We start from the raw sequence: 106003 nt of genomic DNA, 5'->3' as shown, positions 1-106003 counted from the left end.
CGGGGCGCGGGGAACTGCGCAAATCCCCCAACGTACGGGCAGCCGACGACGCACGTGATCAGGGGCGCGGGGAACTGCGCAAAACCCCCAACGCACGGGCAGCCGACGACGCACGGATCAGGGGCGCGGGGAACTGCGCAAATCCCCCAACGTACGGGCAGCCGACGACGCACGTGATCAGGGGCGCGGGGAACTGCGCAAAACCCCCAACGCACCCGCAGGGACAACGCACTGCTCAGCCCGCACGAACCTCGTCATACCGCCGCCGAGCGCACAGCACCTCATCCATCCGCCCCTCCACCGCGTGGATAAGCTCGAGCAGCCGCTCAGCAACCTCCCGCCCGAGCGGCGTCAGCTCATAATCCACGCGCGGCGGATTGGTCAGCTGCGCCTCACGCCGCACAAGCCCGTCTCGCTCCAGCGCATGCAACGTCTGCGACAGCATCTTCTCGCTGACGCCATCGACCCGCCGACGCAGAGCATTGAAGCGCAACGATCCTTCGTACAGCGCTCCGAGCGTGAGCGACCCCCACCGTCCGGTGACGTGTTCCAGCGTGCCCCGCGACGGGCAGGCCTTGGAGAACACGTCGTACGGAAGGTCGTTCTCCTCAGGCTCCTGTGCGGCGTCCATACCCGAAGCCTACGCGAACACAGCGCTCACCATCAGGCAGCGCTGCCCCACGGCAAGCGCCGCGAATCAGTACCCGAAGTCCTGCGTCCACCAGGGACCGCCGTCCCCGAAGTGCACCCCGACGCCGAGCGTCTGGAAGTCGCAGTTCAGTATGTTCGCGCGGTGACCGGGGCTGGCCATCCAGGCGTCCATCACGTCCTGCGGGGTCGTCTGGCCCCGGGCTATGTTCTCGCCGCCCAGGTCCGTTATGCCGAGCCCGGCCGCACGGTCCCAGGGGTCCTTGCCATCGGGGTCGGTGTGGTCGAAGAAGTCCAGGGTGGCCATTTCCGCGCTGAACGCCTCCGCCAGCTTCCGCAGCGGACCGTTCGGGGTCACGGGGCTGCAGCCCACCTTGGCCCGCTCGTCGTTCACCAGCTTGAGCACCTCATTGGCGGCAGCGGAGTCGCTCGTCACCTTCGCGGGCGAGGTGGACTGCCCCTGCCCCTTCTGCTTGCCCTTCTGGGCCGGCGGCGCGACCGTCGCGGGCTTCGTCGCCGCGGGCGACGGTGTGTGCGCGGGCTTCTGCGAGGGCACCGAAGCCGGCGGGGCGGCAGGCGCGGACGGCGCGGCGGTGGGCGTGCCCGCGCGGTCGGAGTTCCGGCTGGTGGAGGTGGACCCGCGGCCGTCGGCGGCGGTACCGTTCGTGCCGCCCTGCTGGGTGGCGAAGCCCGACGGGGCGGTGCCCCCGGCCTGCGCGTCGTTCGAGTCGCCGCTCACCGTGAAGTTCTTGCCGCCGGGCAGTACGCCGGCGGCGACGGCGACCGTGCCCAGCGCGACGGCCGCCGAGACGCCCAGCAGCCCGGTGCGCACGGGGGTCGCGGCCTTCTTCTTGCGATGAGAGCGGGTCGCGGCCCGTTCAGCCTCCAGGACCGCGGCGAAGCCGTAGAGGTTTTCCGGTCCGTAACGCTCCGCGGGGGGCTCGGTCTTCTGAGTCACCCCGTTCGCGCGGCCGAGGGCGGCGCGTCCGGCGTCGGAGCGTCGGTGGCGTCCCATCTGCTGGCCTTCCTGGTCTTGCAGTCAGCGCCACTCACTCGATCGAGTGAGTTTCACATGAGCTTCATATGGGTGGGGACGCTACCGCATGGCGCAAGGGGAGGAAGTGCCCAGTGGGACTTTGTCCGGTTAGCGTGCACCCATGCATGACGAAGAGACTCGGCTTGTCGCATGGGTGCGCGGACGGGTGCAAGGTGTGGGTTTCCGCTGGTTCACCCGGGCCAAGGCACTGGAGATCGGCGGGCTCAGCGGCTTCGCCCTGAATCTGGACGACGGCCGGGTCCAGGTGGTAGCCGAGGGCTCCAGGCGGGGGTGTGAGGGCCTGCTGGACTGGCTCAGGGGCGACGACACACCCGGGCGGGTGGACGGAGTCACTGAGATTTGGGACACCCCTCGGGGCGGCTACGAGGGCTTCGCGGTCCGCTGAGGGCGTGCCCGAAAACCCGCCCGTGAAAGCGGAGGGACATGCCACCGGCACCTGCCCGAAGCAGAAAGGGCCTGGTGGTTGCCAAGAATCGCTTGTCATGGCAGGCTCCGCGGATAAGGATGATCTCCATACCCGCCGACGCCCGCAGGAGTCGCGGCGCGGCCCGTCAAGGGCCGCGTGCCCCCGGGCCGCCCGCCATTGCGCGGTGTGATCGTGTTGACCGTCAAACTTTTTGGTGAGACGCTGAAAGCCCCGCGCACCTTAGCTGTTTGGCATGTAAGAACGGCGCAAGAACTGAAGAGTGCCAAGCACCGCGGGTGCGATTCCCTCACGACCCACACCGATTCGGTCGGTCACTCAGTGTGGAGGACCATCCATCATGGCAAAGGCGCTTCTCGGTTACGTCGGCGGCTCTGACCCGCGACTCCTCGCCGAGATGCGACGGCTGCAGCAGCGCGTCCAGGAACTCGAATCCGAGCTCGGACGTATCCAGGCGGAGAACGACGCGCTGACGGCTGCCGCTTCTCACGACAGGATCATGGAGAGCGTCGATGCACACCAGGCGGAGCCTGCGCTCACCTGACCGCTGCGTCGCTCCACGACAGTACACGCAGTAGCACACGCAGTGGTTGGGCCGCCCGTATCAACCGCTAAGTTGTCAGAGTTGCAAGGGACGCCTCGGCGTCCCTTCTTTCTTTCCTGTCTGACCCTTGAATGACCCTGCGATGCCCCCGCGCACCCTTCCAGTCTCTTTAACGGATGGTGTGCCCTGCGCGTTCAGAGGTGAAACCGCGGGTTCATGGAGTGGGAAACCGGCGGAAGGTAGAGTCCAGCGGCGTGCACCTCAAGGCCCTGACCCTTCGCGGGTTCAAATCGTTCGCCTCGGCGACCACACTCCGGTTCGAACCGGGGATCACGTGTGTCGTGGGCCCGAACGGTTCGGGCAAGTCCAATGTCGTGGACGCGCTCAGCTGGGTCATGGGCGAGCAGGGCGCCAAATCCCTGCGTGGCGGCAAGATGGAGGACGTCATCTTCGCCGGCACCACCGGCCGCCCGCCGCTCGGCCGCGCCGAGGTGTCCCTGACCATCGACAACACCGATGGCGCCCTCCCGATCGAGTACTCCGAGGTCACCATCACGCGGATCATGTTCCGCAACGGAGGCAGCGAGTACCAGATCAACGGCGACACCTGCCGGCTGCTCGACATCCAGGACCTGCTCTCCGACTCCGGCATCGGACGCGAGATGCACGTGATCGTCGGCCAGGGCCAGCTCGACTCCGTGCTGCATGCCGACCCGATGGGCCGCCGCGCCTTCATCGAAGAGGCCGCGGGTGTGCTCAAGCATCGCAAGCGCAAGGAGAAGGCGCTGCGCAAGCTGGACGCGATGCAGGCGAACCTCGCCCGCGTCCAGGACCTCACCGACGAACTGCGCCGTCAGCTCAAGCCGCTGGGACGGCAGGCCGCCGTCGCGCGCCGGGCCGCCGTCATCCAGGCCGACCTGCGCGACGCCCGGCTGCGCCTGCTCGCCGACGACCTCGTACGGCTGCGGGAGGCGCTCAAGGCCGAGGTCGCGGACGAGGCCGCGCTCAAGGAGCGCAAGGAAACCGCCGAGACCGAACTGAAGAAGGCACTCCAGCGCGAGGCGCTCCTGGAGGACGAGGTACGGCAGCTGACGCCCCGTCTTCAGCGTGCCCAGCAGACCTGGTACGAGCTGTCCCGGCTCGCGGAGCGGGTACGCGGCACCATCTCGCTCGCCGACGCGCGCGTGAAGAGCGCGACCTCGGCGCCGCCCGAGGAACGCCGCGGACGTGACCCCGAGGACATGGAGCGCGAGGCCGCCCGCATCCGCGAGCAGGAGGCCGAGCTGGAGGCCGCGCTGGAAGCGGCCGAGCGCGCCCTGGACGACACCGTCGCGCACCGGGCCGAACTGGAACGCGAACTGGCGATCGAGGAACGGCGGCTGAAGGACGTGGCCCGGGCCATCGCGGACCGCCGTGAGGGGCTCGCCCGGCTGAACGGGCAGGTGGGCGCGGCACGTTCGCGCGCCGCCTCCGCCCAGGCCGAGATCGACCGCCTCGCCGCCGCCCGCGACGAGGCGCAGGAGCGTGCCGTCGCAGCCCAGGAAGAGTACGAGGCGCTCAAGGCCGAGGTCGACGGGCTCGACGCAGGTGACGCCCACCTGGCCGAGCAGCACGAGGCGGCGAAGCGGACCCTCGCCGAGGCCGAGGCGGCCCTGACGGCGGCCCGTGAGGCGGCCACCGCGGCGGAGCGCCGTCGCGCGGCACTCGTGGCCCGGCACGAGGCCCTCGCCCTGGGCCTGCGCCGCAAGGACGGCACGGGCGCCCTGCTGAGCGCGCGGGACCATCTGACAGGACTGCTGGGCCCGGCGGCCGAACTGCTCTCGGTCACCCCCGGCTACGAGGCCCCCCTCGCCGCCGCCTTCGGTGCGGCGGCGGACGCGATCGCGGTCGACACCCCGGCATCGGCGGCAGAGGCGATCCGGCTGCTGCGCAAGCAGGACGCGGGCCGCGCGGCGCTGCTGCTGAGCGGCGCCCCGCAGGACGTACCGGAGCAGCCGCCCGCCGCCGGGGCACCGTACGCCGCCGATCTCGTGCGCGGTCCCGGCGAGCTGATGCCCTCCGTACGTCGGCTGCTGCGCGGCATCGTCGTGGTGGACACCCTGGAGGAGGCCGAGGAACTCGTCTACTCGCGCCCCGATCTGACCGCTGTCACCGCCGAGGGCGACCTGCTCGGGGCGCACTTCGCGCACGGCGGTTCCGCCGGTGCGCCGAGCCTCCTGGAGGTGCAGGCGTCCGTGGACGAGGCCGCCGCCGAGCTGGAGGAACTCGCCGTCCGGTGCGAGGAACTGGCCGGGGAGCAGCAGCTCGCCGTGGAGCGCCGCAAGGAGTGCGCCGTCCTGGTCGAGGAACTGGGGGAGCGGCGCAGGGCCGCCGACCGGGAGAAGTCCTCCGTCGCCCAGCAGCTGGGCCGGCTGGCCGGGCAGGCGCGGGGCGCCGCCGGGGAGGCCGAGCGTTCCACCGCCGCCGCGGCCCGCGCGCAGGAGGCCCTGGAGAAGGCCCTGGGAGAGGTCGAGGAACTCGCCGAGCGGCTCGCCGTCGCCGAGGAGATGCCGGTGGAGGAGGAGCCCGACACCTCCGCACGCGACCGGCTCGCCGCCGACGGGGCGAACGCACGGCAGACCGAGATGGAGGCCCGCCTCCAGGTCCGTACCCACGAGGAGCGGGTCAAGGGGCTGGCCGGACGCGCCGACTCCCTCGACCGGGGTGCGCGCGCCGAACGCGAGGCACGCGCGCGTGCCGAGCAGCGGCAGGCCCGGCTGCGGCACGAGGCCGCCGTCGCGGAGGCAGTCGCCTCCGGCGCCCGGCAGCTCCTCGCCCATGTCGAGGTCTCCCTGCACCGCGCCGAGGCGGAGCGCACCGCCGCCGACGCGGCCAAGGCCCGCCGTGAGCAGCAGCTCGCCGCCGCCCGCACGGAGGGCCGCGACCTCAAGGCGGAGCTCGACAAACTCACAGACTCCGTCCACCGCGGTGAGGTGCTCGGCGCCGAGAAGCGGCTGCGGATCGAGCAGCTGGAGACCAAGGCGCTGGAGGAACTCGGCGTCGAGCCGACCGGGCTGATCAGCGAGTACGGTCCCCACCAGCCGGTGCCGCCCTCGCCGCCGGCCGAGGGCGAGGAGCTTCCCGAGGACCCCGAGCACCCCCGCAACCAGCCACGCCGCTTTGTGCGCGGCGAGCAGGAGAAGCGCCTCAGGGCCGCCGAACGCTCCTACCAGCAGCTCGGCAAGGTCAACCCGCTGGCCCTGGAGGAGTTCGCGGCGCTGGAGGAACGCCATAAGTTCCTCAGCGAGCAGTTGGAGGACCTCAAGAAGACGCGAGCCGACCTGCTTCAGGTGGTGAAGGAGGTGGACGAGCGCGTCGAGCAGGTCTTCACCGAGGCATACCGGGACACCGCGCGCGAGTTCGAGGGCGTCTTCAGCCGCCTGTTCCCGGGCGGCGACGGGCGCCTCGTGCTGACCGATCCCGACAACATGCTCACCACGGGCGTGGACGTAGAGGCGCGCCCGCCGGGCAAGAAGGTCAAGCGGCTCTCCCTGCTCTCCGGCGGCGAGCGCTCGCTGACCGCCGTGGCCCTGCTCGTGTCCATCTTCAAGGCCCGGCCCAGCCCGTTCTACGTCATGGACGAGGTCGAGGCGGCTCTCGACGACACCAACCTGCAGCGGCTGATCCGGATCATGCAGGAGCTGCAGGAGGCCTCGCAGCTGATCGTGATCACGCACCAGAAGCGGACCATGGAGGTCGCCGACGCGCTGTACGGCGTCTCCATGCAGGGCGACGGTGTGTCGAAGGTCATCTCGCAGCGGCTGCGCTAGCTGCCCCACCGGGTAGGTGCGCCCTACACCATCATGACCTGCACCAGCAGGCGCCTTCAACTAATGAACGCATCCGTTGCGTCACCCCCGTGAGTTCTCCGCTGAACCTTCACGCCACCCGGGGTATTGACTTCGAAACTTGAAGGCATAGTCTTCGCAACGTTGCTTTTACCTTCAGGTGTCGCCGCATTCGTGTAGTCGTATCCGTCGACACCCGAGAGGGCCCACCCCCACCCCGGCAGCGTTGCCGGGGGCCCGAGGAGTTGTTTCCGTGACCAGCACAGCGCAGGCACCCCAGCCAGGAGCCAGGACGGCGCCTCCCGAAAACCTGGGACATGTCATCTTCATCGCGGCGGCGGCCGCGATGGGAGGCTTCCTCTTCGGCTACGACAGCTCCGTGATCAACGGCGCCGTCGAGGCCATCCGGGACCGCTACGACATCGGCTCCGCGGCGCTCGCCCAGGTCATCGCCATCGCCCTGATCGGCTGCGCCATCGGCGCCGCCACCGCCGGCCGCATAGCCGACCGCATCGGCCGCATCCGGTGCATGCAGATCGCCGCGGTCCTCTTCATCATCAGCGCCGTCGGCTCCGCCCTGCCCTTCGCCCTGTGGGACCTCGCCCTGTGGCGCATCATCGGCGGCTTCGCCATCGGCATGGCCTCCGTGATCGGCCCCGCCTACATCGCCGAGGTCGCCCCGCCCGCCTACCGCGGCCGGCTCGGCTCCTTCCAGCAGGCGGCGATCGTCGTCGGCATCGCCATCTCGCAGCTGGTCAACTGGGGTCTGCTGAACGCCGCCGGCGGCGACCAGCGCGGCAAGCTGATGGGCCTGGAAGCCTGGCAGGTCATGCTCGGCGTGATGGTCGTGCCGGCCGTCCTGTACGGCCTGCTCTCCCTCGCCATCCCCGAGTCCCCGCGCTTCCTGCTCTCCGTCGGCAAGCGTGACCGCGCCCGCGCGATCCTCGCCGAGGTCGAAGGCGAGCGTTCCGACCTCGACGCCCGCGTCGCCGAGATCGAGCACGCCATGAAGAGCGAGCACAGGTCCACGTTCAAGGACCTGCTCGGCGGCGGCTTCTTCTTCAAGCCGATCGTCTGGGTCGGCATCGGACTGTCGGTGTTCCAGCAGTTCGTGGGCATCAACGTCGCGTTCTACTACTCCTCGACGCTGTGGCAGTCGGTCGGTGTCGACCCCTCGGACTCGTTCTTCTACTCGTTCACGACGTCGATCATCAACATCATCGGCACCGTGATCGCGATGATCTTCGTGGACCGTGTCGGCCGCAAGCCGCTGGCCGTCATCGGCTCCGTCGGCATGGCGGTCGGCCTCGCCCTGGAGGCATGGGCCTTCTCCTCGCACCTGGTCGACGGCAGGCTGCCGGGCACCCAGGGCTGGGTCGCCCTCGTCGCGGCCCATGTGTTCGTGCTCTTCTTCGCCCTGTCCTGGGGCGTGGTCGTCTGGGTCATGCTCGGTGAGATGTTCCCGAACAAGATCCGCGCCGCCGCCCTGGGAGTGGCCGCGGCAGCGCAGTGGGTCGCCAACTGGGCCATCACCGCGAGCTTCCCCTCGCTGGCCGACTGGAACCTGTCCGTGACCTACGTGATCTACGCGGTCTTCGCCGCGCTCTCCATCCCCTTCGTCCTGAAGTTCGTGAAGGAGACGAAGGGCAAGTCACTGGAGGAGATGGGCTGACCCGCCCCACTGAGCTCGAGGAGAAGGGCTCAAGTCCCCGCTGCCCCTCTCCTCGTACCCTTCCGCCGCCCCCGCCCGGTCACTGCCCGGGCGGGGGCGGCGGCATTCCGGGCGTCAGTCACCCAGGCCCGGCAGGACTTCCTCCGCGAACAGCCGCAGGCTCCGCCGGCCCTCCTCCAGCGGCATCCCGCCCGCCAGCGGATGCAGCACGAGACTGTCCAGGCCCTGCGTCCGGCACTCGTCCGGGGTGAGGATCCGGTAGACGCCCTCCGCGCGCAGCTCGTCCACCGTCGTCGCGGCCGACTTCACCGCCGAGCGGATGTCCCCGGACTGCCAGGAGGCGTACGTCCGCGCCTCGTGCAGGAAGTGGTGCCCGTACTCGGCCCATGCCCGGTCCGGGTCCTCGGCGATGTGCAGCAGCGGGGTCTCGGCCGCGGGCATCATCGTCCAGCCCTCCGTCCCGTACTCGGCGAGCCGCTCCTTGTAGTACGCCTCCAGCTCGGGCATGTGGGCGCTCGGGAAGAACGGCAGCCCGAGGCGGGCGGCACGGCGGGCCGCGGCCTTCGAGGAGCCGCCGACCAGCAGCAGGGGGTGCGGCTGGGTGTACGGGCGCGGCGTGACGCGTACGGTACGGCCGCGATGGATGAACTCCTCGCCGGTCCACGCTTTCAGCAGAGTCTCCAGCAGCTCGTCCTGAAGCCTTCCGCGCCGCTTCCACTCCACGTCGAAGAGGGCGTACTCCTCCGGCCGGTACCCGATGCCCGCGACCGTGACCAGACGGCCGCCGCTGAGCAGGTCCAGAACGGCGATCTCCTCGGCCAGGCGCAGCGGGTCGTGCAGCGGGCCGATGATCGCGGAGACGGTGACCGCGATGTTCCGGGTGGCGCCGAAGACGGCTGCCGCGAAGGCGAACGGCGAGGGCAGCCAGTTGTTAGCGGCGCCGTGGTGCTCCTCCGTCTGCACGGTGGTGATCCCGTGCTCGTCGGCGTACGCGGCCATCTCCACGGCGGCCCGGTAGCGGGCGTGGAGCGAGGCGGGGGTCGCGCCGGGCTCCACGAGGTTGAAACGTACGACCGTGACGGGCATGGCGGGGTCCCCTTCGCCTTGGCCGGGCGGGTGTGCGGTGGGACGTTAGCTGACGGAACGTCAGACATCCAGGGCCGTGAAACCCCGGAGCCGCCGCCGAACCGCCCGGGGGCCGGTCACGCATACTGGACGCGTTATGGAAACCGTCATCCTTGCTGTAGTCATCGCCGTGGTCGTGATCGGCGCGCTCGGCGGGCTGATCGTCAGCAGCCGGCGCAGAAAGCCGCTGCCTCCGGCGCCCCCGACGACGCCCGACATCACCGCCCCTCCGGCCGAGCCGCACGTCGGCGAAGAAGCCGAGACACCGAGCGACGAAGAACGCCGGACGATCGAGGAGGTGGGTCTTCCCGGCGGTTCCGCTCCTGTCGCCGTCGAGGAGCCGCCGTCCGTCGAAGCGCCCGAAGCGCCGCCGATCGAGATCCCCGAACCGGCCGCCGGGCGCCTGGTGCGCCTGCGTGCCCGACTGTCCCGCTCGCAGAACGCGCTCGGCAAGGGGCTGCTCACGCTCCTGTCCCGCGAGCACCTCGACGACGAGACCTGGGAGGAGATCGAGGACACGCTGCTGACCGCGGACGTCGGCGTGCAGCCCACCCAGGAACTGGTCGAACGGCTGCGCGAGCGCGTCAAGGTGCTCGGCACCCGTACGCCCCAGGAACTGCGGACGCTCCTGCGTGAGGAACTGCTCACGCTGGTCGGCACCGACATGGACCGCACGGTCCGCACCGAACCGGAGTCCACCAAGCCCGGCATCGTGATGGTCGTCGGCGTCAACGGCACCGGCAAGACCACCACCACCGGCAAGCTCGCCCGCGTCCTGGTGGCCGACGGCCGCAGCGTCGTCCTCGGCGCCGCCGACACCTTCCGTGCCGCCGCCGCCGACCAGCTCCAGACCTGGGGCGAGCGCGTCGGCGCCCACACCGTGCGCGGGCCGGAGGCCGGTGACCCCGCCTCCGTCGCCTTCGACGCGGTCAAGGAGGGCAAGGAGATCGCCGCCGACGTCGTGCTCATCGACACGGCCGGCCGCCTGCACACCAAGACCGGCCTCATGGACGAGCTCGGCAAGGTCAAGCGCGTCGTGGAGAAGCACGCCCCGATCGACGAGGTGCTGCTCGTGCTCGACGCCACGACCGGGCAGAACGGTCTCGTGCAGGCCCGTGTCTTCGCCGAGGTGGTCGACATCACCGGAATCGTGCTCACCAAGCTCGACGGCACGGCCAAGGGCGGCATCGTGGTCGCGGTCCAGCGTGATCTGGGTGTACCGGTGAAGTTGGTGGGCCTCGGCGAGGGCGCCGACGACCTGGCACCCTTCGAACCGGAAGCGTTCGTGGACGCGCTGATCGGCGACTGACGGCTCGAGTCACAGGTCCCGTACCCGAGGGCCCCACTCCCAGCTGAGAAGGGAGTGGGGCCCGGTCACGTTCGCCACCCAGGGGTGCGGGGGACTGCGCAAGAACGCCCGACGCACGGGCAGCCGACGGCGCGCCGCGGGACAGGGGCGCGGGGAACTGCGCAAAAACGGCCAAGCAGCCGCAGGCGAGGCGCAGAGACGCGAGCCCCCAGCGACGTCAGACCCGCGACCGATGCGCCACGTACGCCAACGTGCCGATCAGCAGCCGCGCAGCGGGCGGCTTCGTCGCCGAGTCGAGCGCGGGCGAGCGCAGCCACCGCACGGGACCCAGGCCGCCACGGTCCGAGGGCGGGGCGGTGATGTACGCGCCCGGACCCAGGGCGTGGAGGTCGAGGGAGGTGTCGTCCCACGCCATCCGGTACAGCAGATCGGGCAGCTCGGCGGCCGATCCGGGAGCGACGAAGAAGTGGGCGCGGCCCTCGGGCGTCGCGATCACCGGCCCGAGAGGCAGGCCCATGCGCTCCAGCCGGACCAGCGCACGCCGCCCCGCCGCCTCGGCGACCTCGATCACATCGAACGCGTGGCCGACCGGCAGCATCACGGCCGCCCCCGGGACCTCGGCCCAGGCATCCGTCGCCTCGTCGAGTGTCGCCCCCGCACGTACGACAGGGGTGGAGTCCAGCGGATGCGCGCCAGGCGCGGGGCAGTCCCGTCTGCCGCAGGAACAGGCACCCGCGACCGCCCTGGCGCCGGGCACCACGTCCCAGCCCCACAGTCCGGCGTACTCGGCCACGGCCGTGCACTCCGAGGAGCGGCCCCGGCGTCGTGCGCCGGGCCGGATCTCGCGGATCACCCGCGTGCCGCCGATCGTGAAGCCCATGCCCCCTCCAACGGGTCCAGCGCACCGATGGTTACGCGACGGAAGCAATTCGTGACGTTGTGTGATCAATTCGGCAGCGGACGCCGCGAGTTCCGGGTTGCGTCCCGGCGCACCTTGGGTAGTGCGTCTGGTGGCGCGCGCCGGTCAATGCCACGCTCCATCCGCTTTCGGCCGTCATGTGTCAAGTGAATCGCGCGAAGGCCGCAGTGGGTTCATTCGAAGGGGTGGCGAATGGTGGCGCTTCTGGAATCGCCATGGCTGTGCCCGTGATCGTGGGACTACGGTGAGTGCGCAAGTCCAAGGGATGCATGCACTCGTGGGTATGCCGGAGGCAACCCGGGCCCCGTCCGAACGGGTGAGAACCGCCGGACGCGGAACCCTGGCCACCGGCATTCTGGTAGGGCTTGGCGCACACAGCGCACAAGTGGTTTCAGGGATGGGGGCGTTCCAGTGGGCGGCAACGGCGGCGGCAACGACGGCGGCGGTACTGGTAGCGGTACCAACGCTGACAAGCGCCCGAACGAGCTGCTCGGCTCGTGGTTCGCGCGCAGCGGCTGGTCCAAGGGAGAGCTGGCGCGCCAGGTCAACCGCAGAGCCCGCCAGATGGGGGCCGCCCATATCTCCACGGACACCTCCAGGGTGCGCCGCTGGCTCGACGGGGAGAACCCGCGCGAGCCGATCCCGCGCATCCTCTCGGAGCTGTTCTCGGAGCGCTTCGGCTGTGTGGTCGCCGTCGAGGACCTCGGGCTGCGCGCCGCTCACCAGTCACCCTCCGTGTCCGGCATCGACCTGCCCTGGACGGGGCCGCAGACGGTCGCGCTGATCAGCGAGTTCTCCCGCAGCGACCTGATGCTCGCCCGGCGAGGCTTCCTCGGAAGCTCGCTCGCCCTGTCCGCGGGCCCCACGCTCATCGAGCCCATGCAGCGCTGGCTCGTGCCCGGACCCACCACCTCGCGCGAGGAACTCGACACGGCCCCCTCGGGGCGAGGCCGGGGCCGGCTGTCCCAGCCCGAGCTCGATCTCCTCGAGGTCACCACCGTGATGTTCCGCAAGTGGGACGCCCAGTGCGGCGGCGGGCTGCGACGCAAGGCCGTCGTCGGCCAGCTGCACGAGGTGACCGACCTCCTCCAGGAGACCCAGACCGAGTCCACCGCAAGGCGGCTGTTCAAGGTGGCCGCCGAGCTTGCCGAGCTGGCCGGCTGGATGAGCTACGACGTCGGGCTGCAGCCCACCGCGCAGAAGTACTTCGTCCTCGCCCTGCACGCCGCGAAGGAGGCGGGCGACAAGCCGCTCGGCTCGTACGTCCTCTCCAGCATGAGCCGTCAGATGATCCACCTCGGGCGGCCCGACGACGCCCTGGAACTCATCCACCTCGCCCAGTACGGCAGCCGTGACTGCGCCGGCCCGCGCACCCAGGCCATGCTGTATGCGATGGAGGCCCGCGCGTACGCGAACATGGGCCAGCCCGGCAAGTGCAAGCGGGCCGTCCGTATGGCCGAGGCCACCTTCGGTGACGCGGCCGAGTTCGACGAGCCCGAACCCGACTGGATCCGCTTCTTCTCCGAAGCCGAGCTGTACGCGGAGAACGCCCACTCCTACCGCGACCTCGCCTATGTCGCGGGCCGCAGCCCCGCATACGCCTCCATGGCCGAGCCTCTGATGCAGCGGGCCGTAGACCTTTTCGCCACGGACACCGTGCACCAGCGGTCGTACGCACTCAACCTCATCGGCATGGCCACCGTGCACCTCCTCCAGCGTGAACCCGAGCAGGGCGCGGTGATGGCAAGGCGGTCCATGGAAATCGCCAGAAAGGTGCGGTCCGAACGGGTGAACACGCGTATTCGCAAAACCGTCGACACGGCCGTGCGCGATTTCGGTGATCTTTCAGAGGTCGCCGAATTGACCGATCATCTCGCCACCCATCTCCCCGAGACCGCAGAAGCTGTCTGACCCCTCCGGGCCCACCAGACCCCCTGGGCCCCCTGAGACCCCGGCCGCGGCCGCCATCCCGAACCGCCCGACTCGGCTCCCCCATGCCAGGTCATCGGATGGCGTCGCGGTCGGTCCGCATTCCGTGCCCTGAGCAATGGGCACGACCTGAAACAACGGGCATGCCCTGGACAAAGGGCAGGACCTGAGCGATGCGCACGACCTGGCCGACCCGCACGGCCTGAATAGGCGCGGGTAAGCGCGCGCCCTGCGAGAGGTTGCGCCACGATAACGATCAGCACCACCGGCATCCGGCAGTTCACCCGCGCGTAACACGTTCGGCGCCTTCGTCACTGCGGCGAAACATCGAGGGGCAACGACCGAAACCGCACTGCGTCAATCTCATGGCGCATAACCGGCCCACCCCTCATGACCGCATCGCTCCCAGGCTTCGCCCCCACGGGGCCGCACCAACCGACGAGGAGACGCCGATGGCACCAGCCGCCATCATGCTTGCGGCGGACGCACCCAAGCTGTCGTCCGCCAACACAGGCTTCATGCTGATCTGTTCCGCCCTGGTGATGCTGATGACCCCGGGCCTGGCCTTCTTCTACGGAGGCATGGTCCGTGTCAAAAGCACCCTGAACATGCTGATGATGAGCTTCATCAGCCTGGGGATCGTCACCATCCTGTGGGTGCTCTACGGCTTCTCCCTGTCCTTCGGAACCGACAAGGGCTCCCTCATCGGCTGGACCTCCGACTGGGTCGGCTTCAGCGGCATCGGCAAGACGGACCTCTGGCCCGGCTACACCATCCCCGTCTTCGTCTTCGCCGTCTTCCAGCTGATGTTCGCCATCATCACGCCGGCCCTGATAAGTGGTGCCCTGGCGGACCGCGTGAAGTTCTCCGCCTGGTCGCTCTTCCTGGTGCTGTGGGTCACGATCGTCTACTTCCCCGTCGCCCACTGGGTCTGGGGCACCGGCGGCTGGGCCTTCAAACTCGGTGTGATCGACTTCGCCGGCGGTACCGCGGTGCACATCAACGCCGGTGCGGCGGCACTCGGCGTGATCCTCGTCATCGGCAAGCGCGTCGGCTTCAAGAAGGACCCGATGCGCCCGCACAGCCTCCCGCTGGTCATGCTCGGCGCCGGTCTCCTGTGGTTCGGCTGGTTCGGCTTCAACGCCGGCTCATGGCTCGGCAACGACGACGGCGTCGGCCCGCTGATGTTCGTCAACACGCAGGTCGCCACCGGCGCCGCCATGCTGGCCTGGCTCGCCTACGAGAAGATCCGCCACGGCGCGTTCACCACGCTGGGCGCCGCCTCCGGCGCGGTCGCCGGCCTCGTCGCGATCACCCCGTCCGGCGGCGCGGTCTCCCCGCTCGGCGCCATCGCCGTCGGTGCCATCGCAGGTGTCCTGTGTGCCATGGCCGTAGGCCTCAAGTACAGGTTCGGCTTCGACGACTCGCTCGACGTCGTCGGCGTCCACATGGTCGGCGGTGTGCTCGGCTCGCTGCTCATCGGGTTCTTCGCCAGCGGCGAGGGTCAGTCCTCCGTCAAGGGCCTCTTCTACGGCGGCGGCATGACCCAGTTCTGGAAGCAGTGCGCCGGTGTCTTCGCGGTCCTCGCCTACTCCCTGATCGTCTCCGCCGTCCTCGCCTTCCTCCTCGACAAGACGATCGGGATGCGCGTCACCGAGGACGAGGAGATCTCCGGCATCGACCAGGCCGAGCACGCTGAGACCGCGTACGAATTCAGCGGCGCGGGTGGCGGTGTCATCGGGTCGGCGCTCTCGGCCCTGGCCGCCACGGAGAGCAAGAGGCCGGCCAAGGAGAGCGAGAAGGCCGCCAAGGGCGAGACGGCTTCGGAGACCAAGAAGGTGGACGCATGAAGCTCATCACCGCCGTCGTCAAACCCCACCGGCTCGACGAGATCAAGGAGGCCCTCCAGGCCTTCGGCGTCCACGGCCTGACCGTCACCGAAGCAAGCGGTTACGGTCGTCAGCGAGGACACACCGAGGTCTACCGCGGTGCCGAGTACACCGTCGACCTGGTACCCAAGATCCGTATAGAGGTACTGGCCGAGGACGACGACGCCGAACAAATCGTCGAGGTGATCGTCAAGGCCGCCCGCACCGGCAAGATCGGAGACGGCAAGGTCTGGTCCGTCCCCGTCGAGACGGCCGTCCGGGTCAGGACCGGCGAGCGCGGCCCCGACGCGCTGTAGAGCTCCGGCTCTGCAAAGGACCGAGGAACAGGAGTCGCTGGGTGACGAGCACGGACGTACGCACGGAAGCAGAAGGCTCGGGACCCAGCGGCTACGCGGCGGCCCGGCTGCGCCTCCTCCAGGAGGAGGCGCAGTCCGGGCCGCCGCGCCGTTCCGCCCTGGCGGGGCTCACGGACGACTGGCTCGCCGAACTGTTCACCGCCGGTGCCGAAGCCGAAGGACTGCGCGGCGTCTCCCTCGTCGCCACCGGCGGCTACGGCCGAGGCGAACTGTCCCCCCGCAGCGACCTCGACCTCCTGCTGCTCCACGACGGCGGGGACGGCAAAGCCGTCGCCGCCCTCGCCGACCGCCTCTGGTACCCCATCTGGGACCTCGGCCTCGCCCTGGACCACTCCGTACGCACCCCCGCCGAAGCCCGCAAGACCGCCACCGAGGACATCAAGGCCCAGCTCGGCCTCCTCGACGCACGCCACCTCGCGGGCGACCCCGGCCTCACCGCCGGAATGCGCACCGCCGTCCTCGCCGACTGGCGCAACCAAGCCCCCAAACGCCTGCCCGAACTCCGGGAACTGTGCGCCGAACGCGCCGAACGCCAAGGCGAGCTCCAATACCTCCTGGAGCCCGACCTCAAGGAGGCGCGGGGCGGACTGCGCGACACCACCGCCCTGCGCGCGGTCGCCGCCTCCTGGCTCGCCGACGCTCCCCGCGAGGGCCTCGCCGACGCCCGACGCCGGCTCCTGGACGTACGGGACGCCCTCCACCTCGCCACCGGCCGCGCCACCGACCGGCTCGCGCTCCAGGAACAGGACCAGGTCGCCGCAGAACTCGGCCTCCTGGACGCCGACACCCTGCTGCGCCAGGTGTACGAGGCCGCCCGCGTCATCTCCTACGCCAGCGACGTGACCTGGCGCGAAGTGGGACGCGTCCTGCGCTCCCGTGCCGTACGGCCACGACTGCGCGCCATGCTGGGCGGCACCAAACCGGTCACCGAGCGCTCCCCGCTCGCCGAGGGCGTCGTGGAGCAGGACGGAGAAGTCGTCCTCGCCCGGACCGCCCGGCCCGAACGCGACCCCGTACTGCCCCTGCGTGCCGCCGCTGCCGCCGCCCAGGCAGGCATTCCGCTCTCGCTGCACGCGGTCCGGCGCATGGCCGCGGGCCTCCGCCCCCTGCCCACCCCCTGGCCCGCCGAAGCCAGGGAACAGCTCGTGACCCTCCTCGGCTCCGGCCGCCCGACCGTGGAGGTCTGGGAGGCGCTCGAAGCCGAAGGACTCATCACCTGCCTGCTGCCCGACTGGGAACGCGTCCGCTGCCGCCCGCAGCGCAACGCCGTCCACCTGTGGACCGTCGACCGGCACCTGATCGAGACAGCCGTACGCGCCTCCGAAATGACCCGGCGCGTCGGCAGGCCCGACCTCCTCCTCGTCGCCGCACTCCTGCACGACATCGGAAAGGGCTGGCCCGGCGACCACTCCGTGGCCGGCGAGATCATCGCGCGCGATGTGGCGGCCCGTATCGGCTTCGACCGCGACGACGCGACCGTCCTCGCCACCCTCGTACGCCACCATCTGCTGCTCGTGGAGACGGCGACCCGACGCGACCTGGACGACCCCGCCACCGTCCGCTCGGTCGCCGACGCCGTCGGCACCCAGAGCACCCTCGAACTGCTGCATGCCCTGACCGAGGCGGATGCCCTGGCCACCGGCCCGGCCGCCTGGTCCGCCTGGCGCGCCTCCCTCGTCGCCGACCTGGTCACCCGCGTCGCCGCCGTTCTCGCCGGGAACACCCCCGCCGAACCCGAGCCCGCCGCGCCCAGCGCCGAACAGGAACGGCTCACCATCGAGGCGTTCCGCACGGGCGGCCCGGTACTGGCCCTGCGCGCCCAGACCGAGCCCACGGCCGATGCGGAGCCGACCGGGGAACCCGAACCGCTCGGCGTGGAACTCGTGATCGCCGTACCGGACCAGCCGGGCGTGCTCCCGGCGGTCTCCGGAGTCCTGGCCATGCACCGTCTGACCGTCCGCACCGCCGAACTCAGCAGCCTGGGCCTTCCGGCCGACGTGGACGAGGGCTCCGTACTGCTTCTGAACTGGCGCGTCGCGGCGGAGTACGGCTCGCTGCCGCAGGCCGCCCGCCTGCGCGCCGACCTCGTACGCGCCCTGGACGGCTCCCTGGACATCGAGGCACGCCTGGCGGAGCGGGACGCGGCCTACCCGCGCCGCAGGGGCGTCCTCGCGCCGCCACCCCGGGTGACGGTCGCGTCGGCGGCCTCCCGGCACGCGACGGTGATCGAGGTACGGGCACAGGACGCTCCGGGGTTGCTGTTCCGGATCGGGGCGGCACTGGAGAAGGCGAGGGTGCGGGTGCGGAGCATGCATGTGTCGACGTTGGGGGCCAACGCCGTGGACGCCTTCTACGTGACGTCGGCTGTGGGCGAGCCTCTGGGGGAGGAGGAGGCCGCCTCGGCGGCGAGGGTGCTGGAGGAGACCTTGCGGGGGTGACCTGGGGCCGGGCTCGTGGGAGCGTCCGTCCCCACCACCCGATCACAGTGGGTGGGGACGATTTGCTTGCGGGGCCGGATACCCTGGAGGGCAGCCCGAATGACCCCGACTCCCGAGGACCGACGTCGCCGTGTTCGATACCCTCTCCGACCGCCTCAGCGCGACTTTCAAGAGCCTCCGCGGGAAAGGCAGGCTTTCCGAGGCGGACATCGACGCCACGGCGCGCGAGATCCGTATCGCACTCCTCGAAGCCGACGTGGCCCTCCCGGTCGTCCGGGCGTTCATCAAGAACGTCAAGGAAAGGTGCCTCGGCGCTGAGGTCTCCAAGGCACTGAACCCCGCGCAGCAGGTTCTCAAGATCGTCAACGACGAGCTGGTGACGGTGCTCGGCGGCGAGACCCGCCGCCTGCGCTTCGCCAAGCAGCCTCCGACGGTCATCATGCTCGCCGGTCTCCAGGGTGCCGGTAAGACGACCCTCGCCGGAAAGCTCGCCAAGTGGCTCAAGGAACAGGGCCACTCCCCGCTGCTGGTCGCCTGTGACCTCCAGCGCCCCAACGCCGTCAACCAGCTGAGCGTCGTCGCCGAGCGCGCGGGCGTGGCGGTCTACGCGCCCGAGCCGGGCAACGGCGTCGGCGATCCGGTCAAGGTCGCCAAGGACTCCATCGACTTCGCGAAGACGAAGGTCCACGACATCGTGATCGTGGACACCGCCGGCCGCCTCGGCATCGACCAGGAGATGATGCAGCAGGCCGCTGACATCAGGGATGCCGTCAGCCCCGACGAGATCCTGTTCGTCGTCGACGCCATGATCGGTCAGGACGCCGTCAACACGGCCGAGGCCTTCCGGGACGGCGTCGGCTTCGACGGTGTGGTGCTCTCCAAGCTCGACGGTGACGCGCGCGGTGGTGCGGCCCTGTCCATCCGCCACATGACCGGCAAGCCGATCATGTTCGCGTCGAACGGCGAGAAGCTCGATGACTTCGACGCCTTCCACCCGGACCGGATGGCCTCCCGCATCCTCGACATGGGCGACCTGCTCACCCTGATCGAGCAGGCGGAGAAGACGTTCAGCCAGGAAGAGGCCGAGAAGATGGCCTCCAAGCTGGCGTCGAAGAAGGGCCAGGACTTCACCCTGGACGACTTCCTGGCCCAGATGGAGCAGGTCAGGAAGATGGGCTCCATCTCCAAGCTGCTCGGCATGCTCCCGGGCATGGGCCAGATCAAGGACCAGATCAACAACCTGGACGAGCGGGACGTCGACCGTACGGCCGCGATCATCAAGTCGATGACCCCGGGTGAGCGCCAGGAACCGACGATCATCAACGGCTCGCGCCGCGCACGTATCGCCAAGGGCTCCGGCGTCGAGGTCAGCGCGGTCAAGAACCTCGTGGAGCGGTTCTTCGAGGCCCGCAAGATGATGTCCCGCATGGCCCAGGGCGGTGGCATGCCCGGTATGCCGGGGATCCCGGGCATGGGCGGCGGCCCCGGCCGCACCAAGAAGCAGCCGAAGAAGGCCAAGGGCAAGCAGCGTTCCGGTAACCCGATGAAGCGCAAGCAGCAGGAACTCGAGGAGGCGCAGCGCCGTGAGGCGGCTGCCCAGGGCGGTGGCGCCTTCCCCCTGCCCCAGCAGGGCGGCAAGGACTTCGAGCTTCCGGACGAGTTCAAGAAGTTCATGGGCTGAGGCCCGACCAGCAAGTACGACGTCGAGGGCGCCCCTGAGCCGAGGGGCGCCCTCAGCGCATGCCGGGCTCAGCCGTCTGTCGTACCGTCCGAAGTATGAGCAATGCCGCGCCACCACGTAAGACCCCGGACAAACCGTGGCGCACCGAGGGCACGCCGGAGGAGCCGCCCCGCCGTCCCGGCGGCAGAAGGATGCGCGGCGGCTGGTGGGGTCTGATCGTCGCCGCGGTGGTGGTCTTCCTGATCGCCTATGGCGCGCTGTCGTACTACACCTCGACCGGTGAGCCGGCGATCTCGTACACGGAGTTCAGCAGGCAGGTCGACAGCGGGAACGTCACCAAGATCTACTCCAAGGGCGATGCGATCCAGGGTCAGCTCAGGAGCGCCCAGCCGAAGCCGGGCGGTGGGACGTACACCAAGTTCAAGACTCAGCGTCCGGCCTTCGCCGATGACAGACTGTGGCAGAGCCTGATCAAGCACCATGTGACGGTGACGGCGCAGCCGGTGGTGCAGGAGCGCGGGTTTCTGTCCAATCTGCTGCTGTCGCTGCTGCCGATCGTGGTGCTGGTGGCGGCGTGGATCCTCATCGCCCGGCGGGTGAGATCGGGCATGGGCGGGATGGGCGGCATGCTCGGCCGCAAGGCGCCGCCCAAGCCGGTGGAACTGCATCCGGGGACGAAGCGCACGACCTTCGCCGATGTGGCCGGGATCGACGAGGTCAAGGGCGAGCTGGATGACGTCGTCGACTTCCTCAAGAATCCGGATGAATACCGCAGGATGGGCGCGAAGATGCCGCGCGGTGTGCTGCTCACGGGTCCGCCGGGCACGGGCAAGACACTGCTGGCGCGGGCGGTGGCGGGTGAGGCGGGGGTGCCGTTCTTCTCGGCGTCGGCCTCGGAGTTCATCGAGATGATCGTTGGTGTCGGCGCCTCGCGTGTCCGTGAGCTGTTCGCCGAGGCCCGCAAGATGGCTCCGTCGATCATCTTCATCGACGAGATCGACACGATCGGGCGGATGCGCGGCGGCGGTGCCTCCGTGGGCGGACACGATGAGCGTGAGCAGACGCTGAACCAGATCCTGACCGAGATGGACGGCTTCTCCGGTTCGGAGGGCGTGATCGTCATCGCGGCGACGAACCGCGCGGACATCCTGGACCCGGCGCTGACCCGGCCGGGTCGTTTCGACCGGCTGGTCAACGTCTCGCCGCCGGACCGCGAGGGGCGCGAGGCCATCCTGAGGATCCATACGCGGGACATCCCCCTGGCGTCCGGCGTGGACCTGGCTCAGGTGGCGCGGGTGACGCCGGGCATGACGGGCGCGGAGCTGGCCAACCTCGCCAACGAGGCGGCCTTGCTGGCGGTCAAGCGTGGGCAGCGGGAGGTGGCGCAGCCCGACCTCATGGAGGCGCTCGAGAAGGTGCAGCTGGGTGCCGAGCGCCCGCTGGTGATGCCGGAGGAGGAGCGCCGACGCACCGCCTACCACGAGAGCGGTCACGCCCTGCTGGGCATGCTGCAGCCGGGCGCCGACCCGGTCCGGAAGATCACCATCGTGCCGCGTGGGCGGGCGCTCGGGGTGACGCTGTCGACCCCGGAGGCGGACCGGTACTCATACACCGAGGAGTATCTGCGCGGTCGGATCATCGGTGCGCTGGGCGGTATGGCGGCGGAGTGTGTGGTCTACGGGGTGATCACTACGGGTTCCGAGAACGACCTGGAGCAGGTCACCAACATCGCCCGTGGCATGGTCGCCCGCTGGGGAATGAGCGAGCGGGTGGGCCGCTTCTCGGCTCTGCCGAACGACGCCCAGCAGGCGTACGGACTCGCGGCGGCACCGCAGACGCTGGACATGATCGAGAGCGAGATGCGGCGCGTCGTGGACGAGTGCTACGAGGAGGCGTGCCGCAAGCTCCTCGATCACCGGGGGCAGCTGGACGCGCTGGCGGAGGCGCTGCTGGTGAACGAGACCCTGGAGGAGGCCGAGGCATACCGGATCGCGGGGGTGCTGCGGGTGCGGAAGGAGGACTGATCACCTTCGGTGGGCTTCGGGCGCGGTGCCCCTGCGGGGCGTGCGGAGGATCTGCGCAGTTCCCCGCGTCCCCGACAGAGGGCCCTAGGGGACCCGGGCGATCAGGTACCGGAACACGTTCGGCATCCACACCGTGCCGTCCGCGCGGCGGTAGGCGTGCAGGGCCTCTGCCAGTTCCTTGTCGACCTGCCCGGGGTCCGTCGCGTCGATCGCGGCGTCGAAGAACCCGGTCGACAGCAGCCCCCGAATCGCGCTGCAGGTGTCGGCGTACCCGAACGGGCAGGCCACCCGCCCCGATCCGTCCGGACGCAGCCCGCAGCGTTGCGCCGCCTCCTCCAGATCGTCGCGCCGCGCGGGTCGCCAGCCGTCCGTGTCCCGTTCGGAATCAGCCAGTTTCGCGGCGATGCGGAGTACGGACGAGGTGCTGCATCGTTCCGGCGGGCCCCAGCCGGTGACCACCACGGCGGCTCCGCGTTCGGCGAGCGGGACCGCCTGGGCGAGCCGTTCCGCAAGGCGGCCCCCGGTGGCGCCCGCAGCGTGTCCGAGCGGCTCGAAGGCGGTCAGCAGGTTGTACGCCGGTGCTCCGGGGGCGGGCGTCGCGTCACGCGGGAGACCGTCGACGACCCGGGTGTGCCTGCCCCGTGTCGCCGGCTGGAGCCGCTCACGGGCGAGGTCCAGCCGCTCGCCTACGCCGCGGTCGACGCCGGTGACCGAGGCGCCCCGGGAGGCGGCCAGCAGCAGGGCCAGCCCCGTACCGCATCCGAGCCCCAGCAGCCGGGTCCGCGGGCCCACCTCCAGGCGCTCGTAGACAGCCTCGTAGAGCGGTACGAGCATCCGTTCCTGTATCTCGGCCCAGTCACGCGCACGCGCGCGCCGGTCCACGCACAAAGCCGCCCCCGCGCGGGGGCGGTGCTGCCGCGCGAGCGTTGGTGTCATCGAAAACGCCCCAATCAGCGAGAGTGCCGCCGTGCCCGATCCCGTACCCCCGTGTCGTGCGCTCGTGCTCCCCCGTGGTTCCCGTATGCCAGGTAACTCCGCGCCCGACGAGGCGTCCAGGGGGTGCGGCGCACTCCTTGTGAGCTGTTTGTGCGCCCCTGCCCCCCATTGCGCCCCGGTGAGGCGCGCCTTCAGGCCGATGTTCGCGCGATCAAGGGCGGGAGAGCGGTTCTGGCCAAGGTCCACGCAGAACGCGGGGAGGAATGCCCGGCCGAACACCCGGTGACCGTAGGGTGTCTGGTCACCGGGGACGGGCTGCTGTCCAGGGCCGATGGCGGCTCGGGTAACGCCGCGGGCGTCGCGTGCGCTGATGGAGATACGAGGAGAGCGGCCGAAACGCCTCTTGCGCATCCGCAGACCCCAGGAGCCCCGGCGCGCGTATCTCGGTTACGTGCCGGGTCGTATGCGTTACTACGCACCGTCCTGTCGTGAGCTGCGAGGCTTCTCCATGGATCGGCGCACACGCCCTCGTCGGGGCGCATCACATACAACTGACGGGTAAGTGCAAATTATTTGGGATGCCCCGGAATAGGAACACGGGAGCACTCAGGCTCGTTGTCATTACGTGAGCACGACACCAACTGTTCTCGCCGCAGAGCTGGCGCAGGCGTGGGCCGATATCCAGAGGTACCACTCCGAGCTGCCTGATCTTGCCGCGCCCGAGTCCTTGATCGGGGAGTCGTCGTCCGCCTGCGGGCACGAACTCTCCTTCGAACGACTGCTTCATGAGGCAGTCCATGGCATCGCCGCCGCCCGCGGGGTACGCGACACCTCCCGCGCCGGCCGCTATCACAACCGCAGATTCCTCTCCATCGCCGAGGAGCTGGGCCTGGACCACCCGGAGGAACCGCACCCGAGCAGCGGCTTCTCCCTGGTCACGCTCAACCCCGAGGCGAAGCGGCGCTACCGGCCCACGATGGAGCGCCTCCAGCGTGCGCTGAAGGCGCACACGGTGGCCACGGCCGCGGACACGGCCCAGTCGTTCCGGGGTCCGGCGGCACGGCACGGCTCCTCAGGGGGTGGCGTCCGGGTCAAGGCCGTCTGCGACTGCGGGCGCAACGTCCGCGTCGTTCCCTCGGTCCTGGCCCAGGCCCCGATCATGTGCGGCGGCTGCGGGAAGCCGTTCCGCATCCCGGAGCCGGTGGGGGCGGCGGCAAGCTGAAGTACGGCTGCTCGTGGCAGCCGTACTCGGCGAGTTCCTCTCCCTCTCCGGGTTCCCCGCGCACACAAGCGCGGGTCGTCTTAGGAAAACGCAGTCCGTACGGTTCGCACGGACGCGGCAGCACCTGTGAAGCGCCGGGGGGCGTGGTCTAGCCCGGGGGCCCGGCGCCGGGTGTTCCTTTGTCATGCCCGCAAGCACTTGCCGGGCCGAAGCCCCCCACCGGGTATGGCACAATGGCTAGCTGTACTCGACAGTCGCACAGGACCCCTCTCTCCTCCGGCTGACGCGTCCATCGGGCATTCGGGTACCGCAGCCCCACGCGGCCGACCCGCCGTGCCCTACCACGTCAAATCCAGGAGAACCCACTCCCGTGGCAGTCAAGATCAAGCTGAAGCGTCTGGGCAAGATCCGTTCGCCTCACTACCGCATCGTCGTCGCCGACTCCCGCACCCGTCGTGACGGCCGTGCGATCGAGGAGATCGGCAAGTACCACCCGACGTACAACCCGTCGGTCATGGAGGTCGACGCCGAGCGCGTGGCGTACTGGCTCTCCGTCGGCGCCCAGCCGACCGAGCCCGTCCTCGCCATCCTGAAGAAGACCGGCGACTGGCAGAAGTTCAAGGGCGAGCCCGCCCCGGCTCCGCTGCTGGTGGCCGAGCCCAAGTCGACGCGTCCGTCCTTCGAGGCTCTCGGCGGCGACGACGAGGGCAAGGGTGAGGCCATCACCCAGAAGAAGAAGGCTGAGAAGAAGGACGAGGCTGCCGCCGAGTCCTCCGAGTCGACCGAGGCCTGAGCATGCTCGAGGAGGCTCTCGAGCACCTCGTGAAGGGCATCGTCGACAACCCTGACGATGTGCAGGTGGCCTCGCGCACCCTGCGTCGCGGGCGTGTGCTGGAGGTCCGGGTCCACCCCGACGACCTCGGCAAGGTGATCGGCCGCAACGGCCGCACCGCACGCGCCCTGCGTACCGTCGTGGGTGCCATCGGCGGGCGCGGTGTCCGTGTCGACCTCGTCGACGTGGACCAAGTCCGCTGACGTTTTCGCAGCACCGGCTCGGGCCGGGGAGGGCCACTGGGCCGTCCCCGGCCCGTAGTCGTATGGCCGGACCGCGGGACACGCGGCCCGGCGAGACAGGAGATCAAGCACAGTGCAGCTGGTAGTCGCACGGATCGGCCGAGCCCACGGCATCAAGGGCGAGGTCACCGTCGAGGTACGTACCGACGAGCCCGAGCTGAGGCTCGCCCCCGGCGCGGTCCTGCTCACCGAACCGGCCTCGGCCGGCCCGTTGACCATCGAGAACGGCCGTGTGCACAGCGGGCGTCTCCTGTTGCGCTTCGAGGGCGTGAGCGACCGCAACGGCGCCGAGGCGCTGCGCAACATCCTGCTGATCGCCGAGGTCGATCCGGACGAGGTGCCCGAGGACGAGGACGAGTACTACGACCACCAGCTCATCGACCTGGATGTGGTGACCGTGGACGGCGAGGAGGTCGGCCGGATCACCGAGATCTCCCACCTGCCCTCCCAGGACCTGTTCGTGGTCGAGCGGCCCGATGGCAGCGAGGTCTTGATCCCGTTCGTGTCGGAGATCGTCACCGAGATCGACCTCGAGGAGCAGCGCGCGGTCATCGACCCGCCGCCCGGTCTGATCGACGACCGCGCGGAGATCGCCTCCAGCAGGGACTCCGAGGACTCCGAAGGCTCCGGGGGAGCGGTGTAATGCGGCTCGACGTCGTCACGATCTTCCCCGAGTACCTCGAACCGCTGAACGTCTCCCTCGTCGGCAAGGCACGCGCGCGCGGGCAGCTGAACGTCCAGGTGCATGATCTGCGGGCCTGGACCCACGACCGTCACAACACTGTGGACGACACTCCGTACGGTGGCGGCCCCGGCATGGTCATGAAGACCGAGCCCTGGGGTGAGGCGCTGGACGACATCCTGGCCGACGGCTACGAGACGGGTTCCGGCGCGCCCGCCCTGATCGTCCCCACCCCCAGTGGCCGTCCCTTCACCCAGGAACTCGCCGTCGAGCTGTCCGGGCGCCCGTGGCTGATCTTCACGCCCGCCCGCTACGAGGGCATCGACCGCCGTGTCATCGACGAGTACGCGACCCGGATACCGGTCTACGAGGTGTCCATCGGCGACTACGTCCTCGCCGGGGGAGAGGCGGCCGTGCTCGTCATCACCGAAGCGGTGGCCCGGCTGCTTCCCGGGGTCCTCGGCAACGCCGAGTCCCACCGGGACGATTCCTTCGCGCCCGGCGCGATGGCGAACCTCCTGGAAGGCCCCGTCTACACCAAGCCGCCCGACTGGCGCGGCCGGGACATCCCCGAGGTGCTGCTCAGCGGCCACCACGGAAAGATCGCCCGCTGGCGCCGGGACGAGGCCCTGAAGCGCACGACGGCCCACCGGCCCGATCTGATCGAGCGGTGCGACCCGGCGGCCTTCGACAAGAAGGACCGCGAAATGCTCTCCATCCTGGGCTGGGCACCGGACCCGGAGGGCACCCCCCAAGGCCGATTTTGGCGCAGGCCAGAGGGCATGGAAGAATAGGCCGCTGCTGTCCGCCGTCCGGCGTGCGCCCCTGCCACAGGGGGACACGACGCCCGCCCCGACACGGTCGGCATTCTTACCGAACACCTACCTTCCGCCGATGACCTGTGGCATGGGCGAAGAAAGCAGACGAAATGTCTCACCTGCTCGACTCCGTCGACGCCGCGTCCCTGCGCAGCGACATCCCGGGCTTCCGCCCGGGTGACACCGTCAACGTGCACGTGCGCGTCATCGAGGGCAACCGCTCCCGTGTGCAGCAGTTCAAGGGCGTGGTGATCCGTCGCCAGGGTGCCGGCGTGCGCGAGACCTTCACGGTCCGCAAGGTCTCCTTCTCCGTCGGCGTCGAGCGCACCTTCCCGGTGCACACCCCGATCGTGGAGAAGATCGAGCTCGTCACTCGTGGTGACGTGCGCCGCGCCAAGCTGTACTACCTGCGCGACCTGCGCGGCAAGGCGGCGAAGATCAAGGAGAAGCGCGAGAACTGAGCGCCTCCGGGGGTTCACTTCGGGGCCGGATAGCATCTGGCCCCTATGGACACCGAAGCACAGTACGTGGAGCGCGACCGCTCCTCCGGCCCCGCCGGGTCCGAGACGATCTCGGACTCATCGGGTCCGGAGGGACGGTCGCGCTTTGCGTTGCTGTCCCGGGCGGCCGACTGGCTGCCCGGTGGGCGCATCACCCTGACCGCGCTGGTCTGCCTGCTGTTCGTCCTCGCGCTCGGCACCTTCGCCGTGCAGCCGTTCGACATTCCCAGCAGCTCGATGGAGCGCGGATTGAGGGTTGGGGACCGCGTTCTCGTAAATAAGTTGGCGTACCGTTTCGGATCGGAGCCGCAGCGGGGAGACGTGGTCGTGTTCGACGGCACCGGCTATTTCGGGAACGCCGACTACGTCAAACGGGTAGTAGGTGTAGGGGGAGACCACGTGGTCTGCTGCGACAAGGTGGGGAGGCTCGAGGTGAACGGCCGGCCGGTCGACGAGTCGTCGTTCCTGTATCCCGGGAACAGCCCGTCCGACGTGCCCTTCGATGCGGTCGTGCCCAAGGGCACGCTCTTCGTGCTCGGCGACCACCGCGCTGACTCCAGCGACTCACGGGACCATCTGGGCTCGCCCGGCGGCGGCATGGTGCCGGTCGGAGCGGTGATCGGCAGGGCCGACTGGGTGGTCTGGCCCGCTGCCCACATCAGGCACGTCACGCGGTCCGGCGCCTACGCGCGGGTGCCCGCCGCGGGCGGTGCCCATGGGTAGCCGCGGAAAGCCGCGCGGTGTGACGACGGACACCGTCGCACAGAATCTCCTGCCCACCGGCGTACGGCGCGCCGGGGGGAGCGCGCCCACGGGCCGCAGCCGCGCCGAGCGGCGCAAGCTCCAGCGCAAGGTCAAGCGCAAGAGGAGGCGCTCCGCCGTCAGGGAGATACCGCTTCTGGTCGGTGTCGCAGTCCTCATAGCCCTGGTCCTGAAGACGTTCCTTGTGCAGGCGTTCGTGATCCCGTCCGGCTCGATGGAGAACACGATCCAGGTCGGCGACCGCGTCGTCGTCGACAAGCTGACCCCGTGGTTCGGTTCCGAGCCGCAGCGCGGCGACGTCGTCGTGTTCAGGGACCCCGGCGACTGGCTTGCCGGCGAGAAGACGACGCCGCACCACGACCCCGTGGTCATCAAACAGATCAAGGAAGGACTCACCTGGATCGGCCTGCTGCCGTCCGACAACGACAGGGATCTCATCAAGCGGGTCGTCGCCGTCGGCGGAGACACCGTCAAGTGCTGCGACACGCAGGGGCGCGTCACCGTCAACGGGACACCCCTGAACGAGCCGTACATTCACCCGGGGAACAAACCTTCCGACTTCTCCTTCTCGGTGACCGTGCCGCCGGGCCGTTTGTGGGTCATGGGTGACCACCGCGCCAACTCGGCCGACTCGCGTTACCACCAGAGCGAGGCGTTCAGCGGTACTGTCTCAGAGAAATCCGTCGTCGGCCGTGCCATGGGCATCGTCTGGCCGGTCGGAGACTGGACCCGGCTGAAAGAGCCGGACACTTACGCGTCGGTGCGGAGCGGGTCGACTACCGCACTCGGTCCGTCGCATAGGGTGGCCTCCGCGGATCGATACGGATTGATCCCCCTCCCGAGCCCTGCGGAACTCCCGCTCGTTATGGGAGTGGTGGGCCTGCGTCGAGTGGGGCGCCGGCGGCGATACGGAGTGAGGAGTGGATGTGGGGGATTTGGCGGTCGGCGCACGATCCGGACACGAGGGTCCCGAAGAGCAGCCGGAGCGGTCCGACGACTTGGCTTCCCCGGCCACGGAAGACCACGCGGGCTCCGGGAGCGGCTCCTCCGGCGGCGGTACGCAGGGCCGGGACGGGCAGACCCCAGGCCCGAACAAGCAGCGCTCCTTCTGGAAGGAGCTTCCGCTCCTGATCGGCATCGCCCTGGTGCTGGCGCTGCTGATCAAGACGTTCCTGGTGCAGGCGTTCTCGATCCCCTCGGACTCGATGCAGAACACCCTCCAGCAGGGTGACCGGGTTCTCGTCGACAAGCTGACGCCCTGGTTCGGCTCCGAGCCCTCGCGTGGCGAGGTCGTGGTCTTCCACGACCCGGACAACTGGCTCGCGGGTGAGCCCACCAGCAGCCCGAACGCCCTGCAGACCGCGCTCAGCTGGATCGGCCTGATGCCGTCCGCGGAGGAGAAGGACCTCATCAAGCGGGTGGTCGGCGTCGCCGGGGACACCATCGAGTGCCGGGGCACCGGGCCGCTGATGGTCAACGGCAAGGCGCTGAACGAGCCGTATGTGTACCCCGGCAACACGCCGTGCAGCGTGGACGACCAGGGTGGCCAGTTCAAGGTCACGGTTCCGCCGGGCAAAATCTGGGTCATGGGTGACCACCGGCAGAACTCGCTGGACTCCCGCTACCACCAGCAGGACAAGTACCAGGGCTTCGTGCCGGTGGGGAACGTCGTGGGACGCGCCATCGTCATCGCCTGGCCGCCCACCCGCTGGAACACGCTGCCGATCCCGGACACCTTCGACCAGGGCCTGAACACGACGGCCCCCGGAGCGCTGGGCCTCACGGGCGCGGCACCGCTCGTGCTGTGGCGCAGGCGGCGGGTCAGGGCGCGCCTCACCGCCGGTAACCCGAGGGTTTCTGGAGACGGTACCGCCGGGTAGGGTGCCGTCCCAGATCGCCGATCTTCCGGGGCCCGGCACGGGCCACGGGATCGAATCTCCGACCTGGGGAGCACCGGGATGAGCAGGACTGGTCGTACGCAAGAGGGCCATGGGCGGCTCGGCAGCATACTGTCGGGACTGGCCGTGGCCCTCGGCTGTGTCCTCTTCCTCGGCGGGTTCGCCTGGGGCGCGGTCCTGTACAAGCCCTACACCGTGCCGACCGAGTCGATGTCGCCCACCATCGCCGCCGGTGACCGGGTCCTGGCCCAGCGCGTCGACGGGGCGGACATCCAGCGCGGCGACGTCGTCGTCTTCCGGCAGAAGAGCTGGGGCGACATGCCCCTGGTCAAGCGGGTCGTGGCGGTCGGCGGCGACACGGTCGCCTGTTGCACCGACGGCAAGCTGACCGTCAACAGCAAGGAGATCCAGGAGCCCTACCTGCCCAAGGGCGGGCCCGCGGAGTGGAAGAAGATCCCCACGATCACGGTCCCCGAGGGGCGGCTGTTCCTTCTGGGTGACGCCCGCAGCGGTTCCCTGGACTCCACGGCCCACCTGACGGAGGCGTTCAGCGGCACGGTGCCGCGCAGCGCCGTGGACGCCCGTGTGGATGCCGTGGCGTGGCCGATGAACGGCATGCTGAAGCGCCCGACCGGCTTCGAGGCGCTGGGCCCGATCTCGTCGCCCGGACCTCTGCGGCTGGTCCTCGGCGCGATCGTGGCGGGTGCGGTGCTGGTGCTGGGCGGTGCTGCGTACGGGCCGGTGGCCAGGCTGGCCGGCCGGGGCAGGCGGGACTCCCGGCGGACGGAGCTCGCCGGTGCCCGCTGAGCCGTCGCTCACGGACGCCTCGGGGCCCCGCAAGGTGGCCCGGGTGGTGCTGCTCGACCCGCAGGACCGCATTCTGCTGCTGCACGGGCACGAGCCGGACGATCCGGCCGACGACTGGTGGTTCACCCCCGGCGGCGGCGTGGAGGGCGAGGAGACCCGCGAGCAGGCCGCGCTGCGCGAACTGGCCGAGGAAACCGGCATCACGGAGGTCGAACTGGGGCCCGTGCTGTGGCAGCGCAGGTGCTCGTTCCCGTTCGCCGGGCGCCGCTGGGACCAGGACGAGTGGTACTTCCTGGCCCGTACGGGCCAGACGGCCACCTCCGCGCCGGGCCTGACCGAGCTGGAACGGCGCAGTGTCGCCGGAGCGCGGTGGTGGACGTGCGGGGAACTGGCCCGGGCGCATGAGACGGTGTATCCGAAGAGACTCGCCGAGCTGCTGCACAGGCTGCTCGACGAAGGTCCCCCGGCCAGGCCCGAGGTCCTTGACACGGAAATTGTCTAGAGGCTCACGGGACTGGCGCACAATGGTGGGACCGCACGGCTGAAGGGGAACATGCCATGAGCGCCGAGGACCTCGAGAAGTACGAGACCGAGATGGAGCTGAAGCTCTACCGGGAGTACCGCGATGTCGTCGGTCTGTTCAAATACGTGATCGAGACCGAGCGGCGCTTCTACCTCACCAATGACTACGAGATGCAGGTGCACTCGGTGCAGGGCGAGGTGTTCTTCGAGGTGTCCATGGCGGACGCCTGGGTCTGGGACATGTACCGGCCCGCCCGCTTCGTGAAGCAGGTGCGGGTGCTGACGTTCAAGGACGTGAACATCGAGGAGCTGAACAAGACCGATCTGGAGCTCCCGGGCGGCTGACGGAAGCCCCGGGGCTGGTGACGAAAGCTCCGTGTGGGTAACGGAAGCCCCGTGCGGGTGACGGAGTTGTCCACAGCCGCTGAGTTGTCCACCAAGATCCACTTTGTGGAGGCGGATGCGTGACGGTTGGCGCCGGAGGTGGTGCCGACATGAACGCACGAGGTGCACTCGGCAGGTACGGAGAGGATCTGGCCGCCCGATGGATGGCGGCGGCCGGGATGACGGTCCTGGAGCGCAACTGGCGCTGCGGAAGGATCGGTGAGATCGACATCGTCGCCAGGGACGGTGACGTGCTGGTCGTCTGCGAGGTCAAGACCCGCAGGGGCCGCGGATTCGAAGACCCGATGGCCGCCGTTACGCCCGCGAAGGCCGAGCGGCTGCGGGGCCTGGCCGAGCGCTGGACACAGGACCACGGAGGGGCGCCACCGGGCGGGTGCGCATCGATGTGGTCGGTGTCGTCCTGCCCGAGCGCGGTGCCGCGGTCGTGGAGCATGCGCGGGGGGTGGCCTGATGGGCTTCGCGCGTACCTGCTCGGTGGCACTGGCCGGGGTCGAGGGCGTGGTGGTCGAGGTCCAGGCCGACCTCGAACCGGGCGTGGCGGCGTTCACCCTGGTGGGCCTGCCCGACAAGAGCCTCACGGAGAGCCGCGACCGGGTGCGGGCCGCCGTGGTGAACTCGGGAGCCGAGTGGCCCTCGAAGAAGCTCACGGTCGGGCTGAGCCCCGCGTCCGTACCGAAGGGTGGAAGCGGGTTCGACCTCGCGGTCGCCTGCGCCGTTCTCGGCGCCGCGGAGCGGATCGATCCGCGGGTGCTCGCGGACATCGTGATGATCGGCGAGCTCGGTCTGGACGGGCGGGTCCGGCCGGTCCGCGGCATCCTGCCGGCGGTGCTGGCCGCGGCGGACGCGGGATACGAACAGGTGGTCGTGCCGGAGTGCGCCGCAGCCGAGGCCTCGCTGGTGCCAGGGGTGTCCGTGCTGGGCGTCCGCAGCCTGCGCCAGCTGATCGCCGTCCTCACGGACGAGCCCGTGCCCGACGAGGAGCCGGACGGCCAGGACGGCCCGGATCCGCTGCTCGCCGGACTGCGCATGCCGGGCACCGGCGCAGCCACCGCAACGCACAGCGCCGGCGCCGGGCAGTACGAACAGGGGCTCGATCTGGCGGACGTCGTGGGCCAGATCCCCGCGCGCATGGCGGTCGAGGTCGCCGCGGCCGGCGGGCACCATCTCTTCCTGGAAGGGCCGCCGGGCGCCGGGAAGACGATGCTGGCCGAGCGGCTGCCCGGAATCCTGCCGAGGCTCGGACGGGCGGACTCCCTGGAGGTCACCGCGGTGCACTCGGTGGCGGGCCTGCTTCCTGTGGACAAGCCGCTGATCGACCTCGCGCCCTACTGCGCCCCGCACCACTCGGCCACCATGCAGGCACTCGTCGGCGGGGGCCCCGGCATCCCCCGGCCCGGCGCGGTGTCGCTCTCCCACCGCGGCGTCCTCTTCCTTGACGAGACCCCCGAGTTCAGCAGCCGGGCGCTGGACGCTCTGCGGCAGCCCCTGGAATCCGGGCACGTCGTGATCGCGCGCAGTGCCGGCGTCGTGCGCTTTCCGGCGCGCTTCCTGATGGTGCTCGCGGCCAATCCCTGTCCCTGTGGCCGCTTCTCCCGGCGCGACACGCTGTGCGAATGCCCGCCCTCGGCGATCCGCCGCTACCGGGCCAGGCTCTCCGGACCCCTTCTGGACCGGGTTGATCTTCGCGTCGAGGTGGAGGCGGTCACGCGTGCCGAGCTGGCCGGGCTCGGTGCGCGGGGCGAGTCCACCTCAACGGTCGCCGAACGGGTCCGGGCGGCCAGGGAGAGGGCTGCCACGAGGCTGAAGGGCACTCCCTGGCGGACCAACAGCGAGGTGCCGGGACGGGAGCTGCGCGGGCACTGGCACCCCGCGAGCGGGGCGCTGGAGGAAGCCGAGCGCAGTCTGGAGCGCGGCGTGCTCACGGCCCGGGGGCTCGACCGCGTGCTGCGGGTGGCCTGGACCGTCGCGGACCTGGTGGGCCGCGACCGGCCGGACGCCACGGATGTCGCACTCGCCCTGCACCTGCGCACCGGAGTCCCCCGGGGAGTGCCGATGGCGATCGGGGCGTCGGTGTGACCGGCGGTGGCGCCCCCGGCGGTGAATGCCTCGCCCGGGTCTTCCTCGGCCGGGTCATCGAACCCGGGGACGCGGTGGCGGGCCGCTGGCTGCGGGAACACGGCGCCGAGGAGGTGGCCCTGCGGCTGCGCGCGGACCGGCGGCTGCCGGGCGTGACGGAGAAGCGCTGGTCGGGGCTGCGGGCGCGGGCGGCACGGGCCGAGCCGGAGCGGGACTGGGCCGAGGCGCGGGAGGCAGGCATGCGGTTCGTGTGTCCGGGAGCGCCCGAATGGCCCGCCCAGCTCGATGACCTCGGGGACGCCCGACCCGTCGGACTGTGGGTGCGCGGCAGGCCCAGCCTGCGGATATGGGCGCTGCGCTCGGTCGCCGTCGTCGGCGCGCGCGCCTGTACCGAGTACGGCGCGCACATGGCGGCCACGCTCTCCGCCGCCCTGGCCGAGCGCGGCTGGGTCGTGGTGTCGGGCGGAGCCTACGTTCTCTAGCGAGTCTTGTGTTGTTGCAGAGCCGTGTTGCTGAGGATCGGGTACAGCGAGGGTCACCTGTTCGGGTGAACGGAAGTCGTTGAGGCCCTGGTGTGACGTGGGGCTATGCAGGATCCGTGATGTGAGATGGAAGGTCTACTTTCACGGGGATCAGGTGGATCTTCCCCCTGAGCACGACGATCCGGTCGTGTTGCAACATCGGGATGTCCTGTTGCGGGCCGCGGCGCGGCCGCGGAGGGCGGGTCAGCCCTTCCTGCTGGATCCGCTGGGGGCTCCGGATCTTCGGGTGGACCGATGGTTCGACAGCGACGAGGTCCGCGACCTGGGGCGGCTGACCTGGAGGAAGTACGCGTACAGCCTCGTGGTGTGGCTGAGCTTCTTGTGGGCGTACGGGCGTCCGTGGGACGACGTCGAGCCGACCGCGGTGGAGGCATTCAAGACCTGGCGGATGCTGGACGGGCGCAACACGCGCCTGGTGGAGTCGGGCACCTACAGCGACAACATCATCAACGTCCGGCTCTTCTACTTGTGGGCGGCGAACGAGTTTCAGATCCCCAACCCGATCCGGACGCGCCCGGGGAGGGGCAAGCGCCGAGACGGTACGCGGTCGGAGAAGGTGGTGACCGACCCGAAGGCGACGCGGGACCGGGATGTGAAGTGGTTCGACCCAGCGGGCTACGAGCGCTATCGGGACTGCGGACTGCTCGGGCTGACGCTGGAGGGCGACGAGGACCCGGGCTGGCGGGGACGCAATGGGCAGCGCAACGCCGCCTTCGCGGACTGCCTCTACAACTCGGGGCTGCGGCTGGAGGAGGGCGGCTCGTTGCTGCTGGTCGAGCTCCCGCCGGACGACCCCAGCCGCGGCTTCTACACCTGCCACCTGGCCGAGCAGACGGCCAAGGGCAAGGTGGCCCGCAAGTTCTGGATGTCGCGCAAGGGCCTGGTGCCGGTGCTGAACTACTGCGAGGGCGAGCGGGCCACGGCGGTGCGGCGGGCCCAGGCCGCCGGGCGCTATGAGCGCATGACGGGGACCCGGTTGGTGACGCGGGTGCTGTCCGGGCGGCGGGCGAGGCTGGTGGGGCAGGACGGCGTGGTGGAGCAGGTGCCGCTCGATTCGCTGACGCCGGCGGCCCGCCGACTGCTGCTGCGCGAGACACCGCAGGGGCTGGAACCGGTGGCGCTGTGGTTGAACGAGGACGGGATGCCGCGGGACCCGCACGGCTGGCAGCACATCTTCACCCAGGCCAACAAGCGGCTGCGGGAGGACCTGGGGCGTCAGGGCTTCGCGGGCGCCGCCCACATGCTCCGCCACAGTGTCGCACTGCGCTGGTTCTCGGTGGGCCGGCTGCTGTTCGACAAGAAGTTCGCGCACCTGGACGGGGAGGAGCTGCGCGACCTGCGCTACGAGTTCGGCAGCACCTGGGACCTGGTGCGGCTGATGCTCGGGCATGCCGATCAGCGCACGACCAAGGAGACGTACTTGGAGCCGTTCGAGGCTTTGGAGCTGGAGCTGCTGCTGATGCACGCCGACAACAGCGGCATCCCGGACCTGATGGCGGCGGTCTACGGCGCGGACCGGCGGGTGCTGGGCGATCCGGTGGCGGGCCGGTGAGCCCGGGGCGTCCGGCGGAGATGCCGGAGGGGGGCTACACCCCGCCGCAGCGGCTGTTCCTGGATGACGGCCAGTGCCGGGTGCGGTTCTTCTCCGAGCAGGACCTCGACGAGGTGGTCGACTACGACTTCACGACGTTCCCGGTGGCCCGCCCCCTGCAGGAGGCGTTCGCCCGTGCCTTCGACGCGCACGTGGGGCCGGCCGGGAAGGTGAAGGCGTCCGGTGCTGCCAACAACGCCTTCCGGCAGCTGGGCTACTTCATCGACGTTCTGCTCTTCGACGAGGCACGTCCGCAGGTCCCGCAGGATCTGGCGCCGCGGCACCTGAAGGCGTTCTTGCTGAACAGGGGGGATGCACCGAGCGCCGGGATGGCGGTGGGGCTGCTGCGGTCGCTGCTGGCGAACATGGAGGGGCTGACGCCGCAGTTCGCCGCTCAGTGCGCGCAGTGGGTGCCGGACCGCCGGGAGAAGATCGTCTCGCGGGGCAGCTACAGCCGGGCCGAGGAGAAGGCGATCCTGGACGCCGCGCGGAAGGTGGTGCGGGCGGCAGCGAAGCGCATCAGGGAGTCCCGTGAGGTGCTGGAGCGGTGGCGTGAGGGCGGCATCTCACGCGAGGACGAGCCGGTGCTCTACGAGTACGGCTCGATCCTCGATATGGTCGAGACGACCGGGGAGATGCCGCGCAACAAGTGGGGCAACGGCCTGGCGCCGTGGATCGTCCCGCATGGCATCGTGACCGACCTGACCAGCCGGCTGCACCTGAGTCTGGCCGAGACTTGCGCGCTGGTGATTCTGCTGGTGCGGCTGACTGGGGAGAACGGCTCGACGATCATCAAGGCGCCGGCCGCCTTCCACCGTCCTGACGGCGGGGCCGGGCCGCTGGCCACGGTCCAGGTCGACTTGAGCAAGCCGCGGCGGGGCCTGCGGCGCTACATGACGGCCGCGCTGAGCGACCTGCCATCGTGGGCCGCGGCACCGGAGGAGGAGGGCGAGCTGTCGGCCCGCGACGAGCTGCATACGCCGTTCGGCCTCTACATGCTCGCGCTGGAGCTGACCGCCTCGTCGCGGCGGATCAAGGGCAGCGACCGGCTGCTGGTCTACTGGGTCCCCAAGGCCGGGAAGGGCCGCAAGGCCAAGCGGGCCGAGGTGGTCAAGCGCCGCAACGTGAGCGGGCGAGGCTTCCGCGACCGGCTGTCGGACTCGGCGGTCGGGTATTGGGGCGCCGGTTTGAACCTGGTCGCCGAGGAGCCGGACAAGGACGGCAACCCGCAGCGTCTGATCGTGGGCGTCGGACGGATGCGGGTCACCCACGGGGCACGGGAACAGAAACCGGTGGCCCAGACCCGGGAGACGCTCGCGAACATCTACCTGCGGCGGGATAAGTCGAGCCTGCGCGAGTACCAGAAGCTGGTCGCCGACGTGCTGGAGAAGGAAGTCACCAAGGCTCGCACCGCGGGCCGCATCACGCGGCTGAGTGCGGCGGATGTCGCCGAGGCCCTGCGCGACCCGGAGACCGTCGCCAAGCGCTTCGGGGTGACCACGGAGATGATGCGGCTGCTGGTCGCCCGGGACGCCGACACGGTGCTGGCCGCCTGCGCGGACAACAAGAACGGTCCGCACAGCCCGCCCGGCGAGCCCTGCCGGGCCTCGTTCCTGAAGTGCCTGGAATGCCCGTGCGCCCGCGCGATGCCCCATCACCTGCCGCTTCAGGTGGTGGCCCGGGACATGATCGACGAACGACGCGCACACATGACGGCCCTGCGCTGGGCCGAGCGGTTCGCGCTGCCCTTCGAAGAGCTGGAAGACCTGATCCGGCTGGCGGGCAAACGCGCCGAGGACCAGGCCCGCGCGGCGGCTGGCGACGAGGAGAGAGAACTGGTGCGGCGGCTGCTGGACGGGGAGCTGGACGAACGATGAGTACCGATGACGCGGCCCTTGAGCCGAAAGAGATCTTCGTGCCCGGCCCCGACACGGTGGTTCTGCAGAACCGGCAGCTGCGGGAAGGCACCGACCGCTCGAGGCTGTCAGTCGTGGGCGACATGCGCTGGAACCTGCGACCGGCGATCCTTGAAGATCACATGGCCTCGGTCAGCATCAACTTCGCCCTGGTGCCCGAGCGGTTCCGCGACATCGCCAAGATCTACATCTGGATGGAGCTGAACTGCGACGAGGATCTGACGATCCTTCGCCGGGCGAACATCGACGGCAAGTTGGCGGTCTACACGATGGTCTCCCAGCTCCGCTGTCTGCGGGGCCTGTTGGACTGGATGGATGTCTACGGGTTCACCTCGATCGCGGAGGTGACGCCGGAGGATCTGGAGGACTATCTCGACGCGGTGCGGGACGCGGAGATGACCCACGGCAACCGCTCAGATCTGCTGCAGGCCGTCCGCCGGTTGTGGGCCTTCCGTGAGCTGCTGCCAGCCGAGGGGCGGCTTCCCGAGATGCCGCCCTGGGGCGGGAAGGAGTCCAGGATTCTGCTTGGCAAGTCCACGCGGGACCGGGAGAACGCCACCGCCCGCATCCAGGAGACGACGATGACGATGGCGGTGTTGTGGGCGGCGCGGTTCGTCGAGGACTTCGCCGAGGACATCATCGCGGCCATGGAGGAGTTCAGACCGTTGTTCGGCCTCCAGCCCGGCCGCTACAGCCCCGGCCCGCACCGCCGGGTCCGGATCCCGGGCAAGGCCGGGGCGACCCCGGAGGTCGGCGCCTTGATCGAATCCTTCCGCGCACAGGGCCGCGACCTGCCCGGCAGGCAGCGGGAGGACGGCAGATGGGAGCCGGACTGGCCTTTCCTCGCCAAACTCCTGGATCTCTCGCCCACTGCAATGCAGAAGAACCAGGCATACCGAACCATGTTCCTGACCTCCGGCCTCCCCGTGGCCCACGGCACCTTCCTGGCGGCCCGCCCAAAGGGCATGCTGAACGGCGAGCCCTGGACGAAGAACATCGCCTACAGCGACGTCAAGAAGATGGTGCGGACGCTGTCGACCGCGTGCTTCCTTCTGGTGGCCTATCTGACCGGCTGCCGCCCCGGGGAGGCGGTCAGCCTGCAGCGCGGCTGCCTGCGCCGGGACAAGGTGACGAAACTGTGGGAGGTCCACGGCCGGAAGTGGAAGAACGCCCGCGACGAGAACGGCGCCAAGATCCCCGAGGGACAGTTCCGCGACGAGCCGTGGATCGCCCCCGACCTGGTCGCCACGGCGATCAGTGTCCAAGAACGCCTTCACGACGCCGAGGCCCTGTTTCCCGTCTGGCTGGTGGCGGACGAACGCGACCAGCATGAAGGCGGCGGGGCCCGCACCCTCGCCTCGATCAACGACGACCTGAACCGCTTCATCGCCTGGGTGAACGCCTTCTGCGGTCGGCATGGCCGCACCGATGTGATCCCCGTCGATCCGAAGCGCCTGACGATCTCCCGCCTGCGGCGCACACTGGCCTGGTTCATCTGCCGCCGCCCGCGCGGGATGGTCGCCGCGGCGATTCAGTACGGGCATCTGCGGGTCCAGATCACCCAGGGCTATGCCGGCACTTACGCATCGGGCTTCCCCGACGACCTCGCGTTCGAGCGGTGGCTCACCCGGCTGGAAGACCTGCAGGACGCCGACCGGCGGCTGAAGGCCGGTGAGCACGTCAGCGGCCCGGCAGCGGGTGCCTATCGGTCGCGGGTCAGCGGAGGGGCGAGGAGGTTCGCCGGGCGCGTCCTGCGGACCGGGGCGGAGGCGAGGCATGTGATGGCGAACCCCTCGCTGCAGATCTACCCGGGCAAGGGGATGACCTGCGTCTTCGCTGCCCCGACGGCACGCTGCGAGCTGGAGCCCTCGCTCGACGACGCACGGGTCACCCCGGACACCGAGGGCTGTCACCCGGCCTGCGGCAACATCTGCCGCACCGAGGAGAACATCGACAAACTGCGGGCCGAGGCCACCGAACTGCGGATCAAGGTCACTGATCAGTCGAGCCCGGCGATCCGCTGGGAACGTGAACGCCGCCGCCTGGCCAATCTGGAATGGCTCATCGACGAGCACGAGCGCGGACGGCCCGCAGGAGAAGACCGGTGACGGCCGAGCAGGATCCGCCGCGGGAGTTGTGCCTCAAACTGCGGGCGGCCGCCGACCGGCTGCTGGCCGGCACTCCGCTGCACTCCTCGGGCAAGCTCACCATCCTCGACCTCGCCGAAGAAGCCCAGGTCAAGCGGTGGCTGCTGACACATAAGTATCCGACCACGCTTATGGCCAAGTACCAGGCGGAGTTCAAGGCCGTCCGGCACAAGAGCGAGCCGGTCAAGAAGGCCGAGGCCGAGATCGACAAGCTTCGCGAGGACCTGGCCAGGGTCCGGAAGGAGAAACGGCAGCTGGCGGACTTGCTGGGCACCTACGCGGTCATGATCGAGCAGCTGGCCCGGGAACGGGCCGAGGCGATCACCGAACGCGATGAGGCAGTGGCCGCCCGGGACGCCGCGCTGGGCGTCACCGCCCTGAACCCGCCACCTCAGCGGACGGCCCCCGTCGGCCGGGCTCACCGCCCGCTTCCGCGCGGCCGGCGCTGATTCTGAGCCATCCTGGACCCGAACGGGTGGGAATGGCGGTTCACATGGCGAGCAGTGAGGCGATTTGCCTAGGCTGCCTCGGCATGAAGGGGCGGCCATCGGGGCCCGCCTCGCGGTGATGGGTGCGGGAGAACAACCGGTGAACCGCAAGGGTGAGTACGGCAAGTTGGTGCGGGACCGGATTCCGCAGATCATCCGCGAGGACGGGGCCGAGCCCGTCACCTACATCGCGGGCTCGGAGGAGTACCGCAACCGCCTGCGGGACAAGCTCGGCGAGGAGGTCGCCGAGTTCCTGGAGGCCGACGACGCCAAGGCGCCGGAGGAACTCGCGGACGTACTGGAGGTCGTGCACGCGCTCGCCGCGGACCTGGGGGTCGACGCGGGACAGCTGGAGAAGATCCGCGAGGTCAAGGCGAGTCAGCGCGGCGGCTTCGCGGACCGGATCGTCTGGACCGGCAACCGCTGACCACGGCCGCTTCGGCCGTCATTCGGTGCACCACTTCGTGCACAACGTCGTACCCGGCTGAGTACGTTCGTTGGTACACGGTTTCGTGCACCAGGCCGCAGGCGGCTGGGGACGTTCGCCGGTACGTCTTACGCCGTCGGCTTGGTCAGGACGGCATGGCAGACCCCGGGCAGCGGCAGCACCGGGGCGCCCTCGGCGGGCTGGAGCCCTGCCTGGCGGGCGAGGGCGGTGATCTCGCCCGGGGTGATGCCGCGCTGGAAGGTCCCCTTGGCATGGCTGGACCAGAACCCGTCGTGATGGACGCTCCAGCCGCCGTCCGCGGCGGCCTTGGTGATCTCCTCCGGTGAGCGGGTGACCACCACGACATGCCCGCCGGGGCGGGCGAAGGACGCCGCGTCCTTGAGGGCCTGGATCCGCTGCCAGGGGTCGGGCAGCACGTTGAGGACGAACATCGAGGTGACCAGGTCGAACCCCATGCGCTCGGGGCGGGGCCAGCCGAAGTCGTCGTGCGGGTCGAAGCCCTCGGCGTCCAGGCCCGCCGAGCGGTAGTGGGCTACGTCGGCGCCGCGGCCGCAGCCGTGGTCCAGGACGCTTCGGACGCTGAGCGGACCGGTCAGGTGCTCGGTCACGGCCCGGGAGGCCGGGGAGGGCGCCTGGCGGCTCATCGCGGTCTTATGGGGCTGATACTCCCGCCTGGCCGGGGCGGCAGCGGGGCCGTCGCCGGTCAGCTCGCTCAGCGCGAAGAGGACGTCGTCCGGCTCGGCCGCCTGCAGGGTCAGGGGAAGGTCGATCAGCAGCGCGGAGTGGTCGGTGAAAGCCGCCGGACCGCTTCGCACCGAGGCATCCACGGTGACGGTGGTCGTCGCCGTCAGATGGTCGCTGAGCAGGGCGAGATCGCAGCGGAAGCGGCTGGGCTTGCCGTTGAAGACCCGCTCGAAGGTGAAGACGGGCGCCTCGTCGGCGGTGGTGTCGACCAGGCCCGCGACCCGCGTCAGCTGCTGCAGAACCTGCCGTTCGGCCTCGGTGGTGAACGTGCTCGTCTCCTCGCCGAACAGGCCGTCCGCAGGCCGGGGGGCGAGGTTGAAATCCCCGCAGACCAGCAGCGGGCGCCCTTTCTCGGCGGTCGCCATCGTGGCGAGCTCGGCTAGCTGGGCGGCCCGGGAGGCACCGGCATAGGCGTCGAGATGCACCTGGAGGACGACAAGCCACTCCAGCTCGACCCGCTGAACCCACGGGGCCGGCGAGGACACGGCCGGCGGGGCTAGGTCCTCGCTGACCCAGGCGGCAAGATGCCCGCCCCCACCCGCGCAGGCGAAGCCTCCCAGAGTCGGCGGCGTCCGGTCGGCGGGCTTGAACGGCTCCTGCGCGAGCACGATCTTCACGCCGTGCTCGCGGAGCCAGGTGGCGAGGTTCGCGCGGGCGCCGGAGGCACCGAGACGCTTGTTGAGGTTGACCGAGGCCAGCAGCACGAGGGTCCTCCAGAGCGGGAATTACAGGGGCAGGGGCCTGCCGGAGGCGGCCTCGTCACGGAAGGCGTCCCACAGGATGTTCAGCGGGTGAGAGGCGCCATACGTCTCGCGTTCCCCCTTGCGGGCGAATACGCCGGAGACCAACTGGAGCATGGGGTCGAAGTCGTCGGCGAAGTCGATGAGCCGGAAGTCCTCACCAGTGGGCAGGCGGCCGTCGACGGCGGCCTGGCCTATGGAGCGGGCACACAGCATGCACCCATAGGTCATGCGGGACCGCAGCAGGGCGAGTCCGTAATAGATGTCGTCGATCTCGGCGACGATCTGCAGCTGCGAGCGGAAGTCGGGCCCATACCAGCGCTCGACGAAGTCGGTGATCACCCCGCGCGAGGGGATCACCAGCGGCAGACTCCGCAGCCGGTCGACACCGACGGTCCTGGCGGCGAGCTCGCGCACCGGCAGGTTCGTCAGCAGGGCCAGGCCCTCGCGATGCCACTCAAGGAAGTCGTACTCAGGGGCGACCCGCTCGGCGGCGGCGTCGGCCGCGAGCCCGCCGCACAGCAGGTCGACCTGGTTGGAGTCCAGGTGCTTCCAGAAGTCGCGGGTCCGCACATGCACGACCTTCAGCTCGACCTCCCGCTCCAGCAGCTGCGGGGCAACCCGCTCCCACACCCGGCCCAGGAAGCCGAGGGTGAACTCCGTCGTCCCCACCGTCAGTGTCGAGCCGAGCCGGCGGCGGGAGTCGGCTATGCCCTGCAGCCAGTCGGCGAAGGTCGCCCGGGCCCGCTCGACGACCTCCAGCCCGGTCGGGGTGAACAGGAAGTCCCGGCCCCGGCCCTGCTTGACCACCAGCAACTCGCCGGTCAGGGCCTGGAAGTTGCGGTTGAGGATGTCGAGCTGCTTCTGCACGCTGGACTGCTCGCGCCCCAGCACCTTCGCCGCGGCGAGCGCGGTCCCCGCCTCTCTCACCACGATCAGCGTCCGCAACTGGTCCCAGGTCAGGTCCAGAAGATCCGGGGAACATGAGATCAGATCGGCGCGGAACCCCTCCGGGCCCGGCACCTTCAACGGTCCGGACGGCAAGGACGGCCCCATGACGCCCCCTCCCTGATGCGGTCTCACCCAGCTTGCACTGTCCGCACGGCCAGTGGAACTGAACTTCTCCGCATTTCATCCCGAGAAAACCTTTAAATGTCCAACCGGACATATGGATATCGCGGACTATCCCGGGGAACATTTCAGCAGCCGCCTTCGATCCGAAAGGCGATGACCGCAGCGCTGCCTGAATCCCGGGGGTGAGCCATGCTCTCAGCCGAGTCGATCACCTGGCTGATCAAACAGGACGCTCTTCAGTGGCTCGGCCAACTCCGCGGCGACGGACTGCTGTTGACGCTCGGCTCGCCGCTGCAGCCGCTGACCGCGCCGAGCACGCAGGTGATCGACCTGGCCGACCAGGCGAGCATCGACGACCTCTACGGCGAGCCTGTCACCGACTGGACGAACTACGAGATGATGCCCGGCGAGATGCTGCTGGGCGCGGTCGAAGAGCCGCTGCGGCTCGGCGCCGGAGTGATGGGCATGATCGGCGGGCTGAGCCACCTGGCCCGCGTCGGCCTGGCCGTCCACGTCACCAGCCCGTTCGTGCTGCCCGGCTGGAACGGGCACCTGACGCTGGAGCTGGTCAACACCGGCCCCGCCGTCCTGCGTCTGCACCACGGAATGCCGCTGGGGCGCCTGCTCGTCTTCGCCCTGGACGGCCCCCACTCCGACGACGTCGCATCCCACCCCTTCTACGGCCGCGAGGCCGACCTGAAGAGCCGATACGCCGACGAGTTCCCCATCAACCCGAGTCAGAGGTGATCGTGATGGACTGCCAGTTCTGCACCGAGTTCACCGCACGCGAGAGCACGACCCGGATCATCACCGAGACCGCCGGCGGCTGGGTGCTGCTGCCGACCATCGGCTCGCTCACCCCGGGCTACTGCCTGTTCATGCCCCGTGAGCACCTGGACGCCGCCGCCGACGTCACCCCCGCCGCCCTCACCCGGGTCGCCGCGGAGACCGAACAGATGCGCACACTAATCCAGGCCCGCTACGGGCCGGTGATCCTGGCCGAACACGGCCCGCGCGACTGCGAGCTGGGCGCCTCCTGCTGCAGCCACTGCCACCTGCACCTGATCCCCGTCCTCGACCCGGACCAGGTCACCGCCGCCTACGAGAAGACTGGCGGGCCGGGCCTGCGGCTCATCTCCATGGCGGACCTCCCGGAGGCCGCGGACGGCTCCTACCTCTACCTCTCCCCGCGGCCCGGAGAGCACTACTACTGGCCCTCGGCCGGCTTCGCCCGGCAGTTCGTACGCCGCGTCTGCGCGGACCAGCGCGGCATCGGCGACTTCTACGACTGGCGCGACCACCCCTTCACCGAGAACCGCGACCGCACCTTCGCCGAGCTGACCGCCGACCTGCACCTCGCGGACGCCGCCTGAAGAGAGAAGAAGGGGGGACGGCGCGATGGCGATATCCCTGCCCCGCCCGTTACACGCACTCACCGCCGCCGAGCTGGAAGCGGCGGCCAAGGACCGGCGCTGGCCGAAGTGGCAGACCATGGCCCTGCTGCACTCGCTGAAACTGCCCGTGCTCAACGCCTGCCTCATCCAGCCCGGCGACAGCGCGGCCACCCTCCGCACCGCCGCCCACGCTCTGGCCGCTGCCACCGGCACCGAGACACTGATGATCCGCTCGGACGGCGGAGTGGAGAAGAAGCAGTACTACCGCGGCGGCAACACCTTCCCCATCGAGGAGATCGGGCCCCGGGCCGCCGGGCTGCTGGCCGACGGGCGGGCGGTGATCCTCGCGGAGCCCACCAACCGCTTCACCAACCGCCTCACCGTTCTGGTCCGCATGGACCGGCCCGGTCCCGGCCGCCCCGGTTCGCTGACCCTGGAGGCCCTCGGGCCCGGCTACGACGTCGCGGACCTGACCCGCGGGCAGATCCCGCCGCAGGTCACCGCCCAACTCGACGACGTCGACTTCGGCCGCTACCGGCCGCCTCGCTGGCACGAGTGGAAGATCACCGGGGACCAGTGCCCCGGCGGCGAGGACGCCCGCCGCACCCGCCGCCTTGAGCGGCTCGCCTCCCAGACCCTCACCGACGGCGGCCACCTCGACGGCGCGGCTGGCGCCGAGCACGCCGAGACCTGGCTGCGGCAGCGCGGCTACCTGCACCTGTTCGGACCGCAGCCGACCCGCGAGGCCCTGGCCAGACGCGCCCGACGGCTGTTCGAGGACGCCTTCTTCCTCGCCCGGTCGCAGCCGAACCGGAACTGGCACTGCCTGGCCACCGCGTTCTCCGTCTTCGAGGAGCCCCGCACCATCTACTGGGACCTGGTCGACGGCGAACGCAAGTACGCCGCGACGGCACCGGCCGCCGCCCGACACGAGGAGCGGGCCGCATGAACAACCCACCGATTTACCTCGATCACCAGGCCACCACCCCTCTCGACGAACGCGCTCTGGAGGCGATGCTGCCGTTCTTCACCAGTGAGTACGGCAACCCCTCCAGCCCGCACGCCTGCGGACGCACCGCCGCGCGGGCGATCCGCACCGCCCGCCGTCAGGTCACCGACCTGGTCGGCGCCAAGAGCGAGCTGGAGATCGTCTTCACCTCCGGCGCCACCGAGGCCAACCACCTCGCGATCCTCGGCGCGGCCCTCGCCGCCCGCCCTACGGGCGGGCACATCGTCACCACCGCGATCGAACACAAGGCCGTCCTCGCCGCCTGCCAGCGGCTCGTCGAGCACCACGGCTACACCCTCACCCGCGTCGGCGTCGACGGGCGCGGCCGGGTCCATCCCGCCGATATCGCCGCCGTCCTCACCCCGAACACCGTGCTCGTCTCGGTGATGCACGCCAACAACGAGATCGGCACCCTGCAGCGGCTCGCGGCCATCGCCGAGATCACCAGCCCGCGCGGCATCGTCCTGCACACCGACGCCGCCCAGAGCGCCAGCTGCGGACTCCTCGACGTCGCCGAACTCGGCGTCGACCTGGCCTCTCTGTCCGCCCACAAACTCCACGGCCCCAAGGGCATCGGCGCCCTCTACATCCGCGGCGGCACCCGCATCACCGCACAGCAGACCGGCGGCGGACAAGAACGCGGGCTGAGGGCCGGCACCCCCAACGTCCCCGCCATCGTCGGCTTCGGCGCCGCCGCCCACCTCATCACCACCGACGCAGTCCCGTCCCCGACCCGCATCCGGGCCCTGCGCGACCGGCTCCAGGACCGCCTCCTGGCCGCGATCCCCGGCGCCATTGTCAACGGTCACCCGCACCGGCGACTGCCCGGGAACCTCAGCCTCACTCTCTCCGGCATCGAGGCCACCGACCTCCTCGACCGCATCCCTGGCATCGCCGCCTCCACCGGCTCGGCCTGCAACACGGGAAGCGGCGAACCCTCCCACGTCCTCATCGCGATCGGCCTCACCCGCGACCAGGCCCGCGCGACCCTCCGGCTCAGCATCGGCCGCACCACCACCGACACGGACATCGACCAGGCCGCCGACCTCATCACCCGCGCCGCACACACCCTGACGCCGACGCCCGCCAACGCGGCCTGACCCGCCACCCGAACCGGGCCGCCCCCGCGGAAGGATCCCCCGAGGCCCGCCGGGGCGGCCTTAAGAAGAGGGGCGGAGTGGTGATCTCAGGCTGGTCGCGCGAAATCGTACTTTCCTGCCGATGCGGGTGGCTTACGCTCGCGGGCATGAGCATGAGCAGCGGCCACCTGGAGCCCCGGCCGACCGGTGGCGAGGTCACCCCTGGCCAGCACGAGACGGCCCTGCAGGGGCTGAGGTCCTTCGAAGCCTTGATCCTGGACATCCTTGCGAATTCCGGACTGCCGACGGACGGCATCCTCGTCGGTGTCGAAGAGCGACACGCCCTGATGGAAAGCACGGGCTTCGCCCTCCAGCGTCTGCCCGTCGAACAGCGAGGCCAGGCCAACTACATCTCGAAGATGATCATCGCCGGATCTGTCGGCCTCTTCGATGCGGCTTTGAACTACCTCTGGGACGAGACCGTCCTTGAGCTCCGCAAGCGCGTCGTGAACTTCGACCTGCAGTACTTCTACGAGGTCGCGGAGAAGAACGACAACAAGCGCAAGGACCTCAAGGACGAGGACGACCTCCCCAAGCTCGACGATCAGAAGCTCCTCGGCGGGTGCCGCGAGATCGGTCTCATCAGCGACATCGGCTACCAGGAGCTCGACCTCATCCGCTACATGCGTAACTGGGCGAGTGCCGCCCATCCCAACCAGGCCCAGCTGGATGGGCTCCAGCTGGCCAACTGGCTCGGGACCTGCATCAAGCACGTCATCACGCTGCCCTACGACCACATCACCGCTCAGGTCAAAAAGCTCCTGGTGAAGGTCAAGGAGAAGCGCCTGGACGACGGGGCCATCAAGGAGATCACCACCTTCTTCGTCAACCTGCCGCCTGTCCAGGCCGACCCTCTCGCCTCAGGGCTCTTCGGCCGATACACCGACTTGACGACTGGGCCGGAGACCCTGGACAACATCCGGCGACTCTGGCCGGAGCTCTGGCCGAAGATCTCCGACGAGACGCGCTACAACTTCGGGTTCCGACTCGGGCGCTTCCGAGCCAATGGCGACCAGTCCCAGGCTGTCCTCGCTCGTCAGCTCATCGACCTCGTCGCGGGCGCGACCTACCTGCCGTCTGAGGAGCGGGCATGGGAGCTCGACGGAGCCCTGGATGAGCTGATCGACGCGCACAATGGGTGGAGCAACTTCTACACCGAGCCGCCGATCGCACGTCGGCTGCAGGAACTCGTGGGCCAGCATGGGGACGTCCCCGAGGGACTTAGTCGAAAGTATGTTCTTGGAATCGTCGAGGTGTTCCTCACGAACGGCAACGGCATCGCCATCAACGCCGACCCGATCTACCGGGACCTGATCGCCCGCTTCAACCCCCAGCAGGCGTCACTCGCGCTGCGGTCGTTCACAGACAACGTGATCGTCAGCAAGCTGCAGCAGACGCTTCCCCAGTCGCACTGGAACGAGCTCCTTGGATTGATCGAGAACAAGCTGACCGGCCGCGACGACCGGGAGCTTTTCGACGCCATCCGAGTCTTTCCCGCGAAGCCCAACCTGCTGACCAAGGATCCTGAGATCAAGACTCGGCTGAAGCGCTTCGGGGCCTGATTGATCGCCCCGAGATCGCAAGGCGCCAGCCCAAGACGCGGAGGCCAAGGGGTGATCACGGGGGCCCATCAGGGACAGAAGGGACACATTCTCGGAGAATGAGGCAGTGAGTGACTCCGGGGTCGGCTAATGCGTCCGCAGCCGCTTGAGGAAGGTCCTGACCAGGGCGTCCAGCTCCGAGTCCTTGGCGGTCTCCTCCACCAGGATTCGCTCGATGTGAACGAACCCGCTGTTCCGCCAATGCCGATCCCGAGTCCCGTCAGCTGCCAGTCGGCCGCGGTGATGCGGCCCGTCCACCTCGATCAGGCCCGCCCTGCCCTCACGAACGACGAGGAAGTCTGGCGTCCACGTGTTGCCGACACCCACACGGCCCAGGGGCAGGGGAAAGATCGAGATGGTGGCGTCAGTGGGGAGGGCGGCCTGAGCTCGCTTGAGCGCTTCATAGACCCGTAGTTCTTCGCGGGAATCAAAGACGAATCCGTCGCGTCGCAGATCGGGCTTCGGGTCGCTGACCCGCGCGGCGTGGTTCGTTGCGGTGTCGGAAGTCATCCGGCCCTCAAGAGCTGACCTCCAGTCCGCACCCAGCTCTGGAAGCGCCGGCCCGACATAGACAGAGCGTGCTTCCACTCCGTTCCGCTCGGCAATCGGCAGGAGGGCGTCCCGGATCCGCGCAAGAAGGTCTTCGGTGAATCGATCCATCAGCCAGCCTGGGACGAGGAGGCGGGCATCCATCCAGTCGCCGAACCTGTTGCCGGGAGACCACTCGATCCCCTCCACATCCAGGAGGAGGGCCGCTGCCTGAACGTCTCCTTGATCATGAAGAAACCAGGCTGTTTGACCGAGGACGGTCTCTTCGACGGAGAGCGCCGCCTCGGCGTTCGGAATCTTGCCGACTTCTGAAGTCACCCCCCAACACTAGAGCTGCGGTCTGACAATCGAACCCAGTTGGTCAGGACCGACCTCGGGCTGAATGTCTCGCACCTCAAGGATTGAGTCAGCGCCCCAGGGCGATACCAATCGGCGTCAGCCACACTTCGACAACACGCTCAGACCGGCTAGAGAACCTACGGCGTCGACGGGGCCGCCCACCGGGGAGCGCTGGGCGCGGGCGGTGCGACGGTCGCCGTGCTCGCCTGCGGCGTCGACCGGCCGTATCCGCGCGGTCACGCCGGCCTGATCACAAGGATCGCGGAACAGGGACTGGTGATCGGGGAGCTGCCGCCCGGCGATCACCCGACACCCAGCAGGTTCATCGTCCGCAACAGGATCATCGCCGCGCTCACGCGCGGGACGGTGATCGTCGAGGCCGCCCACCGCAGTGGCTCCCTGGTCACCGCGCGCGCCGCACAGCGGCTGGGCCGCTTCACGATGGGAGTACCGGGGCCGGTCACGAGCGCGCTGTCCGCCGGGGTCCATGAGCTTCTGCGAGGGGAAGCGGTGCTCGTCGGCGATGCCGAGGAGATCATCGAACTGGTGGGCGAGATAGGGGAACTGGCGCCGGACCGGCGCGGCCCCGTGGTGCCCCGCGACCTGCTGGAACCGTCCGCCCGACGGGTTCTCGCCGCCTTGCCCGCACAGGGCGCGGCGCCCGCGAGGGACATCGCGTGCGAGGCGCGGACGACCGAGGACGACGCCATCGCCAGACTGTACGAACTCCGATCACTTGGCTTTGTCGAACGACACGGCGATGGCTGGAAGTTGACACGCCAGGCCGTGATGGCCGCCCGACAAGATCACCGCACATGTTGACCGAGCGTGTTCGGCCGTCCGGGCGAACCCCGACAGCCTTGGCAAATCCCGCAGTTGACCCTTTCCGGCGAATACGCACGGCGACGGCCGGGGTCCGGGCATGGGCCCCTTCGTGCCCGTTCGCGCACGGGTGATCCCTCGTCCTTCGCACACTGCGACACCGCAGTCACGCTACGCTCACGAGGATCCCGACTCAGGCGGGCATCCCCACACCAGACCGACACCTCATCCGGACATTCCCAGTTCACGGCAGAACGGCACAAGGCAACGAATGCCCCAGCACACCTCCGGGTCCGACCGGGCGGCGGTTCCCCCAGCCGCTCGTGACGGCGGCAGCGTGCGCCCGCCCGCTCCCTCGACGCTCGACGAGTTGTGGCGCTCGTACAAGGAGACGGGTGACGAGCGGCTCCGGGAGCAGCTGATCCTGCACTACTCGCCGCTGGTCAAATACGTGGCGGGGCGGGTGAGCGTGGGGCTGCCGGCCAATGTGGAACAGGCCGACTTCGTGTCGTCGGGCGTGTTCGGGCTGATCGACGCGATCGAGAAGTTCGACATCGACCGGGAGATCAAGTTCGAGACGTACGCGATCACGCGGATCCGCGGCGCGATGATCGACGAGCTCAGAGCCCTGGACTGGATCCCGCGGTCGGTGCGCCAGAAGGCCCGCAGCGTGGAGCGGGCCTACGCGACCCTCGAGGCGCGGCTGCGGCGGACCCCCTCCGAGGGGGAGGTGGCCGAGGAGATGGGCATCGGTGTGGAGGACCTCCACGCCGTCTTCAGCCAGCTCTCCCTGGCGAACGTGGTGGCGCTGGAGGAGCTGCTGCACGTGGGGGGTGAGGGGGGCGAGCGGCTCAGCCTGATGGACACCCTCGAGGACACCGCCGCCGACAACCCGGTCGAGGTCGCCGAGGACCGCGAGCTGCGCCGGTTCCTGGCACGGGCGATCAACACGCTGCCCGACCGGGAGAAGACCGTGGTCACGCTGTACTACTACGAGGGGCTCACGCTCGCCGAGATCGGCAATGTGCTGGGGGTGACCGAGAGCCGGGTCAGCCAGATCCACACCAAGTCGGTGCTCCAGCTGCGCGCGAAGCTGGCCGGCTTCGGACGCTGAGGCTGCGCGGGCGGAGCGCCGTGCGCACCGGCGCGTCGTCGATGCGGCTGCCGTCCGCGGCGGTCGCTCCGTACAGTGGTCGACGTGCCAAGGATTCGAGCGGCCTCCGTGGCCGAGCACCGGTCGATGCAGCGAGCCGCCCTGCTGGACGCCGCACGGTCCCTTCTGTCCGAGGGCGGTACGGAGGCGCTGACCTTCCCGGCCCTCGCCGAGCGGACAGGTCTCGCGCGGTCGTCCGTGTACGAGTACTTCCGCTCCCGCGCGGCCGTGGTCGAAGAGCTTTGCGCGGTCGACTTCCCGGTGTGGGCGGCCGAGGTCGAGGCGGCGATGGCCGCCGCGGAGGCTCCCGAGGCGAAGGTCGAGGCGTATGTGCGCCGGCAACTGGCGCTCGTCGGGGACTGCCGGCATCGCGCCGTGGTGGCCATCTCCGCGAGCGAACTCGACGCCGGGGCGCGGGAGAAGATCCGGGCCGCGCACGGTGGGCTCGTCGCGATGATCGTCGAGGCGCTCGGCGCGATGGGGCACCGCGAGCCGCGCCTGGCGGCGATGCTGCTCCAGGGCGTGGTCGACGCGGCGGTGCGGCGCATCGAGCTCGGCGCCGCGGAGACCCCGGATGCCATTACGGAGGCGGCGGTCACGATGGCCCTGCGGGGTGTAAGGGGCTGAGTCTGCGCGTCGCCAGGGGCAGCCGTGGCCCCTGGGTGCGTCTGGGGGCTTGCGCGGTTCGCCGCGCCCCTGCCGGATCCGCCTCCGGCGGGTGGTGATCCGAGGGTTCGTCGTGGTTTTCGCGCGGTTCCCCGCGACCCTGTCCAGGTCGGTCCGCCGGCCCGTTCAGCGGTAGCAGGCGGGACGGGCCCCTGTGCAGGAGCCATGGAGGCAGCAGGGACAGCGGGTCCAGGTATGCGTCTCCTCTGCGCAGCCCCCAGTGCAGGCACGCCCCGGCGCAGTGGCCCGTCGGAGCTTCCAGCACGCCCAGTGCGTCGCCCGCGTCCACCGCGTCGCCCTCGCGCACCGAGGCGTGTACCGGTTCGTATGTCGTCCGCAGCGGCGGGTCGCCCGTTCCCGTCAGGTCGACGGAGACCACGCCGCGTCCTGCCACCCGCCCCGCGAAGGCCACCCGGCCGCCCGCCACCGCCCGTACCGGATCCCCCTCGGCCGCGGCCAGATCCACTCCACGGTGACCGGGACCGTACGGAGTCGCCGGGGGCTCCCAGCCCCGTACGACCACGGGGCGGACACCCACCGGCCAGACCCGGGCGACGGCCGGGACCGCGACGGCCGTGACCGCGACGGCAGGGCTCGCGGTGGACGGCCCCTGCCGCGCGGGCGCCCCCGCCCCTGCCCACGCCACCGTGGTCAGGCCGGCGGCCGGCACCAGCAGCAGCGCGGACCAGATCCGCGCACATCGTTTCGTTCGCATGCGAGAACCGTCCCGCACCTCGGGCGATCATGGCCGGATCTGTGGACAACCGCCCGGTTGTGGGTAGCGGCGTCACCTGCCACTCCGCCGGTCCCGTACACTTCTTGTGGCGATCCGGGTCACCGGGTCGACTTCGCACGCCCCGACACCAGGCCATCACCGGGCCGGTGTCAGCGCTCCTCGGTCCTTTGCGGCACGGCGCATCGCGGGCGTCAGGCGCGAGTGCCATCCGGCACGCGCGGCACAACCGAGAAAACTCAAGGAGAACGGCCATGGCCGTCGTCACGATGCGGGAGCTGCTGGAGAGCGGCGTCCACTTCGGTCACCAGACCCGTCGCTGGAACCCGAAGATGAAGCGCTTCATCTTCACCGAGCGCAACGGCATCTACATCATCGACCTGCTCCAGTCGCTGTCGTACATCGACCGCGCCTACGAGTTCGTCAAGGAGACCGTGGCCCACGGCGGCACGGTCATGTTCGTCGGCACGAAGAAGCAGGCGCAGGAGGCCATCGCCGAGCAGGCGACCCGCGTCGGCATGCCCTACGTCAACCAGCGCTGGCTGGGCGGCATGCTCACCAACTTCTCGACCGTCTACAAGCGTCTGCAGCGCCTCAAGGAGCTTGAGCAGATCGACTTCGAGGACGTCGCGTCCTCCGGTCTGACCAAGAAGGAGCTCCTGGTCCTCTCCCGCGAGAAGGCCAAGCTGGAGAAGACCCTCGGTGGTATCCGCGAGATGCAGAAGGTGCCGAGCGCCGTCTGGATCGTGGACACCAAGAAGGAGCACATCGCGGTCGGCGAGGCCCGCAAGCTCAACATCCCGGTCGTCGCCATCCTCGACACCAACTGTGACCCCGACGAGGTCGACTACAAGATCCCGGGCAACGACGACGCGATCCGCTCCGTCACCCTGCTCACCCGTGTGATCGCCGACGCCGTCGCGGAGGGCCTCATCGCCCGCTCGGGCGTTGCCACCGAGGGCAAGGGCGAGAAGGCCGCGGGCGAGCCGCTGGCCGAGTGGGAGCGCGACCTGCTCGAGGGCGAGAAGAAGGCCGACGAGGCCCCCGCCGCCGAAGCTGAGGCCCCCGCTGAGGCCCCCGCCGCCGAGGCTGAGGCCCCCGCTGAGGCCCCCGCCGCCGAGGCTGAGGCCCCCGCTGAGGCCCCCGCCGCCGAGGCTGAGGCCCCCGCCGCCGAGGGCGAGCAGGCCTGATCTCAGGGCCGTTCGGCTGAAGTGAGGGCGGGTGGCGCCGATCGCGCCACCCGCCGTTCACCCGCAGCCCATAGATCTTCGTATGTCGTAGATCTTCGAGCCCGTAGATCTTCGAGCCCGTAGATCTTTGGCGGCGGCCCGGTGAGACCCAAGGCCGCCGCCGACTTCGAGACTTCGAACTCCGAGAAGAGATTCACAGATCATGGCGAACTACACCGCCGCCGACGTCAAGAAGCTCCGTGAGCTCACCGGCGCCGGCATGATGGACTGCAAGAAGGCGCTGGACGAGGCCGAGGGCAGCGTCGAGAAGGCCGTCGAGGCGCTGCGCATCAAGGGCCAGAAGGGCGTCGCCAAGCGTGAGGGCCGCTCCGCCGAGAACGGCGCCGTGGTCTCCATCATCGCCGACGACAACTCCGCCGGTGTCCTCGTCGAGCTGAAGTGCGAGACGGACTTCGTCGCCAAGGGTGACAAGTTCCAGGCCGTGGCCACCACCATCGCCGAGCATGTCGCCAAGACCTCCCCGGCCGACCTCGAGGCCCTGCTCGCCTCCGAGATCGAGCCCGGCAAGACCGTCCAGGCGTTCGTGGACGAGGCCAACGCCAACCTCGGCGAGAAGATCGTCCTGGACCGCTTCGCGCAGTTCGCCGACGGCTTCGTGCTGGCGTACATGCACCGCACCATGCCCGACCTGCCCCCGCAGATCGGTGTCCTCGTCGAGCTCGACAAGCCGAACGCCGAGGTCGCCAAGGGCATCGCCCAGCACATCGCCGCCTTCGCGCCGAAGTACCTCGCCAAGGAGGAGGTCCCGGCCGACGTCGTCGAGTCCGAGCGCCGCATCGCCGAGGAGACCACGCGCGCCGAAGGCAAGCCCGAGGCCGCGATCGCCAAGATCGTCGAGGGTCGTCTGAACGGCTTCTTCAAGGACGCCACGCTGCTCGGTCAGCCGTACGCGCTCGACAACAAGAAGTCCGTCCAGAAGGTTCTGGAAGAGGCGGGTGTCACCCTGAAGCGCTTCACGCGCATCAAGGTCGGCATCTGAGTCCGTACCGCGATCGACGGACGACCCCTATAAGGTCGACAGCGGTCGTCCGTTCTGTTCGCGTATGCCGTCGCGCACACGCGTGACGGACGACAGCAGATCTGACGAGGAGGCCATTGCCGCGCATGGGATGCGAACCACCCCCACCGGCAATGGCCTTCTTCGTATGCGCACCACGAGGAGATCTCCATGACCACCAAGGCCGAGAAGCGTGACGACGGGAAAGTACGCGGCCGGTTTCTGCTGAAGCTGTCCGGAGAGGCGTTCTCCGGTGGCACCGGGCTCGGTGTCGATCCGGACGTGGTGCACGCCATCGCGCGTGAGATCGCGGCGGTGGTGCGCGACGGCTCCGAAATCGCCGTCGTCATCGGCGGCGGCAACTTCTTCCGCGGTGCCGAGCTTCAGCAGCGCGGTATGGACCGGGCGCGCTCCGACTACATGGGCATGCTCGGCACGGTCATGAACTGCCTCGCCCTCCAGGACTTCCTGGAGAAGGAGGGCATCGACTCGCGCGTGCAGACGGCCATCACCATGGGCCAGGTCGCCGAGCCGTACATCCCGCTGCGCGCCGTGCGCCACCTGGAGAAGGGCCGCGTGGTCATCTTCGGCGCCGGTATGGGCATGCCGTACTTCTCCACCGACACGACCGCCGCCCAGCGTGCCCTGGAGATCGACGCCGAGGCGCTCCTCATGGGCAAGAACGGCGTGGACGGGGTCTACGACTCCGACCCGAAGACCAACCCCGAGGCCGTCAAGTTCGACTCGCTCAGCTACGGCGAGGTCATCACCCGCGACCTCAAGGTCGCCGACATGACCGCGATCACGCTGTGCCGGGACAACAAGCTGCCCATCCTGGTCTTCGAGCTCCTGGCGGAGGGCAATATCGCGCGGGCCGTCAAGGGTGAGAAGATCGGCACACTCGTGGGCGACCAAGGCAGCCGGGACTGACCGGAGGCAGACCCGTCCGGGGTGGAACCCGTCCGGGCGACGGAGCCTGACCGGGGGATGGACAATGTCCTGCCGGTCCGGAACCGTGCAGGAAGAAGACGCGACGCAGCCGGCGGCCGCCCACGGATGCCGGGCCTACTCAAGACACGCAGGAGCAAGTGGTGATCGAAGAGACCCTCCTCGAGGCCGAGGAGAAGATGGAGAAGGCCGTCGTGGTCGCCAAGGAGGACTTCGCCGCGATCCGCACCGGTCGTGCGCACCCGGCGATGTTCAACAAGATCGTGGCCGACTACTACGGCGCGCCGACGCCGATCAACCAGCTGGCCTCGTTCTCGGTGCCGGAGCCGCGCATGGCCGTGGTGACGCCGTTCGACAAGAGCGCGCTGCGCAACATCGAGCAGGCGATCCGCGACTCCGACCTGGGCGTCAACCCGAGCAACGACGGCAACATCATCCGTGTGGTGTTCCCGGAGCTCACCGAGGAGCGCCGCCGCGACTACATCAAGGTCGCCAAGGGCAAGGGCGAGGACGCCAAGGTCTCCATCCGCTCCGTGCGCCGCAAGGCCAAGGACGCCATCGACAAGCTCGTCAAGGACGGCGAGGTCGGCGAGGACGAGGGCCGCCGTGCGGAGAAGGAGCTCGACGACACCACCGCGAAGTACGTCGCTCAGGTGGACGAGCTGCTCAAGCACAAGGAAGCGGAGCTGCTCGAGGTCTGATGAACGACTCTTCCTGGGGAGCGCCGCCACAGACCGGCTACTGGGGGCCCACCGACCGGTGGCCGGTCCAGGGGGACGGCCGGGCGGGTCCCGCGTACGATGCGCATGACGCCCAGCAGACTCGCCCCATGCCCATCGTGCCCGACGTGCCCGCACAGGGCGGAGACCAGGATGACGACCCGGGGGCCGCTCACGTGAGCGGCCCCTTGTTCCGCGACGACACGCCGCAGGCGCCTTCCTACTGGGCGGCGCAGCAGAATCCGGAGTCCATGCCCGACGCCCCGCAGTCGGCGCCCGCCGCGCCGCAGAAGAAGAGCGCGGGCCGCGACCTGGGTGCCGCCATAGGCGTCGGCGTCGGTCTCGGCGTCGTGATCGTTGCGTCGTTGTTCATCGTCAAGGCCGTGTTCGTCGGCGTGGTGGCCGTCGCCGTGGTCGTCGGACTGTGGGAACTGACGAAGCGGCTGGAGGAGCGCAAGGGCATCAAGGCGCCCCTCGTACCTCTGGCGGTCGGCGGCGCGGCGATGGTCGTCGCCGGCTATGTGAGGGGCCCCGAGGGCGCCTGGGTGGCGATGGCGCTCACGGCCCTCGCCGTCCTGGTCTGGCGTATGACGGAGCCTCCGGACGGCTATCTCAGGGACGTCACGGCGGGTGTCTTCGCGGCCTTCTACGTCCCGTTCCTGGCCTCGTTCGTCTCCCTGATGCTGACGGCCGGGGACGGCGCGCAGCGCGTTCTGACGTTCCTGCTGCTGACGGTCGTCAGTGACACGGGCGCCTACGCGGTCGGCTGGCGCTTCGGCAAGCACAAGCTCGCGCCGCGCATCAGCCCCGGCAAGACGCGTGAGGGTCTCATCGGGGCGGTCAGCTTCGCGATGGCGGCGGGCGCGCTGTGCATGCAGTACCTGATCGACGGCGGCTCCTGGTGGCAGGGTCTGCTGCTGGGCCTCGCGGTCGCTGCCAGCGCCACGCTCGGCGACCTCGGCGAGTCCATGATCAAGCGAGACCTCGGCATCAAGGACATGGGCACGCTGCTGCCGGGCCACGGCGGCATCATGGACCGCCTGGACTCGCTGCTGCCCACGGCGCCGGTGGTATGGCTGCTGCTGGTGATCTTCGTGGGCGCGGGCTGACGGACCGGTACGCCTGCGCCCACCCAAGGGACCCGCCGTTCTCTCGACGACGGGTCCCTTCGCTTCGTGGAACGTACGGACGCGCCCTGTGAGACGTCCGGACCCGCTCCCTCCATGGAACGTACGGAACGTACGCAACGCGCGATGGGAGACCGACCGCGCGGATCACACGTGCGTCTGTTCGTCGGCGGCCGAGCGGCGGCCCCCGTACGAGGCGACCAGGGCGTCGGCGACGGCCGCGGCGTCCGCCTCGGCCACGTCCGCCGGGTACTCCGGCAGCAGGTCGTCCCAGACGGGCATCCACGACCCGTACAGCTGGGCCTGCCCCTCGGGCCGGGCGAAGAACCAGATGTGCAGGTGTGCTGCTCCGTCGCCGATCCGGTAGACGTGGGCTCGGGAGACGTACGGCAGTGCCTGCACATGCCGGACGATGTGCGTGGTGAGCACGCCCAGTTCGGAGGCCAGTTCGTCGGGCAGATCCGCCATGTCGTAGTGATCGCGTGGGTACAGCATCAGCACCAGCGGCACGCCGACGCCCGGGATCCGGGCCAGCCTCCAGCGGTCGTCGAACCAGACGCCTTCGTCCCGGGCGCGGCACACGTCGCAGTCCGCCGGGTCCTCGCCGTGCCGCTCCGACTCGGGCAGAACAGGCGGGCGCAGCGGCGCGACGCGCAGTCCGTCCGGGTCGAAGGGGCTGATGTCCCAGCCGGTCATCCGCGCCAGCGGGAGCCGAAGCTCACCATCCGCGGCCGCACGTGCGTGGTCGTAGAACTCATCGGGTCGCAAAGCCATGATCGGAAGACTAACGTCGCTCATCGGTGCCGCGGCGGCCGATGAACACTGGGCTGATCGGGTGGTGGCGGAGAGCACGGGCGTAGTTCCCGCACGCGCATGACCACCAGGTCAGGGTTCGGTAACCACGAGGTCAGGGTCCGGCTCGACGGGTGGCGGGCAGCTGACGAGTGATCGTCGCCGGGCCGTCTCCGGGCCGTCCGGCGCCCTCAGCAACGACCGGTGACACCTGCTGACGACAGTCGAAGCGAGCGACGCCCGCAGGTCACCCGATTGGATCTGCGACACTGGTATCGCCATGCCTATGCCCGGAGAACTCACATTCGTCGCGCCGCGCGGAGCCAAGACGCCGCCGCGGCATCTTGCCGATCTCACGCCCGCCGAGCGCAAGGAAGCGGTCGCCGCGGTCGGCGAGAAGCCGTTCCGTGCCAAGCAGCTCTCGCAGCACTACTTCGCCCGGTACGCGCACGACCCGGCGGAGTGGACCGACATTCCCGCTGCCTCCCGGGGCAGGCTCCAGGAGGCGCTGCTCCCCGAGCTGATGACGGTCGTGCGGCATCTGTCGACCGACGAGGACACGACCCGCAAGACGCTGTGGCGGCTGTTCGACGGGACCCTCGTCGAGTCCGTGCTGATGCGCTATCCCGACCGGGTCACCATGTGCATCAGCTCCCAGGCGGGCTGCGGCATGAACTGCCCCTTCTGCGCCACCGGCCAGGCAGGGCTCGACCGCAACCTGTCCACCGCCGAGATCGTGCACCAGATCGTGGACGGCATGCGGGCGCTGCGTGACGGCGAGATCCCCGGTGGTCCGGCGCGGCTGTCCAACATCGTCTTCATGGGCATGGGCGAGCCCCTCGCCAACTACAAGCGTGTCGTCGGCGCCATCCGCGCGCTCACCGACCCGGCGCCGGACGGGCTGGGGCTGTCGCAGCGCGGGATCACGGTCTCGACCGTCGGACTGGTCCCGGCCATCCACCGCTTCGCCGACGAGGGCTTCAAGTGCCGGCTCGCCGTCTCGCTGCACGCGCCGGACGACGAACTGCGTGACACCCTCGTTCCCGTCAACACCCGCTGGAAGGTGCGCGAGGTCCTCGACGCCGGGTTCGAGTACGTCGAGAAGTCGGGACGGCGGCTGTCCATCGAGTACGCCCTGATCCGTGACATCAACGACCAGGCCTGGCGCGGCGACCGGCTGGGCCGGCTGCTTCGGGGCAAGCCCGTCCATGTGAACCTGATCCCGCTGAACCCGACGCCCGGCTCCAAGTGGACCGCGTCGAGGCCCGAGGACGAGAAGGCGTTCGTCGAGGCGATCGCCGCCCATGGTGTGCCGGTGACGATCCGGGACACCCGAGGCCAGGAGATCGACGGGGCGTGCGGACAGCTGGCGGCGACCGAGCGCTGAAGCGACAGCGGTAGTCTGGCCCGAGCACATCATCTTCATATGTACGATTCATATTTCCGACAGGGGAGCGCCGCAGCGCTGAGAGTGCGGGATCGCCCGCAGACCCTCTGAACCTCGCCCAGGTCATTCTGGGTAGGAAGTTCGGTCTCGACTCAAGCTGTTGTGCCCTGCCCGGGTTCCCTTCGGGGGCGTTTGGGCAGGGCCGCGTCTCTTCCTGGTCACCCAGGAGGAATCCAGTGAGCATCACCGGCAGGCAGTTCGCGGCCCTGGCCGTCGGGCTGGGCATGGTCACGTTGACCGCGTGCGGGTCGTCCGGCTCCACGAGCGCGGGCGGCGGTGACTCAACCACCGTGACTCTCGTCAGCCACGACTCATGGGCCGCGTCCAAGAGCGTCATCGCGGCCTTCGAGAAGCAGTCCGGCTACAAGGTCAAGGTGCTGGAGGACGGCGACGCGGGCCAGGCAGTCAACAAGGCGATCCTCACCAAGGACAACCCGCAGGGCGACGTCTTCTTCGGCGTGGACAACACCCTGCTCTCGCGGGCCCTCGACAACGGGCTGTTCCAGCCGTACCAGGCCAAGGGGCTCGGCCAGGTCGACGCGCGCTTCCAGCTCGACGCGGACAAGCACCGGGTCACACCGATCGACTACGGCGACATCTGCGTCAACTACGACAAGAAGTACTTCGCCGACCACAAGCTGACGCCGCCCACCTCCTTCGACGATCTGACCCAGCCCGCGTACAAGAACCTCCTCGTCACCGAGAACGCCTCCACCTCCTCGCCCGGCCTGGGCTTCCTGCTCGGCACCGCCGCGAAGTACGGGGACAAGGGCTGGCAGGAGTACTGGACGAAGCTCAAGGCCAACGGCGTCAAGGTGGTCGACGGCTGGGAGCAGGCCTACGACCAGGAGTTCTCCGGTTCGGCCGGCGGAAGGAAGGCGGGCGGCGACCGTCCGCTCGTCGTGTCGTACGCCTCCTCGCCGCCCGCCGAGGTCGTCTACGCCAAGCCGCGGCCGAAGACCGCCCCGACCGGCGTCGCGAGCGGCACCTGTTTCCGCCAGATCGAGTTCGCGGGCCTGCTCGGCCACGCCCACAACCCCAAGGGTGCCAAGGCGTTCATCGACTTCCTGCTCACCAGGCAGTTCCAGGAGGACATGCCGTTCAACATGTACGTCTACCCGGTCGTCCAGGGCGCGAAGGTGCCGGCCGAGTTCACCGAGTACGGTCCCGCGGCCACCAGCCCGGAAATCATGGCCCCGGCCAAGATCGCAGCCAATCGCGACCCCTGGGTCAAGTCGTGGACCTCGCTCGTACTGAAGTAGGCGAAGCAGCCGGCCAGGCCGGAGCGGCCAGGACGGACGACGCGGCTCCAAGGAGGTGGGGGAGCGCGGCGCGGACGGCCCTCATGGCCGTGCCCGTCGCGTTCTTCGCGGTCTTCTTCGCCTACCCCGTCGGCGCGATCGTCTCGCGTGGTCTCCACGCCGACGGGGTGTGGCGGTTCGGGCGGATCACGGACGTGCTCGCGGGGCCGGACATCCGGCATGTGCTGTGGTTCACGACCTGGCAGGCGCTCGCCTCCACCGCGCTCACGCTGCTGATCGCGCTGCCCGGCGCCTATGTCTTCGCGCGGCTGGACTTCCCGGGCAAGCAGGTGCTGCGCGCGGTCGTCACCGTCCCGTTCGTCCTGCCGACGGTCGTCGTGGGCACCGCCTTCCTTGCGCTCGTCGGCCGGGGCGGGCTCCTGGACGATCTGTGGGGCGTACGTCTCGACACCACCGTATGGGCCATCCTGCTCGCCCATGTCTTCTTCAACTACGCGGTCGTCGTCCGCACGGTCGGCGGACTGTGGGCGCAACTCGACCCCCGCCAGGAGGACGCGGCGCGCGTCCTCGGCGCCTCCCGCTTCGGTGCCTGGCGAAAGGTGACGCTGCCCGCGCTGGGCCCGGCTCTGGCCGCCGCCGCGCTGATGGTGTTCCTGTTCACCTTCACCTCGTTCGGCGTGGTGCAGATTCTCGGTGGCCCCACCTTCTCCACGCTGGAAGTGGAGATCTACCGCCAGACCTCGGAGATCTTCGACCTGTCGACCGCCGCCGTGCTGACGCTCGTCCAGTTCGCCGCGGTGGGAGCGATCCTGGCGCTGCACGCCTGGACGGTGCGCCGCCGGGAGAGCGCGCTGCGTCTGGTCGACGCGTCCCGCACCGCGAGCAGGCCCCGCGGCACGGGCCAGTGGGCGCTGCTCGGCTCGGTCCTCGTCACCGTCGCCGTCCTGCTCGTGCTGCCCCCGGCGGTCCTCGTGGCGCGATCACTCGACGCATCCGGGTTCGCGTACTACAAGGCGCTGACGCATGACGACGGTGGCACGTTCCTGGTCCCGCCGATCGACGCGGTCGGTGTCTCGCTCCAGTACGCCGTCGCGGCGACGGCGATCGCGGTGCTGATCGGATCGCTCGCCGCGGCGGCTCTGGCCCGCAGGGACGCCGGGCGTCTGGTGAGGGGCTTCGACGCGCTGCTGATGCTGCCGCTCGGTGTGTCCGCCGTGACCGTCGGCTTCGGCTTCCTGATCGCCCTGGACAAGCCGCCGCTCGACCTGCGCGGCTCCTGGATCCTGGTGCCGCTCGCGCAGGCGCTGGTGGGCGCCCCCTTCGTCGTGCGCACCATGCTGCCCGTGCTGCGCGCCGTGGACGAGCGGCTGCGGGAGGCCGCCTCCGTGCTCGGCGCGTCGCCGTGGCGGGTGTGGCGGGAGGTGGACCTGCCGATCGTGCGGCGGGCCCTGCTGATCGCCGCCGGGTTCGCCTTCGCCGTGTCGCTGGGCGAGTTCGGGGCGACCGTGTTCATCGCGCGGCCCGACAACCCCACGCTGCCCGTTGCGGTGGCCCGGTTGCTCTCACGGCCCGGAGAACTCAACTACGGCGAGGCGATGGCTCTTTCGACGATTCTGATGGTGGTGTGCGCGGTGTCGCTGCTGGTCCTCGAGAGGCTGCGGACGGACCGGACGGCGGGGGAGTGGTGACGATGCTCAGGCTTGAGGGAGCCACCGTGCGCTTCCCGGGGCGCGCCGCGCTCGACGGGATCGGCCTCGACGTCGCCGAGCACGAGACCGTATGTGTGCTGGGACCCAGTGGCAGCGGAAAGTCGACGCTGCTGCGGGCCGTGGCGGGGCTGCAACCCCTCGACGGCGGACGGCTGTTCCTTGGTGGCCGGGATCTGCACGGGGTACCCGCGCACCGGCGCGGCGTAGGGCTCATGTTCCAGGACCACCAGCTGTTCCCGCAGCGCGACGTGGGCGGCAACGTCGCGTTCGGGCTGCGTATGCAGGGCATCGCTCGCGCCGAACGGGACGCCCGTGTAGGTGAGTTGCTGGAGCTCGTCGGGTTGCCCGGCGCCGCGCGCAGGGCCGTCGCCTCGCTCTCCGGCGGCGAACAGCAGCGCGTCGCGCTCGCCCGGGCCCTCGCGCCCAGGCCCCGCCTGCTGATGCTGGACGAGCCGCTGGGCCAGCTCGACCGGTCACTGCGTGAGCGTCTCGTGGTCGAACTGCGCGCCCTTTTCAGACAGTTGGGTACGACCGTACTGGCCGTCACCCACGACCAGGGCGAGGCGTTCGCGCTCGCGGACCGGGTCTTGGTGATGCGTGACGGGCGGATCGCCCAGTCCGGTACGCCACTTGAGGTGTGGCAGCGCCCGGCGGACGGGTTCGTGGCCCGCTTCCTCGGCTTCGAGAACGTGGTGGAGGCGACCGTCGCCGGTGAGACCGCGGACACGCCGTGGGGCAGACTCCCGGTCCTGCGAGGTTCCCCGCAGGGACAGGGCACCCTGCTCGTCCGGCCCGCCGGAGTACGGTTCGTGGACGCGGCCGGGGGTCTGCGCTGCACCGTGGCCGCGCGCACCTTCCGCGGCACCCATGTCGCGGTGCGCCTCCAGCCCGAGGGCGCGCCCGCGCTGGAGGCGGAATGCCCGCTGCGGGCGGCACCCGAGCCAGGGGACGAGGTGGGCGTCGTGTTCGAGGCGGCGGACGTCGTGGTCCTCGGGGACGCTTCCGGGGACCGGGGAGAGCTGTAGACACGGGAGGCGGTCGCTCCTGGACGCACGAAAGGCCCGCCCCGGAAAGAGGCGGGCCTTCGTCTGCGTCTGCTGCGGTGTCAGCCGTTCTTCGAGGCGCCGCGACGGCGCATGCCGAAGAAGACCGCGCCGCCGCCGATGAGGACCAGGCCGCCGGCGATCCCGGCGATCATGGGCGTGCTGGAGCCGGCACCGGTCTCGGCCAGGTTGGACGTACCTGCCGCCGGCGAGGGGAAGTTGCTCCCGGCGGCGGCGGGAGCCGTGCTGCCCGACTCCGACGGCGTGGCCGACGGGGCGGAGGACGAGGACGGAGTGGCCGACGGCTTCGGGGTCCCGGATGCCGGGGGAGTGGTCTCCGAGGTCTGGCAGGCCTTGTCCGGCGCGAACAGGGGGGCCTTGAGGTCCGTGTCGAGGATGCCCGCCACGGTGACGCGGACACGGTACTGAGCCTTGGGGGTCCAGTCCTCGGGGAACGAGACCGTGGCGCCCTTCTTGGTGCCCTTGACGGTCTGTACACCGACCTGCTTCGCGTCGGCGCCGTTGGACTCCAGGTATACCGAGACGGTCGCCGTCTGACGCGAGGCGTCGGTGTCGCTGACGGTGATGACGCCCTTGCCGTTGCTGTCGCAGGACGCGACGGCCGAGAAATCACCGATCGAGCAGGCGAACGCGTTGCCGGCGACGCCGAGCGCGAGCGCGGCGCCCACCGAAGTGACGCCGACGATGCGCACCGTTCGTGCGGTGCGGGAGGTTATGGACACGATTGCCCTTCGCGGGATGCGCAACTGCGGGGGGTATGGGGGTTGTTGTTGTCCAGACAACAACAACCCCAAGGGGCTCACCTGTCTAACGGGGGCTACTGACTGCTGTCAACGCCGATGTCCGGCATGACCGTCGTCTTTGCCCGCTCATTAATCATCATGGCGTTTGAACCCCGCGGGAACCGCTCAACCGCCCCGCACTTGCACACCCGTTCGACTGGGCGTGTTCAGCCCTGCACCGCCGCCGGGTCCATCCACATGACCTCCCAGGTGTGGCCATCCAGATCGTCGAAGGCGCGGCCGTACATGTAACCGTGGTCCATAGCCTCCCCGCTGCCCTTGCCGCCCGCCGCCAGAGCCTTGTCGACCAACTCGTCCACCTTCTCCCGGCTCTCGGCGCTCAGGCACAGCAGCACCTCGCTGGTCCGCGTGGCGTCGGCGATCTCCTTCGTCGTGAAATCGGCGTAGCGCTGCCTGCCCAGCAGCATCGCGACGATGGTGTCGCTGATCACCACGCAGGCGCAGTCGTCCGTCGTGAACTGCGGGTTGATCGTGTAGCCCAGTTCCGTGAAGAACTTCTTCGACGCGTCCACGTCGGCGACGGGCAGGTTCACGAAGATCATCTGCTGGTACATGGGTGCTCTCTCCCGGTGACGTCTCGGTGATGGCTCGGTGGTGTTCCGTGAGGTGCTTTCGTGGGGTGCTCCGCGTGATGCACCGTTGTTACGGGAGGACAGACCCCCGGCCGTCGCCGAACTCATCGCCCGGACCCGAAGAACTTTCCGCGGGCCCGCGCGCCGCGGGCGGTCAGCGAGCCAGCGGGATCGCAGCCAGCTCCGCGACCAGCCAGGTGACCGGTACGAACACCACCGCAAGGGCGGCGGCACGCAGCAGCGCCGAGGTGCGCAGCACCCTGGCAGGCGCGCCCATCCGCACCAGCGCCGCGATGGACTCGGAGCGCTCCTGCCGCGCCTCGACGGCGGCGGTCGCCAGCGTCGCGAGCGCGCAGCCCGCCACGAGGACGGCGCCGAGTACGGCCAGCGGACCGAAGGACGGCTGCGTGCCGCCGTACAGTGCCGCCGTCGCGTACGCCCCCGACGCCACAGCGCACACCACGCCGAGCGGCCCTCCGATCCGCCGTGCCTCCTCCTGGAGCCCCCGCCCGGCGAGCAGCCGCAGGGCGCCGGGGCGAGCGGACTGCAGCAGCTTGCCGCACAGGTGGGCGAGCGCGGGCCCGGCCAGGGCCAGCCCCAGTGAGGTCAGGGCCCAGCCCGCCAGGACCCACAGGGGCCCGCTCGCGATGCCGCCGGGCAGATGCAGCCCGGGTGACCGGGCGGCCTGGCTCGCGTGCGTCTCCACGGCCAGTCCGGCGGCGAGCGCCGCCACACCCCAGGGAAGTCCGCCCGGAACGGGCGGTGCGTCCGGGAGCCCGTCCGGCGCGGACGCCTCACCCGGGGAACCGGGGGTGGCCGGGATGTCTGAGATGTCAGGCTCATTGAAGGTGTCCGGCGCGGCGCCGGCCCGCGTTCCGGCGTCCCCTCGCCGCCCTGCGCGCGGCGGTCGTCCGTCCTTGGGGCGCAGGGCGAACGCGCTCGCCACGGATGCCGTGAACGGCACCAGCGCGAGGAGCGTGAGCGTGGCGGGCAGGGGAAGCGGCTGGTCGGAGGCGAGGAACGTGGGTCCCGCTCCATTGAGCGGCGTCCCCGGCAGATCGCCGCGCAGATGCAGGAAGGCCAGCAGCGCCAGCAGCGAGCCGAACAGGGTCGACAACGCCGTGGTCGCCGACGAGAGGGCCATCATCCGGGCCGGGCCGAGGCCGATCGTCGCCAGACCCGAGCGGGGTCGCGTGCCCGGGTCGGTACGGGCGACCGCGACGGCGAAGTACACCGTGGCGGCCATCGGCGCGAGGCACCACAGCAGCCTCAGCGACGCGCGGTCCGGCGTCTCGGGGTGCATCAGCGCGTAGCCCAGCGTGCACAGCAGCAGAAAGCCCGTGCCCGCCGAGGCCGCCGCCACCAGGAGCCGCCGGAGCTGGACGAGGGGGCGTGCCCCGCGGGCTAGACGGAGAGCGAGCACGGTGCCCGGCCTTCCTCGGTCACCGGTGGCAGATGGACGGTGTTCACCTGCCGTCCGTCCAGCAGCGACACACTGCGGTCGGCTACGGCCGTGGCGTCCTCGTGGTGTGCGGCCAGGACGACCGTGATGCCGTGCGACCGGGCCGCCGAGGTGAGTGTGCGCAGTACCTGGGCGCCCTCGGCGCGGTGGAGCGAGGCGGTCGGCTCGTCCGCGAAGAGCACGGTCGGGCACGCGGCGAGCGCTCGCGCCACGGCGATCCGCTGGCGCTCCGGCCGGGAGAGCTGAGGGGGGCGCGTTCGGGCGCAGCCGCCGATGTCCAGTCGCTCCAGCCACTCCAGGGCGGCGGCCTTGGCCCGGCGGCGGCTCGTGCCGCGCAGCATCAGCGGCAGCGCGGCGTTCTCCCAGGCGTTGAGCTCGGGCAGGAGCAGGGGCGACGGATCGATCCAGCCGAACCGGTCGCGCCGCAGTCGTTCCCGTGCGAGCGAGCCCATCGTGTGCACCGGTGTGCTGTTGAACCAGACTTCGCCCTGCCGGGCGGGAAGCACGCCCGCCAGGCACTGGAGAAGCGTCGTCTTGCCGCTGCCGCGCGGGCCGGTGACGGCGAGGATCTCGCCCTCGCGTACACCGAGCGAGACACCGCACAGTGCAGGCGAGTCGTTGTGCTGGAAGTGCAGGGCGCGAGCCCAGAGAACGTCGTTGTCCGGCGGGGCCACCATCGCGTACACCTCGGTTCAGGTCCGTGTTCCCGTGCCGGGCTCCCGGGAAGGGAACCCGTTCGGGGGAACGAAGGCAGGAGCGATCGGTCACTGCGCACGCTAGGCAGTCGGTGCCGGGAGCCTGGGACAGCAGCGGCCCCGGGCCGCCGTTTCTCACTCGAACGGGCGACTCGGGGCCGTCTGTTGATCATCCAGAAGGATGATCGGTGTCTCGGCTGGTCGGGAGCTCGGGCGGTTCAGGGCCCGGGCGGCTCACGGCCGGTCGTTCAGACCGGTCGTTCAGACCGATGGTTCAGAGCTTGGTCCACGCCTCCTTCAGCGTCGCCCGCAGGATCTGCTCGATCTCGTCGAACGTCTCCTGGTTGGAGATCAGCGGCGGGGCCAGCTGGACGACCGGGTCACCGCGGTCGTCGGCACGGCAGTACAGGCCGTTGTCGAACAGGGCCTTGGACAGGTAGCCGTACAGGACGCGCTCGGTCTCCTCCTCGTTGAAGGACTCCTTGGTCGCCTTGTCCTTGACCAGCTCGATGCCGTAGAAGAAGCCGTTGCCGCGGACGTCGCCGACGATCGGCAGGTCGTGCAGCTTCTGCAGGGTCGTGAGGAACGCGGACTCGTTGTCGAGCACGTGCTGGTTGAGGCCCTCGCGCTCGAACAGGTCCAGGTTGGCGAGGCCCACGGCCGCGGAGACCGGGTGACCACCGAACGTGTAGCCGTGCAGGAAGGTGTTGTCGCCCTTGTAGAACGGCTCGGCCAGCCGGTCGGAGACGATGCACGCCCCTATGGGGGAGTAGCCCGAGGTCATGCCCTTGGCGCAGGTGATCATGTCCGGGACGTAGCCGAACTTGTCGCACGCGAACATCGTGCCGAGGCGGCCGAAGGCGCAGATGACCTCGTCCGAGACGAGCAGCACGTCGTACTTGTCGCAGATCTCGCGCACGCGCTGGAAGTAGCCGGGCGGCGGCGGGAAGCAGCCGCCGGCGTTCTGCACCGGCTCCAGGAAGACCGCGGCGACCGTGTCCGGGCCCTCGAAGAGGATCTGCTGCTCGATCTGGTCGGCGGCCCAGCGGCCGAACGCCTCCGGGTCGTCACCGAAGATCGGCGCACGGTAGATGTTGGTGTTCGGCACCTTGTGCGCGCCCGGCACCAGCGGCTCGAAGGGGGCCTTCAGGCCCGGCAGGCCGGTGATGGACAGGGCGCCCTGGGGGGTGCCGTGGTAGGCGACGGCACGCGAGATGACCTTGTGCTTGGTGGGCTTGCCCACCAGCTTGAAGTACTGCTTGGCCAGCTTCCAGGCGGTCTCGACCGCCTCGCCGCCGCCCGTGGTGAAGAAGACCTTGTTCAGGTCGCCCGGCGCGTAGTCCGCGAGGCGCTCGGCCAGCTCCACGGCCTTGGGGTGGGCGTAGGACCACACCGGGAAGAACGCGAGCTCCTGCGCCTGCTTGAACGCGGTCTCCGCCAGTTCGGTGCGGCCGTGACCTGCCTGTACGACGAACAGACCGGCGAGTCCGTCGAGGTACCGCTTCCCCTTGTCGTCGTAGATGTAGGTGCCCTCGCCCCGGACGATGGTGGGGACGGGCGCGTTCTCGTACGAGGACATGCGGGTGAAGTGCATCCACAGGTGGTCGTACGCGGTCTGGCTGAGGTCCTTGGTACTCACGGCTATCGGGTTCCCCACATGTAGGTCTGCTTCTTGAGCTTGAGGTAGACGAAGCTCTCGGTGGAGCGCACGCCGGGGAGGGCCCGGATGCGTTTGTTGATGACGTCCAGCAGGTGGTCGTCGTCCTCGCAGACGATCTCCACCATCAGGTCGAACGAGCCTGCGGTCATCACCACGTACTCGCAGTCGGGCATCGCGGTCAGCGCGTCGGCGACGGACTCCACATCGCCCTCGACGTTGATCCCGACCATCGCCTGCCTGCGGAAGCCCACGGTGAGCGGGTCCGTGACGGCGACGATCTGCATCACGCCCTGGTCGAGCAGCTTCTGGACGCGCTGGCGCACGGCCGCCTCGGAGAGGCCCACCGCCTTGCCGATCGCGGCGTACGGCCGACGGCCGTCCTCCTGGAGCTGCTCGATGATGGCGAGGGAGACGGCATCCAGATGGGAGCTGCCGTTCCTGGACTCGCGGGAGTCCTTTTGATCTGCGCTTCGACTGGCCACAACCTCACTCTGCACGACGTCTCGATAGTTTCGCAAGGCTCGATCAATGAAATTCGTTGTTTCTATGTGATGAGCCTGCGGATTTCGCAGCGGTGACGCAATCAGGACTGTTGAAAACGTGGGGCCACGGACTAGGGTGGGTGTCTCAGTGATTGGACATCCGAACTTGGAGGGCAGGCTGTGAGCAGCGAGCTGCGTCGTCTGCGCAACTACATCGACGGCGAATTCCGTGACGCCGCCGACGGACGCACCACCGAGGTGGTCAACCCCGCCACGGGCGAGGCTTATGCGACCGCCCCGCTGTCCGGGCAGGCGGACGTCGACGCCGCGATGGCGGCCGCGGCAGCGGCCTTCCCGGCCTGGCGTGACACCACGCCCGCGGAGCGCCAGAAGGCCCTCCTCAAGATCGCCGACGCCTTCGAGGAGCGGGCCGAGGACCTGATCGCCGCCGAGGTCGAGAACACCGGCAAGCCGGTCGGTCTGACCCGGTCGGAGGAGATCCCGCCGATGGTCGACCAGATCCGCTTCTTCGCGGGCGCCGCCCGTATGCTCGAGGGCCGCTCGGCCGGCGAGTACATGGAGGGGATGACCTCGATCGTCCGCCGTGAGCCGGTCGGCGTCTGCGCCCAGGTCGCGCCGTGGAACTACCCGATGATGATGGCGGTGTGGAAGTTCGCCCCGGCCATCGCCGCGGGCAACACCGTCGTCCTCAAGCCCTCGGACACCACCCCGGCGTCCACGGTCCTGATCGCCGAGATCATCGGCGCGATTCTGCCGAAGGGCGTCTTCAACGTCATCACGGGCGACCGCGACACCGGCCGGATGATGGTCGAGCACCCGACCCCGGCGATGGCCTCGATCACCGGCTCCGTCCGTGCGGGCATGTCCGTCGCCGAGTCCGCATCCAAGGACCTCAAGCGGGTGCACCTGGAGCTCGGCGGCAAGGCGCCGGTCGTCGTCTTCGAGGACTCCGACATCGCCAAGGCCGTCGAGGACATCTCGGTGGCGGGCTTCTTCAACGCCGGCCAGGACTGCACGGCCGCCACCCGTGTCCTCGTCCACCAGTCCATCCACGACGAGTTCGTGGCCGCGCTGGCCAAGGCCGCGGCCGAGACCAAGACGGGCCGGCCGGACGACGAGGACGTGCTCTTCGGGCCCCTCAACAACCCGAACCAGCTCAAGCAGGTCTCCGGCTTCATCGAGCGGCTGCCCGCGCACGCGAAGGTCGAGGCCGGCGGTCACCAGGTCGGCGACAAGGGCTACTTCTACGCGCCGACCGTCGTCTCCGGCGTCAAGCAGGACGACGAGATCATCCAGAAGGAGGTCTTCGGCCCGGTCATCACCGTCCAGTCCTTCACGGACGAGGCGCAGGCCGTCGAGTACGCGAACGGCGTCGAGTACGCCCTCGCCTCCTCGGTCTGGACGAAGGACCACTCCCGCGCGATGCGGATGTCCAAGGCCCTCGACTTCGGCTGCGTGTGGATCAACACGCACATCCCGCTGGTCGCGGAGATGCCGCACGGCGGCTTCAAGAAGTCCGGCTACGGCAAGGACCTGTCGGCGTACGGCTTCGACGACTACACGCGCATCAAGCACGTGATGACGTCGCTGGACGCGTAGGCGGCACACGGCGACCGTGTACGGCCCCGGACGGGAGATTCCCGTCCGGGGCCGCGGCGTTCCGCCCGGGGCCGACGTGTCCCGGAACACGGGCGGACGCGACGGCGCGGCGGGACCGGTCTCTCCCCTCCCGGAAACTCCCGGGGTTGACAAGGTGTCGGGATACCGCCGAGCGGCTCGACGGGGCGTCGATTGCCCGGTGGCGAGGGCCGGCGGCATGCTTCCGCTGTGCACCGGACCCCGATGACTCCCGCGCCCGCCCGCCGGTCCCTGCTGCGCGCCCTCGGCGGTGGCGCACTGCTCGGCGCGCTCGCCGGCTGTGGTGTTCCCGCCGCGTATGTGGCACCCGGTGACCGTTCCGGAGCGGATCTCTCCACCCGGGACAAGCGGCTGACCGTGGCCAACTGGCCCCTCTACATAGACACCGACGACCAGCACCCGAACAGGCGTCCCACGCTGGACGCGTTCCAGAAGCGCACCGGCATCGCCGTGGACTACTCGGAAGAGATCAACGACAACGACGAGTTCTTCGGCAAGATCAGTCCGGCGCTCATGAACCACCAGCGGCCCGGACGCGATCTGATCGTCCTCAGCGACTGGATGTGCGCGCGGTTCGTGCACCTCGGCTGGGTGCAGGAGATGGACCGGTCCCGCCAGCCGAACGTGGCCCGGTACCTCGACCCGCTGCTGCGCTCGCCCAGCTTCGACCCGGGGCGGAAGTTCACCGTGCCCTGGCAGTCCGGGATCACCGGTATCGCCTACAACCGCCGAAAGCTGGGCCGGGAGATCCGGCACGTCTCGGAGTTGTGGGCGAGCGACCTCAAGGGCCGCGTCACGCTGCTGTCGGGACTGGACGAGGCGTACGCGCTGCTGATGCAGGGCAACGGTGTGGACGTCACCGAGTGGACCGCCGACGACTTCCACCGCATCTGCGACCAGGTCGAGCGGCATGTGCGCAGCGGCCAGATCCGCCGGTTCACCGGCAACGACTACACCAAGGACCTGGTCAGCGGTGACGTCCTGGCCTGTCAGGCGTACTCGGGCGATGTGATCCAGCTTCAGGCGGACAACCCCGACATCCGCTTCGTCGTCCCCGAAGAGGGCGCGGAGCTGTGGGCCGACTCGATGATGATCCCCGACCTGGCCGGCCACAAGGCGAGCGCCGAGCGGCTGGTCGACCACTACTACCGGCCGGAGATCGCCGCGGAACTCGCCGCCTGGGTGAACTACGTCTGCCCCGTCCCGGCCGCCCAGGACATCCTCGCCGCCTCCACGGACAAGGACACCGCGGCCCTCGCCGAAAACCCGCTGATCTTCCCGGACGCCTCCATGCGCCAACGCCTGGTGATCGCGCGGGACATCAAGTCCACCGAGCGCCTCGAGTTCGCACGGCGGTGGAACGCGATCGTGGGCTTGTGACGCCGGTCGCCGGCCCGCCGGGCGGCGCGCCGACGATTCCCCCACGGTGCGGCGTGGGAACGGCAGTTCTGGTACCCGGAGGAGTCGGGGTGCCCCCTCCCATGTTCCAAAAGGCAGGATCCGGCACGGTGGTGCGCGTCCTTCACGCTCGGCCCGTCACTTAATTTAGGCATTGCGCAAACAGGGAACCGGGTGGGCCCGGATCGCGTTGATCAGAGTGAGCGCGGTACGACGGACAGCTGCGGAGGATGTTCATGAGCGTGGCCCTGGCCAAGGGCGGCAACGTGTCGCTGAGCAAGCAGGCCCCCGGCCTGACGGCGGTGACGGTCGGGCTGGGCTGGAAGGCGGACGCCGGTCTTGATCCGGACGGCGGGGCGTTGCTGTGCGACCAGTCGGGGAAGGTCCTCTCGGACGAGCACTTCGTCTTCTACAACAACCCGAGCAGTCCCGACGGTTCGGTGCGCCACACCAGTGGCGGCGGCTCCGGTGGGCCGGACGACCAGCAGATCCACGTCGACCTCACCCGGGTGCCGTCCGACGTCGTGAAGATCGTCTTTCCGGTGGCGCTGTACGACGCCTCGGCCCGCGGCCAGAGCTTCGGACAGGTGCGCGGCGCCCATATCCGGGTCGTCGACCAGGAGGGCGGCGCCGAACTGGCGCGCTATCAGCTGGGTGCCTCAGGACCGGCCGCCGAGACCGCCCTGGTGTTCGGCGAGTTGTACCGCCATGGGGCGGAGTGGAAGTTCCGTGCGATCGGCCAGGGGTACGCCTCGGGGCTCGCGGGCATCGCCTCCGACTACGGGGTGAGCGTCCTGCGCGAGGACACGGGACCCGCATCCCCGACTGCTCAGCAGACGGCCGCTCCACCCGCCGCCACCTATGTACCGCCCGCCCCCGCTCCCGCGCCGCCGGCGGTTCCGGCGCCGGTCGCCGCGCGGCCGATGGCGCCGGCGACGGCGTCCGCACCACCACCACCACAACCGACAGGGAGTCCTTCCGTGACCTGCTTCTTCGACCCCGGCCACGGCCCCGGCGCGATGACCGTGACCTGGTCCCCGCAGTGGGGCGTGCCCAGGCCGGTGCAGGCGTGCGGCAGTTGCGCGCAGCGGGTGCAGAGCACGCCCCCGCCGTTCTACACGCCGCCCCAGCAGGGGTATCCGCAGCCGCCGGTCCAGCAGGGATACCCTCAGGGCTACCCGCAGCAGGGCTATCCCCAGCAGGGGTACCCCCAGCAGGGGTACGCACAGCCGTACGGGGAGTCTTACGACCACCACCATCACGAGGAGCAGGGCGGACGCCGGTTCGGCGCGGGCGCGCTCATCGGCGCCGGTGCGGCCGGCCTGATCGGCGGTGCGCTGCTCAACGAGGCGTTCGACGACGATGAACCCGATGTGGTGGTGAACAACTTCTACGAGGAGTGACCGGCGAAGCCGAACGCCGGGCCGGGGCGAGCAGACGGGGCGGGACGGGAGAGGACCGCGCGAAAGAGGGTGGCACATGGCCGATGTCCGGTCGTGGCGGCGACGGTGGATGGCCGTCGCCGTGTTCGTCCTGGCCCTCTACGTCATCATCCGCGCGGCGGGCACCCCGCAGTCGGACGCCCCGTCCCACTCCGGTACCGGCCCGTCTCCGTCCGCCTCGCCCTCCGGCGCGGCGAGCAAGTCCGGCGGGGCGAGCCCTTCCCCGTCGCCGATCGCTTCGTCGTACGACCCCGCCGACTACGCATCCCAGGTGCGCGCCGGGGCTCGTAAGACGGGCGTCAGCGCCCAGCTGCTGATGGCGATCCTGTACAACGAGGCGTACAAACCCCATGACCCGGATTTCGAACGGGCGTGGCAGAAGTACAAGCCGGATGCCGCCTTCGGCATCGCGAACATGCATCGCGCGACCTTCGACGGCACCAAGAAGGGCCGCGACTTCGCGAACCGCCGCTGGGAGGAACTGCCCGACGACCGTGACCTCGCCATCGAGGCCGAGGCATGGTATCTCCACGATCTCGCGGCCCAACTGCCCGCCGCCTGGTCCGCGTCGTACAGCAAGGACGAACTGCTGGCCCTCGGCTACAACGCCGGGGCGGGCAACATGCTCGCCTTCGCCCGCGGCGCCGCCCCCGGCAGTCAGGCCCGGTCCTACCTGGACCGGCTGCGGGCCAACTGGGCCGAGGCGGGCCGAGCGGTGGGCGTGGGCGGCGCGGCGCACTGAGCTGCGCCCAGAAGCCCGCGCCGCCCCGCCCCGTCGGTCAGCGCCGGGCGCCGCACGCCGGGCAGAAGGCCGCACCGTCCGGCAGGTCCTGGTGGCAGGCCCCGCAGCTCACCGTCTGGCCCAGGCGGTGTCCGCAGCCGGGACAGAATGCGGCGCCGCGCGTCTCGGTACGGCAGTGCGGGCACACCAGCTGGCGTGGCGTCGTGGCGTCGTAGCTCTGCCCGCGCTGCTGTCCATCGTCGTACGCGCGCTGAGCGACCATGTCGTTGAGGCCCCTCTGCTGCGCTGCCTGGGCCTCGGCGGCGGTGTCCGGAGAGCAGGTCAGACACAGTCCCTGCCCCGGGTTCCAGCAGCGGGCGCAGACACAGCCCGTGCAACGGGGGCAGCGGTTGAAGTGCCCCTGCGCGTTGTCGATGGCCCGGGTGAACGCCGCGTCCCGCTGGGTACCGAAGCTCGCCCCCGCCAGGCCGTCGGCCGCGTCCGACACACCGCGGCCCGCGCCGCCCACCACCGACCAGGCAGCGTTCATCCCCTTCGTCAGCCAGCCGGCCATCTGCCCGGCTCTGAACGGCTCGAACGGCGAGCGCCAGGTGTCGGAGCAGCGAGAGCAGTAGAACTCGAACTGGAACCCGGCGCCGGTGCCCTGCTGCTGGCACATGTCGCGGTAGTTGTTGCTGAAGTAGATCTCGGAACTCATGAAGCGCGCCCCCCAAGGCATCTGTGCAGTGGTTCTGCCCTGGGGACGCCGCACCGACCCCCGGGGTTCCCGTGCAGCGGCGCGGCTTACCGGACCATTCGGCATGAAAACGACATGATCCTTCCCTGTCGGCCGGAAGTCGGTCGGAAGCCGGTCGCAAGTCGGTCGGTAACCGACCGGTGGTCGGTCGGCAGTCGGGCGGCAGTCGCGCGGCAGTCGACCGGTCCTATGCGAAGCGGGATGGAGAGGAAGGCCATGTCTGTCATGCGAGTGGCCCAGGTGGCGGAGCCCGGAGGGCGGTTCGAGCTCGTCGAGCGGGAGAGCCCTGAGCCGGGGCCGGGACATGTGCGCATCGCCGTCGAGGCCGCGGGCATCTGCCATACCGACGCGGTGATGGTCCAGACCCCGTTCCCGGGCACCCGGTTCCCGCTCGTGCCCGGACACGAAGTGGCCGGACGGATCGACGCGGTGGGCGAAGAGGCGGCCGACTGGAACGTCGGCGACCGGGTCGAGGTCGGCTGGTTCGGCGGGAACTGCGGGCACTGCGGTCCCTGCCGCCAGGGCGACTTCATGAGCTGCGTCAATCTGAAGGTGCCCGGCTGGGCCTACGACGGCGGATACGCCACCCACATGGTCGCGCCCGTCCAGGCTTTGGCGCGCATCCCCGAGGGCCTGACGGCCGCCGAGGCCGCCCCGCTCGGGTGCGCCGGGGTGACCTCCTTCATGGGGCTGCGCAGCAGTGTGGCCCGGGCCGGTGACCTCGTCGCCGTCCTCGGGGTGGGAGGCCTCGGGCATCTGGGCGTCCAGTTCGCGGCGAAGATGGGCTTCGAGACCGTGGCGATCGCCCGTGGCCGGGACAAGGAGAGCCTGGCCCGCGATCTGGGCGCGCACCACTACATCGACAGCTCGGCCTCCGATCCCGCGCAGGAGCTGAAGGAACTGGGCGGAGCGAAGGCCGTCCTCGGTACCGCGGCCAGCTCCGCCGCCATGGAGGCGACGGTCGACGGGCTCGCGCCGCACGGACAGCTGGTCGTGATCGGGGTGTCGGATCAGCCGATCGGTGTGACGCCCCTTCAACTGATCTCCGGAACCCAGTCCGTGATCGGTCATCCGTCGGGCACGGCGTCGGAGGTCGAGAACACCATGGCCTTCAGCGCGCTCTTCGGTGTGCGCCCGATGATCGAGTCGATGCCGCTGGAGGAGGTCAACGACGCGTTCGCGCGCATGCTGTCAGGGGCGGCGCGCTTCCGCATGGTGCTGACCACCGGCGCCTGAGGGCGAGTGCGGGATGTCCTTCGAAGCCACGGACTACACGGGGCAGACCGCGTGCCGCAGCGGCACGCACTCCCCGCTGCGCGACTTCCTGCGGACCGAGACCGGGAGCGCCGCCGTCCTGGTGGCGGCGGCACTCGCCGCCGTCCTCTGGGCCGACGCGGTGCCCTTGGCCTATGAGTCGTTCTGGCACACGCACCTGTCGGTCCGGATCGGCCCCTACGGTGTGTCGCTCCCGTTGCGCGCATGGGTGAACAGCGGCCTTATGACCGTGTTCTTCTTCGTCGTCGGCCTGGAAGCGCGCCGCGAGTTCGACATGGGCGAGCTGCGCGACCGCACCCGGCTGGCCCTGTCGCTCGCCGCGGGACTCAGCGGCATGCTCGTGCCGATCGCCATCTACCTCGCGTTCAACGTCGGCCATGGAACGACGCGGGGCTGGGGCGCGGCGATGTCCACCGACACCGCCTTCGCCCTGGGCATGCTCGCCGTGGTCGGACGCCGTATGCCGCCAGGACTGCGGGTCTTCATCCTCACGATCACCGTGGTGGACGACTTCCTCGCCCTCGGCGTCATCGCCGTCGCCTACACCGACCGTCTGGCGGTGCCGGCGCTGCTGGTGGCCGTCGGTGTCTTCGCCGTCGTCCTGCTGGTGCGGTGGCTCGGGGTCCGCAGGGGCGTCGTCTACGCGATCGCGGCGATCATCGCCTGGGTCGCGCTGCTGGAATCGGGGGTGGATCCCGTGGTCATCGGCCTCGCCATGGGGCTGCTCACCTACGCGTATCCGGCGGCACGCACCGACCTGGAGCGGGCGACCGGCCTGTTCCGGCTCTTCCGCGAGCAGCCCACCCCCGAACTGGAGCGCACAGTACGCGCCGGGCTCGCCTCGGCGATCTCACCGAACGCGCGGCTGCAGCGCCTGTTCCACCCGTGGGCGGGCTATGTCGTCGTACCTCTCTTCGCCCTGGCCAACGCGGGCATCCCGGTCAGCGGCAGTCAGCTGGCCCGTGCCTTCACCTCGCCCATCACCCTGGGCATCTTCCTGGGCTATGTCGTCGGCAAGCCGCTCGGCATCATCGGCTCCACGGCCCTGGCCACGGTCGTGAGCCGTGGGCGGATCCGGGTACCGGTCGGCTGGGGAGCCGTGGTCACGGGCGGAACCCTGGCCGGGGTCGGCTTCACGGTCTCCCTGCTCATCGCCACGCTGGCGTTCGGCGGAACCCGGCTCCAGGACGCGAAGATCGGCATCCTGAGCGCGGTGGCCGCCTCCTTCGTGACGAGCAGGCTGGTCACCGGAGTCATCCGGATGCTGCCGCGCCCGCTGCAACTGCGGGCAGTGTTCGGCAGAGCGGAGACGATCACCGACCTGGCGGTGCCCGTGGACCTTCACCGTGACCATGTGCGCGGGCCGCGCGAAGCGCCGGTGACCATCGTGGAGTACGGCGACTACGAGTGCCCGTTCTGCGGACAGGCGGAGCAGGCCGTCCGCGAACTGCTCGGGGACTTCGGCGACGTGCGGTATGTGTGGCGGCACTTCCCGCTGAGCGATGTCCATGTGCACGCACAACTCGCCGCGGAGGCCGCGGGGGCGGCGGCGCTGCAGGGTCGCTTCTGGGAGATGCACGATCTGCTGCTCAGCCACCAGGGTGCCCTGGACCTGGGGGACCTGCGGCGCTATGCCGCCCTGCCCGGGCTGGACATGGAGCGGTTCGAACGGGACATGCTGTCGCGGGCGGGTGCGGTGCGGATCGCGGAGGACGTGGAGTCGGCGGATCTGAGCGGCGTGGCGGGGACGCCCACGTTCTTCGTCAACGGGCGTCGGCATGACGGGGCGTATGACATCGCGGGGTTGTCTCAGGCCGTACGTGTCGCTCGGGCGCGAGCGGCCGTGAGCGCTCCGCTCGGGGGCGCGTCCTGACGTGCGCGTGCGTTGTGGCTTCCTGCGCCCACTGTCCACCGCGGGTGCGCTGCGGTTGCTCGCACAGTCCCCCGCGCCCCTGACGGGGCGCTACCGGCCCGGAGCCCACCACGTACCCGCAGGTATGGGCGGCGGGGTGCACCCGATGGGGGCGCGGGGAACTGCGCAACACCCCCCACGTACCCGCAGACATATGGCGGCGGGGTGCACCGGATGGGGGCGCGGGGAACTGCGCAATACCCCCCCACGTACCCGCAGACATGTGGCGGCGGGGTGCACCGGATGGGGGCGCGGGGAACTGCGCAATACCCCCCACGTACCCGCAGACATGTGGCGGCGGGGTGCACCGGATGGGGGCGCGGGGAACTGCGCAATACCCCCCACGCAGCCGCAGGCACACGGCGGCGGAACGCGCCCGGCAAGGGCAAGGGCACGGAAACCCCCGCAACGCCCAGCGCAGCGCACCCGCACATTTCAGCCCTGCCGAAGCGCGCGCAACGTCTCGATGCGGTTCGTCGTGATGGAGTCCACGCCCGCCGCGAGGAGCCTCCGCATCGAGCGGCGGGTGTCGGGCGTCCAGACGGACAGCAGATGACCACCCCGGTGCACGCGGACCGCCAGATCGCGGTCGACCAGGCTGAAGCGGTAGTTGAGCCAGCGCGGGCGCACCGCGTCCAGTACGCCGGGCCGCGGCGGAGCGAGGCTCGTCCAGGTCAGGGCGATCTCCGCCGAGGGGTCGGCCGCGCGGACGGCCAGCATGGTCTGCGCCCCCGCGCAGTAGTACACCCGCTCCGCGGCGTCGTACTGCCGGACGACGTCCACGATCCGGCGTACGGCCCGGGCCGAGGGCGCGCCCGGCAGGTCGATCATGACCCTGCTTCCGGCGGTGGCCTCCAGCGCCTGAGCGAGGGTCGGCACGCCACCCGCCGTCAGCCCCCGCACCTCGTCCGAGGACAGCGCGGCGAGCGGCCGGTCCTGCTCCCACAGCCGTTTCAGCGTCGCGTCGTGCAGGAGCACGGGAACGCCGTCGCGGGTGAGCCGTACGTCGATCTCGACCGCGTCCGCGCCCTGCTGGAGCGCGGAACGCAGCGAGGCGATCGTGTTCTCACGGTGGCGGTAGGGGTCGCCGCGATGGGCGACGGCAGTCACGGTGTGCATGCGCCCATTGTGGGGGCGGTCCGGCGCGTGCCGGACCGCCGGGGCGGGAGGGTCAGGGAGCCAGCCACGTCGTGGTGTAGGAGTCGATCTCGGCGGTCATCCTGGCCTTGCCGGCGCTGTCGAGGAAGGACGCCTCGACCGCGTTCTTCGCGAGTGAGGCGAGCCCCCGCTCGTCCAGCTCCAGCAGCCGTGCGGCCACCGCGTACTCGTTGTTGAGGTCGGTTCCGAACATCGGCGGGTCGTCCGAGTTGATCGTGACCAGCACGCCCGCCCGCACCATCTCCTTGATCGGGTGCTCATCGAGGGTGCGCACCGCGCGGGTGGCGATGTTGGAGGTAGGGCAGACCTCCAGCGGGATGCGGTGCTCGGCGAGGTGCTTCAGGAGCGCCGGGTCCTGGGCGGCGCTCGTGCCATGGCCGATGCGCTCGGCGCGCAGCTCGTTCAGCGCGTCCCAGATCGACTGCGGGCCCGTGGTCTCACCGGAGTGCGGCACGGAGTGCAGGCCCGCGGCGACGGCGCGGTCGAAGTACGGCTTGAACTGGGGCCGGGGCACCCCGATCTCCGGTCCGCCGAGGCCGAAGGAGACCAGGCCCTCGGGCCGGATGCCGTCGGTGATCGCGAGGCGGGCGGTCTCCTCGGCCGACTGAAGCCCTGCCTCACCCGGGATGTCGAAGCACCAGCGCAGGATCACGCCCAGCTCGGATTCGGCGGCCTTGCGGGCGTCCTCGATGGCGGCCATGAACGCGCGCTCGTCGATGCCGCGCCGGGTCGACGAGTAGGGAGTGATGGTCAGCTCCGCGTAGCGCACGTTCTGCCGGGCCAGATCGCGGGCGACCTCGAAGGTCAGCAGCCGGACGTCCTCCGGGGTGCGGACCAGGTCCACGACCGAGAGATAGACCTCGATGAAGTGGGCGAAGTCCGTGAACGTGAAGTAGTCGGCCAGTGCCTCCGGGTCCGTGGGCACCTTGGAGTCGGGGTGGCGGGCGGCGAGTTCCGAGACGATGCGGGGGGAGGCGGAGCCGACGTGGTGTACGTGCAGTTCGGCTTTGGGCAGCCCGGCGATGAAGGCATGCAGATCGCTCAAGGGGTTCCTCCCAGGGAACGGCGCCGTCTCGGGCGGCGCGGATGATCGGCTGATCGGTGGTGCGAGGGACATCGTAGGCGGCACCGTTCGAATGGGAGGCCGGGAGTCCGGTGGGGGCAGGCGCCGATCGCGTGTGCGAACCTGGCCCGTAGCATGGCGGGAGCATCGAATGAGGGGGCCGGGTAATGGCGGACGAGGCGCACGAGACGAAGCGCGACGCGGCGGAGGTGGCCGACCCATGGGCGCCGCCGGGCAGCGGGACCTCGCTGAGCAAGCCCTCGGACCCGACGCCGACCGTGCATGACATGCCGACGATGACCGCGATGCCGAGTGCCGACGGATTCGTGCCGCCGCAGGCATCCGCGCCGCCGCAGGCGTTCGCGCCCCCGCAGGGGTACGCTCCGCCCGGATTCGGACCGGCGACGGGTGGGCCGTCCGCGGGTCCGGCGGACGGGATGCTCCCCCCGCCGCCGATCGCGCCCACCGGCCCCGGCCCGGGCGACTACAGCTATCCCGCCTACCCGAACCAGGGGTGGCCCGGCGCGCCGATAGCGCCGCAGAACGGTCTGGGGACCGCGGCGATGGTGCTCGGCATCATCTCGTGCGCGCTGTTCTGCCTCTATGGCGTGGTCTCCGTCATCACGGGCGTCATCGCCCTGGTCCTCGCCATCAACGCCCGCAAGCGCGTCGCGCGGGGGGAGGCCAACAACCCGGGACAGGCGCAAGCCGGACTGATCATGGGGATCATCGGAACCGTCCTCGGCGTCCTGGTGATCGTTCTGTTCGTCATCGGGATCTCCACTGCCCTCAAGGACCACCACGACGACCCCTACGACGACTCCTACGGCGCCACGCGGGTGACCCAGCAGGCGGTCGTCGCCCGCTGACAGCCGGACACACGGGCCGACGCCCCGGCCACCGGGACGTCAACCAGCCTTCGCATATCGGTATCCCTCAGTGCCGGTTGGACCATTAGGATGTTCCGACTGTCAACGAGGGGAGATCAGTTCATGTCCGACCCGTATGCCGGGCCAGGTGGCTACGGCAATCCTCCGTCCGTTCCTCCGGCGCCGCAGCAGGCCCCGGGCTACGGATATCCGCAATCGGGCCCGGGCTACCCTCCCGCGCCTCAGGCCGGGTACCCCGTGGCGCCTCAGAGCGGCTACTACAACGCGTCCGGCTATATGCCGCAGCCGCAGAACGGTCTCGGAACCGCGGGCATGGTCCTCGGCATCATCGGCACGGTGTGCGCCCTGACCATCGTGCTGTGGTGGGTCGGGGTGATCCTCGGAATCCTCGCGATCATCTTCGGCGCGATCGGACGCGGCAGGGCAAACCGCGGAGAGGCGACCAACAAGGGCGCGGCGACGTCGGGGCTCGTCCTCGGCATCGTCGCCACGGTGATCCTTCCGCTGCTGGGGCTGCTCCTCTTCGCCAGCGTCATGGGGGCCATGAACTGAGCGCTCCGCGGGAATTGCGGTTCATCGCCTGGTCGTCCGTCGTGGCCGGCCGCGCCCGCGCGGCGGAGCCGCATACCGACAGGGCCCAGGGCCTCTTCAGGGCACCACGGAACCGCACCCGGCTTTGCCGGACCCGCTCAGGGCCTTTCGTCCGGATCAGGCATGATCCGAACGAAAGACCCCGGGCCGACTGACATCCCGCCGGCGGGGTGCCTCCACGGGCACCCCGCCGGTGCTGCCCGGCCCCGGCCCGCACCGCCCCGCTACGCGGTGGCGGCCCCTTTTCTCAGCCGCTCGCGCGCCTCCATCAGCGCGAACCCGAGCAGGTTCGGACCGCGCCAGCGCAGTGGATCGTCCGCCCCCTCGTCCGTCTCCGCCATGCCTATGCCCCAGATCCGGTCCACCGGACTGGCCTCGACCAGCACGCGATCTCCCGTGCCGAGCAGGAACTCCCTCAGATCGGTGTGCGCGGCGAACTTGTGGACGCTGCCCTCGACCACGATCGCGAACCGCTCGCGCTGCCACACGGCGTCGTCGAAGCCGCGCACCAGCCGCCCCGCCTTCTTGGCCAGCGCGGGGTTCGGCGCCTGAAGGGCCTTGCGCTCCGCCTCCGCGTCATCGAAGAGCCGTGCCTTCGACGCCATCATCCAGTGCTCCGCCGTCGCGTACTCGACGCCGTCCACGGTGAACGGCGACTGCCACCACTGGCTCAGGCAGCTCGACCCCACCCTTCCGTCCCGGCGCGGACGATGCCCCCAGAAGTGGAGGTACTTGACCCTCGCCCCCGTCTGGACCTCCCGGATCAGGGCTTCCCATGTGTCGATCTTCCCCATGCACGCGAGTGTGGCACGCACCACTGACACTCCGTCCTCGCTTTCCGTAGTGGAGTCGACATCTGGTCGACAGATTCCGTCGCGTAACCAAAAGGCAACAACGGAATCACTTGTTGGAGTCCAGTAGCTCTGTCAGGATCGGCACTCAAATCGAGCCGGAGCTACGCCAGCCCCGCCGCGGACGCGGTCTGGCGGCCAAGGAGAGCGACATGCACAACCCGGGCAACCCCGGCGACGTCGACATCCGCACCCGGACGTGGAACGACGTACAGGAGTTCCTCGCGGACGGCGCGCAGTACATAGCGGGCAGAACGGTCAAGGGTACGTCGGGTCGTACCCACACGGTGGTGGACCCGTCGACGGGCGCCGAGGTGTACACGTACGACCTCGCGGGCGCCGAGGACGTGGACCGCGCCGTCGCCGCCGCGCGTGCCGCCTTCCCCGCCTGGTCCACGGCCACCCCCGGTGAGCGCTCCGACGCGCTGCACCGCTTCGCCGCCGTCCTCGCCGACCGGGCCGAGGATCTCGCCCGCTTCGAGTCGCTCCAGTGCGGCAAGCCGCTGAAGCTGAGCCGGGAGTTCGACGTTCCGGGCACGATCGACAACACGGCCTTCTTCGCCGGTGTCGCCCGGCACCTCCAGGGGCAGTCCGCCGGTGAGTACTCCGGCGACCACACCTCCTACGTCCGGCGCGAGGCCATCGGCGTCGTCGGCTCCATCGCACCCTGGAACTACCCCCTGCAGATGGCCGCCTGGAAGATCCTCCCGGCCATCGCCGCGGGCAACACGATCGTGCTCAAGCCGGCCGAGCTCACCCCGCTGACCTCGCTGCTGTTCGCCCGGGCGGCCACCGAGGCCGGGATCCCGGACGGCGTCGTCAATGTCGTCACCGGCACCGGCAAGGAGGCGGGCGAACGCCTCGTCGGCCACCCCGACGTGGCGATGACCTCCTTCACCGGCTCGACAGCGGTCGGCAGGCGCGTCGCCGAGATCGCCACCGCCACCGTCAAGCGGCTCCACCTCGAGCTCGGCGGCAAGGCGCCCTTCCTCGTCTTCGACGACGCCGATCCGGAGGCCGCCGCCCACGGCGCGGTCGCGGGCGCGCTCATCAACACCGGCCAGGACTGCACGGCCGCCACGCGCGCGTATGTGCAGCGCCCCCTCTACGAGGAGTTCGTCCGCCGGACCGCCGCTCTCATGGAGACCGTCCGGCTCGGCGACCCCTTCGTACCCGGCACCGACCTCGGCCCGCTGATCTCGCACGTCCAGCGCGACCGCGTCGCGGGGTTCGTCGACCGGGCGCGGTCCTACGCGCGCGTGGTGACCGGAGGTGAGGCTCCCGGAGGGGAACTCGCGAGCGGCGCCTACTACCGGCCCACCCTCGTCGCCGACGCACCCCAGGACAGCGAGATCGTCCAGTCCGAGATCTTCGGTCCGGTGCTTGTCGTGCTGCCCTTCGACAGCGATGACGAGGGCATCCGGCTCGCCAACGACACCCCCTACGGCCTCGCCGCGTCCGCCTGGAGCCGCGATGTGTACCGGGCGAACCGCGCGACCCGTGAGATCAAGGCGGGTTGCGTGTGGGTCAACGACCACATCCCGATCATCAGCGAGATGCCGCACGGCGGCTACAAGGCGTCCGGCTTCGGCAAGGATATGTCCGCGTATTCATTCGAGGAGTACACCCAGGTCAAGCACGTCATGTTCGACAACACCGCGGCGGCTGCCAAGGACTGGCACCGCACGATCTTCGGGGACCGCTAGCAGACAGGCCGCCTGACCGCGGCCGTATCACCTCCCGAAAGGGCACCACGCGCATGGACCAGTACGAGCCCGACCGCCTGACCCCGGCCCAAACGGCCGCCATGCGGCGCAGTTTCCGCGGTGGCAGGGCCGCCCTCACCCGCCGTTCCCTGCTGCGCGCCTCCGCGGGCGGCGCGCTCGCGGTGGGCGGATTCGGGGCCCTGAGCGCCTGCGGGATCCCCCCGGCGGGCAAGGCGCAGGGCGGCACCTCGGCTCAGGACCACTCGGCCGCGGAGAAGGTCGTCAACTTCTCCAACTGGACCGAGTACATCGACGTCGACGACAGCGGCAAGCACCATCCGACGCTCGACACCTTCGCCCGGCGGACCGGCATCAAGGTCAAGTACACCGAGGACATCAACGACAACAACGAGTTCTTCGGCAAGATCCAGCCGCAGCTCGCCGCGGGCCAGGACACCGGCCGGGACATCATCGTCCTCACCGACTGGCTGGCCGCCCGGCTGATCCGCCTGGGCTGGGTGCAGAAGCTGGACCCGTCCAACCTCCCGCACGCATTCGCCAACCTGTCCGACCAGTTCCGTGCCCCCGACTGGGACCCGGGGCGGGCTTACTCCTACCCCTGGCAGGGCATTTCCACCGTCATCGCCTACAACAAGAAGGCGCTCGACGGCATCGAGGTCAAGTCGGTCTCGGACCTGCTCGACAACCCCAAGCTCAAGGGCCGTGTCGGCTTCCTGTCGGAGATGCGCGACAGCATCGGAATGACCCTGCTCGACATGGGCAAGGACCCGGCGAAGTTCACGGACGACGACTTCGACGCGGTGATCGCCCGTCTGCAGAAGGCCGTCGACAACGGGCAGATACGCCGCTTCACCGGCAACGACTACACCTCGGACCTCACCAAGGGCGACTTCGCGGCGTGTGTCGCCTGGGCCGGCGACATCGTCCAGCTCCAGGCGGACAGCCCCGACATCGGTTACGTCATCCCGGACAGCGGCTACATGACGTCGACCGACAACATGCTGATCCCCAACAGGGCGCGCCACAAGACGAACGCCGAGCGGCTCATGGACTTCTACTACGAGCCCGAGAACGCCGCCGCGCTCGCCGCCTACATCAACTATGTGACCCCCGTCGACGGAGTGAAGCCCTACCTCACGAAGATCGACAAGAACGCGGCCGACAACCCGCTGATCATCCCAGACAAGGCCATGGCCGCGCAGTCCCATGCCTTCCGCTCGCTGACGCAGAAGGAAGAGACGGCCTACGAAGAGAAGTTCGCGAAGCTGACAGGGGCGTGACCACCATGACGACAGACAACAGCGGCGATGTCCGCCTCTCCGGGATCGGCAAGACCTACGGCGCCTTCACCGCCGTACATCCCCTCGACCTGACCGTGCCGCAGGGCTCCTTCTTCGCCCTGCTCGGCGCCTCCGGCTGCGGCAAGACCACCACCCTGCGCATGATCGCCGGCCTGGAGGAGCCCACCTCCGGGTCCGTCCGCCTCGGCGACCAGGACGTCACCCACCTGCCGCCGTACAAGCGCCCGGTCAACACGGTGTTCCAGTCCTACGCGCTCTTTCCGCACCTGGACATCTTCGAGAACGTCGCCTTCGGCCTGCGCCGTCGCGGCATCAAGTCGGTGAAGAAGCAGGTCGAGGAGATGCTGGACCTGGTGCAGCTGGGGGAGCAGGCGCGCAAGAAGCCGCACCAGCTCTCCGGCGGCCAGCAGCAGCGCGTCGCCGTGGCCCGCGCGCTGATCAACCACCCCAAGGTACTGCTGCTCGACGAGCCGCTCGGCGCGCTCGACCTCAAGCTCCGCCGCCAGATGCAGCTGGAGCTCAAGCGGATCCAGACCGAGGTCGGCATCACCTTCATCCATGTCACGCACGACCAGGAGGAGGCCATGACGATGGCCGACACGGTCGCCGTGATGAACGCCGGGCGCGTCGAGCAACTGGGCTCGCCCAACGATCTGTACGAGAACCCGCAGACCACCTTCGTCGCCAACTTCCTCGGCAGCTCCAACCTGATCGAGGCCGAGGTCGACGCCAAGAGCGGGGACGACATCGTCCTCAAGGCGGGCGGCGGCAAGCTCACCCTCCCCGGGGCGCGGTCCTCCGCATCCGCGAAGCCGGGCGGCAAGGTGCTGGTCGGCGTCCGCCCGGAGAAGATCTCCCTCACCCACGCCGACGACGCCGGCGACATTCCCGGCGGACGCAACCGCATCAGCGGCAAGATCGCCGACTCCAGCTTCATCGGAGTCTCCACGCAGTACGTGATCGATTCTCCGGTCTGCCCCGAGTTCGAGGTCTACGCACAGAACATCGACCGCGACCCCCGCCTCGTGCCCGGCGCCGAAGTGGTCCTGCACTGGAACCCGGCGCACACCTTCGGCCTGGACGCGGCACAGGACATCGACGCCGGTGTCGAGACGCTCGAGGAGGACGCCTCCTGATGGCCGCCGTCACCGAGGCGCCGCCTCTGGCGCCCACCGCCCCCGCCGAGAAGCCCCCGCGCAAGCGGGGCCGCTGGACCCCGTACTGGCTGCTGCTGCCCGGAATCCTCTGGCTGGTCGTCTTCTTCGCGCTGCCGATGGTCTACCAGGCCTCGACATCCGTGCAGACCGGGTCCCTGGAGCAGGGCTACAAGGTCACCTGGCACTTCGCCACCTACTGGGACGCCCTGGCCCAGTACTGGCCGCAGTTCCTGCGCTCCGTGCTCTACGCGGCGGCGGCGACACTGCTGTGCCTGGTCCTCGGCTACCCGCTCGCCTACCTCATCGCCTTCCGCGCCGGCCGCTGGCGGAACCTGGTCATGATCCTGGTGATCGCGCCGTTCTTCACCAGCTTCCTGATCCGCACGCTCGCCTGGAAGACGATCCTCGCCGACAACGGCCCCGTCGTCGGTGCCCTCGGCACACTGCACGTGCTGGACGTCACCAACTGGCTCGGCTGGACCCAGGGGGACCGGGTCCTGGCCACCCCGCTGGCGGTGGTCTGCGGTCTGACGTACAACTTCCTGCCGTTCATGATCCTGCCGCTGTACAGCTCCCTCGAGCGCATCGACGGCCGCCTCCACGAGGCCGCCGGCGACCTGTACGCCGCGCCCCTCACGACCTTCCGCAAGGTCACCTTCCCGCTGTCGATGCCCGGCGTGGTCTCCGGCACCCTGCTGACCTTCATCCCGGCCGCCGGTGACTACGTCAACGCCGACCTGCTCGGCTCCACCGACACCCGCATGGTCGGCAATGTCATCCAGACCCAGTTCCTGCGGATCCTCGACTATCCGACGGCCGCGGCGCTCTCGTTCATCCTCATGGCCGCGATCCTCCTCATGGTCACCGTCTACATCCGCAGGTCCGGAACGGAGGATCTGGTTTAAATGGCCTTCGTCAACTGGTTCAAGCGCAATCTCGTAGTCCTCGGTGGACTTCTGACCCTCGGATATCTTCTCCTGCCGAACGTCGTCGTGACGGTGTTCTCCTTCAACAAACCGAAGGGGCGCTTCAATTACGAATGGCAGCAGTTCTCACTCGACGCGTGGAAAGACCCGTGCGGCGTCGCCGACATGTGCGGCTCGCTCTCGCTCAGCCTGCAGATCGCGGTGTGGGCGACGATCGGCGCCACCGTCCTCGGCACGATGATCGCCTTCGCGCTCGTCCGCTACCGCTTCCGGGCACGCGGCGCCGTCAACTCGCTGATCTTCCTGCCGATGGCGATGCCCGAGGTCGTCATGGCGGCCTCGCTGCTCACCCTGTTCCTCAACCTGGGTGCCCAGCTCGGCTTCTGGACGATCCTCATCGCCCACATCATGTTCTGCCTCAGCTTCGTCGTGACGGCCGTCAAGGCGCGCGTCATGTCGATGGACCCGAGGCTGGAGCAGGCCGCACAGGACCTGTACGCGGGCCCGGTGCAGACGTTCCTGAGGGTCACCCTGCCCATCGCGGCCCCCGGAATCGCCGCGGGCGCGCTGCTTGCCTTCGCGCTCTCCTTCGACGATTTCATCATCACCAATTTCAACGCGGGCTCAACCGTCACCTTCCCCATGTTCGTCTGGGGCTCGGCGCAGCGCGGAACGCCCGTTCAGATCAACGTCATCGGTACGACGATGTTCATCGTCGCCGTACTGTTCGTCCTGGCCTCCATGGTCATCGGCAATCGCCGGAATCGCGCAAAGGCGTAATGCACCCGTAGGGAGTTGAAATCATGGCCCCAAGCGCCATGACTCGTTGGACCAAGTCTCTTTCCGAAGCCCAGCCGGTTCCGTACTGGCTGGACGACCCCGGCAAGCCCCACCCCGAGCCCGCACTCACCGGCCCCGAGACCTGCGACCTGCTGGTCGTCGGCGGCGGCTACAGCGGACTGTGGACCGCGCTCATCGCCAAGGAGCGCGACCCCGGGCGGGATGTGGTGCTGCTCGAAGGCCACGAGGTGGGCTGGGCCGCCTCGGGCCGCAACGGCGGCTTCTGCGCCGCCTCCCTCACCCACGGTCTGGCCAACGGCCTCGCCCGCTGGCCGGACGAGATCCACAAGCTGGAGGAGCTGGGCGCTCGCAATCTGGACGAGATCGAGAAGGCGGTCGCCCGCCACTCCCTGGACTGCGATTTCGAGCGCACCGGCGAGATCGACGTCGCGACCGAGACGTACCAGGCGTGGGAACTCCGTGACTGGCACAAGGAGACGGCCGACCTGGGCCTGGCCGAGGGCATCGAGTATCTGGACGCGGAAGCGGTGCGCGCACAGGTCGACTCCCCGACCTTCGTGGGCGGCCTCTACGACCGCAGGGGCGTGGCCATGGTCAACCCCGCCAAGCTCGTCTGGGGCCTCAAGCGGGCCTGCCTCGGCCTGGGCGTCCGCATCTACGAGCACACCCCCGCGCTCACCCTGAAGCCGTACGGTGCCGGGATGGCCGTTCGCACCCCGTACGGCCGGGTGCGCGCACGCGAGGTGGCACTCGGTACGAACATCTTCCCGAACCTGCTGCGGCGACTGCGCTCGTACACCGTCCCGGTCTACGACTACGCGCTGATGACCGAGCCGCTCAGCGACGAACAGCTCGCGTCGATCGGCTGGAAGAAGCGGCAGGGCCTCGGCGACTCGGCCAACCAGTTCCACTACTTCAGGCTCTCGGCCGACAACCGGATCCTGTGGGGCGGCTACGACGCGATCTACCCCTACGGCGGCCGGGTGCGCGCGGAGTACGACGACCGGCCCGAGACGTACGCCAAGCTGGCCGGGCACTTCTTCACCTGCTTCCCGCAGCTGGAGGGCGTCCGCTTCACGCACGCGTGGGGCGGCGCCATCGACACCTGCTCCCGCTTCTCGGCGTTCTTCGGCACGGCGTACCAGGGCAAGGTGGCGTACGCGGCCGGGTACACGGGGCTCGGTGTCGGTGCCACCCGCTTCGGCGCCGAGGTGATGCTGGACCTGCTGGCGGGCGAGCGCACGGAGCGGACCGAGCTGGAGATGGTGCGCAAGAAGCCGCTCCCGTTCCCGCCGGAACCCTTCGCATGGACGGGGATCGCCCTCACCAAGTGGTCGCTGGCGCGTGCCGACGCGCACGGCGGGCGGCGCAATCTGTGGCTGAGGGCGATGGACAGGCTCGGGCTGGGCTTCGACAGCTGAGCCGGACGCCGTGTGGCCGCCCTCGCCCTCGTCAGACGGGTCCCACCGCGTCATCGCGCACAGCCGCGCCGTGAGGCGGATCAGGTGACGAGCCCGGCGCGGCGGGGCAGCAGGACCCGGAGGCGGTCGCCGCGGAGGGTGTGCGCCGGCCGTTCCGGCTGAGGAGGATCCACAGCGAGAACAGCGCCGGCGCGCACAGGCACCAGCTGGCCAGTACGTCCAGTGGCCAGTGGTAGCCGCTGCGGATCAGGCCGTAGGCGACGCCCAGGTTCACGGCGACGCAGAGGTCGATCAGTGTGCGCCGCGCGCGGGGTGTGCCGAGCCACGGCCACAGCACCAGTGCCGCGCCGCCGTAGGCGATCGCGGCCGTGGCCGTGTGGCCGGAGGGGTAGAAGCCGGTGACCGAGCCCATGCCGGGCGGCCCCGGCCGGGCGATCAGCGACTTGAACAGGGCGACCAGAAGCGGGACGGCGGCCATCAGCACCGCCGCCGCGGCGGACGGCAGCCACCACCGGTCCGCACCGGCCTCCCGGGCGCGCCAGGCGACCCCTATCAGGACGACGGCCAGGACGGGGACGGCGGCCTCGACGTTCCCGAGGTCGGCCAGGAGCGTGGAGATCCGGCCCGGGTGGACCATGGCCGCGCTCAGCCGTTCGTCCGCACGCTCCAGCGGGCCATGGATGACGACCTGCCAGGTGATCAGCAGGAAGAGGAGGCTCACCGGGGCCAGGACGCGAGCCGGTCGCGGAGGAACGGGCAGCACCATGCTCCGGGCGCCGGACGGGCCCTTGAGATCCGGGTCTGAGTCTGAGGAAGTCGGCACGGAGAACAGCTTCGCAGGGCCGAAGGGAACAGGCGCGGAAGGCAGGTCGGCCACCCCGGAACAGGGGGGGGTAGCTCCGGGGCGGCCGTCCGGATCGGTGTGCCGCCCGCCCCGGGGGGTTTGGGGCGTGCGGCCGTCCGATCGGTGAGGAGATCCGAATCCGGAAGCTCCGGGTGTGTGCGCGAGGGCACGACCGGGTCGAAGCTGGGAAGAACCCGGCCCGGCGCCGCCCGCAGTCCCCTGCGGGCGGGGTGTTTCTCTCAACTGGGTAGAACCTACGGCAGGAGAATCCGCTCGGACAGCCGGAAACCCGTCCCGCCATCCACCTCGCACACCTTCTTCACACCCTCCGCCGCGCAAGACCGAGACCCGCGCGCATCCTGTGCCCCAGCTGCGAAGTCCCTGTGGCGGGGGGAGAGTTCCCGGGGAGCTCCCTGGCTCTTCCCAGAGGCTCCCCGGTGGCTCTCCGATGGCTCAGATCCGCGTGAACGCCTGCTCGATGATGTCGAGGCCCTCGTTCAGCAGGTCCTGGCCGATGACGAGCGGCGGCAGGAAGCGCAGCACGTTGCCGTAGGTGCCACAGGTCAGGACCAGCAGGCCCTCCTGGTGGCACGCCTTGACCAGCGCCGCGGTCGCCTCGGCGTTCGGCTCCTTGGTGGCGCGGTCCTTGACCAGCTCGATCGCGATCATCGCGCCGCGACCGCGGACATCGCCGATGATGTCGAACTTCTCGGCCATCGCCGTCAGGCGGGCCTTCATGGTCTGCTCGATCTCCTTCGCGCGGGCGTTGAGGTCGAGCTCCTTCATCGTCTCGATCGCGCCGAGCGCGCCCGCGCAGGCGACGGGGTTGCCGCCGTAGGTGCCGCCCAGGCCGCCCGCGTGCGCAGCGTCCATGATCTCGGCGCGGCCGGTGACGGCGGCGAGCGGCAGACCGCCGGCGATGCCCTTGGCGGTGGTGATCAGGTCCGGGACGATGCCCTCGTCCTCGCACGCGAACCACTGGCCGGTACGGCAGAAGCCGGACTGGATCTCATCCGCGACGAAGACGATGCCGTTGTCCTTGGCGAACTTGCTGATCGCGGGCAGGAAGCCCTTCGCGGGCTCGATGAAGCCGCCCTCGCCGAGCACCGGCTCGATGATGATCGCGGCGACGTTCTCGGCACCGATCTGCTTGTTGATCATGTCGATGGCCTGGGCGGACGCCTCGGCGCCCGCGTTCTGCGGGCCGGTCAGCCAGCGGTAGCCGTAGGCCACCGGCACGCGGTAGACCTCGGGCGCGAACGGGCCGAAGCCGTGCTTGTACGGCATGTTCTTGGCCGTCAGCGCCATCGTCAGGTTCGTCCGGCCGTGGTAGCCGTGGTCGAAGACGACGACCGCCTGGCGCTTGGTGTACGCGCGGGCGATCTTGACCGCGTTCTCGACGGCCTCGGCGCCCGAGTTGAACAGGGCCGACTTCTTGGCGTGGTCGCCCGGCGTCAGCTCGGCGAGCGCCTCGGCGACGGCCACGTAGCCTTCGTACGGCGTGACCATGAAGCAGGTGTGGGTGAAGTCCTGGAGCTGCGCGGAGGCGCGGCGCACGACGGCCTCGGCGGAGGCGCCCACGGACGTCACGGCGATGCCGGAGCCGAAGTCGATCAGACGGTTGCCGTCGACGTCCTCGATGATCCCGCCGCCGGCGCGCGTGGTGAAGACCGGCAGCACCGAGCCCACGCCCTGCGCGACCACGGCGGTGCGGCGGGCCTGCAGCTCCTGCGACTTCGGGCCGGGGATGGCGGTGACGACGCGGCGCTCCTGCGGAAGTGCGGTCATGAGGGCTCCCTGATGATTCCGGGCGGGGGTGTTTTTCGGACGCTTGCCTTCTTTTCTCGCAGGCTAAGGCGGGGCATGGGGGGTGGGCATGCTCCATGTGGGCGCTTTGCGCGCCTCCGCTTGTCCGCGGTGGACATAGCGTGGACACGATGGAGTACATCGCATCGCCGGAGACCCGGCGCCGTATACGGCGAACTCCCCGCGGAGCGCGTTAGATTGACTCGCTGATGGTGCATGGAGCGGCTGGTCAGGGGGCAGGGGCGATGAACAGCGACGGGACGCAGGACGTACGCGGCCTGCACGCGACACCGGTGCCACGTCCTGCGGGCCCGGCGGGTCCGGGGGACGTGCCCGTGCCGCCCCCCGGCGGTGCGGACGTGCCACCGCGGCCGACCCGGGCACCGGAGGCGATCCCCGTGCGGCCGGCCGGGGCGCCGGACGCGCCACCCGCCGACGCCCGGCCCCCGCACCGCCGCTCGCCCGTCGCCGAGTGGCTCGACGAGCCGCGCCCGGCGACCGAGCCCGGCATCTGGCGGTACGGATACCGGCTGCCGAAGGCCGCGAGGGCGGCCGGGAAGCTCACGCCGGTGACCGTCGTCGGGATGCTGATCCCGGTCCTCGTGGCGATCGTGGTGTGGTCCCTCTGGCAGCGCGGCGTCATCCCCTACCAGTACGAGCTGCTGCGGCTCTTCACCCCGAACGACTGGTGGTGGGGTGGCACGCTCGCCTCGCCCAGGCGCCTGGACCAGCCGGTGCCGTATCCGGGCGTGGAGGCCCTGAACGTCTACAGCGGTCTCTTCTTCGCCCTGCTGGTCTATGCCGTGAGCCGACTGGGCAGCTGGTCGTCCGTCGCCCGCCACCTCGTGGGCGGCAGGCCCCAGCCCGCCCGCGCCCTGACCGCCGCCCTGGGCGCCCTGACCGTGCTGGTCCTCGTGTTCCAGCAGACCGTGCCCGTCATCGACCCGCTGTTCTCCCTCGTCACCCTGATCACGGGCAGCTACAAGGTGTTCGCCTCGCAGCTGTTCTCCTACACGCTGTACGCGCTCGTCACCGCACTGGTCCTGTGGCCGTTCGCCCGCCTCGGCGGCTGGGGGCCCCTCGCGAAGACGGCGCTCGACGCGCGTGCCCGGGCGAAGGCGGGAGCGGCCCCGCAGCCGGTCGCCGGACAGGAGCGGTCGTACTGGCCCGAGCTGCGCGAGGCCGGTCAGCACCAGGCCGCCGACGTGCTCGCCGCCGACGTGCGGGACGGACGGATGAACGACGTGGACTGCGCACGGGTCGCTCATATGTGGACCCGCGCCCGTGCCTGCGCGCAGTCGGCCTCCTTCGCCGACGCCGTGCTGCGCGAGGGCGCGGCGGCCTGGACCCACCCCTCCGGCGCGCGCGATCTGCCCGCCAGGTCCGCCCGGCACGACCTTCTCGCCGGGCAGGTCCGCATCGGGCGATGGGTCGCGGGGGAGCGCACACCGCTCCCCTACGGCGGCGCCGGGGCGGCCCTCGGTCCGGACACCCTCGGCACCTCGCTCCTGGCCGTGGGCCCCCCGGGCTCCGGCAAGACGCACCATCTGGTCCGCCCGGTGGTGGAGTCCCTCGGCCTCCAGGCGCTCACCGGGCAGTGCGCCGTCGTCGCGGTCTGCGCCGCCGGAACCCCGCTCGGTCCCGACTCCGCCTACGACGTCGTCGTACGGCTCGGGGACTCCGCGTCCGTGCACGACCTGGACCCGTACGCGGACTCCGACGACGCGGACGAGGCCGCCGCCTTCCTCGCCGAGGGGCTGGTCGGCGACCTCGACACGGTCGGCGGGCAGCGGGCGGCGACCGCGCTCGCCCAGCTGCTCGGGCCGTACCGGGCGGCTCACGGGCGGTTCCCGACCCTGCCGGTGCTGCGCGAGCTGCTGGAGGGCGTGCCGTCGGCACTGGAGGCACTGCGCACGGCGCTGTCCGGCCAGGAGCACACCGTGATGCGCCGCGAACTCGAAGCGCGTGTACGTCAGTCGGGCGCCGTGGGCGACCCCGGCCCCGCGCTGGCGGACCGGCTCGCCCTGCTGGACCGCCCCGCCTTCGCGGAGTTCTTCGGCGCGGACACCGGCGGCGGCCGTCCGTTCTCACTGCGCGCCGTCGTCCACCACCCGCTGCGGGTCCGCATCGATCTGCCGGAACGCGGCCACGAGGAGGCGTCCCGGCTGATCACACGGCTGCTGCTCGCCCAGTTCGACGCCGTGTCCCGGGACGGCGGACGGAGCCACTTCGTCTGTCTCGCACTGGACGACGCCACGGGCGCCGTGACGGGCGAGTCCGTCCGCCGCATCCAGCGCCTGCGCTCCCGCAACGCCGGTGTGGTGCTGGCCCTGCGCACCGTCGGCGAGGTCTCCGAGGCCCTGCACGGAACGCTGTACGGGGCGGTGGGCTGCCGGATGGCGTTCTCCGGGGTCACCACATGGGACGGCAGCCGGTTCGCCGACGCCTGGGGCAGGCAGTGGGTGGAGACACGGGACGTGGCCCAGCACACCGTCTTCGCGGACCAGCCGATGACCCGGGCGATCCACGCCCTGCGCAAGCTGGTCACCGGCAAGGCGGTCACCACTCAGGCCGTGACCGTCCGCCAGGTGGAGCGTGAGCGGTGGTCCGCGTCCGAGCTGGCGCACTCGGTGCCGCCGGGGCACGCGGTGCTGTCCCTGACGAACGTGAAGGGTGAGCACGCGCCCCCGCTCCTGGTGGACCTGCGCGGCTGAGGACCGACCCACCGGTCCGGAGATCGGGGCACACGGAGACCGTACGGTAAGGCAGAATCGACATAGGTCGTTCATACGCGGCGGCCAATGGACCACAGGGTTCACAAGACCTCCATCCATGCCGACCTGAAGGCCTCATGCCCCCCACTCTCGCCTCGCTCGTCCACCACTCGGCCCTCAAGCTGACCGTGCACGCGGGTGAGGACCGCCTGGACGTCCCCGTCCGCTGGGCACACGTCAGCGAGCTCGCCGACCCGGTGCCCTATATGGAGGGCGGCGAACTGCTGCTGATCACGGCGCTGAAGCTGGACGCGGAGGACCCGGAGGCCATGCGCCGCTATGTGAAGCGGCTGATGGGCGCGGGAGTGGTCGGTCTCGGGTTCGCCGTCGGGGTCAACTACGAGGAGATCCCGAAGGCGCTCGTGGACGCCGCCCGGGAAGAGGACTTCCCGCTCCTGGAGGTGCCCCGGCGCACGCCGTTCCTCGCGATCAGCAAGGCCGTCTCCGCCGCCATCGCCGCCGACCAGTACCGGGCGGTGACCGCGGGGTTCGCCGCCCAGCGCGAACTGACCAGGCAGACGCTGAACGACGGCCCGGAGGGTCTGCTCGCCGCGCTCGCCGGACAGGTCTCCGGCTGGGCCGCGCTGTACGACGCCTCGGGTGCCGTCGTCGCCGCCGCGCCCGAGTGGGCGGCTCGGCGGGCCGCCCGGCTCACCGGCGAGGTGGAACGGCTGCGGGAGAGGCCCGCACCGGCCAGCTCCGTGGTCGGGGGGCCGAACGGTGAGGACCGGGTCGAACTGCACTCCCTCGGCACCGGGCGGCGCCCGCGCGCCGCGCTCGCCGTGGGCACGGCGGCGGCCCTGGGCACCGCGGAGCGCTACGCGGTGCACTCCGCCATCGCCCTGCTGACCCTCACCACCGAGCGCTCGCGCTCCCTGCACGCCGCCGAACAGCGCATCGGGGCGGCCGTACTGCGCATGCTGCTGGCCGGTGAACCGGACCACGCGCGGGCGGTGGCCGGGGACCTCTACGGCGAACTCCTGGACGCCCCGTTCCGTCTGATCCTCGCCGAGTCGGCGTCCGCGTCGGCGGCCCGGGCACATGCCGACGGGCACGCGCGCGTGGCGCCCGCGCCGCAGGTCACCGCAACGGCAGCCGCGGCCGAACCGAACGGCGATCCGCTGACCGGACTGGCCGAGGCCGTGGAATCCGCCGCCCTGCGCTCCGGCGAGCCCGTGCTGGTCGTGCCCGAGGGGGGACGGCTCGTGGTGCTCGGCGTGGACGGTGGCGCGGCGGTCGCCGCCTGCCAGCAGTACGCGTCGGCGGTGCGGGCGGCGCGGACCGCGGCGCCGGAGCAGCCGGCCCCCGACGAGGACGAGCTGGTGGTGGGCCTGTCGGCGCCCGCCGGGCCGATCGCTGCGGCTGCCGCGTACAAGCAGGCCGAGCAGGCGCTGTCGGTGGCCCGCAGGCGCGGCCGTGCGCTGGTCGAGCACGAGGAGCTGGCGGCCGGTTCGGTCCTTCCGCTGCTCGCGGACGACGCCGTGCGCGCCTTCGCGGACGGGCTGCTGCGGGCCCTGCGGGAACACGACGCCACGGGACGGGGCGATCTGGTGGCCTCGCTGCGGGCCTGGCTGTCCCACCACGGCCAGTGGGACGCCGCCGCGGCCGACCTGGGCGTCCACCGGCACACGCTGCGCTACCGGATGCGGCGGGTCGAGGAGATCCTGGGCCGCTCGCTCGACGACCCGGACGTACGCATGGAACTGTGGCTGGCCCTCAAGGCCACGGCGGCAGCGGGGGAGTGACACCTCCCCCGACCACACCCGGGCTCCGCCTGTACAACCCGTAGAACATCGTCCCGGCACTGCTACCGTCCGGACAAGCGACCCGTTGCCGCGCCGGCCCTACCGTGGACGGTGAACCGCATGGAACACCGAACTCGGAAGGGCCCGGACCCGATCATGCCCCAGGAAACGAATGTGGGCGCCACCCACGCCTTCTGGCTCGCCGGCCGCCAGGCCACGGGTGAGACCACCTTCGACGTCACCTCCCCGTGGGACGGACGGCTCGTCGGCAAGGTCAGCGTGCCGACCGAGGCCCAGGTCGAGGAAGCCGTGGCCGCCGCGTACGCCGTGCGCGACGAGTTCGCCGCCACTCCGGCCCATGTCCGCGCCGCCGCCCTCGACCATGTCTCGAAGCGGCTCGCCGAGCGCACCGAGGAGATCGCGCAGCTCATCTCCGCCGAGAACGGCAAGCCCATCAAGTGGGCGCGCGGCGAGGTCGGCCGCGCCGTCTCGGTGTTCCGGTTCGCGGCCGAGGAGGCCCGCCGCTTCAACGGCGGCGAGGCCCAGCGCCTCGACACCGACGCGGGCGGCCAGGGCCGGCTGGCGCTGACCCGCCGGTTCCCGAAGGGCGTCGTCCTCGGTATCGCGCCGTTCAACTTCCCGCTGAACCTGTGCGCCCACAAGGTCGCCCCGGCCATCGCCGCCGGCGCCCCGATCATCCTCAAGCCGGCGCCCGCCACCCCCCTGTCCGGCCTGATCATCGGCGATCTGCTCGCCGAGACCGAGCTGCCTGCCGGCTCCTGGTCGATCCTGCCGGTCAGCAACGACCGCATGCCCGCGCTGGTCCAGGACGAGCGCCTGCCGCTGATCTCCTTCACCGGTTCCGAGAAGGTCGGCTACGCGATCATGGACTCGGTGCCGCGGAAGCACTGCACCCTCGAACTGGGCGGCAACGGCGCGGCCGTCGTCCTCGCCGACTACGCGAGCGACGAGGACCTGGACTGGGCCGCGAACCGCATCGCCACCTTCTCCAACTACCAGGGCGGCCAGTCCTGCATCTCCGTGCAGCGCGTCATCGCCGACGCGTCGGTCTACGACCGGCTGCTGCCGCGCATCGTGGCCGCCGTCGAGGCCCAGGTCACCGGGGACCCCTCCGACTCCGCGACCGACGTCGGCCCGCTGGTCAGCGAGGACGCCGCGAAGCGCGTGGAGTCCTGGGTCGAGGAGGCCGTGGTCGCGGGCGCCAGGCTGCTGGCCGGCGGCAAGCGGGACGGCGCCTCCTACGCGCCCACCGTGCTGACCGAGGTGCCGGCCGACGTGACCATCTCCTGCGAGGAGGTCTTCGGACCCGTCCTGACGGTACAGAAGGTGGACGGGGAGGCCGAGGCGTTCGCCGCCGTCAACACCTCCAAGTACGGCCTCCAGGCGGGCGTGTTCACGCATGACCTCCAGACCGCCTTCCGCGCCCACCGCGCCCTCGAGGTCGGCGGCGTCGTCATCGGCGACGTCCCCTCCTACCGGGCGGACCAGATGCCCTACGGGGGCGCCAAGCAGTCCGGTGTCGGCCGCGAGGGCGTCAAGTTCGCGATGGACGACTACACGTACGAGCGCGTTCTGGTCCTGACGGGCCTCGCCCTCTGACCCCGTAGCCGCCTTCACACCGACGGCCGGAGCCCGCTGTGCGGGGGCTCCGGCCGTCGGCGTAGGCGCAGGCACGCCGCGGTGGCGCAGGCTCAGACCCGGGTCGCGAGCCTTTCCCGGAAGGCGGTCACCCATTCGGAGGCCGCGCGCAGGCCGCCGAAGGTGTAGAAGTGCACCTTCATCTCCCCATGACGCCCGGCGTCGTAGTGCTCCGCGAGCGTGCGCAGGAACAGGTCGGGGCCGGCGGTGCCCATCAGGTTGGTGAGCGAGAAGCCGTACTTCCTGACGACGGACGCGCTCGTACCGACCCCGAAGCGCGTGGCGTACGTCATCAGCCGCCGGACTCCGGCGGGCCCGGGCACCCCGACCCGCACCGGCAGGCCGATGCCCCGCTCACGCGCGGCCTCGACCCACCTGAGCACGGCCCTGGCGTCGAAGCCGAACTGCGTGACCACCTCGCCGGACAGTCCTTGCTCCCGGAGGGCCGCCGCCTTCGCGTCGATCGCCGACCAGAGAGCGCCGTCCGCGATGGCGGGATGCCCTTCGGGGTATCCGCCGAGCCCGACATGCCGGACGCCGTACCCGCTCAGCAGTCCGGACCGGATCAGGGTCAGCGCGTCCTCGTAGGGGCCCTGCGGGGCGGCCGGGTCGCCCCCGACGACGAGCACCCGGTCCGCGAGCCCGTCCGCCCGCAGAGCCGACAGAAACGCGTCCAGGTCCGCCTCCGAGCCCAGCCGGCGGGCCGAGATGTGCGGTACGGGGACGAACCCCAGCCGCTTGACCGCGCGGGCGGCCCGCAGCCGTGTCCCGAGGTCCTCGCTGCCGAGGTACGTGACATTGATCCGCGTCCCGGGCGGAACGGCGGCACGCGACTCCTCCAGCTTCACCACGTCCTTGCCGGTCATCTCAAGAGAGAAGTCCTCGAGCAGGGACGCGACGGACGGGGCCGCGAGGGCGGCATCCATGGTGCTCCTTGTCCGCGGTTCGCGCGCTCGCCCACGGTCCCGGACGGTCCGTGGCCTCGGGCGAGGATACGCAGGCCCGGCGACCACGTGGCCGGGCACCCCCACGACCACCACCTTTCACCTCTGCCGTGAGCGGCCCTCGCCTGGGTGCGGCGCGCGGACATGACGGGGGCCGATCGCCCATGTGCGTGCGCGACCCGCGGCGTTGAATTCGGTGTGCCGACCGGTCGGCAACGAACCCAGCGACGCGTTCCGCGTACCGGATCACACCAGGAGGTGTCCGCACATGTCACTGACGCACGCATTGTGCCTTAGCGGGTACATGCCGGGAACGCGCAACGGGGCGCTCACGGAGGCGGATGCGTGCCGGAGCTGTCCGTGGTGGCCGGTTTGACAAGTGTGACGCCCCCGAGGGGGGCGTGCGGCTGCACAAGGACTGGTGGCCTGCCCCGGATTGGGGTACCAACGATCGAGTAGCACCGCTCAGTAACGTACACCCGCAAGATCGCCGTACGGGCCCCTTGAGACTCGTGCGGCACTTCGCCCGGTGTACGTCCCACAAGCCCCGATTCGCGGCGAGGTGAGCCTCATGACCGCACCAACAGCTCCCACTCCCAAGCCCACTGTCACCGAGCGTGAGGCCCGTCAGGTCGCCGAGGCCGCGCGCGAACAGGACTGGCGCAAGCCCAGCTTCGCCAAGGAACTGTTCCTCGGCCGTTTCCGGCTCGACCTGATCCACCCCCACCCGCTGCCCGCCGACGAGCACGTACAGCGCGGCGAGGAGTTCCTGGCCAAGCTGCGCGACTTCTGCGAGACGCAGATCGACGCCGCCCGCATAGAACGCGAGGCGCAGATCCCCGACGAGACGATCAACGGGCTCAAGGAGCTCGGCGCCTTCGGCATGAAGATCGACACCAAGTACGGCGGTCTCGGCCTCACCCAGGTGTACTACAACAAGGCGCTCGCCATGGTCGGCACCGCGAGCCCCGCGATCGGCGCGCTGCTGTCGGCGCATCAGTCGATCGGCGTACCGCAGCCGCTGAAGTTGTTCGGCACCCAGGAGCAGAAGGACACGTTCCTGCCGCGCTGCGCCCGCACCGACATCTCCGCGTTCCTGCTCACCGAGCCGGACGTGGGCTCCGACCCGGCCCGGCTGGCCACCACGGCCGTTCCGGACGGGGACCACTACGTGCTCGACGGCGTGAAGCTGTGGACCACCAACGGCGTGGTCGCCGATCTGCTCGTGGTCATGGCGCGTGTTCCCGCGTCCGAGGGCCACAAGGGCGGCATCACGGCGTTCGTGGTCGAGGCCGCCTCGGAAGGCATCACCGTCGAGAACCGCAACGCCTTCATGGGCCTGCGCGGACTGGAGAACGGGGTCACCCGCTTCCACCGTGTCCGTGTCCCGGCGGCCAACCGCATCGGCCCCGAGGGCTCGGGCCTGAAAATCGCGCTGACCACGCTCAACACCGGCCGGCTGTCCCTGCCCGCGATGTGCGTCGGCGCGGGCAAATGGTGCCTGAAGATCGCCCGCGAGTGGTCGGGGGCCCGGGAGCAGTGGGGCAAGCCGGTCGCGCTGCACGAGGCGGTCGGCTCGAAGATCTCCTTCATCGCGGCGACCACCTTCGCGCTGGAGGCGGTCGTCGACCTGTCGTCGCAGATGGCCGACGAAGACCGCAACGACATCCGCATCGAGGCCGCTCTCGCCAAGCTGTACGGCTCCGAGATGGCCTGGCTGATGGCCGACGAACTGGTCCAGATCCGCGGCGGCCGGGGCTTCGAGACGGCCCAGTCCCTCCAGGACCGCGGAGAGCGCGGGGTCCCGGCCGAACAGCTCCTGCGCGATCTGCGCATCAACCGCATCTTCGAGGGCTCCACGGAGATCATGCACCTGCTGATCGCCCGGGAGGCCGTGGACGCCCATCTGTCCGTGGCCGGCGACCTCATCGACCCGGACAAGTCCCTGTCCGACAAGGCCAGGGCGGGCGCGAACGCCGGTGTCTTCTACGCCAAGTGGCTGCCGAAGCTGATCGCGGGGCAGGGCCAGATCCCCGGCGCCTACGGGGCGTTCCACCAGCAGGTCGACCTCTCGCCGCACCTGCGCTACGTCGAGCGCAGCGCCCGCAAGCTCGCCCGTTCCACCTTCTACGCCATGTCCCGCTGGCAGGGCCGCATGGAGTCCAAGCAGGGCTTCCTGGGCCGGATCGTGGACATCGGCGCCGAACTGTTCGCGATGAGCGCGGCCTGCGTCCGCGCCGAGCACCTGCGCAGGTCCGGCGATCACGGCCGCGAGGCGTACCAGCTCGCCGACGTGTTCTGCCGCCAGTCCCGCATCCGCGTGGAAGAGCTGTTCGGCAGGCTGTGGGACAACACGGACGACCTGGACGGCAAGGTGGTCAAGGGCGTCCTGTCCGGCACCTATGAATGGCTCGAGGACGGCATGGTCGACCCGTCGACCGAAGGCCCCTGGATCGCGGACGCCGCCCCCGGCCCCTCCCAGCGGGAGAACGTCCACCGCCCGATCCGCTGACCGACGGCTGCGGACTGCCCGGTGGCATGAGCCACCGGGCAGCCCGGCCGGGACCGCGTGATGGTCTCGAAGTCGTTGTCGTGGTCCCCTCGAGCGGGGGGCGCCCTGTGCTCGCGGTGGGGCCGTGCGGCAACAATGGGGGGATGAGCGACAGTCCAGCCCCTCTTGCCGACCCCCATCTCGTCTTCGACCCCGTGGACGGAATCCGGGACGTCGTGATCCTCGGCTCCACGGGTTCGATCGGCACCCAGGCCATCGACCTCGTGCTGCGCAACCCCGACCGGTTCAAGGTCACCGGGCTCTCCGCCAACGGCGCGCGGGTCGGACTGCTCGCCGAGCAGGCCCACCGTCTGCGGGTGCGCACCGTCGCCGTCGCACGGGAGGACGCCGTACCGGCCCTGCGCGAGGCGCTCGCGGCGCAGTACGGCGCCGCGGAGACTCTCCCCGAGGTGCTCGCCGGTCCCGACGCCGCCGTCCAGCTCGCCGCCTCGGACTGCCACACCGTCCTCAACGGCATCACCGGTTCCATCGGTCTCGCGCCCACCCTCGCCGCCCTGGAGGCGGGCCGCACCCTCGCGCTCGCCAACAAGGAGTCGCTCATCGTCGGCGGCCCGCTGGTGAAGGCGCTGGCCAAGCCCGGCCAGATCATTCCCGTCGACTCCGAGCACGCCGCGCTCTTCCAGGCCCTCGCCTCCGGGACCCGCGCCGATGTGCGCAAGCTCGTCGTCACCGCCTCCGGCGGCCCCTTCCGCGGCCGGAGCAGGGCCGAGCTGGCGAACGTCACACCCAAGGACGCCCTCGCCCACCCCACGTGGGCCATGGGCCCCGTCATCACGGTCAACTCCGCGACCCTGGTGAACAAGGGCCTCGAAGTCATCGAGGCACACCTTCTTTACGACATTCCCTTCGACCGCATTGAGGTTGTCGTACACCCGCAGTCGTATGTCCACTCGATGGTGGAATTCACGGACGGCTCGACCCTGGCGCAGGCGACGCCCCCCGACATGAGGGGGCCGATCGCCATCGGACTCGGCTGGCCCGAACGGGTGCCCGACGCGGCGCCCGCCTTCGACTGGACCAAGGCGTCGACCTGGGAGTTCTTCCCGCTCGACAATGAAGCCTTCCCGTCGGTGGGGCTCGCCCGGCACGTCGGAGAGCTCGCGGGCACGGCCCCGGCGGTGTTCAATGCCGCCAATGAGGAGTGCGTGGATGCGTTCCTGAACGGCGGCCTGCCGTTCAACGGGATCATGGATACGGTCATCCGGGTGGTGGAGGAACACGGAGCCCCCCGCTCGGGAACTTCCCTGACCGTCGCGGACGTCCTCCAAGCTGAGACCTGGGCGCGTGCCCGGGCCAGAGAACTGACGGCGCAGACGGCAATCGCGGAGGCTCGTGCATGACGACACTGATGATGATCCTCGGCATAGTCATCTTCGTGGTCGGTCTGCTGATCTCGATCGCGTGGCACGAGCTGGGGCATCTGTCGACGGCCAAGCTGTTCGGGATCCGCGTGCCGCAGTACATGGTCGGCTTCGGGCCGACCATCTGGTCACGCAAGAAGGGCGAGACCGAGTACGGGATCAAGGCCGTACCGCTCGGCGGCTACATCCGCATGATCGGAATGTTCCCGCCGGGACCGGACGGCCGGATCGAGGCCCGCTCCACCTCACCGTGGCGCGGCATGATCGAGGACGCCCGCGCGCAGTCCTTCGAGGAACTCCAGCCCGGTGACGAGGAGCGCCTCTTCTACACGCGCAAGCCGTGGAAGCGGGTCATCGTCATGTTCGCGGGCCCCTTCATGAACCTGGTCCTCGCCGTGGCGATCTTCCTCGGCGTGATGATGAGCTTCGGCGTCCAGACCCAGACCACCACGGTCAGCAAGGTCTCCGACTGCGTCATCCAGCAGAGCCAGAACCGCACGAAGTGCCAGAAGGGCGACCCCGCCGCGCCCGCGCTCGCCGCCGGGCTCAAGCCGGGCGACAAGATCGTCGGGTTCAACGGCTCCCAGGTGCCGGACTGGTCCGTCCTCCAGTCCGACATCCGCGCCAACCCCGGCAAGGACGTCACGCTCACCGTCGAGCGGGGCGGCCGGAAGACCGACCTGCGCGCCCACCTGATCAAGAACCAGGTGAGCAAGACGGACAGCAGCGGCGGCTATGTCGAGGGCAAGTACGTGTACGCCGGCTTCCTCGGCTTCACACCCGCCTCCGGCATCGTCCAGCAGTCCTTCGACCAGTCCGTGCAGCGCATGGGCGACATGATGCAGAACGGCATCGAGTCGCTGATCTCCCTGCCCGGCAAGATCCCCGCCCTGTGGGACGCGGCCTTCGGCAACGCCCCGCGCCAGCCGGACTCCCCGATGGGCGTCGTCGGCGCGGCCCGGGTCGGCGGTGAGGTGTTCACCCTCCACATCCCGCCGTCGCAGCAGCTCGCGATGATGCTGCTGCTCGTCGCGGGCTTCAACCTGTCGCTGTTCCTGTTCAACATGCTCCCGCTGCTCCCGCTGGACGGCGGGCACATCGCGGGCGCCCTGTGGGAGTCCCTGCGGCGCGCCGTGGCCCGGGTGCTGCGCCGCCCCGACCCGGGCCCCTTCGACGTCGCGAAGCTGATGCCGGTGGCGTACGTGGTGGCAGGGATCTTCGTCTGCTTCACCATCCTGGTGCTGATCGCGGACGTGGTTAACCCCGTGAAAATCTCCTAGCCGCGTTGCGTTCGCGGCGGCCGGGGAGACTCCTCCCCGGCCGCCGCCCATTGGGTGGGTTTACGGACGGTGATGTGCTCGCGTCCATGCCCGTGGCGTAATCTCGGGGCTTGGAGCCCGCCATTGGCCGCCGTTCCGTGACCGGACACTGATCCACAACTTGAGGTTGCACAGCAGATGACTGCGATTTCACTCGGCATGCCGTCCGTTCCGACCAGGCTCGCCGAGCGCCGCAAGAGCCGTCAGATCCAGGTCGGGTCGGTGGCGGTCGGCGGGGACGCGCCGGTGTCGGTGCAGTCGATGACGACGACGCGTACGTCGGACATCGGGGCGACGCTGC

The 106003-nt window shown here is 70.1% G+C and carries 86 protein-coding genes, 6 pseudogenes and 1 riboswitch; of the genes and pseudogenes, 69 read left to right on the top strand and 23 right to left on the bottom strand.

Annotation, left to right across the window (positions count from 1 at the left end):
- Positions 1–235: 235 nt before the first annotated feature.
- Positions 236–631, bottom strand: a complete 396-nt coding sequence (locus ABZ845_RS16530) for a helix-turn-helix domain-containing protein (protein WP_360979339.1) — start codon at positions 629–631, stop codon at positions 236–238.
- Between the two features lie 66 nt (positions 632–697).
- Positions 698–1663, bottom strand: a complete 966-nt coding sequence (locus tag ABZ845_RS16525) for a CAP domain-containing protein (protein ID WP_360979336.1) — start codon at positions 1661–1663, stop codon at positions 698–700.
- A 142-nt stretch (positions 1664–1805) separates the two neighbouring features.
- On the opposite strand from ABZ845_RS16525, the gene ABZ845_RS16520 reads away from it, so the two are divergent.
- The 4 genes from ABZ845_RS16520 (at position 1806) to ABZ845_RS16505 (ending at position 8172) form a co-directional block, all read left to right on the top strand.
- Complete coding sequence (locus tag ABZ845_RS16520) at positions 1806–2090, top strand: acylphosphatase (protein WP_360979333.1); 285 nt, start codon at positions 1806–1808, stop codon at positions 2088–2090.
- Positions 2091–2469: 379 nt separating this feature from the next.
- Positions 2470–2673: a hypothetical protein gene (locus tag ABZ845_RS16515; RefSeq protein WP_059131751.1), complete on the top strand. Its 204-nt coding sequence runs from the start codon at positions 2470–2472 to the stop codon at positions 2671–2673.
- 254 nt (positions 2674–2927) lie between these two features.
- Positions 2928–6482 (top strand): chromosome segregation protein SMC, encoded by a 3555-nt coding sequence (gene smc, locus ABZ845_RS16510; protein WP_360979330.1) that lies wholly within the window; start codon positions 2928–2930, stop codon positions 6480–6482.
- A gap of 271 nt (positions 6483–6753) precedes the next feature.
- Complete coding sequence (locus ABZ845_RS16505; protein WP_360979327.1) at positions 6754–8172, top strand: sugar porter family MFS transporter; 1419 nt, start codon at positions 6754–6756, stop codon at positions 8170–8172.
- A 114-nt stretch (positions 8173–8286) separates the two neighbouring features.
- On the opposite strand, the gene ABZ845_RS16500 is transcribed toward ABZ845_RS16505, so the two are convergent.
- The gene (locus tag ABZ845_RS16500) at positions 8287–9258 is read right to left on the bottom strand and encodes an LLM class flavin-dependent oxidoreductase (protein ID WP_360979324.1); all 972 of its coding nucleotides are present in this window, start codon (positions 9256–9258) and stop codon (positions 8287–8289) included.
- Positions 9259–9394: 136 nt separating this feature from the next.
- On the opposite strand from ABZ845_RS16500, the gene ftsY reads away from it, so the two are divergent.
- On the top strand, positions 9395–10606 hold the full coding sequence (gene ftsY / locus ABZ845_RS16495; RefSeq protein ID WP_360979322.1) for a signal recognition particle-docking protein FtsY: 1212 nt from the start codon (positions 9395–9397) through the stop codon (positions 10604–10606).
- Between the two features lie 217 nt (positions 10607–10823).
- On the opposite strand, the gene ABZ845_RS16490 is transcribed toward ftsY, so the two are convergent.
- Positions 10824–11486: a bifunctional DNA primase/polymerase gene (locus ABZ845_RS16490; protein WP_360979319.1), complete on the bottom strand. Its 663-nt coding sequence runs from the start codon at positions 11484–11486 to the stop codon at positions 10824–10826.
- 450 nt (positions 11487–11936) lie between these two features.
- Between ABZ845_RS16490 and ABZ845_RS16485 the strand changes: the two genes are divergently transcribed.
- The 6 genes from ABZ845_RS16485 to ftsH all read left to right on the top strand — a co-directional run bounded on the left by ABZ845_RS16485 (position 11937) and on the right by ftsH (position 21842).
- Positions 11937–13436, top strand: a complete 1500-nt coding sequence (locus ABZ845_RS16485) for a hypothetical protein (protein ID WP_360979316.1) — start codon at positions 11937–11939, stop codon at positions 13434–13436.
- Positions 13437–13906: 470 nt separating this feature from the next.
- Positions 13907–15304 carry an ammonium transporter gene (locus tag ABZ845_RS16480; protein ID WP_360979313.1) on the top strand — a complete coding sequence of 466 codons (1398 nt, stop codon included), beginning with the start codon at positions 13907–13909 and terminating at the stop codon, positions 15302–15304.
- Positions 15301–15639, top strand: coding sequence for a P-II family nitrogen regulator (locus ABZ845_RS16475; RefSeq protein WP_360979310.1), 339 nt, complete (start codon positions 15301–15303; stop codon positions 15637–15639). The genes ABZ845_RS16480 and ABZ845_RS16475 overlap by 4 nt, the downstream gene beginning before the upstream one ends.
- A 41-nt stretch (positions 15640–15680) precedes the next feature.
- Positions 15681–18137 (top strand): [protein-PII] uridylyltransferase, encoded by a 2457-nt coding sequence (locus ABZ845_RS16470; protein WP_360979307.1) that lies wholly within the window; start codon positions 15681–15683, stop codon positions 18135–18137.
- A 130-nt stretch (positions 18138–18267) separates the two neighbouring features.
- Positions 18268–19818, top strand: a complete 1551-nt coding sequence (ffh, locus tag ABZ845_RS16465; RefSeq protein ID WP_360979304.1) for a signal recognition particle protein — start codon at positions 18268–18270, stop codon at positions 19816–19818.
- A 95-nt stretch (positions 19819–19913) separates the two neighbouring features.
- Positions 19914–21842 carry an ATP-dependent zinc metalloprotease FtsH gene (ftsH, locus tag ABZ845_RS16460; RefSeq protein WP_360979301.1) on the top strand — a complete coding sequence of 643 codons (1929 nt, stop codon included), beginning with the start codon at positions 19914–19916 and terminating at the stop codon, positions 21840–21842.
- 84 nt (positions 21843–21926) lie between these two features.
- Here ftsH and ABZ845_RS16455 read toward each other — a convergent pair whose 3' ends face one another.
- Positions 21927–22778, bottom strand: coding sequence for an SAM-dependent methyltransferase (locus ABZ845_RS16455; RefSeq protein WP_360979298.1), 852 nt, complete (start codon positions 22776–22778; stop codon positions 21927–21929).
- A 625-nt stretch (positions 22779–23403) separates the two neighbouring features.
- Between ABZ845_RS16455 and ABZ845_RS16450 the strand changes: the two genes are divergently transcribed.
- The 20 genes and pseudogenes from ABZ845_RS16450 to ABZ845_RS16355 all read left to right on the top strand — a co-directional run bounded on the left by ABZ845_RS16450 (position 23404) and on the right by ABZ845_RS16355 (position 40655).
- Positions 23404–24000: a hypothetical protein gene (locus ABZ845_RS16450; protein WP_360979295.1), complete on the top strand. Its 597-nt coding sequence runs from the start codon at positions 23404–23406 to the stop codon at positions 23998–24000.
- A 370-nt stretch (positions 24001–24370) separates the two neighbouring features.
- Positions 24371–24793, top strand: a complete 423-nt coding sequence (gene rpsP, locus ABZ845_RS16445; RefSeq protein ID WP_360979292.1) for a 30S ribosomal protein S16 — start codon at positions 24371–24373, stop codon at positions 24791–24793.
- 2 nt (positions 24794–24795) lie between these two features.
- Positions 24796–25035 carry an RNA-binding protein gene (locus ABZ845_RS16440; protein WP_327353152.1) on the top strand — a complete coding sequence of 80 codons (240 nt, stop codon included), beginning with the start codon at positions 24796–24798 and terminating at the stop codon, positions 25033–25035.
- A 112-nt stretch (positions 25036–25147) separates the two neighbouring features.
- Positions 25148–25717, top strand: a complete 570-nt coding sequence (rimM, locus tag ABZ845_RS16435; RefSeq protein ID WP_360979289.1) for a ribosome maturation factor RimM — start codon at positions 25148–25150, stop codon at positions 25715–25717.
- Entirely contained in the window at positions 25717–26550 is an 834-nt protein-coding gene (trmD, locus tag ABZ845_RS16430; protein WP_360979286.1) for a tRNA (guanosine(37)-N1)-methyltransferase TrmD, read from the top strand. Before rimM ends, trmD begins: the two co-directional genes overlap by 1 nt.
- A 134-nt stretch (positions 26551–26684) precedes the next feature.
- Positions 26685–27035 carry a 50S ribosomal protein L19 gene (gene rplS / locus ABZ845_RS16425; protein WP_360979283.1) on the top strand — a complete coding sequence of 117 codons (351 nt, stop codon included), beginning with the start codon at positions 26685–26687 and terminating at the stop codon, positions 27033–27035.
- Positions 27036–27080: 45 nt separating this feature from the next.
- On the top strand, positions 27081–27797 hold the full coding sequence (gene lepB / locus ABZ845_RS16420; RefSeq protein WP_360979280.1) for a signal peptidase I: 717 nt from the start codon (positions 27081–27083) through the stop codon (positions 27795–27797).
- Positions 27790–28854: pseudogene (gene lepB, locus ABZ845_RS16415) on the top strand (signal peptidase I); the annotation flags it as partial. The gene lepB (ABZ845_RS16420) and the pseudogene lepB (ABZ845_RS16415), both read left to right, overlap by 8 nt.
- Positions 28763–29716: a signal peptidase I gene (gene lepB / locus ABZ845_RS16410; RefSeq protein WP_360979277.1), complete on the top strand. Its 954-nt coding sequence runs from the start codon at positions 28763–28765 to the stop codon at positions 29714–29716. The pseudogene lepB (ABZ845_RS16415) and the gene lepB (ABZ845_RS16410), both read left to right, overlap by 92 nt.
- A 78-nt stretch (positions 29717–29794) precedes the next feature.
- Complete coding sequence (gene lepB, locus ABZ845_RS16405; protein WP_360979274.1) at positions 29795–30541, top strand: signal peptidase I; 747 nt, start codon at positions 29795–29797, stop codon at positions 30539–30541.
- Complete coding sequence (locus ABZ845_RS16400; protein ID WP_360979271.1) at positions 30531–31043, top strand: NUDIX hydrolase; 513 nt, start codon at positions 30531–30533, stop codon at positions 31041–31043. The genes lepB (ABZ845_RS16405) and ABZ845_RS16400 overlap by 11 nt, the downstream gene beginning before the upstream one ends.
- A 56-nt stretch (positions 31044–31099) precedes the next feature.
- Positions 31100–31408, top strand: coding sequence for a DUF2469 domain-containing protein (locus ABZ845_RS16395; protein ID WP_008745401.1), 309 nt, complete (start codon positions 31100–31102; stop codon positions 31406–31408).
- 149 nt (positions 31409–31557) lie between these two features.
- Positions 31558–31919: pseudogene (locus ABZ845_RS16390) on the top strand (YraN family protein).
- Positions 31919–33544 (top strand): YifB family Mg chelatase-like AAA ATPase, encoded by a 1626-nt coding sequence (locus ABZ845_RS16385; protein WP_360979268.1) that lies wholly within the window; start codon positions 31919–31921, stop codon positions 33542–33544. The pseudogene ABZ845_RS16390 and the gene ABZ845_RS16385 overlap by 1 nt, the downstream one beginning before the upstream one ends.
- Positions 33541–34017: pseudogene (locus tag ABZ845_RS16380) on the top strand (DNA-processing protein DprA); the annotation flags it as partial. The gene ABZ845_RS16385 and the pseudogene ABZ845_RS16380, both read left to right, overlap by 4 nt.
- Before the next feature lie 196 nt (positions 34018–34213).
- Positions 34214–35638: a hypothetical protein gene (locus ABZ845_RS16375; RefSeq protein ID WP_360979265.1), complete on the top strand. Its 1425-nt coding sequence runs from the start codon at positions 34214–34216 to the stop codon at positions 35636–35638.
- A 20-nt stretch (positions 35639–35658) separates the two neighbouring features.
- Positions 35659–37554 (top strand): hypothetical protein, encoded by a 1896-nt coding sequence (locus tag ABZ845_RS16370; RefSeq protein WP_360979262.1) that lies wholly within the window; start codon positions 35659–35661, stop codon positions 37552–37554.
- Positions 37551–39701: a hypothetical protein gene (locus tag ABZ845_RS16365; protein WP_360979259.1), complete on the top strand. Its 2151-nt coding sequence runs from the start codon at positions 37551–37553 to the stop codon at positions 39699–39701. Before ABZ845_RS16370 ends, ABZ845_RS16365 begins: the two co-directional genes overlap by 4 nt.
- Positions 39698–40189 carry a hypothetical protein gene (locus tag ABZ845_RS16360; protein ID WP_360979256.1) on the top strand — a complete coding sequence of 164 codons (492 nt, stop codon included), beginning with the start codon at positions 39698–39700 and terminating at the stop codon, positions 40187–40189. Before ABZ845_RS16365 ends, ABZ845_RS16360 begins: the two co-directional genes overlap by 4 nt.
- Before the next feature lie 139 nt (positions 40190–40328).
- Positions 40329–40655, top strand: coding sequence for a nucleoside triphosphate pyrophosphohydrolase (locus ABZ845_RS16355; protein WP_360979253.1), 327 nt, complete (start codon positions 40329–40331; stop codon positions 40653–40655).
- A gap of 128 nt (positions 40656–40783) precedes the next feature.
- On the opposite strand, the gene ABZ845_RS16350 is transcribed toward ABZ845_RS16355, so the two are convergent.
- The gene (locus ABZ845_RS16350; RefSeq protein WP_360979250.1) at positions 40784–42124 is read right to left on the bottom strand and encodes a methyltransferase domain-containing protein; all 1341 of its coding nucleotides are present in this window, start codon (positions 42122–42124) and stop codon (positions 40784–40786) included.
- Positions 42125–42145: 21 nt separating this feature from the next.
- Positions 42146–43216: a LysR family transcriptional regulator gene (locus ABZ845_RS16345; protein WP_360979247.1), complete on the bottom strand. Its 1071-nt coding sequence runs from the start codon at positions 43214–43216 to the stop codon at positions 42146–42148.
- Between the two features lie 207 nt (positions 43217–43423).
- On the opposite strand from ABZ845_RS16345, the gene ABZ845_RS16340 reads away from it, so the two are divergent.
- The 5 genes from ABZ845_RS16340 (at position 43424) to ABZ845_RS16320 (ending at position 48338) form a co-directional block, all read left to right on the top strand.
- On the top strand, positions 43424–43981 hold the full coding sequence (locus ABZ845_RS16340) for a hypothetical protein (RefSeq protein ID WP_360979244.1): 558 nt from the start codon (positions 43424–43426) through the stop codon (positions 43979–43981).
- Between the two features lie 5 nt (positions 43982–43986).
- Complete coding sequence (locus tag ABZ845_RS16335; protein ID WP_360979241.1) at positions 43987–44607, top strand: HIT domain-containing protein; 621 nt, start codon at positions 43987–43989, stop codon at positions 44605–44607.
- A gap of 25 nt (positions 44608–44632) precedes the next feature.
- Complete coding sequence (locus ABZ845_RS16330) at positions 44633–45577, top strand: hypothetical protein (RefSeq protein ID WP_360979237.1); 945 nt, start codon at positions 44633–44635, stop codon at positions 45575–45577.
- Positions 45574–46737: a cysteine desulfurase family protein gene (locus ABZ845_RS16325; RefSeq protein ID WP_360979234.1), complete on the top strand. Its 1164-nt coding sequence runs from the start codon at positions 45574–45576 to the stop codon at positions 46735–46737. Before ABZ845_RS16330 ends, ABZ845_RS16325 begins: the two co-directional genes overlap by 4 nt.
- Before the next feature lie 146 nt (positions 46738–46883).
- Entirely contained in the window at positions 46884–48338 is a 1455-nt protein-coding gene (locus ABZ845_RS16320; protein ID WP_360979231.1) for a hypothetical protein, read from the top strand.
- A 126-nt stretch (positions 48339–48464) separates the two neighbouring features.
- On the opposite strand, the gene ABZ845_RS16315 is transcribed toward ABZ845_RS16320, so the two are convergent.
- Complete coding sequence (locus tag ABZ845_RS16315; protein ID WP_360979228.1) at positions 48465–49244, bottom strand: hypothetical protein; 780 nt, start codon at positions 49242–49244, stop codon at positions 48465–48467.
- 159 nt (positions 49245–49403) lie between these two features.
- On the opposite strand from ABZ845_RS16315, the pseudogene ABZ845_RS16310 reads away from it, so the two are divergent.
- The 3 genes and pseudogenes from ABZ845_RS16310 to ABZ845_RS16300 all read left to right on the top strand — a co-directional run.
- A pseudogene (locus tag ABZ845_RS16310) lies at positions 49404–50087 on the top strand (DNA-processing protein DprA); the annotation flags it as partial.
- Positions 50088–50358: 271 nt separating this feature from the next.
- Complete coding sequence (whiG, locus tag ABZ845_RS16305) at positions 50359–51201, top strand: RNA polymerase sigma factor WhiG (RefSeq protein WP_360979225.1); 843 nt, start codon at positions 50359–50361, stop codon at positions 51199–51201.
- A 108-nt stretch (positions 51202–51309) separates the two neighbouring features.
- On the top strand, positions 51310–51867 hold the full coding sequence (locus tag ABZ845_RS16300; protein WP_360979475.1) for a helix-turn-helix domain-containing protein: 558 nt from the start codon (positions 51310–51312) through the stop codon (positions 51865–51867).
- A gap of 160 nt (positions 51868–52027) precedes the next feature.
- On the opposite strand, the pseudogene ABZ845_RS16295 reads toward ABZ845_RS16300, so the two are convergent.
- Positions 52028–52621 (bottom strand): annotated as a pseudogene (locus ABZ845_RS16295) (M23 family metallopeptidase); the annotation flags it as partial.
- A gap of 272 nt (positions 52622–52893) precedes the next feature.
- On the opposite strand from ABZ845_RS16295, the gene rpsB reads away from it, so the two are divergent.
- From rpsB to ABZ845_RS16270, 5 genes are all read left to right on the top strand, one after another.
- The gene (gene rpsB, locus ABZ845_RS16290; protein ID WP_360979222.1) at positions 52894–53829 is read left to right on the top strand and encodes a 30S ribosomal protein S2; all 936 of its coding nucleotides are present in this window, start codon (positions 52894–52896) and stop codon (positions 53827–53829) included.
- Between the two features lie 202 nt (positions 53830–54031).
- Positions 54032–54868, top strand: a complete 837-nt coding sequence (gene tsf, locus ABZ845_RS16285) for a translation elongation factor Ts (RefSeq protein ID WP_360979219.1) — start codon at positions 54032–54034, stop codon at positions 54866–54868.
- Between the two features lie 189 nt (positions 54869–55057).
- Positions 55058–55816, top strand: a complete 759-nt coding sequence (gene pyrH, locus ABZ845_RS16280) for a UMP kinase (protein ID WP_360979216.1) — start codon at positions 55058–55060, stop codon at positions 55814–55816.
- A 161-nt stretch (positions 55817–55977) separates the two neighbouring features.
- Entirely contained in the window at positions 55978–56535 is a 558-nt protein-coding gene (gene frr, locus ABZ845_RS16275) for a ribosome recycling factor (RefSeq protein ID WP_130444716.1), read from the top strand.
- Positions 56535–57662: a phosphatidate cytidylyltransferase gene (locus ABZ845_RS16270; RefSeq protein WP_360979213.1), complete on the top strand. Its 1128-nt coding sequence runs from the start codon at positions 56535–56537 to the stop codon at positions 57660–57662. Before frr ends, ABZ845_RS16270 begins: the two co-directional genes overlap by 1 nt.
- A 165-nt stretch (positions 57663–57827) precedes the next feature.
- Here ABZ845_RS16270 and ABZ845_RS16265 read toward each other — a convergent pair whose 3' ends face one another.
- Positions 57828–58454, bottom strand: a complete 627-nt coding sequence (locus ABZ845_RS16265; RefSeq protein ID WP_360979210.1) for a hypothetical protein — start codon at positions 58452–58454, stop codon at positions 57828–57830.
- Positions 58455–58752: 298 nt separating this feature from the next.
- Between ABZ845_RS16265 and rlmN the strand changes: the two genes are divergently transcribed.
- The 4 genes from rlmN (at position 58753) to ABZ845_RS16245 (ending at position 63915) form a co-directional block, all read left to right on the top strand.
- The gene (gene rlmN / locus ABZ845_RS16260; RefSeq protein WP_360979207.1) at positions 58753–59859 is read left to right on the top strand and encodes a 23S rRNA (adenine(2503)-C(2))-methyltransferase RlmN; all 1107 of its coding nucleotides are present in this window, start codon (positions 58753–58755) and stop codon (positions 59857–59859) included.
- A 51-nt stretch (positions 59860–59910) separates the two neighbouring features.
- Positions 59911–60016: riboswitch (TPP riboswitch) on the top strand.
- Positions 60017–60101: 85 nt separating this feature from the next.
- Positions 60102–61181 carry a thiamine ABC transporter substrate-binding protein gene (locus ABZ845_RS16255; RefSeq protein WP_360979472.1) on the top strand — a complete coding sequence of 360 codons (1080 nt, stop codon included), beginning with the start codon at positions 60102–60104 and terminating at the stop codon, positions 61179–61181.
- 83 nt (positions 61182–61264) lie between these two features.
- Positions 61265–62869, top strand: a complete 1605-nt coding sequence (locus ABZ845_RS16250) for an iron ABC transporter permease (RefSeq protein ID WP_360979204.1) — start codon at positions 61265–61267, stop codon at positions 62867–62869.
- 2 nt (positions 62870–62871) lie between these two features.
- On the top strand, positions 62872–63915 hold the full coding sequence (locus tag ABZ845_RS16245) for an ABC transporter ATP-binding protein (RefSeq protein WP_360979201.1): 1044 nt from the start codon (positions 62872–62874) through the stop codon (positions 63913–63915).
- 80 nt (positions 63916–63995) lie between these two features.
- Here ABZ845_RS16245 and ABZ845_RS16240 read toward each other — a convergent pair whose 3' ends face one another.
- The 6 genes from ABZ845_RS16240 to ABZ845_RS16215 form a co-directional block, all read right to left on the bottom strand.
- Positions 63996–64676: an LAETG motif-containing sortase-dependent surface protein gene (locus tag ABZ845_RS16240; RefSeq protein WP_360979198.1), complete on the bottom strand. Its 681-nt coding sequence runs from the start codon at positions 64674–64676 to the stop codon at positions 63996–63998.
- Between the two features lie 227 nt (positions 64677–64903).
- Positions 64904–65311, bottom strand: coding sequence for a VOC family protein (locus ABZ845_RS16235; RefSeq protein ID WP_360979195.1), 408 nt, complete (start codon positions 65309–65311; stop codon positions 64904–64906).
- Positions 65312–65483: 172 nt separating this feature from the next.
- Positions 65484–66752, bottom strand: a complete 1269-nt coding sequence (locus ABZ845_RS16230; RefSeq protein WP_360979192.1) for a hypothetical protein — start codon at positions 66750–66752, stop codon at positions 65484–65486.
- Positions 66734–67468, bottom strand: a complete 735-nt coding sequence (locus tag ABZ845_RS16225) for an ATP-binding cassette domain-containing protein (RefSeq protein WP_360979189.1) — start codon at positions 67466–67468, stop codon at positions 66734–66736. Before ABZ845_RS16225 ends, ABZ845_RS16230 begins: the two co-directional genes overlap by 19 nt.
- Positions 67469–67760: 292 nt before the next feature.
- Entirely contained in the window at positions 67761–69143 is a 1383-nt protein-coding gene (locus ABZ845_RS16220; protein WP_360979186.1) for an aspartate aminotransferase family protein, read from the bottom strand.
- Complete coding sequence (locus tag ABZ845_RS16215) at positions 69128–69643, bottom strand: Lrp/AsnC family transcriptional regulator (protein ID WP_360979183.1); 516 nt, start codon at positions 69641–69643, stop codon at positions 69128–69130. Before ABZ845_RS16215 ends, ABZ845_RS16220 begins: the two co-directional genes overlap by 16 nt.
- Positions 69644–69808: 165 nt before the next feature.
- Here ABZ845_RS16215 and ABZ845_RS16210 point away from each other — a divergent pair, with 165 nt between their 5' ends.
- From ABZ845_RS16210 to ABZ845_RS16195, 4 genes and pseudogenes are all read left to right on the top strand, one after another.
- Positions 69809–71248, top strand: a complete 1440-nt coding sequence (locus tag ABZ845_RS16210) for a gamma-aminobutyraldehyde dehydrogenase (protein ID WP_360979180.1) — start codon at positions 69809–69811, stop codon at positions 71246–71248.
- Between the two features lie 228 nt (positions 71249–71476).
- On the top strand, positions 71477–72667 hold the full coding sequence (locus tag ABZ845_RS16205; protein WP_360979177.1) for a spermidine/putrescine ABC transporter substrate-binding protein: 1191 nt from the start codon (positions 71477–71479) through the stop codon (positions 72665–72667).
- Between the two features lie 254 nt (positions 72668–72921).
- Positions 72922–73479, top strand: a pseudogene (locus tag ABZ845_RS16200) (TerD family protein); the annotation flags it as partial.
- 685 nt (positions 73480–74164) lie between these two features.
- On the top strand, positions 74165–74869 hold the full coding sequence (locus ABZ845_RS16195; protein WP_360979174.1) for a lytic transglycosylase domain-containing protein: 705 nt from the start codon (positions 74165–74167) through the stop codon (positions 74867–74869).
- 37 nt (positions 74870–74906) lie between these two features.
- On the opposite strand, the gene ABZ845_RS16190 is transcribed toward ABZ845_RS16195, so the two are convergent.
- Positions 74907–75566 (bottom strand): zinc ribbon domain-containing protein, encoded by a 660-nt coding sequence (locus ABZ845_RS16190; RefSeq protein ID WP_360979171.1) that lies wholly within the window; start codon positions 75564–75566, stop codon positions 74907–74909.
- Positions 75567–75821: 255 nt separating this feature from the next.
- Between ABZ845_RS16190 and ABZ845_RS16185 the strand changes: the two genes are divergently transcribed.
- Positions 75822–76841, top strand: coding sequence for an alcohol dehydrogenase (locus ABZ845_RS16185; protein WP_360979168.1), 1020 nt, complete (start codon positions 75822–75824; stop codon positions 76839–76841).
- A 13-nt stretch (positions 76842–76854) separates the two neighbouring features.
- Positions 76855–78753 carry a Na+/H+ antiporter NhaA gene (nhaA, locus tag ABZ845_RS16180; protein WP_360979165.1) on the top strand — a complete coding sequence of 633 codons (1899 nt, stop codon included), beginning with the start codon at positions 76855–76857 and terminating at the stop codon, positions 78751–78753.
- A 474-nt stretch (positions 78754–79227) separates the two neighbouring features.
- On the opposite strand, the gene ABZ845_RS16175 is transcribed toward nhaA, so the two are convergent.
- Together ABZ845_RS16175 and ABZ845_RS16170 are read right to left on the bottom strand one after the other, a co-directional pair.
- Positions 79228–79911, bottom strand: a complete 684-nt coding sequence (locus ABZ845_RS16175) for a glycerophosphodiester phosphodiesterase (RefSeq protein WP_360979162.1) — start codon at positions 79909–79911, stop codon at positions 79228–79230.
- A gap of 52 nt (positions 79912–79963) precedes the next feature.
- Entirely contained in the window at positions 79964–80995 is a 1032-nt protein-coding gene (locus tag ABZ845_RS16170; protein WP_360979159.1) for an adenosine deaminase, read from the bottom strand.
- 185 nt (positions 80996–81180) lie between these two features.
- Between ABZ845_RS16170 and ABZ845_RS16165 the strand changes: the two genes are divergently transcribed.
- Both ABZ845_RS16165 and ABZ845_RS16160 read left to right on the top strand, forming a co-directional pair.
- Positions 81181–81882 (top strand): DUF4190 domain-containing protein, encoded by a 702-nt coding sequence (locus tag ABZ845_RS16165; RefSeq protein ID WP_360979156.1) that lies wholly within the window; start codon positions 81181–81183, stop codon positions 81880–81882.
- A 123-nt stretch (positions 81883–82005) separates the two neighbouring features.
- Positions 82006–82455 (top strand): DUF4190 domain-containing protein, encoded by a 450-nt coding sequence (locus ABZ845_RS16160; RefSeq protein WP_360979153.1) that lies wholly within the window; start codon positions 82006–82008, stop codon positions 82453–82455.
- Between the two features lie 263 nt (positions 82456–82718).
- Here the strand turns inward: ABZ845_RS16160 and ABZ845_RS16155 are convergent, their stop codons facing one another.
- Complete coding sequence (locus ABZ845_RS16155; RefSeq protein WP_360979150.1) at positions 82719–83288, bottom strand: NADAR family protein; 570 nt, start codon at positions 83286–83288, stop codon at positions 82719–82721.
- Between the two features lie 209 nt (positions 83289–83497).
- Here ABZ845_RS16155 and ABZ845_RS16150 point away from each other — a divergent pair, with 209 nt between their 5' ends.
- The 6 genes from ABZ845_RS16150 to ABZ845_RS16125 are packed head-to-tail and all read left to right on the top strand — an operon-like array spanning position 83498 to position 90678.
- Complete coding sequence (locus tag ABZ845_RS16150) at positions 83498–85051, top strand: gamma-aminobutyraldehyde dehydrogenase (RefSeq protein ID WP_360979147.1); 1554 nt, start codon at positions 83498–83500, stop codon at positions 85049–85051.
- A gap of 53 nt (positions 85052–85104) precedes the next feature.
- A complete protein-coding gene (locus tag ABZ845_RS16145) occupies positions 85105–86352 on the top strand; it encodes a spermidine/putrescine ABC transporter substrate-binding protein (RefSeq protein ID WP_360979144.1) in 1248 nt (415 codons plus the stop codon).
- On the top strand, positions 86349–87509 hold the full coding sequence (locus tag ABZ845_RS16140; protein ID WP_360979141.1) for an ABC transporter ATP-binding protein: 1161 nt from the start codon (positions 86349–86351) through the stop codon (positions 87507–87509). Before ABZ845_RS16145 ends, ABZ845_RS16140 begins: the two co-directional genes overlap by 4 nt.
- Complete coding sequence (locus ABZ845_RS16135) at positions 87509–88435, top strand: ABC transporter permease (protein WP_360979138.1); 927 nt, start codon at positions 87509–87511, stop codon at positions 88433–88435. Before ABZ845_RS16140 ends, ABZ845_RS16135 begins: the two co-directional genes overlap by 1 nt.
- Positions 88436–89236, top strand: coding sequence for an ABC transporter permease (locus ABZ845_RS16130; RefSeq protein ID WP_360979135.1), 801 nt, complete (start codon positions 88436–88438; stop codon positions 89234–89236). It abuts the gene before it with no gap.
- A gap of 23 nt (positions 89237–89259) precedes the next feature.
- Entirely contained in the window at positions 89260–90678 is a 1419-nt protein-coding gene (locus ABZ845_RS16125; protein WP_360979132.1) for an FAD-dependent oxidoreductase, read from the top strand.
- A gap of 31 nt (positions 90679–90709) precedes the next feature.
- Here ABZ845_RS16125 and ABZ845_RS16120 read toward each other — a convergent pair whose 3' ends face one another.
- Positions 90710–91501 carry a phosphatase PAP2 family protein gene (locus tag ABZ845_RS16120; protein WP_360979129.1) on the bottom strand — a complete coding sequence of 264 codons (792 nt, stop codon included), beginning with the start codon at positions 91499–91501 and terminating at the stop codon, positions 90710–90712.
- A gap of 474 nt (positions 91502–91975) precedes the next feature.
- Positions 91976–93310 carry a 4-aminobutyrate--2-oxoglutarate transaminase gene (gene gabT / locus ABZ845_RS16115; protein ID WP_360979126.1) on the bottom strand — a complete coding sequence of 445 codons (1335 nt, stop codon included), beginning with the start codon at positions 93308–93310 and terminating at the stop codon, positions 91976–91978.
- 263 nt (positions 93311–93573) lie between these two features.
- On the opposite strand from gabT, the gene ABZ845_RS16110 reads away from it, so the two are divergent.
- From ABZ845_RS16110 to ABZ845_RS16100, 3 genes are all read left to right on the top strand, one after another.
- Complete coding sequence (locus ABZ845_RS16110) at positions 93574–96042, top strand: ATP/GTP-binding protein (protein ID WP_360979123.1); 2469 nt, start codon at positions 93574–93576, stop codon at positions 96040–96042.
- A 137-nt stretch (positions 96043–96179) separates the two neighbouring features.
- Positions 96180–97847, top strand: a complete 1668-nt coding sequence (locus tag ABZ845_RS16105) for a PucR family transcriptional regulator (RefSeq protein ID WP_360979120.1) — start codon at positions 96180–96182, stop codon at positions 97845–97847.
- A 174-nt stretch (positions 97848–98021) separates the two neighbouring features.
- Positions 98022–99467, top strand: coding sequence for an aldehyde dehydrogenase family protein (locus ABZ845_RS16100; RefSeq protein ID WP_360979469.1), 1446 nt, complete (start codon positions 98022–98024; stop codon positions 99465–99467).
- A 92-nt stretch (positions 99468–99559) separates the two neighbouring features.
- On the opposite strand, the gene ABZ845_RS16095 is transcribed toward ABZ845_RS16100, so the two are convergent.
- Positions 99560–100432, bottom strand: a complete 873-nt coding sequence (locus tag ABZ845_RS16095) for a methylenetetrahydrofolate reductase (protein WP_360979117.1) — start codon at positions 100430–100432, stop codon at positions 99560–99562.
- 589 nt (positions 100433–101021) lie between these two features.
- Here ABZ845_RS16095 and ABZ845_RS16090 point away from each other — a divergent pair.
- The 4 genes from ABZ845_RS16090 to ABZ845_RS16075 form a co-directional block, all read left to right on the top strand.
- Positions 101022–102962, top strand: a complete 1941-nt coding sequence (locus tag ABZ845_RS16090; protein ID WP_360979114.1) for an acyl-CoA dehydrogenase family protein — start codon at positions 101022–101024, stop codon at positions 102960–102962.
- 143 nt (positions 102963–103105) lie between these two features.
- Positions 103106–104362: a 1-deoxy-D-xylulose-5-phosphate reductoisomerase gene (gene dxr / locus ABZ845_RS16085; RefSeq protein WP_360979111.1), complete on the top strand. Its 1257-nt coding sequence runs from the start codon at positions 103106–103108 to the stop codon at positions 104360–104362.
- Positions 104359–105663, top strand: coding sequence for a site-2 protease family protein (locus ABZ845_RS16080; protein WP_360979108.1), 1305 nt, complete (start codon positions 104359–104361; stop codon positions 105661–105663). Before dxr ends, ABZ845_RS16080 begins: the two co-directional genes overlap by 4 nt.
- A 177-nt stretch (positions 105664–105840) precedes the next feature.
- Positions 105841–106003: flavodoxin-dependent (E)-4-hydroxy-3-methylbut-2-enyl-diphosphate synthase (locus tag ABZ845_RS16075; RefSeq protein ID WP_351996082.1), on the top strand; the 163-nt coding region annotated here is incomplete at its 3' end.

This window comes from Streptomyces sp. NPDC047022, assembly GCF_040644155.1.
Classification (GTDB): domain Bacteria; phylum Actinomycetota; class Actinomycetes; order Streptomycetales; family Streptomycetaceae; genus Streptomyces.
This window is presented reverse-complemented; position numbering and strand designations above follow the sequence as displayed.

Bases quoted from the DNA above. Each gene is read 5' to 3' on its own strand.
- ABZ845_RS16530 (WP_360979339.1), bottom strand. From the start codon at position 631: ATGGACGCCGCACAGGAGCCTGAGGAGAACGACCTTCCGTACGACGTG.
- ABZ845_RS16525 (WP_360979336.1), bottom strand. From the start codon at position 1,663: ATGGGACGCCACCGACGCTCCGACGCCGGACGCGCCGCCCTCGGCCGC.
- ABZ845_RS16520 (WP_360979333.1), top strand. From the start codon at position 1,806: ATGCATGACGAAGAGACTCGGCTTGTCGCATGGGTGCGCGGACGGGTG.
- ABZ845_RS16515 (WP_059131751.1), top strand. From the start codon at position 2,470: ATGGCAAAGGCGCTTCTCGGTTACGTCGGCGGCTCTGACCCGCGACTC.
- ABZ845_RS16500 (WP_360979324.1), bottom strand. From the start codon at position 9,258: ATGCCCGTCACGGTCGTACGTTTCAACCTCGTGGAGCCCGGCGCGACC.
- ftsY (WP_360979322.1), top strand. From the start codon at position 9,395: ATGGAAACCGTCATCCTTGCTGTAGTCATCGCCGTGGTCGTGATCGGC.
- ABZ845_RS16490 (WP_360979319.1), bottom strand. From the start codon at position 11,486: ATGGGCTTCACGATCGGCGGCACGCGGGTGATCCGCGAGATCCGGCCC.
- ABZ845_RS16480 (WP_360979313.1), top strand. From the start codon at position 13,907: ATGGCACCAGCCGCCATCATGCTTGCGGCGGACGCACCCAAGCTGTCG.
- ABZ845_RS16475 (WP_360979310.1), top strand. From the start codon at position 15,301: ATGAAGCTCATCACCGCCGTCGTCAAACCCCACCGGCTCGACGAGATC.
- ftsH (WP_360979301.1), top strand. From the start codon at position 19,914: ATGAGCAATGCCGCGCCACCACGTAAGACCCCGGACAAACCGTGGCGC.
- ABZ845_RS16455 (WP_360979298.1), bottom strand. From the start codon at position 22,778: ATGACACCAACGCTCGCGCGGCAGCACCGCCCCCGCGCGGGGGCGGCT.
- ABZ845_RS16440 (WP_327353152.1), top strand. From the start codon at position 24,796: ATGCTCGAGGAGGCTCTCGAGCACCTCGTGAAGGGCATCGTCGACAAC.
- trmD (WP_360979286.1), top strand. From the start codon at position 25,717: ATGCGGCTCGACGTCGTCACGATCTTCCCCGAGTACCTCGAACCGCTG.
- rplS (WP_360979283.1), top strand. From the start codon at position 26,685: ATGTCTCACCTGCTCGACTCCGTCGACGCCGCGTCCCTGCGCAGCGAC.
- lepB (WP_360979280.1), top strand. From the start codon at position 27,081: ATGGACACCGAAGCACAGTACGTGGAGCGCGACCGCTCCTCCGGCCCC.
- lepB (WP_360979274.1), top strand. From the start codon at position 29,795: ATGAGCAGGACTGGTCGTACGCAAGAGGGCCATGGGCGGCTCGGCAGC.
- ABZ845_RS16395 (WP_008745401.1), top strand. From the start codon at position 31,100: ATGAGCGCCGAGGACCTCGAGAAGTACGAGACCGAGATGGAGCTGAAG.
- ABZ845_RS16385 (WP_360979268.1), top strand. From the start codon at position 31,919: ATGGGCTTCGCGCGTACCTGCTCGGTGGCACTGGCCGGGGTCGAGGGC.
- ABZ845_RS16370 (WP_360979262.1), top strand. From the start codon at position 35,659: ATGCCGGAGGGGGGCTACACCCCGCCGCAGCGGCTGTTCCTGGATGAC.
- ABZ845_RS16365 (WP_360979259.1), top strand. From the start codon at position 37,551: ATGAGTACCGATGACGCGGCCCTTGAGCCGAAAGAGATCTTCGTGCCC.
- ABZ845_RS16345 (WP_360979247.1), bottom strand. From the start codon at position 43,216: ATGGGGCCGTCCTTGCCGTCCGGACCGTTGAAGGTGCCGGGCCCGGAG.
- ABZ845_RS16340 (WP_360979244.1), top strand. From the start codon at position 43,424: ATGCTCTCAGCCGAGTCGATCACCTGGCTGATCAAACAGGACGCTCTT.
- ABZ845_RS16335 (WP_360979241.1), top strand. From the start codon at position 43,987: ATGGACTGCCAGTTCTGCACCGAGTTCACCGCACGCGAGAGCACGACC.
- ABZ845_RS16330 (WP_360979237.1), top strand. From the start codon at position 44,633: ATGGCGATATCCCTGCCCCGCCCGTTACACGCACTCACCGCCGCCGAG.
- ABZ845_RS16325 (WP_360979234.1), top strand. From the start codon at position 45,574: ATGAACAACCCACCGATTTACCTCGATCACCAGGCCACCACCCCTCTC.
- ABZ845_RS16320 (WP_360979231.1), top strand. From the start codon at position 46,884: ATGAGCATGAGCAGCGGCCACCTGGAGCCCCGGCCGACCGGTGGCGAG.
- whiG (WP_360979225.1), top strand. From the start codon at position 50,359: ATGCCCCAGCACACCTCCGGGTCCGACCGGGCGGCGGTTCCCCCAGCC.
- rpsB (WP_360979222.1), top strand. From the start codon at position 52,894: ATGGCCGTCGTCACGATGCGGGAGCTGCTGGAGAGCGGCGTCCACTTC.
- tsf (WP_360979219.1), top strand. From the start codon at position 54,032: ATGGCGAACTACACCGCCGCCGACGTCAAGAAGCTCCGTGAGCTCACC.
- pyrH (WP_360979216.1), top strand. From the start codon at position 55,058: ATGACCACCAAGGCCGAGAAGCGTGACGACGGGAAAGTACGCGGCCGG.
- ABZ845_RS16270 (WP_360979213.1), top strand. From the start codon at position 56,535: ATGAACGACTCTTCCTGGGGAGCGCCGCCACAGACCGGCTACTGGGGG.
- ABZ845_RS16265 (WP_360979210.1), bottom strand. From the start codon at position 58,454: ATGGCTTTGCGACCCGATGAGTTCTACGACCACGCACGTGCGGCCGCG.
- rlmN (WP_360979207.1), top strand. From the start codon at position 58,753: ATGCCTATGCCCGGAGAACTCACATTCGTCGCGCCGCGCGGAGCCAAG.
- ABZ845_RS16250 (WP_360979204.1), top strand. From the start codon at position 61,265: ATGGCCGTGCCCGTCGCGTTCTTCGCGGTCTTCTTCGCCTACCCCGTC.
- ABZ845_RS16245 (WP_360979201.1), top strand. From the start codon at position 62,872: ATGCTCAGGCTTGAGGGAGCCACCGTGCGCTTCCCGGGGCGCGCCGCG.
- ABZ845_RS16235 (WP_360979195.1), bottom strand. From the start codon at position 65,311: ATGTACCAGCAGATGATCTTCGTGAACCTGCCCGTCGCCGACGTGGAC.
- ABZ845_RS16225 (WP_360979189.1), bottom strand. From the start codon at position 67,468: ATGGTGGCCCCGCCGGACAACGACGTTCTCTGGGCTCGCGCCCTGCAC.
- ABZ845_RS16195 (WP_360979174.1), top strand. From the start codon at position 74,165: ATGGCCGATGTCCGGTCGTGGCGGCGACGGTGGATGGCCGTCGCCGTG.
- ABZ845_RS16190 (WP_360979171.1), bottom strand. From the start codon at position 75,566: ATGAGTTCCGAGATCTACTTCAGCAACAACTACCGCGACATGTGCCAG.
- ABZ845_RS16185 (WP_360979168.1), top strand. From the start codon at position 75,822: ATGTCTGTCATGCGAGTGGCCCAGGTGGCGGAGCCCGGAGGGCGGTTC.
- nhaA (WP_360979165.1), top strand. From the start codon at position 76,855: ATGTCCTTCGAAGCCACGGACTACACGGGGCAGACCGCGTGCCGCAGC.
- ABZ845_RS16175 (WP_360979162.1), bottom strand. From the start codon at position 79,911: ATGCACACCGTGACTGCCGTCGCCCATCGCGGCGACCCCTACCGCCAC.
- ABZ845_RS16165 (WP_360979156.1), top strand. From the start codon at position 81,181: ATGGCGGACGAGGCGCACGAGACGAAGCGCGACGCGGCGGAGGTGGCC.
- ABZ845_RS16160 (WP_360979153.1), top strand. From the start codon at position 82,006: ATGTCCGACCCGTATGCCGGGCCAGGTGGCTACGGCAATCCTCCGTCC.
- ABZ845_RS16155 (WP_360979150.1), bottom strand. From the start codon at position 83,288: ATGGGGAAGATCGACACATGGGAAGCCCTGATCCGGGAGGTCCAGACG.
- ABZ845_RS16150 (WP_360979147.1), top strand. From the start codon at position 83,498: ATGCACAACCCGGGCAACCCCGGCGACGTCGACATCCGCACCCGGACG.
- ABZ845_RS16145 (WP_360979144.1), top strand. From the start codon at position 85,105: ATGGACCAGTACGAGCCCGACCGCCTGACCCCGGCCCAAACGGCCGCC.
- ABZ845_RS16135 (WP_360979138.1), top strand. From the start codon at position 87,509: ATGGCCGCCGTCACCGAGGCGCCGCCTCTGGCGCCCACCGCCCCCGCC.
- ABZ845_RS16130 (WP_360979135.1), top strand. From the start codon at position 88,436: ATGGCCTTCGTCAACTGGTTCAAGCGCAATCTCGTAGTCCTCGGTGGA.
- ABZ845_RS16125 (WP_360979132.1), top strand. From the start codon at position 89,260: ATGGCCCCAAGCGCCATGACTCGTTGGACCAAGTCTCTTTCCGAAGCC.
- gabT (WP_360979126.1), bottom strand. From the start codon at position 93,310: ATGACCGCACTTCCGCAGGAGCGCCGCGTCGTCACCGCCATCCCCGGC.
- ABZ845_RS16110 (WP_360979123.1), top strand. From the start codon at position 93,574: ATGAACAGCGACGGGACGCAGGACGTACGCGGCCTGCACGCGACACCG.
- ABZ845_RS16105 (WP_360979120.1), top strand. From the start codon at position 96,180: ATGCCCCCCACTCTCGCCTCGCTCGTCCACCACTCGGCCCTCAAGCTG.
- ABZ845_RS16095 (WP_360979117.1), bottom strand. From the start codon at position 100,432: ATGGATGCCGCCCTCGCGGCCCCGTCCGTCGCGTCCCTGCTCGAGGAC.
- ABZ845_RS16090 (WP_360979114.1), top strand. From the start codon at position 101,022: ATGACCGCACCAACAGCTCCCACTCCCAAGCCCACTGTCACCGAGCGT.
- dxr (WP_360979111.1), top strand. From the start codon at position 103,106: ATGAGCGACAGTCCAGCCCCTCTTGCCGACCCCCATCTCGTCTTCGAC.
- ABZ845_RS16080 (WP_360979108.1), top strand. From the start codon at position 104,359: ATGACGACACTGATGATGATCCTCGGCATAGTCATCTTCGTGGTCGGT.